The sequence below is a fragment of the Parendozoicomonas callyspongiae genome (genome assembly GCF_023502345.1).
GTDB classification, from domain to species: Bacteria; Pseudomonadota; Gammaproteobacteria; order Pseudomonadales; family Endozoicomonadaceae; genus Sansalvadorimonas; species Sansalvadorimonas callyspongiae.
Genome location: NZ_JAMFLX010000013.1, coordinates 1 through 115,343, shown reverse-complemented (window position 1 = coordinate 115,343; position 115,343 = coordinate 1). Strand labels below are relative to the sequence as shown.

The following is a 115,343-nucleotide window of genomic DNA, read 5'->3' as shown; positions in this document are numbered from 1 at the left end:
TGAACTGTTTTCAGTTCGATGAAGCGCGCACCGGTCCACCAGGAGGTGATGATGTTCTGGGCTAGCTGAGTATGAGGACCAGCAGCAGGACCAACGGGAGTAGTGCACTTCTCGTTGAAAACTTTGATCTGGCTATTGTTGCTCTTGCGGAAGAACTGACGAGCCGGAATGCCGAACAGAGTTTGAGTCTTGCGGTATTCCCCGGTAATGCGTTTCAGCATCTCACCAAAGGGAATGGGGCGCATTATATCAGCCATGACTTACGTCTCCTGTCATCAGGCAAGGCATGAATGTTGTTTCTGCTCTGGCCGGCTCACGGCGCCGATCCTGGTAGCTTTATGAAACCCTTCGTGCCCTGTGGTTTATCGGGCTACTGTTCAGTAGCAGCTGTTTTTTTGTCAACTGCTGCCTTGGTTTCCTTCCCGGCAACAGCTCAATTCAAGGCGTTTTCTGATAGTCGCTTATTTCATTACTGACAGTTCTGCACTGTCATTTCCCGCAACCTATAAGCCGCATCTATCGCACAACACTGCACAGGACGAGCCAACTTCTTTTATTTTGTGGGCAGCACCTGCACAAGCAATTAATCCTATGACTTAAAGCAAAAAAAACTGAGGTTTTTAATTTCCTTTCATACAGCTTTCATTTGCTTACTATTACTTTCACCCCAAATAATTGAGAATGGTTTCTATTAGCCAGACAGCCGTATCAATTTGATATACGCACGATAATCGCCGGTGTTTATTTTGATAATTGATAACGATTTCTCATCTGCTGCCAAGTAGTACAATCCTCCAGTTCATACTTTTTGATTTTGCGATACAGCGTTGCAATACCAATACCCAAGGCATGTGCAGCTCGCTGTTTACAATCGTGATAAGTTGAGAAGTTAGTTAACGCTTGTTGAATTAATTCTTTTTCCATCGACTCTATATTGAGACAACGGGTATTTTCAAAAGGAACGGGCTTATCAAGTATTGAGATGGATTTCGATTCAGTTTCTTTTTCTGTTTCTATCTCAAAACTGATTTCTTGTTTCGCAAGCCGCATTTTTTTCGGCAGAAGATTGGGAGAGACTGGCAGCGTTGGATCTGCAACATTGACCAGGTATTCAATCATATTGGCCAGCTCCCTGATATTACCGGGCCAGCGCCACCTTCGCAGACATTCCATGGTATCGGGCTGCAAAGCCGGTCGATGGCGGGCCAGAGCTTTCGAGTGTCTGGCCAGGAAATACTCGATCAGAAGATCGATATCCCCTTCACGTTTTCGTAGGGGAGGAAGCTCAAGAGGGATAACATTCAGACGGTAGAAAAGGTCTTCCCGGAACTCACCATCGCCAATCAGCTTATCGAAATCCCGGTGAGTCGCAGAAATAATCCGCACATCAACCGGGATAACGGCAGAAGAGCCAACCGGTGTTACTTCCCGACGGTCAAGCACCCGCAGCAGCTTGGCCTGCAGATGCAGAGTCATGTCACCAATTTCATCAAGGAACAGTGTGCCACCATCCGCCTGGCGAATCAGGCCTTCGCTGCCTTTACTATTTGCTCCGGTAAACGCACCTTTGACATAACCAAACAGTTCACTTTCCAGAAGCTGTTCAGGAATTGCTGCACAGTTGATCGCAATAAATAGTTTATCCGCCCGACGACTGGCGGCGTGTACTGCACGGGCAAAAACTTCTTTACCGGTACCAGATTCCCCCCGGATCATCACACTGGAAGGACTGTCTGCGACCCGACGCACCTGCTTTCTGAGCAGCTGAATTGGCGCAGAGTTACCAATGATTTCTGAAGATTCCGGCGCATCAATCGGCTTGCTCTGATACTCGCAGGCCATGTTCAGCATTAAGGCACGGTAATCGCCAACAACTGACTGCACAGCGGGCATAATCCGCTCACGGCCATCAATCGTCAGTACGTAATGGATTTCTTCCCTGCCGGTGCTATTGCTCAAACCAAAGGGACGAACGGTAATTCGAACGTTGTGCATTCGCTCATCAGCCAGCTCAAGCTGCCTGCAGGCCGCAGTATTGATGTAAGCGAGTTCACCTGCATCGCTGAACAGCAGAACACCCTGCTGCATATCATCAGCAAAGCGGGACAGAAAATCGGGAATGGAGCTTGGGGAAATAACCTGGGGCTTGCTGGTGCTGCCTTCTTCCAGGGTCCGGGTAATGTAAAGCTGGACAGTGTTCTCAGTGTAATCCTTAAATGACCGGTAGTTCTGCAGCAGGTGCTGACGCTGTTCTTCAGTAAAGCAGACCAGATTCACTACACCAACACACTCCCCCTTGACCATCAGCGGTAAAGCCAGCTGCGCTGTCTTATGGCAGGTGCTTCCTGCAGAGGGGCACTTTTGACAGGAAGGATCGAACCCGGCATTGCGGATCAGACTTGCCTGACGGGTCTTAAGTACCGAGCAGAAGACAGCTGTCTTGCGCTCGCTGATATTGGGAAGATGATTGCAGAGACCCGTTACAGCCACTCGGTTCATGGCAGCATCAATGATCTCGACATCCAGTTTCATGATCTTCGCGAGGACTTGTGCACAACGAATAACGGTCGACTGGACAGAAAGAAGAACAGAACTAGCAGACTTTTCAGACAATCAAAGGCTCCTGGACACAGCCTGCAATCCGAAACGATTTCTCCATAGAAAGGAGCTTCGAAGAGTGACTGTGGGGTACCCTTTTAATGTAAAATGTCGGTCATCAAGAGTTATGATCTATGACAACTAATTACCACTTTTAAATAATTTGAATTTACCAAGCCTGCAATTTTCATTACCAGATTGATATATATCAGCCATCACTTTCTTTGCGATTGACTAAACGCTACCTTTTCTACACCTTTCCAATTAGACACATTCATAAGCTGGAATTATTAACCATTAATCCTGTTTCGGCGTAATAAGTTTCTGGTGTATCTATATCACGAAGAATGTCACGACAGTTTATACATAAATCAAAACAATCGTTGCGCAGGAGTGATTTAATTGACTTGTCAGAGTTAAACTTTATTAATCTCTTGATAACTTTTTTAGAAACAAGAACAGGGTGTCCGTGCTGATTTTTGTAAACAGGGAAGACAGGTTTATCGCCACGTACTTTCCAGAGCTTTGCAAACAGTGAAGATGAGAGAAACGGCAGATCACCATGAGTTATGAAAGCATAGCCCGCACGTACACGTGCCAAACCGCACAAAAGGGAACTCTTCATGCCTTCTCTGAAGTCGGGATTATGCGCAACAAGAATGTTCGATCTTCCCTGGTATCTCTCCGCCAGTTCTTCCCCTCTGAACCCGGTCACAAGAATAACCCGCTCACAGGCCGACAAGGCGTTTGCGATGCTGTGATCGAGGATAGTTTGTGCCTCTTCAGGACCGTTTACCGGAGAAAGGGGCAGAGACATCTTCCATTCACCCATGCGCGACGAAAGGCCGGCCGCCAGAACAATACAGTCAGCAGGCAACGTTTTCTGATCAGTTAGCGGTGCTGTAGAGAGGTAGTCCAGTTGAACAGTCAAAGTAAGGCTCCGGAAAATATCTCAGACGCTCTGTCGCTTAATGCAGAGCAGGAACGCATTATCGCCATCACCGGTGCCGGTGGAAAGACCACCCTGATGTTTCGACTGGCCGATGAGCTGGCCAGCCAGAATCTCCGCGTACTGGTGACGACAACAACCAGGATTTACCGCCCTAAAGACCAGGCCATTATCAAACCCGGTGAGATGTTCAGTCTAGAGCCAGGTTGTATTGCAGTTGCGGGGGCTCCCTGTGAGTCAGACAAACGCAAGCTCACAGGAGTACTTCCAGAGCAGCCAGGCCTTTGGCTGGAACAGAATTTATGCGACATCGTTATTGTGGAAGCAGATGGCGCACGGGAAAAGCCGATGAAGGCACCAGCTATTGGTGAACCGGTTCTTCCCGACAGCTGCGATGTTGTTATCGCAGTTACCGGCTGGGATGGTATTCGTGCCCCCGCCGGACCTGAATCCATACACCGCTGGCCCCTGTTTCAGTCTTTGACTGGGCAGCGCGAGGGGCGCCCGGTCAGCGGCCAATCTCTTGTAGGGCTGCTCAAACCTGTTGTCGGTTTGTTCGGCTCCCCTCCTCTGAACAGTCGCCTCTGCTGGCTGATCAACAAGCTCGACAGCTTTGAACTACGAGACAAAGCCTGGCTGCTGGGTTGGGCCGTTCTCGGTCAAAGCACACATATCGAACGCGCACTGCTTGCTTCTCTTGCCAATAAAGATGAGCCGGTCGAGTGCTTAGGGGGTGCTCACAATTAAACATCGAACTCAGCGCTTCCGAGAGTTTCTATGACGAGGCGTAGTGCAGCAGGAATGCTGAGTGCCTTTCAAGGCACTACAACGAAGCTCATAGAAGCTCTCGGAAGCGCCCTACGGGTGGCTCTAAAAGCGGCCATCTGCTGCGTCGGGCTTGCTCAATGTAGATGACTACTATTTTCGCAACCCCTTCTAACAGCTGACCGCTTTTAGAGCCACTGAGTCGAGGTTTAATTGTGAGCAGCCCCTAATAACAGACAGGAATCTGCCTTACATGAATCTTTTTGCTGAAGCTGCAAGACTGACCGAGAGCAATACCCCTTTTGCTCTCGCGACTATTGTATCCACCAAAGGATCAGCCCCTCGTCATTCCTCACAAATGCTTGTTCGCCGTGACGGTACCGTTCTTGGTACCGTTGGCGGTGGCTTGATTGAAAATCATGTTATTGACCAGGCTATGGAAGCCATTGTTGCGCGCAAGCCTCGCACTATCCAGCGCTCACTGACCCGCAAAGGTAAAGATGCAATGGATATGGACTGCGCTGGCGCCATGACCATCCATATTGATGTTCATGGTCTTAAGCCCGAAATGGTTCTGGCGGGAGCCGGCCATGTTAACCGTGCTGTTGCCGCGCTTGCAGGACAGATGGGTTTTGAAATTACTGTTGTAGACAGCTACGAACCCAACCTTAATGCCCTGCACTTTCCAAATGGCACCCGCCTTGTCCATGGTGAAACCATGGCTGAAGGTCTGACTAAAGTCGAACTGAACGACAACTGTTATGTACTGGTTGCCACCAACCATGAAGACACCGATGGTCTGGCAGCCGTTATCGAGTCCTCCTCATCGTATATCGCCCTTCTTGGCAGCCGCACCAAAGTAAAGACCCTGAAGCAGCGTATGCTGGAACGTGGCGTCAGTCCTGAGGTTGTGGCCGGGATTCGGGCACCGGTTGGTCTGGATATCGGTGCAGAAACTCCCGTTGAGATTGCTGTCAGCATCATGGCTGAAATCCTGATGGAACGTAATGAGCGCAGCGGTCGCCCAATGAAAGACAGCATTCGTAACGGTGGCAGCAACCTGGTTGTTATTCGCGGAGCTGGCGATATGGCAACCGGAACGGCCATTCGCCTGAAACGCAGTGGTTTTCAGGTTGCCATGTTGGATGTAGCCGAACCCACCGTTATCCGCACCAGTGTCGCCTTTGCCCAGACCATGTTTGTTGATGGTTCTGTTGAAGTCGAAGGTATCAAGGCTCACAAGGCCTGCTCAGTTGCCGAAGCCTGGCGTTTACTGGATGCAGGTACTGTCCCGGTTCTAATAGATCCGAAAGGTGAAATTCTTCGCCAGTTCAAACCCGGAATTGTTATCGACTCTATTCTGGCCAAGAAAAACCTCGGCACCAGCAAGGAAATGGCTCCACTGACTATCGCACTTGGTCCGGGTTTTAACGCTGGTGAAGATGTGGATGTGGTTGTGGAAACCAACCGTGGGCACAATCTCGGCCGCGTTATTCTGGAAGGCCCTGCCGCTCAGAACACTGGCATTCCGGGCAACATCGCAGGCTATACCGAAGAAAGAATTATTCGCGCACCTTCTGCCGGAGAGATGCAGCCATTAGCCGCTGTTGGTGACCTTGTGGTAGAAGGCCAGATGATTGCCAAAGTTGGCAATGAGGCGGTAACCGCAAAAATTTCCGGCAAGATCCGCGGCATGCTGAACCCTGGAATCTCTGTCACAGAAGGCTTCAAAATCGGGGATATCGATCCTCGCGGAGAACAAGCTGATCACACGACAGTTTCTGACAAGGCCCGTGCAGTTGCCGGGGGAGTTCTGGAAGCTATCATGATGTTCAGGCACTAAGGGCCGGTTTTGCCTGATTATCTTTAGCCTGGCTATCATATATTGATCAGATGTAATTTTTTACTCACTGTAAACTTGAACAACCATTGGTTCTGCTTTTAAATTCAATTCAAAGACTACACCACGATTTTTTCCACCATTGAAATCACCACGATTTTTTCCACCATTGAAATCACATAGGCGGGTAGCATTTATACGCTGGATTTCCTCGCTCTTTGTTTTGGTCATTAAGAACATATTACCCAGATGGTTATTTTCTGAGTTATCTACACAATGCTGGAAACCGACATTGACAGCACGATTTGACTGTTTAGCACTGTTAATCAGAAAACATGTAGCTATAGATATAGGTCGACACTTCTTTTTTCTAGTTGGTATATCACCAAAATCAAATAGGCCAATATAGGGTGTGATTTCGATATCCACTTCGTTTGCATCGGTAAATGTATCTTTTTTAACTGTCAAAAAATAACCTATACCTTGAGTAGTGCCCTCTCCCTCAATATCGCTCTGGTATTTTATAAGTTTTTTATCATTCTCCAATAACAATCCAGAACCAGCCAGCATGGCCTTCCCTGCCAGCTTTTGTTCTTCAGAAACGGTAAATACCTTTATATTTTTTATTGTTTCTTCATACTCTTCAACTACTCCATCTTCCGTTTTTGTCAGCTTCACCTTTTTAGACACCAAGGTGGAAGAATCATGACTGGGAATTGAAATAGACATTTCAATACTTGTCCCAGCGGGATGAAGACTTAAAATTTGTTTTGCTGATATGACACTCACATCTTGTCCAAAGGCAACTCCTGGTGATGAAGCTCCAGACTGTTTATCTTGTTCTTCACCCTGTTTTGGAGTGGCAATAGCAATAGGTGCAGCTGAGGCAAGTGTAGTATGCGCTGATGATTCCATTCTCTATCTCCTTTTTATTAAACGCTTGCGATGCAGGTATGCATACGCTGCTGGATTAATAGAGTATTTTTCCCTCCTGAAGTTTCGAAGTTATTCCTTGTTTGGGCATGAATTTGTTTTTTTGTTTATTACCTCTAACCAGGCAGTCAAGTTATACTGACCAAATCACATTTCATGAAACATAATTTTTATAATGGCGTCACCACTCTGGGCCGTACGCAGTGCAGCGACAATTCTCAAGCCCCCTCTTTAGAAATGCCTGTAGCTGCCAGCACAAAAATTGGAAACATCTTGGCCGTCAATCAGAAATTGCTCACTTCGATCTGTCATAAAACCAAGATTTCTGGCAGTAACCGGAATATCTGAAGGGATCGCTTTTCCGGCAGGCCAGCAGAAACAGAGTTCATAATCATCTCCGCCACACAGCGCCTTATCCAGGGCCCACTCGCCACAGGTTTCCTTCAGTTCTGGCGATATTGGCACACGGGAACTGTTGAGTTCCGCACCACAGCCGGACGCTTTCAAAATATGCCCCAAATCTCCGGCAAGTCCATCAGAAATATCAATGGCTGCGGTGGCACCATGTTCAAGCAACCACTGCCCAAGTTTTATTCGGGGAGTGGGCTGCCAATAACGATCAACCAGCTTTTGTTCAGCTTTAGTGGTGACTGCACGCTGGTTAAGGATATAGGGAAGTGCGGCACAGGCTTCACCGGTATGCCCACTGACATAAATCAGATCACCAGGTTTGCCACCACTGCGCATCAATGCACGGCCTTTGGGGACAAAGCCCTGAACATGCACTGATATGGTTAGCGGCCCACAGGTTGTATCACCACCGGCAAGACTGATCCCTGCCTCTTTTGCCATTGCGGCCAGCCCGTTACTGAACTGTTCCAGCCACTTGGTATCAGCTTCAGGGAGGGTCAGGGCAAGAAAAAAACTATGGGGGGTAGCTCCCATTGCTGCCAGGTCGCTGACACTGACAGCAAGGGAACGATAGCCAATCAGAAAGGGATCTCCACCGGCAGGAAAATGCACATCAGCCACCAGAGTATCAATACTTTGCACAAGTTGATGTTCTGATGACAGAGGTACCAGGGCACAGTCATCACCTATGCCCATATCCAGTTGCCCGCCAGCTGTCGTCAGCTCCGGGCGCTGGAAAATTGTCCTGATCAGTGAAAATTCATCCATGGCCTTTATCTGGACTGACGACGGTTACGGTATTCCTTTACCTCAACAGCCCGCAGGTTCAGAGCCAGCTTGTCGAGAATACCGTTGATGTACTTGTGGGAATCCTGGGCACCAAACTTTTTAGCCAGCTCAATGCCTTCGTTAATGACCACACGGTAAGGCACATCAGTACGCACCTTCAACTCGTAGCAACCCAGGCGCAGGGCTGCCTTTTCAACCGGATCCAGTTTTTCCAGATCACGGTCAAGCACAGGAGACAGTGTCTCATCGAGTTCACTGGCCTGCTGGGCAACTCCCAGAAGAAGTTCCCGGAAAAAGCCACCATCAACCTTGGTCATATCGTTACGGGCCCGGAACTGGGCTTCGATATCGGTGATGGAGCTACCGGCCATGTGCCACTGGTACAGCGCCTGCAGAGCCAGTTCACGCGCCTTACGACGTGTCTGGGTGCGACCCCGGTTTTTCTGGCCGGCGTTATTACTTTCAGCGCTCAAATCAAGACTCCAGATTTTTGAGCAGGCTCACCATTTCAAACGCGGCCATAGCGGCCTCTTCGCCCTTGTTACCCATCTTGGTACCAGCCCGTTCGATGGCCTGCTCGATTGTATCAACTGTCAGTACACCAAAGGAGACAGGAACTTCGTGTTCCAGCATTGCTTGGGCAATACCCTTGGTGCACTCACCTGCAACAAAATCAAAGTGCGGTGTTCCACCGCGAATCACTGCGCCCAGCGCAATGACTGCATCGTAGCGACCCTGCTTGGCCACTTTCTTGACCACCAGAGGCAACTCAAAGGAGCCCGGGCAACGGACAATGGTAATCTGCTCTTCGCTGATGCCGTGACGCTTCAAAGTATCGATAGCGCCCTCAACCATGCTCTCAACAACGTAAGAGTTCCAGCGAGCGACTACGATTGCGAAACGTCCGTCGTTCGGAGTCAGGTTTCCTTCAATTGTTCTGATGCCAGTCATGGCTATTCCTCTTTGCTTTTTAAGCTGCCGTCGGTCAGTGCCTGGCACTAACCGGTATCTTTTGCAACGCAAAAATGCAGCCACAACAGAGATGAGGGCTGCATTTCACATTTGTAACTGTTCTCCTGATCGACCTTGCCGCTTAGGGCTGCTGGCACGGAATATTTTCCGTAACCTCCAGATCAAAACCAGAGATAGCACTGAACTTCAGGGGTGAACTCAGCAGGCGCATTTTGCCAACCCCCAGGTCCCGCAGAATCTGGGAACCCGTTCCAATTGTCATATATACACCGGCATGTGCCCCGGTCGTATGGTGCTGACGATCCTGTTCATGGAAACGCTTCATGCTGTCTCCAAGCGGCTCATATTCATCAGCATCCAGCAGTACCAGCACACCTTCACCTTCTTTGGCTATACGCGCCATGGCAGCGGGCAGTGGCCAACTGGTACTGTCCGTCTTGCAGGCTCCGAGAAGATCCCGGAACGTTTCTGCCTGATGGACCCGAACCAAAGTCGGTTTTTCTGGCTGAGGTTGGCCCATAACCAGTGCCAAGTGTGTCCGGCCGGTCATAACATCGCGATACTCGGTCATGCGGAAATTCCCGTAGACCGTCGGCAGCTCCCCGACATTTTCGCGTTCCACCGTTTTCTCATTCAGAATCCGGTAGTGAATCAGGTCTGCGATAGTACCAATCTTGATTCCGTGCGTTTCAGCGAAACGCTCAAGATCAGGCCGGCGAGCCATAGTACCGTCTTCGTTCATGATTTCAACAATTACGGCTGCCGGTTCACATCCAGCCAGCCTTGCGAGGTCAGTTCCGGCCTCTGTATGACCGGCTCTCTGGAGCACACCACCGGGCATGGCTCGCAGAGGGAAAATGTGTCCAGGCTGGACAATATCAACTTTTGTAGACCGTGGATCAGACGCGACCTGTACGGTGCGGGCACGGTCAGCAGCAGAAATACCGGTGGTCACACCTTCTGCGGCTTCAATGGAAACAGTGAAGGCTGTGCTTTGTGCTTCCTGGTTATTGGCGGTCATCTGGGGCAGCCCCAGCTGATCACAGCGTTCACCAGTCAGTGGCAGACAGATCAGGCCCCGTGCATGGGTGCACATGAAATTGATAATTTCTGGAGTGATCTTTTCAGCGGCAACAATCAGGTCACCTTCATTCTCACGATCTTCGTCATCCATCAGGATGATCATTCGACCCTGGCGAATATCCTCAACCAACTCTTCAGCGGTGTTCAGCTGCATGATTTGTCCTTTGGCTTAACGCCTTCTCATAAAGCCATTCTCGGCCAGGAAACTCTCTGTCATCTCTGCCGCTTTTGTATCAGCAACAGGTTCTGCAGATTCCACGTCCCCTCCGGACAGCAGTCGCTCCAGATAGCGGGCAATAATATCAACTTCCAGGTTCACCCGGGAACCAGTGCGATAGTTCGCGATAGTGGTTTCCTGGGCAGTATGGGGAACAATATTAAGACTGAAAATGGAGCCTTCAACGGCATTAATGGTCAAACTGACACCGTCAACAGTAATGGAGCCTTTCTCGGCAATATATCGAGCCAGCTCAGCTGGCGCTTCTACCCGGTAGATCACGGATCGACCGGACGGTTTAATTTCTATTATCTTGCCAACACCATCGACGTGTCCGCTAACGATATGACCGCCAAAACGGGATGTCGGCTGCATGGCTTTTTCAAGATTGACAGGACTTCCAGCTGACAACTGGGATAAGGCTGTGCGCCGAATACTTTCCTTGGAAACATCAGCAACATATCCATCACCGGGAAGTTCAACGGCAGTCAGGCAGACCCCGTTGGTGGCAATACTGTCACCCAGTTTGACATCACTCAGATCAAGCTTGCCCGAAGCAATATGTAACCGGATATCACCGCCCCGTTCTTCAAGGCGCCTTACCGTGCCAACAGCTTCAATGATTCCAGTAAACATATTTAACCTTGTTGCTTATAACCATGGAAATAACATTTCCCGCTCATGGCTGTTCCACGCGTTCTTTTAAGCTGGCACGAATACGGAGATCCTGGCCAAAGCTGCGCGTTTCCTGAATATCCAAATACAGTTTCTCTGCCATCTTCTCAAATGGCAGTTCAAATAGCGGCCGCGCCTGACTGCCCAGCAGAATAGGAGCCATGTAAATCAGCAGTTCATCGACACAACCCTGCCTGACGGCAGAGCCTGCCAGCCTGGCACCAGTTTCCAGGAGAACTTCTTTACACCCTCTGTCTGCCAGCACTTTCAACATCTGGGAAAGATCCACCCGCCCATCTGAGCCCGGCACAGTCAACACCTCAATGCCCCGGCTTTCAAGCTCTTTTTGCTTTTCCAGATCAGGATGAGCCGAAGCAATAATAGTGGTTCCGGGAAGATTCAGAATGCGGGCGTTATAGGGAATTCGAAGAGTGGAGTCCAGAACAACCCGAATCGGCTGCTTTTCTACAGCGGCTTCCGGATTTTCAATCCGAAGTTCACCAGAGCGAACCGTCAGTGATGAGTCATCATGGATAATGGAATCTACCCCGGTGATTATGGCACAGGAGCGGGCTCGCCACTGTTGCACATCAGCCCTGGCATCCGGGCCGGTTATCCACTGCGACTCTCCGGAGTCCATGGCCGTTCGGCCATCAACGCTCATGGCCATTTTGCAACGCACCAGGGGCAGCCCGGTTTCCATTAGTTTGAAAAATCCGGCATTCACTTCTCTGGCTTCAGCCTCCATCAGACCCGAAGCTGTCTGAATTCCTGCATTTTCCAGAATGTGGAAGCCTCCGCCATTCACACGAGGGTTGGGGTCTCGCATGGCGGCCACCACTCGCGTTACACCAGCCTCAACCAAAGCATTGGCACAAGGTGGAGTACGACCGTAATGAGCACAGGGTTCGAGGGAAACATAGGCAGTGGCACCTGAAGCATTTCCTGCAGCAGTCAGGGCATTGATTTCGGCATGGGGACCACCTGCAGGGCTGGTGAAGCCTTCCCCAATGATTTTTTCATCCCGAACCAGAACACAACCAACCGTGGGGTTGGGCATGGTTGTATAAAGCCCTTTTCGGGCCAGTCGTAACGCCCGGGCCATATATTCGTGGTCGTTACGGGAAAATTCGGACATCAGCGCAACTTCGTTTTCTGGAAAACAGCTCAAGTCTTGGAGTTTTTCCTGGTTAAGGAACCATGTGGTATTTTCTCCAGCCGGTCAATCTCTTCACGAAACTCATCGAGATCCTGGAACTGGCGGTAGACAGAAGCAAAGCGAATATAGGCGACTTCATCAAGATCTTTCAGTGCCCCCATAACCTCTTCACCAACGGTCATGGACTTGACTTCCCGCTCACCGAGACGCCGCAATCTCTGCTTGATCCGGTTAATGGCTTCTTCAATCTGTTCCGTGCTGACAGGTCGTTTCTCAAGAGCCCGCTGCAGCCCAGCCCGTAATTTCTGCTCATCGAATGGGGCACGGGAGCCATCACGCTTCACAATGCGGGGCATAACCAGTTCCGCACTCTCATAAGTAGTAAAACGCTCTATGCAGGAGGTGCATTCCCGACGACGGCGTACCTGGCTGCCATCAGCAACCAGCCGGGAATCAATCACCTTGGTATCTTCAGCGTTACAAAAAGGACAGTGCATATCTGCCTGAAAGCTGTATTGAGAAAAGGGGATAGTAACCCCTGCCGCCTGAAAAACAAAACTCTACTCCCTGGCAAGTATTTCTAACAATCCACGAACCCATTACATATGACTGACTCAAACGTTTAACAATGTTAACGGTTCACTTCTAGTGCAAAGGGATCTTCATATGAACAAAATCGATACAAGTACACATATAATAACAATTAAAGATAAAGAGTGGTCTGCACCCAGTCATGTGGATCAGTGCGGGATTTGCCTTAATGATGTCAAATCAGTCCAGATTTGTAGTAATGGACACCAAATATGTCATTCCTGTTTTAAAGATACCTTTCATATACTACAAAAGTGTCCAGATTGCAGGAGTGAATTATTGTCAAGGGATATAGCAGAAGTGACATACAATTGCTCTAAGCAAGCTTTAAATAAAACTCAGTTCGGTTGCACAAATACTCCCTGCAGCTGGAAAGGCGAGTATAAGGAACTTAATAGCCACATCTGTCAACTCGAACAACAAGATTGTCCTCATAATTGTGAAGATGTGGCGAAAAACAACGTTAAGCCCACAGAGAGCTCCGCCACATCAGCGCCAGCTTCTTTCAGAACAGAAGCACCTACACAACATCAACAAACGAGGGGTCGTAGCAGTTTCCCCCCCCCTCAAACAGTTCAATGTCTAAATCCTGAAGATATTCAGAAATATAGAAGTGCTGCTATAAAGGCGCTTAACAACTTTTCAGCAAAGGCATATCATCTTGATGAATCAGAGATCGAAAAATTCTCGAGGGCGATATTTTTAGAACAACTTATAGATATGGATGATGATGAATATCAGAGAGCAATATGCCAATCGCCAGATATGACAGTCACCACTTTTAAAAGAGGGCTTGTAAGGAAATTTAAAGACACAGCCACACCAGACGTATTGTGGAAAAGACTAATACAATCATTTGAAACCCAAAAACTTAGCACCTTTTCTATTAAAAAATACTATGAATCAGAACTAGATCCAAAGACAAGTTCCGGCCAACACCCAACATCTTCAAGCCGACCTCGACCATCATTAATGTTGACTCCTGTTTACCACACTGCATCAACCACTCCCGAAGCATCAGGCTCATCATCAGGACACTCTGCCACAGCTTCAACAACTAATAATGCATCTGTTCCTGTTCAAGCTCCAGTGGTACCAGTAGTACCTGTAGTACCTGTAGTACCAGTAACACCTTCCGTTTCCAGCAGTTGCGTTAATTCAGAAAGGTTTAAAACAATGGCTGGATTGGCATTTCAAAAAGTGTCCTCAGCGTTTGCCACTATGCTTTCACAAAATCTGACTAATCAATCATTCGTTGGACAGTTAGCATCCATTCTGGGCTTCCCCATCTCGCGTTTTCAAGACATAGCAAGCCCCCCAGGACTCACAAATTATAACAAAGCTGCGCAAATCACTAATATCATAGAAGGAATAATTAAATCATCTGTAACCAATAAAATGTGGCTGCAGCTATTATCAACACTAAATAACCCAAGTGTCATTGAAGGCAGTGCAGTATCAACACAATTACAGGCTGCATTAGAGAACCAAACAAGACAGCCTCACCTAATTGTTACTCCAGGCAGGGCATCTACAGGTGCTAGTGCTGCACCTGCCCTTTACAGACAGCCAGAATTCATCCCGAATGTCAAATCACAACAAACCGCACTTGAACGATTTAACAAAATTCGTGTTAAAATAGTACATTCAACATCATCTTCTATATGTTCATTTTCTAATGAATTGCACGCCTTCTCAGTAATCGATGAAAAAACAAATGAAATACCCCATATATTTGGGATAACCAACTTCGAAAAAGCATCAAGAATTATAAGTGCTGTAGGAGAAAAGCTTAAAAATCCTGAAACCTGGGAAGAGACATGGCGTGGGCTTATATTAGCATTAAGAGAAGGTGCGAGAAATGATAAAGAAATTGCGAATTATTTAGAGCAACGGGAGGGAACATCAGCAAAATAATCGATCATTAACGGGTCGTTCAACAGCAGTCAGCACATATCCACCTGAAAGCTATTTTGTGGGTTTGTTTTTTTTGGGGTTTTGGGAAAGGGGATAGCTCCTGCCGCCTGAAAAACAAAACTCTACTCCCTGGCAAGTATTTCTAACAACCCATGAACCCATTACATATGACTGACTCAAACGTTTAACAATGTTAACGGTTCACTTCTGGTGCAAAGGGATCTTCATATGAACAAAATCGATGCAAGTACACATATAATAACAATTAAAGATAAAGAGTGGTCTGCACCCAGTCATGTGGACCAGTGCGGGATTTGCTTAAATGATGTCAAATCAGTCCAGATTTGTAAGAATGGACACCAGATATGTCATTCCTGTTTTGAAGAGAGTACTTTTCGTAAACTAAGAGGTAAGTGTCCAGATTGCGAGAATAAATTATTGTTAAGGCATGTAGCAGAAGTGACACATAGTTGCTCTGAGCGAGCTTTAAATCAAACTCAGTTCGGTTGCACAAATACTCCCTGCGGCTGGAAAGCCGGGTATAACGAACTTGATAGCCACATCTGTCAGTTCAAACAACAAGATTGTGCTTATAATTGTGGAGATAACCATCTAACCTGCTCAGCTACTTCTCATCATGAAAGCTGTAGAAAACGCCCCATACGAGACGGAATTTTGCTGGGAAGCAGTGAAGATATGGAGGAAATCAAACGGTTGAGAACACAATGTTCCGACGCAGAGAGCTCCGACATATCAGCGTCAGCAAACCCCACATCAGATAAGAAGCTATTGCAAGGGCTGAAACACTTTTTTCCGAAAGTCCTGGACGCAGCTTTGAATGCCAAGCCCCCTTTCAAGCGTTCACTCTCCGAAGAATCCAACTCATACTGCAAATACTTCTGCCCTTTTGAGGGTACACCACAGGAACTTGCACAGCATTATCCTTCTTGCCCTGAGAGGCCTGTTCTCTGTTATCATTGCTCTTCCTACTTCAGGCAAAAGGATGTTATGCAGCATGACTACCACTGCCCTGAGAAGATTCACTCTTGCCCCAAGTGTGGAGAAACTGTCAAAGGTCCAATAGGCAAACACCTCAATCTTAGTTGCAAGCAGTGGAACTGGGGTGGGAGGGAGAGGGTTCGAAATAAACGTCAATAAAATTCTTGGGAGCTGTGCTGCATCCAAGCAATAAGAGCCCAGAGCCGTTGTTAAAGACTTGAACTGCCTGATTAACATTACAGAGGCTGTGTTTTCAAAGATAAACAGTCACAAACGCGAAATGCCTGCCTCAAAATAGAAGATGCGGCAGGCATTTCCCTATTAAACAGTGGGTTGAAACCCCTTTGTTCAAGCCCTGATCTGAAAAATCAGTTTTTGTAAACAGGCTTGCTGTTACAGATTTCCAGAACTCTGACCTTCACCTGACTAACAACTTTTTCGTGGTTGTCCTTGCCGATGCTTTCCAGTACATCAACCATCCAGCTGGCCAGATGACGGCAGTCTTCTTCGTTGAAACCACGGCGGGTTATCGCAGGAGAACCAATACGCAGACCACTGGTCACAAATGGAGAGCGTGGATCGTTAGGAACAGAGTTCTTGTTCACCGTTATGTTGGCGCTGCCCAGCGCGGCTTCAGCGTCCTTACCGGAGTATTCCTTGCCAATCAGGTCAACCAGGAACAGGTGATCGTCAGTACCGCCGGAAACGATGTTGATACCACGCTCCTGCAGAGTAGTCGCCATAGCGTCAGCGTTCTTAACAACCTGCTGCTGGTAAGCCTTGTAGTCAGGGCTCAGAGCTTCCTTGAAGCACACAGCCTTGGCCGCGATGATGTGGCACAGAGGGCCACCCTGGCTTTCAGGGAATACTGCGAAGTTGAACTTCTTGTACAGCTCTTCGTCATCGTGCGCGGAAACGATGATACCACCACGGGGGCCACCGAGGGTCTTGTGAGTGGTGCTGGTACATACGTGAGCGTGAGGTACTGGAGAAGGATAAACGCCTGCAGCAACCAGACCGGCAATGTGGGCCATGTCGACGAACAGGTACGCGCCTACCTTGTCAGCAATGGCACGGAAACGTGCCCAGTCAGCAATACGGGAGTAAGCAGAAAAGCCAGCAACGATCATCTTTGGCTTGTGCTCTTCAGCCAGACGCTCAACTTCTTCATAGTTGATTTCGCCGGTTTCGGGGTGCAGACCATACTGAACCGCATTGTAAATACGGCCAGAGAAGCTTACGTGAGCACCGTGAGTCAGGTGACCACCGTGAGCCAGGCTCATGCCCAGAATAGTGTCGCCTGGCTTGCACAGGGCCATATATACAGCGGCGTTAGCCTGAGAACCGGAGTGAGGCTGAACGTTGGCGTACTTAGCGTCGAACAGTTCACAGGCACGATCAATAGCGAGCTGCTCAACAACGTCAACATGCTCACAGCCACCGTAATAACGCTTACCGGGGTAACCTTCAGCATATTTGTTGGTCAGCACACTGCCCTGAGCTTCCATGACACGCGGGCTGGTGTAGTTCTCAGAAGCAATCAGCTCAATATGCTCTTCCTGACGGCGGTATTCCGCGTCCATCGCAGCTTTCAGCTCGGGGTCAAAGTCTGCAATGTTCATCTTTGCGTCAAACATAACTCTCCCAATGATCAGTGTTGATTGAATTTTGGGGTGATTCCTATAACAGCGCATCCAGTACTGCAGGAAAAATAATCACTCAGGTTGTTTTTTTCCCTTACATTGCGCCAGTTTTCACCGGATAGTATCTTGAATCCAGAGCATTCTGCAGCAAAAACCCTGAGGAAGAAAAGGTCATAGTTATGAGATCACTGATCTTAATAGAACTTGATCGCCAAAGCTTAACAAAATTCACCCATTGCCAACTATTGTTTACCTGAAAATGTAACAATATTTCAACAATAAACACACACTCAACTCTTTTAGCATGTTTGACAACCACTTGAGCCATTTTATCGCATGCAAAAATACTCATCGTGACTATATCTATGCATTCTTAATCCGCAGTGGTTTCCAATGCCTGATATCAAACCCCCTTATTCAGCACTCACTCTCTGTCTCTGTACGCTGATTTTCTTTAGCCTTCAAGCAAACAGCTGGGCGGGAACATTCGGGATAAACCGTAAGCCTTTTAGAGTTCAACCGCGACCACCATTAAAAACATTTGAGGGCTATAATAGACCCCATAACACCTTTCGGTATAAAGCCCGAGCCCCCCTGAGAACCAACACCGCATTCGTAACATCTCACTCACCAAGACTGCTGAGCCTTGATACCCAAGAACTAACAAGAAAGAGGCTCAGCCAACACGCCCTGGCCATTCCTCACAGTGAAAGGCCCTCAGCCGTACCCATAGAAGCTTTTCCAATACCTCAGGTATTAAGTCATGCAATATTTAGAAATACCATAACCCCAAGGGAATGGGTTCATGATCCTGATTCTCCACGTGCGGTGATACTTACTTATGACCAGCTCCCGGAATATCAGACCTATGTCCTTAGCTCTCCGACAGATCAGCTATACCCCGATTTTCTTATGTCAGTCTTGGATAAATTTGAAATTAAGACCTATGTACAAAGCGTAGGAGGGGATAGCTCTTTATTTTACATTCAACACTCAGCCAGCAGGCAGTCAAAGAACTCTGTCGTTTACTTATACGGTGTCAGCAGTGGCGGCCCTCGTTTGCTATCAACTATCAAGGACTTTCCCACCGTCGGTACAATCCAACCATTTAGTAAAAATCGTGTTCTTTTCATGATTCCAAATGACTACGAAGGGACAACAACAATTAAAATAATTTGTGCTTCATCTGGAACAGAACTCCTGACAGCTACCATACATCAACCTGAAAATAGTTTTCACGTTGGAGCACACATTTCCCCCGATAAAAAGAGCATAATGCTCGTTGAAGAGTGCGTATCAGAATCTATAGAAAGCCGGAAGATCATTCCTACAGTAATAAAGACCAGAGGGGGCAAGAAGAAAAACGGCAAGTTCAGAAATAAAGTCAGGAGGCGTAAAACCATTATTCCTCCTAACGTTGACGACGATGGCGACCCTGTGCCAGAGATCCGTGATGTTAAAACCTTGCGGTATACCTACAAGCTATCAAACCTTCAACTCAGCATCGATGGAATTAACCCGATTTCATTTGATCAGGCCATGGATTTAGCGCACAAACCATTGCCAGCAATACCATTTGAAATCAGAGAAACAGGCATTTTAACACGGCCACTACTTCACAGAATGACACCAACATTAAGCAACAATTCAAAAGAGCAGGCTCTCGTCACTCTTGAGAAATATCATGAAGACACCAGAACATCCAGCCTGATCACATACCTGACTAATGGCTATAGTCTTGAGTGCATATCTGCAGACATTAACGACCTTTCTCCTTTACAAACCTCAACTGAATCTGGTTCTTATGGGAGCCACCTTGACCATACTGCCAGCTTACCGGCTACTGAAGGTGTTTTAAGAAAACCAAGACCCAACAAAAAAGTAGCCAGCGATTACCCATATGGGCAACATCTTAGAAGGGCTATGAATCTATCTCCACACCTGCACGCTAGCTCTCCCGATTCTTATATATTCAGTCCGCAAAAGATGAAAATAAAACCAGAAGAAAAATTCCCAACATCCGAACAAAGAGGTGAAACAAATGATGAGCAGAAAAACCTGAGTGAGATTGATGATCTAGTCAAGAGTTTTTGGCGTAAAGAACAGGGAAAACTGGATAAAGATTATGAAACAATGACTATGTCGAACTCTTTTATCACTCTGCTCAAACCGGGATCTGATTCAGTAAAAAGTATTGTTGTTTTTGACAGACGCATCCAAAAAATATACAGCACAACCACCAATCGCCCCAACAGGCAAATTAATGCAGCACCACTAAATGATGGGAACTGGGTTATAGGGCTTGTATCCGATAGAATAAACGCTATACCAATAGCCCGATTTAAGATGCATACAGAGTACAATGCAGATATTAAACGTCAGGCAACACCAAGTATGCGTTGCTTCCTTCTGGATGACGACAGCCTTGTTTGTGTGCCTTTACTTGGGAACCCATACCTGTTTATTCTTCCTGAAAAGTTCCCTGTATTAAAAGCTATTGAGAACTAGATTATACAGCATCACATGGCTCTGATCTGATACACACCGGTATAAACGGCAACAACAATTCCAGAGCTATCTTTGAGTTCCCCTTCAAGGACGAAGTCGGACTTTCCCTTCTCCTTCGCCTCTTCTATAACTCTTAGCACCTCCTGCTCGCCCAGAGAAACCCCATAAGTAATGTCACCTTTTGCAGGCTTGAGAAACTTGATAGTCGAGCTTTTCAAAAGAGGCACATATTTGCCAACTCCGAAGCTGGCAAAAGCAATAACCCCTCCGGGAATTTCAGCAAGTGTGTACAGGGCACCGGCATACATAGTCCCCATATGGTTTTCATTACCAGTCATCGGCATCAGGCACTTTACATATCCCGAGCGTGCTTCCAATAGTTTAAGCCCGCTTCGTTTTACAAAAGCAATTTTTTCTTCTGCCATCGTGCGGAGCACATCTTCGGAAATATTCATTCTTTCCCTCCAGTTTTAAACAGGTTACAGGAGGTTGAGAGTTCCGACAGTTGCCATAACGCTCAGCGCTACTGGTCAGCTCGGCCACCGGAGGTAGGAGGCATCTATAATCAAAGGTGTTTTAGTAGTAACAAGGAAGTTCTATGAAAACCGTCAAATTTCTGGCCGCATTAGGTCCAATCTTGGCTCTATCAATTCTGCCGACACAATTATCCGCCAAACCCTTCCATGATAAACCGGGTAATCATGCTCCCCAAAAAGGTGGATGCTGCGACATTCCTGACAGTGTGTATCGGCTTACAAACCCTGTCACAGAAGATGATCGCTTTGAGGTCGTGCTGGATATTGATATACCGAAAATTCAGGTCATGGTGCACGATAAAACCCTGGACAGGTACTACATACTCGATCACAGACCTCCTCACCATAGAGGGCCTCACAGACGTCACCTCAGTCAGGATGACGACAATGGTTCAGGTGAAGACCAGATCAAAGATGATGGGTTTGAGATCGCGGAAAGGCGCAGAGGGGGCAAGCACAGGCATGGGGGATGTCAAAAAAGGCCCGGTCACAGGCCACCCCACCCACCTTTTCACGGACCAGGTCAGCCTCCAGAGCATCCTTCCTTCGAAGGCAAGAGGAAACCTCCCTGCAGAGGTACAGACTTACACCTGAACCTGCATGAAAAGGATGGTACTCCTTGGGAGATTTCAGTCTCTATGGACCTGAAACACAATAATGGTCAGTTGACAGGTAACATGTCCATAGAAATCAATGATGAGCCTCACATCAAAAATGCTTCAGTAACCTTCATAAACCAAGCCAAATGACCTTTATAAAGGTGCCAGTTTATCTGGCACTTTTTCACTACCTTCCCTCATGAAATCAAGGCATCAATCACTAAAACATGATATCTAATCCTTACACTCCCTTCTGATATTTTTAGGATGAAGTATGTCCATTACTCGTATGGAAACGCGTCAGCGCATGAGCCGTATTGTTAAGCATAACGGTACTATTTATCTGTGTGGTCAGGTTGCAGAAGATGCAAGTGCTGGCATCCAGGAACAGACCCGCACCATGCTGGCTAAAGTTGATGCCTTGCTGGAACAAGCTGGCAGTGACCGCGAGCATATTCTGTCTGCCACTGTTTACATTCGTGACATGAAAGATTTTACCGCTATGAATGAAGTATGGGATGCCTGGGTACCGGAAGGTCATGCACCTGCCCGGGCCTGTGTTGAAGCGCGCATGGCTCGTCCGGAACTGCTTGTAGAAGTGTCAGTTGTTGCTGCGGAAAAGTAATAAACGACTTTGCAATTGCATAAAGAAAGGGTGATAGCCTGAGGCTATCACCCTTTCTTTTATTGCTGTGTTTGCGATTAAGCAGTCACAGTGCGAACGGAAACTGCAGCAGGCTTAGGTTCACCGATAGGCAGAACAGTGCGGCCCAGCTTTTCGTTCAATACCAGAGCGAATGCTTCGTACAGAGCACTACCGCCACAGAAGATACCAACGTAACCGGCAAAGATGCCAACAGCGTGGTTGCCAGTGAAGTCTTTGTAAGCCAGCAGGAAGAACAGGGTGGTCAGAGAGCCGAATACGATCTGCCCGATCTTGGGTCCATTCAAGGTGCCAATGAAGAAGAACATGGTGAAGATGCCCCACAGCAGCAGGTACCAGCCTACAAATTCAGCTGGAGCAGGTGCCGCCAGACCCAAGGCATAAATTCCATATAATTCAGATACTAATAGCATCCAAACTAGTAGTTAATGTAATTCTTTTATAAACAGACACCGTTCCGGCAAAACCGGTAAGAACCTTCCCTGATTCATACCGGAAACCTCGCTGCAAACAGCTATTAACCCTCAAACATGCAATATTTTGCAGTCGCGGTTCCGCTATGCACTTTTCCGGAGGATGATTATAATACGCAGATTTTTCACACAGGTTTCCAGGATCTCAGCAAAATATTCTGAGGGCACCTGCAGCTATCCTGTGTACCCCGAGACAAGGTGACAGCAACAGCCAATGGCTACAAAGAAGCTTTTTATCAAGACCCACGGTTGCCAAATGAACGAGTATGATTCTGCCCGTATGGCGGATCTGCTTGGTGAAACCCATGAACTGGAACTGACTGACAACCCTGAAGAAGCCGATGTACTGCTGGTCAACACCTGCTCTGTACGGGAAAAGGCTCAGGAGAAACTGTTCCACCAGCTGGGTCGCTGGAAGAAATTGAAAGAGACCAATCCCAATCTGGTTATCGGTGTTGGCGGTTGTGTGGCCAGCCAGGAAGGTGAAGCCATACGCAAGCGTGCCGGTTACGTTGACGTGGTTTTCGGTCCACAGACACTCCATCGTGTTCCTGAGATGATCGACACGACGCAATCCCAGGGAATCCCAGTTGTTGATGTAACCTTCCCCGAGATTGAGAAGTTTGACCGTCTGCCAGAACCCAGCGTTGATGGCCCGACGGCATTCGTTTCTATCATGGAAGGCTGCAGCAAATACTGCACTTACTGCATTGTTCCTTACACGCGAGGCCCTGAAGTAAGCCGTCCCTTCGATGATGTTATTGAAGAATGTGTGAACCTGGCTGAACAGGGTGTACGTGAAATCAACCTGCTCGGTCAAAACGTAAATGCTTACCGTGGCGAACGCCATGACGGTGAAATTGCTGATCTGGCAGAGTTGATTACCGTCGTTGCTGCGATTGATAGCATCGACCGCATTCGCTTTACCACATCGCACCCACTGGAGTTCTCTGACAACCTGATCGATGTGTATGCTGATGTACCAGAGCTGGTCAGTCACCTCCACCTGCCGGTTCAAAGCGGTTCAAACCGAATTCTGGCTGCCATGAAGCGCGACCATACAACAGATATCTATCTGGACAAGGTTCGCCGCCTGAAGGCTATCCGTCCACATCTGAGCATGTCCTCTGACTTTATTGTTGGTTTCCCCGGTGAAACCGATGAAGATTTCACCGACACCATGAATCTGATTGCCGAAGTTAACTTCGACCAGTCCTTCAGCTTCATCTACAGCAAGCGCCCTGGTACCCCTGCTGTTGACTACCAGGACGATGTTACTGATGAGACCAAGAAGGAGCGTCTCAAGATTCTTCAGAACCGCCTTGATCAGCAGGTCATGCATATCAGCCGTCGTCTGGTTGGTTCAACCCAGCGCATCCTGGTTACTGGCTTCTCAAAGAAAGACCCAGGCCAACTGCAAGGGCGTACGGAGTGTAACCGTGTCGTGAACTTCCGCTGTGATGAGCCTCGAATGATCGGCCATTTTGCTGACATCACTATTCACGAAGCACTTCCACACAGCCTGCGCGGTGATCTGGTTGTATCCGAGCTGGATGAAAACTGGAATCTGCTGCCCGAAACAGCCTGCTCATAATTTCAGGCTGAGGTGCAAAGAAAAAGGCGCTTTCACTGGAAGCGCCTTTTTTAGATTGTATAAATCAGAACAGAAAATCAGCTTTCGGGACTCTCTTCCCTGGTTGCTTCAGCAGATTCCTCAGGAGAGTTGTCTTCTTTACTCTTGTTTTTCTCAGTTTTAGTCACTTCCGGTGCATGCATTAATCTTTCGTGTGGCTGCATCAAATCAAGATCTTCAATCTTCTTCTCACCGGTAACAAGTTTCATAGCCTCCCAGCCAGTGACCGGTTTACTGAACAGATAACCCTGACCAAGACTACAATCCAGCTCCTGCAGTTTGCTGAGCTGTTCAATATTGTCGATACCTTCAGCAACAGCTTCCAAACCCAGAGTTTCTGCCATACCGACTATCAACTTGACCAGACGAACATCTGTCTCGTTCTGGTGAGAGTTCACAATAAACTGTCGATCGATCTTGATCTGGTCGAACGGGAATTCCTGCAGATAAGAGATCGAAGAGTAGCCGGTACCAAAGTCATCCAAGGCAATCTGAATCCCCAGAGCCTTGATCGAGTTCAGGACCTCCAAGGTTTTGGCAGTTTTGGACATCACAACATTTTCAGTGATTTCCAGCAACAGATTCCCAGGATTTGTATTGTACCGATCCATAATCGAAGTAAGTTTTTCGATCAGATCCTCATCCTCCAGCTGCCGTGGAGACATATTTATGGACATGGCCAGTGAGGATTTGGTGTGCTGTTGCATCTGCTCAAGCTGCGCACAGGCACGCTCAAAAACCACATATCCAATCTCAACGATCATGTGGGTCTTTTCTGCCAGATCGATAAATTCGACAGGAGGCAGGAGCCCTCTCGTTGGATGCTTCCAGCGAACCAGGGCTTCAAAGCCGATCAGTTCCATTTTCGCCAGATCATACTGGGGCTGGAAATAGGGCTCGAGCTCATCACATTGAATCGCACGACGCAGGTCACGCTCCATATTCAGGCTGTTAAGAACTTCAGCCTGCAGAACCTTGGTATAAAAGTTGTACCTGTTACCGCCACCGGCCTTAGCCTGATACATTGCAAGGTCAGCATACTGAAGCAGTTCAGAGGGATCTGTCTCATCCTGGGGAGCAACAGATATACCGATACTGCAGGTCATTACCTGATCGTTGGTCGGTGAATCAAGAGGAGTTTTGAACGTATCCAGAATATTCTGGGCAACCTTACTGCTATCCGCGTAGTCAGCAATATGGTTCAGGATAATGGCGAATTCATCCGCACCCAGGCGGGCAATATAGTCTGTCTGACGAATCTGGTTTTTAAAGCGTTCTGCCACTTCTTTCAGAAGCGTGTCACCGGCATTTCGGCCCAGTGAATCGTTAATAACCTTAAAGCGGTCAACATCCACAAGCAGAACAGCTGTTTTCCCCTTTTCTCGACGTGCTCGTGCAATGCTGTCCTGCAGAGCCTCAGTGAACCCCCTGCGATTGAGCAAGCCGGTCAGCATATCGTGAACGGCAATTTCCTCAACATCTTCAAGAGTCTTTTGCAGTTTGGCATTGGTCTCGTTGAGTTCATCCTGGCCCTTGGCCAGATCTACCCAGCGCTTGACTCCGTAAAGCAGGAGAACCCAGAGAACAATAAACAGAAACGTCAGGAGCTTATCCAGGGATAGTTCTTTATGACTGGACGCGAATAAATAGAACTGCTCAAAGGCATTGAACTCGACAGAAAGCAGGTAGCCGATAGTCACTACCATCATGAGAACCAGGCCATCTCCATTCAGGAGCTTTCGAAACCAGTCCATCTATCCCCCATACTACAAAACAACTGTGAGACCCCTGAAAGCCTGTGCTATAGGGGAGCCTATCTTGCGGGAGACGCCGAGCCAATGCACTGATCAGACTCAAAAAAATGTAGTGCAAATATCTATTTGTTTAACGAATCAACAACCAGCTCTCTCCTACAGCCTGCTTTGTTGAGCAGAAAACAGACTTCATACCTACGAATCGACCACAAAATTAATTCTTAAATCTTGTCACAAATGATTACAAAACACTGAATAGTGCCCCCAAGTCCGACAATCCGTATCTGGCTCCTCACCCATGCCGGGTCACTGGTACACGACGCGTGAACAATAGATAAAGAACTGGCACTACAAATAGCGTGAGCAGTGTAGAGACTAATAATCCACCAATTATGCTCCACCCCATTGGAGCCCACATCGACGATCCACCAAGAGTCAGGGGCAGTAAGCCACCGACGGTGGTCAGAGTTGTCAAGATAATCGGCAGCAATCGCGTTTTGGCAGATTCCGTGATGGATGATGTCAAATCATGTCCCGCATGACGCAGCTGATTGGCATAATCCACCAGAATGATCGAATTATTCACCACTATACCCACCAGAGAGGTCAAACCAACAAGAGCAGTAAAGGAGAAAGTATGACCTGTCAGCAGGAGAGCCAGAATTGAACCCGTCATAGCAAAAGGAATGGCTGCAAAAATAATTGCAGGTTGACTGAACGATTTAAACTGCAGCACCAGAACAGCAAAGATCCCCATCAGGGCAACCAGCACTACCTGCCCCATCCCACCGAAAGACTCTTTGCGCTTCTCCTGCTCACCACCAATCTGGTAACTGACATCTTCCGGCCAGCCCTGCTGATCCAGAACTTCGATAAGCTCATTGGTAACGGCTTCAGCCTGAAAACCCGGTGCTACATCAGCAGTAACGCGAGACATCCGGTCTGTTCTGTGATGTTGAATCCTGGCAAGAGCATCTTCCATTTCAATGGAAGTCAGGTGTGGCAGTGCCACTAAGGCACCCGATGAAGACTTGACCATCATTTTCTGGAAATCATCCACCTGGGGATTTTTCTGCCCCAGAGCCTTCACCAGAATAGGATAATCATCACCATCCTCACCACGGAACTGCCCTGCTTCGATGCCGACCAGACTGGCGCGAATCGCCTGATCAATGGCATTGATTGGCACCCCCAGCATGGCAGCCTTTTCACGATGGATGTTTACCTTCAGGTCTATTTTCTTGCGTGCCAGAGGGTTATCGATGCTGACCAGTCCATCAATATTTGTCATTTGCTGAGCGACAGTCGCCGCCCATACTTTCAGTTTGTCCAAATCATCACTCAGGACACGAATAACAACCGGGGCTTCATAAGGCGGCCCCTGGAGGAGTTCTTTAACTGTGACAATCGCACCGGGGAAATAGTCAAATTTCTCCCGCAAACTGGTCACCAGTTCAGTTCGATCCTGCTCAATATCGGAGTTCAGCTGTACAACCAGTTGTGCGTAAGACGGCACCTGACGCTTTGGAATCTCGTTATAGAAAATTCGGGGATTCCCTTTACCAATATTGGCAGTCACCGATGAGACAACCGGATACTTTTTAACAATCTCCTCAACTTGCAGGGTTAACTGGCTGGTTCGCTCAAAGCTGGAACTCTCTGGAGCATCAATATTGATCAGTACCAGGGGTTTTTCCGCTTTTGGGAACATGCTGACCCCAACCATCGGTAAAAGAGAAAGGCTGCTGATAAATAATCCGATAGAAACCAGCAACACCAAAATCGGCCGATTCAGCGCCACTTTCAAAGCCTTTGTATATGGCCCATCTGACAGACGATCTATAAATGAAAGGGCTCGTGGCTGAACGGGATTATGTGAAAAAATCCGGCTGGCCATTAAAGGGCTAAGGCTCAGTGCAATAATCAGGGATGCAAGGAGAGTTAAAACAACGGTGACCGGCATGGAGCGGATAAAAGTTCCGGCACCAGTTTGCAGCAATAACATTGGCAGAAAGGCCAGCATGGTCGTCAAGGTTCCGCTGACCACCGCCCATCCAACCTGACTGGCTCCCTTAATCGCTGCGACACGCCGATCATGTCCTTCCCGCAGAAAACGCCCGACATTTTCGGTAACGACAATGGCGTTATCCACCAGCAGGCCAAGCGCAATAACAAGCCCGACAATCGACATCTGCTGCAGGCCGAACCCAGCCACATCAACCCACCCCAGAGCAATCACAACTGACATGGGAATCACGATAACAATCACTGCCGCCGCTCTGAAACCCAGAGTAAGCAATGTTATTGCAGCAACCACCAGCAACCCCATCAGCAGGCTGTTCATAAAGTTATTCAGTCGCTTGGCGACACTGATTCCCTGATCATGGACATAGTCCACACTCATGCCTGCGGGGAGACTCTCCTTAAACTTTTCAATAGCAGCATCCAGTTGATCCAGCACAGCCAGAATATTGCTGCCCTTTCGCTGCACAACGGAGATAAACACACTTCGCTTGCCATTGTGCCGCGCCTGATAGGAAGGAAGAGCGTCACCTTGTGAGACCGTGGCAATATCCTCAACATAAATTACCTGGCCATTCCGCGAAGTCACTGCTGTGCGACGAATCTGATTAAGATCCCGATAATCACCACTGGTTCGAACAGTAAAACGCCGTTCACCTGCGAGGGTATGTCCGCCCGGAAGGTTTACACTGGATGCCTTGATTGCATTTAAGAGATCTTCCAGACCTATCTGGATAGCCTGCATTTTCAGAAGGTCCGCACGAATATGAATCTGCTGTTGTGGGTAAGCTTCAACATCAGCGCGTTTTACCCCGACAACTCGCTCAAGCTTCTTCTCCAGTGATTCCGCTCGCTCCTTCAGCTCCTGGTAGGAAGCCGTTTCAGACATCAGCGCAACCTGAAGAATATTGACGTCAGCCGGAGACATTTTCTGAACAGATAAGACCTGTATCCCTGCAGGTAACTGTTCACGAATCCGGGTGACTTCTGAAACAACATCGTCGTATTTTTCATCCGGGTCAGAGCCAAACAGAAATTCAACCCGGACAACCGCCATGCCGTCCTCAACTTCCCCCTTCAGCTCCTTGATATCATCAAGCTCGTTAATAGCTTCTTCCAGGGGATCAAGAACCAGCTTCTCCATATCAAGAGGATTCGTACCGGGATAGACAACCCGAACCATGGCTGCGGGAAAGTCAAACTGGGGATCTTCTGAACGGGGCATAGTCATGATGGATACCACACCCAGTGAGATAAGCAGCAGAATAACAACCAGAGTGAACTGAAAATTATTAATTGCCAGACGGGGTAATTTCATGACCTTTACTCCCCGTCACTGCCAGACAGCGATGTCTCGGTTACCCCAAGTACCCGAACCTTATCTCCATTGTTAAGAAACTCGGCTCCGGTAGTGATTATTTTTTCGTTTTCTTCTATCTCTCCCGAGACAGCCACTTCGCTGCCTTCAAGATAATGCACCTGAACCCTTCGGAGACTTACACTCCTATCAGGGTTCATGACATAAATAACACCCGCTGAGCTATTGGCTGATACCAGGGAAAGCGCAGGCAGAAGAATCACTTTATGAGTTTTACCTGGTTCGATATGAATACGACCGATATAACCATCACGTAATCGTTTATCCGTTGGCTCAAGAGCGATCTCCACCTCGAATAAACCAGAGCGCTCTTCTGCGGCTTCTGAAATTGAACTGATTGCCCCCTGGAAAACCTGGAGTGGCCATGGATCAAACCGGACAGAAACAGGATCGCCCTTCTGAACCCGGACAACTTTTCTGTCAGAAAGACCAGTTCGCATAATCCAGCCACGGGATTCATCGGAAAGTATCAGAGCCGTTTGATTCGGAGACACAAACTCATTGATCTCAATTGATTTTCTTATTATTCGTCCGTTTCCCGGAGCCTTGATTTCTGAATAGCGCAGATTAAATCTGGCAACGCTGAGCTGGGAGGAAATCACATCCAGTTCGGTTTCTGCATCCTGCAACTGGTCAAGTGAAACAACTTTCTTCTTGTAGAGTTTTTTCATCCGCTCAACAGTACGTAGAGCATTATCATAACGGGCTTCCGCTTCACCAACCTGTGCTGCCACTTCTTCCACATCAAGCCGTGCTAGCACCTGCCCTTTGATAACCGCATCGCCTTCATCAACCAGAATTTCACTGACAAGGCCACCAACTTTGAAGGAGAGTTTCTGTGTGGACTTATAAGCCAGCAGCGCACTGATATTTATAGGACGGGATGCTTCAATATATCTCGCTCGAACAGCCTCGACAGAACGAACAGGGTTAGCACTAGCCATCACCCCAACCGAAGTAAATAACAAACACGCAAAAACAAGAGAACATTGGATACGCATAAGATTGTTGTTTTTTTTTTGTGATCCCAAGCGACTCTATGTACTCCTGTTTTCGCTGTCAACAGAACACGATGCAAGAAACCTGACTGAGCACTACAACCTCAACCCGGCGGATACTCACCAGACGCCGCTTTGAATTTGGCGGAAAGGCTACCAGTAAATCCCCCGCATCAGAGCAGCAAATGCTACCTGTTCGGAAGAAATCTGAGGTTTCTTGTCACTCTTGGCGGCAGCTGAATCCGGGAACATCTTGTAACCGGTATTCATCACAATTTCTCCCAGTTTGGGAGCAATCGCGTGCATTACCTGGGCAAAGATACCAAGACGGGTGGCAATCCGCTTGGGCTTGCGAATAATGGCATCGCAGACCATGTCTGCCGCTTCTTCAGGTGTCAGGGTTGGCACAGAGTCATAGATCTTGGTCGGTCCGATCATCGGTGTTTTCACCAGCGGCATATTAATGGTGGTGAAATTCACATTTTTATCGGAGAACTCTGCCGCTGCGCAGCGGGAGAAAGAGTCCAGCGCAGACTTAGAAGCCACATAGGCAGAGAAACGTGGCGACTTGGTCAGCACACCTATCGAGGAAATATTAATAATATGTCCCGAGCGGCGCTCCAGCATCATTGGTGCAAAACCCATAATCATCTTCAGCGCGCCAAAGTAATTCAGCTGCATGGTGCGCTCAAAGTCATGGAAGCGGTCAAAGGAGAGAACCAGGGAGCGACGAATCGAGCGACCGGCGTTGTTTACCAGAATATCGACATTACCATGATCTTCCAACACCTTCTGCACCAGGCGATCACAGTCTTCCATATTGGAAATATCGCACTGGTAGACAAAACCCTTTCCACCTTTTGCTTCAATTTCCTGACAGGTTTCTTCCAGCTTTTCTGGCGTACGGGCAACCAGAATAATCTTGGCATCAGTTTCGGCCAGCTTCAGTGCCGTTGCTTTGCCGATACCCGATGTTGCACCGGTCACAAACACCGTTTTCCCTGCTACGGCACCTTTCAGGGTCTTCTCAACAAACAGCTCAGGATCGAGGTTCCGCTCCCAGTAATCCCAAAGTTTTGTCGAATAGCTGGGAAGAGATGGGCAGGTAATGCCCGAATCTCTCAAGGCACGCTCTGCATCGCGGTTATCAAATTTGGTGGGATAGTTAATAAAGTCCAGAACTTCCTCAGGAATCCCAAGGTCATGAAGGACCGCATTGCGAATCCGGCGAATAGGCGGCAGCCGTTTCAGGCCATCACGAATCATCTTCGGAATAAAGCCAAACATACGGGAATCTATCCGCATCGCCATCTTCGGCGCATGACCCGCTTCAGCAAAGATATTCATCACCTCACCCACTTTGTAGGGGTCAGGGTCGGTCAGGTGGAAGCACTGGGTATCCAGATCTGTTTTGTGGGCTATATGATCCATGGCATCGACCACATAATCCACTGGCACAATATTAATCCGGCCACCTTCTATACCGATGGTTGGCATCCAGGGAGGCAGAGCCTGACGAACTTTTTGAAGCAGCTTGAAGAAATAATAAGGGCCATCAATCTTGTCGATCTCACCGGTTTCCGAGTGCCCTACGACCATGCCAGGGCGGTAAACCCGCCAGGACATATCGCCACATTCATCCCGAACCACTTTCTCGGACAGATGCTTGGTTCTCAGGTAAGGCGAAGGGAAATGTTCAGCTTCTTCAAACATATCTTCACGGAACACACCTTTATAGAGACCGGCTGCAGCAATAGAGCTGACATGATGGAACATGCCCGCCTTTAAAGCCTGTGCACACTGAACTGCGGCACGGGTTCCCTCAATATTGGCAACATCCTGTGATGCGGCATCAGCCTTCAGGTCATAAATTGCGGCAAGATGGAAGAAATGGTCGACCTGTCCGGTCAGCTCCCCCTTGACCTGGTCACTCAGACCCAGAGCCTCCTGAGACAGATCGCCCAAAACAGGAATCAGCCTGTCACCCCCCTCTCCAACCCTCTCTTTGAGGGCATCGAGCTTGGCCAGTGAGCTTTCCCGCACCAATACGTAAACGGTTCCGCCTCGTTTGAGCAGTTTCTGCACTAAGAAGCGGCCAATAAACCCGGTACCACCTGTTACGAAATACTTCATCAGAACTCCCAACGGGCTTTATAATTATTCAACTCAGCTAAGCGTTGCATGCTGAAACTCCCGAGAGTTTGCCGCAGCCGATATGTACTGACAAGCAACAGCTATAGCGGTTTACATAAACTACAGCCAGAGGTTACAACTTCTATTCCTGAGCAGGGTGTTTTGATTCTGTTAACAGAACCTAGTCAAAGTATTCAGATTTTTCCTTGGGAAAAGCTGGCAGCGTGCCACTTCCTTATTTTCTGCAGTCATGTAGCATTCTCAAATCGGGTCTTGTTTTCCTGAATGCCAACCCCGATATATGCTTTAAATAGATTCGCCACAAAGGCTGACCATTACATTTTGAACGCATTAAACGTACAACCAGAAACCCTTCAGTTTGACCTCGAACCTGTCGATGCCCGCCGCTTTGCAGAGCTATGCGGCCAGTTCAATGAACATCTAAAGCAGATTGAAAAGCGCCTGGGAATCCGCATCAGTAACCGCAGCCAGCACTTTGAACTGTCTGGTGAGCTGGAGACCATCAAGGCCGCTGAAAATGTTATCCAGCGGCTCTACGGCGAGACAACCGCCAATAACAGCGTCACCCCGGAAATGGTGCACCTGTACCTGCAGGAAACAGGGATGGACCAGACCGAGGCTCAACAAAGTCAGGACGATGTGGTTATCAAGACCCGTAAAGGGTTGATCCGCCCACGAGGCAAAAACCAGCAGCACTACGTTCGCACGATTCTGGAGAACGATATCAACTTTGGGGTTGGCCCGGCCGGTACCGGTAAAACCTATCTGGCGGTTGCCTGTGCGGTTCAGGCTCTGGAACAGGAAGAGGTTCGCCGTATTCTTCTGGTGCGTCCTGCTGTTGAAGCCGGTGAAAAGCTGGGTTTTCTGCCCGGAGATCTGGCTCAGAAGATCGACCCTTACCTGCGCCCTCTTTACGATGCACTGTACGAAATGCTGGGTTTTGACAGGGTGACCCGCCTGATCGAGAAAAATGTGATCGAGGTTGCTCCCCTGGCTTATATGCGTGGCCGCACCCTGAATAATGCGTTCATTATTCTGGATGAATCCCAGAACACCACCACAGAACAGATGAAAATGTTCCTGACCCGTATCGGCTTCGGCTCAACGGCTGTTATTACCGGCGATATCACCCAGATCGACCTGCCTCGCAATACCAAATCCGGCCTGCGCCACGCTCTGGAAGTGCTGGAAGGTGTGAATGGTATTGGCAGCGTTCGCTTCAACTCCAAGGATGTCGTTCGCCACCCACTGGTACAGCGGATTGTTGAAGCCTATGATCGCTACGAGAATCACATGGAGCAGGGTCAGCAGAAGTAATGACCGTTCATATTGATCTGCAGGTTGCCAGCGAAAGCAGCGGCCTGCCTTCCGAAGAGCAGCTTGCACAATGGGCCAAAGCTGCCATCCGTGATCTGCGAGATGAGTCTGAAATCAGCATTCGTATTGTTGATGCTGAAGAGGGGCAGTCACTGAACAACCAATGGCGCGGTAAGGATTACGCCACTAACGTGCTTTCTTTCCCCTCTGACCTTCCCCCTGAATTGAACATTCCACTGCTGGGTGATCTCGTCATTTGTGCCCCGGTAGTAGAACGTGAAGCAAAGGAACAGCACAAAACTTCCTCCTCCCACTGGGCGCATATGGTTATCCATGGCACACTGCACTTGCTTGGCTATGACCATATTGAGGATGCAGAAGCTCAGGAAATGGAAGGGCTGGAAACAGATATTATGCAGTCTCTTGGTTATAACGATCCTTATTCACAAGACTATCTCACCGAGGACAAGATAGAAGACAATGGCTGATGATCACCCGGGCAACGGTCAAAGCAATCGAAACTGGCTGGAGAAGCTGAAACAGGTTTTCTCCGGCGACCCCCAAACCCGCGACGAGCTGCTTGACCAGCTTCGCGATACGGAGCAGCACAGCAACCTGATTGATGGCGAAGCCCTTCGCATTATGGAAGGTGCACTCCAGGTATCAGATATGCAGGTGCGGGAAATCATGATTCCCCGTTCCCAGATGATCTGCGTGGAAGCAGACCAGAGACCAGAAGAGTTTCTGCCCCAGGTTATCGAAGCCGCCCACTCCCGTTTCCCGGTGATTGGTGACAGCAAGGATGAAGTTCTCGGCATCCTGCTGGCCAAAGATCTTCTGCCATTGATTCTTGAAGACAACCGCAAGCGATTCAGCATCAAGGATCACCTGCGTCAGGCAACAGTTGTTCCGGAAAGCAAACGCCTGAATGTTCTTCTCAATGATTTCCGCAGCAACCGTAATCATATGGCCATTGTTATCGATGAATACGGTGGTGTTGCGGGTCTTGTCACCATTGAAGATGTTCTTGAACAGATCGTCGGTGATATTGAAGATGAATACGATGTCGAGGAAGACAGCTATATCAAGCAACTCGGCAAAGATGAGTTTGTAGTAAAAGCACTGACACCGATTGAAGATTTTAACGAGCACTTCAAAGTTGAGTTCAGTGACGAAGAGTTCGATACCATTGGTGGCATCGTCATGCAGCAGTTTGGGCACCTGCCCAAGCGCAACGAATCTGTCACCATTGATAAATACAACTTCCAGATATTGAATGCTGACAACCGTCGTATCCGCCTGCTGCGGGTGACGAATGCTGCCGGATTTAAGCAATAAATATATTTGGACAATCATGCCGCACCAGATTTTATTGCGGCATTTTTATTAAGACTGTTTATGACACCTGATCAAAAAGATTGGCTGGGATATCTTTTCGCTGCTCTGGCTGGTGCACTGGTTCCACTTGCATTCAGCCCGTTTTATATCTGGCCTGCGATGGTCCTCAGCACAGGAACTCTCTTTTTCCTGCTTGATAAAGCCGGCTCAAAAAAGATCGCTGCTCTTCGGGGTCTTTGCTTCGGCATCGGCATGTTTGGAACCGGAGTTTCCTGGGTTTACGTCAGCATTAATCAGTTTGGTGATGCTCCGGCACCACTGGCAGCGCTGTTAACCGGATTATTTGTTATCGCTTTGGCTGCTGCTTTCGTTATGCCACTGGCATGGTTGTTCGGATATTTAAAAGCTGACCGTCAAACCTGGCAGAAAGTTCTGCTATTTACTGGCCTATGGATATTGTTTGAATGGTCCCGAAGCTGGTTCCTGACCGGTTTCCCATGGTTGTTGGCTGGTTACACGCTTCTGGATACGCCGTTCTCCGGAATAGCGCCAGTTACTGGTGTCTACGGCTTGAGCCTTCTTATAGTTAGCGCAGCAGCTGTGCTGATCGCAATTATTCGGGAACCAAAAAGCAAAGCTAATTATGCTGTTGCTGCTGTCGTATGTATTTTGGGAGTAACCAGTACTTTTCTTAAGGACTCTGACTGGACAACCCCGGCTGATATCAGACCAATCAGTTTCAGTGCTATCCAGGGAAATATTTCTCAGGATTTGAAGTGGAAACCCAGCCATCTCGAAAACACTATACGCACGCTAACAAACCTTTCTGCTGACCAATGGAGTAAGGATCTTATTCTCTGGCCAGAAAACTCTATACCGGCCTTTCCCCAGAGGCTTCCTGAACTTATCAAGGCTCTTGAAGAACAGGCAGAATCAACTGATACAGCCCTGATAATCGGCGCTCCCTGGTATGACAACGGCCCTTACTACAACAGCCTGTTCGGGTTGGGAAAAGCAAAGGGAGAGTACTTCAAGCAGAAGCTGGTTCCATTTGGCGAGTTTGTACCACTGGAGTCTGCACTGCGGGGGATTATTGCTTTCTTTGATCTGCCTATGTCTTCATTCAGCCGTGGTTCAGCAGAACAGACCGGGCTAACCGCCAAGGAACAACTACTTGCTGCTTATATCTGCTATGAGATTGTTTATCCGGATTTCGCAGCAGAACAAGCCAGAGAGAAAGACTTTCTGCTGACTGTTTCCAATGACACCTGGTTCGGTTCCTCCATTGGCCCGGAACAGCATTTCCAAATGGTTCGAATGCGCTCTCTGGAAACCGGCCGCTACCAGTTAAGAGCCACAAATGATGGCATTACTGCATTGATCGGTCCAAAAGGCGAAGTAATCCGCACATTACCGCGCTACCAGCAGGGAGTACTTGAGGGCGAACTGCCAGCAATGACAGGCATAACACCATTTATGCAATTTGGCTCCTGGCCCATTCTTATTCTGGCATTATTGCTGATATTTCCATCTCTGGTGCGTGAAAGGCTATAACGTTTCAAAAGCTTGTCGAGTTTTGGTCGGACACGAATTTTTGCCGAACATAAGTTTTTGCCGAACATAGTTGTCCGGCTTTTCATAACCCGAATGTTAGTAAAATTGACATCCTTCTGAACTAAAGCAGTCACCTCACTCTCATAAATGTTACTTGATGGCAGCTTTAGATGATGAGGGTAAAACAATGGGTACAGATATAGCAGCTTTGGTGTGGCCACGAACAAATCCAGATAATGGCTATGACCCACACATCTGCGGACGGTGTGGTGGCAACAACATTGCACAGTGTGAATGGGAAGGACATCTGATCAGGCAACCTACCGATGAGCTCCCCCACTTCACCAATTTCTCAGCTCCGCAGAATATTCAGGATTTATTTAAGCAGCTTCCAGAATATTTATTGCAGGATCATTACAAACTGCTTAAGAGTCTCACCTCAATGCGCAAAGGAGACCTGGCTTATCAACAGCTTTGTCTGAAAACACACGTTCAAGATACAGTGCGGTGCCTCCAACAGGAAAAACCAGTCAACCGCATACACCATTTATGCTCACTTATGGATCTTGTAGAGCAGGAATACATGTCCATGGGGAACTTGAATGAAAATGCCTTTTCAGGTGTTCTAACCCAATACCACAAGATGCTTGAACATGAGCTTAACAATCAGGTTACGGCTCTCAGCAATTCACAGGGTAAATATTACGGCTGGTGCCCATCATTTAACAGAGTGTGCACTGTTGCCTCTAATGTAGTTTCGCATTTGCGCGACTGGTATAAAACTCTTACAACACCGACAACTCCACCTAAAACTCACACGGCACCTGAGAATATTCAGTACGACCCTTATTACGATTATCTCGATAACATTCTCATCTATGAGTACGGTCTGTCTGAGCAAGAAATTGATGCATTTTTTGGCCAGATCAAATTGTATGATGAAGATGAAAGGACTGTCCGGGCAATTGTAAAAGCCTGGGTGGGCTTTAAAAGCCAGCGCCCCTCCAGCCCCCGGAATCTGACAAACTTTATGCGGCTTTATGAGTGGGGCTTTTTGACAGTTGATCAGCTGAGAACCTTGTCGGAAGCTCAAAACCAATATGATGCTATCAGTGCGTCTTATCATCTGCTTATAGCAGCGGGAATATGCAATAGTGAGGGCCGTCAAATAATAAGGTAACTAACAAGACTGTTACTCTCCCGGTAATTTTTCTGACTTCTGACAGTCCAAAGCTCGTAGTATTCGAAATACGAGCCACTGGTGATTTGTTAAACAGGGAGGGCAGAAAAAATGGACGGAATACCTCAAGCTTCTAGCTCTAATCCTGGTTCAGCACGCAGGAAGCGTGCCCCTTCTTTTAGACCAGACCCTAAAACAGGCGGGACATTAACCAAAATAGCCAAATTTGGCCATTACGATGCACAACTCTGCGATGCTGTTCGCGATCATTCTTTTGATCAAATTCTGCAAGAAACTGACCCAGTGATCATGCATAAAATCTTTAGTTGTTTGGATATTCTTCAAATGACAGCTGAAGCGAAAAGGGTTGAAGCAAGAGACTTAAGAGTAGAAAACGATTTAGTAAAAAAAATCTATAAGCAGCAATCAAAGGCAAATCAGGAGACAACCACTGAGCTTGTTGAGAAAGCAACTGCCCCAAGGGAGCAGATCATGGAGGATCAACGGCAAAGCATTAGAGCGCTGGAAGAAGAAAACAATAAAATTAAGGCCGAGGCCAGAAAGCAAAAAACAACATTCCAGAAGAGATGTGCTCAACAAGCCAACCAACTTAAAGAGCTGGAGGCTCAACTCAAACAAAAAGAGCTGGAGTTCAAAAGAGTTCAGGAACATGCCGACTATGTGGAGGCAACACTGGAACACTCTGTAGCAACGGCGGCCCAACCACTGATTGCAATGAGTATGATGAATACCCTTACGCTGCTTCTTCCTCAGTGTGATATTTGTCAGGAAACTATCGACTCCGTAAACCCTTTAAGACATCAAAGGATAAAATCAAAAGACAAAGTATGTATTGCATACTTTCACCCTAAATGCATTCAAGACAGGCTAAAGCCTAACGCAGAAGCCCCACTTAACTGTCCAAAATGTGGCGATATTTTTTATATTGAAGAAGTTCCAGGCAGATTATGGTCAACTCCCGCCAGAGCCGTTGTGACTTATGAAGATATCAGCAACGCAGCCGTTATTACCAAACTGAACGTGCTTCGCCAACATCTGCCTGAAGAGTCAGCCTTAAGAAAAGGAGTTTTTGAGCGTAATAATCCTAATGTTAAGATGCTGGTAGAAATAACAGAAGAATTATCAAAAAAGCCGAAAAGACAGTAATAATCAACTTGCCTCACATGCAGCCTGCCTTTAGTCTGTGGCAGCTTTTCTGGGGCTTATCCTGATCATCAGCGTCTATTCTTTAACCTTGGTTCTGTCAACAGAACTTAATATTTCACAGAGACCAAACGTGTCTAAAAAACCCCATATCGTCATTATTGGAACTGGCGGAACCATCGCCGGAGCAGCAGCATCTGAGACTGGTGGTGCCTATACATCTGCCAAAATGGGTGTGGATGAACTGCTTTCCGTGATTCCGGAAATTCGTGATCTGGCAGATATTACCGGAGACCAGATAGCCAGTATTGGCTCTCAGGACATGGACGAAGCGGTATGGCTACCGCTCGCCCGCCGCTGTAATGAACTGCTGGCACATGACGATGTGGATGGTGTCGTGATCACTCACGGTACAGACACTATGGAAGAAACCGCTTTCTTCCTTCATCTGACCGTTCACTCCCCCAAACCTGTTGTATTAACAGGTGCCATGCGCCCGGCCAATGCTCACAGTGCCGATGGCCCTATGAACCTGTTTGAAGCTGTTGCCACAGCCGTATGCCCTGAAACAATCGGGCGAGGGGTAACTGTTGTCACCAATGATACGGTCTGGGGTGCTAGGGATGTCACGAAATCCTGCACCACCGCCATTCACACATTTCAGGCTCCTAACTTTGGCCCGCTTGGCCATATTCATGCACAGAGTGTGGAATTTCAGCGCATGCCCCAGCGCAAACATACGGTTGATTCTGAATTTCACGTTGGTCAGCTGGAGAAGCTACCCCGTATTGGCATTGTTTACGCCCACGCCGGTGGTGACAGTGCTTTGGCCGTAAGAGCCTTTATCGAAGCCGGTTATGATGGTCTGATTCATGCTGGCTTTGGTAACGGCAACTTCCATAAGGACGTAGGCGTTGCCATGGAAGAAGCGGTTGCGAAAGGAATGATTGTTGTCCGTTCCTCCAGGGCACTGAGCGGTGCCACAACAGAAGCAGGCGAGGTTGATGACAGCAAATATGGATTCATTGCATCAGGGCTGCTGAACCCTCATAAAGCCCGGATTCTTCTGCAGCTGGCACTAACCACCACCAGAAACCGGGAAGATATTCGACAGATATTCAAGGCGTATTAACTTCCGGGATTCTCTGCGTCTTCTATACAAGTTCCGTACAAGGCATGGAAGACGCAGAGTATTCAGCTTTTTTAACTAACTAGAAATAAACCCGGGCCCCAAAAGCGTACTTGCTGGCTTTTGAACTTTTGGCCACCAGCTCTATACCATCAGAATTACGATACTTGTATTTATCTTTAAAGTCGGTGTCTACCTGGGCAAATTCGACAAATGTGACCACCTGTTTATGTGGGCTGTAGTCCAGGCCAAGGGTAAAGGTTTTGGTTTCCGCCTCTCCCTTTACCAGATTGTCACTGGCGTTTTTAACATTGGGATACTTGCTTTTAATTTCTATCGAATCGTAAACAGTGTATAAGTTAAGTTTGTCATCAAGCTTATATTTTGCGCTTAAACCAAAGGAGTTGTGGTCAACATCCAGATCCTGCTTTCTGTCCGCCTGATAGTTAAACCTGAAGAAAGCTGCCGCCAGGCTTACGTCACCAAAGCTATACCCAGCCTGCACACCGGTAGAAACTGCCTTTACATCTTTTGAGTCTGCAAATTTCTCCCACACCCACTTGCCACTTTTCCACTCTTTCTTTTCCAGCTTGTTCAGCGTGGCTGTGGTGTAGGCAGCCTTCAGGCTTAAGCCGAAATCTGAATCCCATACCCCTCCAAACGCCATTGTTTTGTCAAGGTTACCCTTATATCTCTGATCATTGTTGGTCGCCTCTCCATGCTTGGTTTCGGTTTGCAGGCTGTAAGTATCTTCCTCGTCTGTTGAATGCTGAGCCATAAATGTGAAGCCATTGTTGCTCCACTTATAAACAAGCCCGCTCTCTATGGAACCGGTACCAAAAATATTTTCGCCATTTTTTGCATCCCCGCCAAAAGCCCAGCTCTGGTCATAATCAAAAATGTCACCGTGTACTGAACCATGACGCCCGAGAGTCAGGGAACCGGTTTCGTCACTCCCCGCTTCGATAAACCCTTTACTGAGTTCAACATTGCCAGACTCATTAAGGTCAAATGAAAAACGAAGATACCCTTTAACATAGAACCCATTATCCAGATCATACTTGGCGTAAGCTCCAAGTTTTGAGCCACTCATGCTGAATTTGGTGCCCTTGTCATCTTTTTCTGTATTGCTGTATGTGGATTTCACCTCACCAAAAATGTTTAACGTTGCACCATCCTGGTTATACACATCAACAGCGAGTGCATTTCCTGCAACAGCTGCAACAGCAGCGGCCAAAACCGACTTCTTCATTACGAATACTCCAGTGGTTTTTCTTGGTGTTGGGATAACAGAACCCCAAATCAGACCACTCTCAAATATAGACGCACTGGAGCAGGCGAAAAGAAAGATTAACCAACAACTGTCACTTAATGTGGTTTGGGCGGGAAAGGCACTGAAAACCACAGTACCAAACCGGACACCAGCAGGAGGAACCAGCACAGCTTCAAAAAGGTTTAAATCACCATATCAAAGTGACACAACATGGGCTGGCCTTCTTCAGCCGGTTCAACACGAGCAGTCAGAAGATCACGCTCCTGTTGTTCCTTGCCGTACATCACCAAGTCAAACTTGTTGATGTCGTTATAGAGATCAAAAAGAATCTGGGAGGTAAATGTTCTTTGTCCGGGAACAGATACGGTGAAATGGATATGGGGAGCCCTGAAGGCAACAAGGCCACGCTCTTTATCAGCTTTTCCGGGCACAGGGTATGAACCAGGTAAAACCGTGTGAAACAGGTATCGTCCTTCTGAATCCGTGATGGTTCGTCCTTCATAACAGAAGTTCGGATCACGCCATTCGGCCCGGTCTTCGTTCGGATGGTCATACATGCCAGTTGCACAGGCCTGCCAGAGAATAATTTCTGCATAGGCAAGGGGGACACAGTTCTGGTCTGTCACACGCCCCATCAATGTAATTTTATGCCCTACAGCTTCAGGGCCATCAGGATGCCTGCGGGTTAAGTCATTGGTTAAAGGCGGGTTAGCCAAAGGCTTCATGGGCCCGGCACCGGATGCAGGAATTTTTTTACACTCTCGGGCACAGACATGGGCAACACCCACCGCAACACCTGCCGCCAGCATATTTCCAAGAAAACGCCGCCTTTTCACAGAATTACCCCCGCTGCTAACCACATAAGATCAATAAAAATAGACCCGAAAAACTGCCTGCTGGTCCATAAAGTCCGCATTTTCGTTATCTGGTGTTACAGTAATGTCACCAAAAACAAAAATAATGAAGAAGGTGGAGTTAATGAACAGCAAAACTATCGATCAATGGTTTGAAGAGTATGGTGAAAGCCATCAGAACCGAACCAATAAGCTGATCCACTGGATCTGCGTTCCCCTGATCTTTCTGGACATCCTGGCTCTGCTCTGGTCTTTGCCGGCTCCAGCAGCATTCAGCGCCATTCACCCCTTGCTGAACTGGGCTACCCTCTCGCTGCTTTTTGTTCTTGGTTTTTATATTCGCCTGTCTCTGACAATCACTCTTGGAATGTTCGTTCTATCTCTTGTCAGCTACACCCTGATCGCCTGGTTTGAAGCAGCTCAAATTGCATCACTCTCCATAACAGCTATCTCTGCATTTGTTGTTCTATGGATTTTTCAGTTTGTTGGCCACCATATTGAAGGGAAAAAACCATCATTCTTTAAGGATCTCCAATACCTGATGATTGGCCCGGCCTGGTGCCTGGGGTTTCTTTATCGAAAAATCGGCTTATCTTATTAAGCCGGTTTTCGTTATCTTCTGGATTTACGTTTAAAGTAACACTCCAGATTTTCAGCAGCGGCATGTTGATTACAGGAATGAACCAGCTTAATCAGGAGCTCTGGTGTGGGCAGACCAGCCTCAAGTGAACGGCCTCTTCCCTCCAGCCAGTGCTCCAGCACCTCTCTCATACAAGCTATGACATTCCTGTTATTGTTTTTTTGTATAGCCAAGAGTTCCGCAATATCCAGGCGCATGAGAATTCCCAAACAAAACCATTCTATCGTTCCAAAACGACAGCTCTTCAATAGCTGAAATAGCTCAGCCTGGTGCTCAGAACAGAAAGGTGTATTCAGGCGCAGCTGCTCAAATGGTAGTGTATCCAGGCGCAGCTGCTCAAATGGTAGTGTGTGGTCAGCCCCCCTGGTTAGAACAGGCTTTACGGCATTTTGAGCTCTTCTTCCGAAATGCGCTTTCAGATTCTCTGCACTTGCAGCTCCGTCAATGGTTTTCAGAGCGGCTATCAGGTGTTGTTGTGTTGGAGGGCTGGAGCCCGGACGGGAAGCCCAGTTGTTAACCCAGCGCCAGATAACCAGAACGAATTTAGACCCACAGTCCACCCCTTCCTTTTCGATGCCATTCAGAAGGCTGCCGTCCAGTCCCAGCTCCTGCCCCATCCTATGCCATTTAGAATGAGATATATGAGTGGTGGGTTCTATTATATAAACAAACAGATCTGTCAACACGTTTTCAGGCAGGTCTCCAGATGCCCCATCCTTTAGCGGCAATGATTTCGTCGATTCTTTTCCCGCAATTTGTTTGAAAAAACCACCTCCTTCAACAATAGCCTTGAATCGTCGTCCTTTTTCGGGTGAGGTGCAGGAAATAGCATCACTTAATTTTTTAACATTTGCTTCATCAGCCTTTTTGTCTATCCATTTTTCCAGTAGTTTTAAGATCAGTTCGCCACCAGAAGATTTAACATCATCTTCAACAACCCTTATTTCATGTATAGACAACCCCAATCTAAGAAAGAAACGACTATTACCCTTAATATTTAAGTAGCCCAGTAATTCCACAATAAAAGGTATATGCCCTTCATTAATAACATCGTCCTCGGTTCTCCAGGGGCTTGGTTGCCGATGTATTTCCACATCAGGGTTTGTGTAGCTTTCATTAACCTGGTTTTGTGAAAACTTCTGCTGTATTTTCTGGGCAACGTCATTTAATTCCATTTCTTTTAATACGTGGCATAACCTTTCCAACGTTGCAGGGCCTCTCCAGCAGGTATAGTCATCACCGTCAATCCATGCCGTTAAAACCTGCCAGAAACATTGCTCACAGTCACCACGATTATCTAAACCAATATCATCCAAAGTCATGTAATTCAACCCTAAAGCCAGGCCGAGGGTAAACCATTGAGTCGGTGAAAAGCCAAGTGTCCTCAGTTGTTCCTCTAACGCCTGTAAATGCGTTATAGAAAGAGGCCTGTCGAGTGGCATATTATTAAATGGTACAAAAACACCATGAACAGTACCGCTGGCAGGCTCGCAGGGTATAAGCCATTTGCGCTCAACAGCACAGGCATAATTTTCATCAATGCTTTTCAGAGCTTCAAGTAAATGGCCGGGAATGGTTGTTGATGAATTTCTCCTCCATTTATAAATGACTGCTAAAAAGCGTCGCTCGTATGGTTCATCCTCAATGCTTGACAGGTCATGTTTTGACATCCCCAGTTTTTTTCCCAGCTCCTCCCATTTATCAACAGGAAAACGATTAGCTATCATAGTTTCAAACAAAAATGACAAATCCGGTGATGACAGTTTGGCACCTCTGGCAGGGCGTTCGCCTTTTGAGGTGACAGGATCAGGGCACGCAAGCTGCGGTTCAACTTCCATCGACTCGATACTGCCCCAACTTCTCAGTCCTGGGATGACTGCGGTTGATGAAGCATCCACTGCCCTCCTGCCAGAGCTACCGTCCGGGTAAGGTCTGACTCTATATTTGACAGACGATGATGACGTGGGGGGAGACTTGAATGTTGGGGGATTGACTTCCCTTCCCGGCAAGTTGCTTTTTCCCCGTTTAATATTTCCACACATATTCTGCCTCCTGAAGAAATTTTTACTTCTTCTTTGGACAGCTGGTGATTCTTATTACTCCAATTCTTTCATGACCACTTTGTACAGTAGGACTGACAATTCAATCAGGAACTGTGGTTCGTTATTTTTCCGAGCATGATTTAAAGTAAGCTTCCATCCTGTCAGCTGCAGCCGGATCGCCTGTTAAACGCATAAACTTAACCAAAAGAGCCGGTGTGGGTGGCCCGGCATGAATCAATGAGCTGCCAGCCCAATTCAACCACTCCACAAGCACCCCTTGAAAGCACTTTGCAACATTCCCTGAATTGTCCTTCTCAATTATCCTGAGGTTATCAATGCGGAGGCGCATTAGAATTCCCAGCGGGAACCACTCAGCCTTTCCATAGCTACATTGATCTAACAGTTTCAGTAAACTGGACAGGTGGGCTGGCTGCAAGGGGGAGTTTAGGGTCAGTTGATCAAATGTTGCCATTTGGACTATTTGCTCTGAACCTCCAGGCTGGCTCGCAACAGAATGCCATGATGTTTGTAAATGCTGTTCCAGTTTTTCTGCTGCCACCGTTTCGCCAATTTTTTTTAGAGCGAAGATGAGTTCATTTTGCACAGGAGGGCGGGAACCAGGAAGGGCAGCGAAATTGTTTACCCAGCCCCAGATGACCAGAAACGCTTGAGAATAGCGGGGGCCAGCCGCAATGTCATTCAACATCTCGTCACTCAACCCCAGTGTCTGCCCCAGTTTCCGCCATTTAGCGGTAGGAAAATGGGAACTTTTTTTATCCTGAATATAAACGAACATATCAGCCAGTCGATTATCTGTCAGCTCTCCTGGTGACCCATCTTTTACCCCGACTGAAGCGTTTGTTAGCTCCTTCTTTGATTCCTGTCCGGCAAATTCTTTATGGTAACCACCAGCATTTAATAGAGCTCTACATTTTTTTCCTTTTTCAGGTGAGATCTTTTTAACCGCATTAACCAATGCTTCAGCTGTTGCCATATCAGCCTTTTCTTTCAGCCACTTATCAAGCAGCAAGACAACACACAGTTGAACAGAATTATTGTTTTCTGTTATGCCTGTTACAATATACAAAGGTAAACCCAGGTAAATAAATAAATCAAAACAATCATATTCACTTTCAGCGATGCTCAGATGTTCCAGCATTCCCAGAATGAACGGCAGGTCACTTTCCTTAATAACATCCGTTTCGTTCGCCCATGGTTTCTCTTGCCAGATGCGCCTCACATCAGTGCTGGTATAATCTGGAGTAATTTCATTACCTGAAAATGTCTGCTCAAGTGTTTCAGCACAAGCAGACTCTCCAATCGTATGCAGTACATGACAAAGCCTCTTCATCGTCGCGGGCCCTCGCCATTCGGTATAGTCATTCCCTTCAATCCATGTCATTAAAACCTGTCGAGCACATTGCTCAACATTACCGTTTCCAGCTAATTGAATGTCGTCCAAAGAGTAAAACGTCAATCCCAAAGCCAGGCCCAGTGTCATCCAGCTTGCTTTATGAAAATTAACCTGGCTGAGATGCTCTATTAATTGAGGTAAATGTGATTTTGAAAGAGGCCATTCGAGTGGCAATTGCTCAAAAGGCACATAGGGCTTATTCACATGATTGTCAGAGGCACTGGCAGACTGGGGCTCTATGCACCATGCACTTTCAATGGCTTTGCCTGTTGTCTCATCAATACCTTTCAAAATTCGAAGTAAATTGCCTGGAGTGATTTTGTGCAGGTGGCTGTTTTGCCGGAACCATATGTTAATGACCTCGCAATGACGCAGTCTCACAGGCGTGTTGCCGATCTCCATATTTGATAGCGTGTTCGGCGAAACATCCAGCGCTTTTCCCAATTCCTTCCATTTACCTGCAGGAAAACGACACTTGATGATGGCTTCAAACAGGTACGATAAAGCCGGTTTCGAAATTCGCATATCCATCGCAGCTTGTTTGTCAGCTGAGGCTACAGACTGTGGATTCACTGATGTTGCATGAACCACTTCCATAGGTTCTGTCTTCCGATCATCTAAAACTTTGTCTGTGGTTCCAACTGAAGAATCAACCAGCATCTTCTGTGGAAAAGATTCTCGAGGATTTTCAGGGCTTAGCGTATCCCTTTCCTGGCTCGAATCCTTCGTCTTCTGTTTTTTGGGGTGATAATTTACATCACCGGCTGAACTGTCTGAATGGGTTCTCATTCTTTTTCCCCCTGGTCCAAACATATTTTTGCTCCCTCAAGGCGCACAGGAATCATTCCACTGCCTTAAAGAAGCATTGCACAAGGTATGCAAAAACGTAAACGCTTCGATAAAACAGTACCCGTTTTTATTATTTTTCAGGTCGTTGTTTAAAGTGTGCCTTCAACCTCTCTGCAGCGGCACCATTGCGATGTGACTGCAGTATATCCACGAGGAGAGCCGGTGTGGGAAGTCCAGCCTTCAATGAGTCATCCATCCCTTGAAGCCAATACTCCAACACTTGTCCAAAGTATTTTTGAGGGTTTCTGTAATAGCTTGTACCTATAGTCCGAAGCGTTTCAACTTTGAGGCGCATAAGAATGCCCAGGGAGAACCATTGAGACTCTCCTAGCATGCAGTCCTTCTTCAGAAGTGCTAACAACTTACCCAGATGCTCCCTGCGTAAAGGGGAGTTCAAGGTCAGTTGATCAAATGACAACTCAGGTTCAGTATCTGCCGCTAAAGAGGGTGGCTTATCAACACGCTGTAATATGCTTTGGAAGTGGTCTTCCAATCGCTTCCCGTAAATCGGTCCCCAGGATTCTTCCACGGCATTGACCAGATTTTTCTGGGTAGGAGTGCACGAACCTGGCCGTGAAGCGAAAGTTCTTACCCACCACCAGATGACCAGAAAAATTCTTGAGTCCTCGGGGTTATCTTCCCCAATCTCACTCAGTTGAATATCGCTCAGCCCCAGCTTCTGACCCAGTTGCCGCCATTTGTAAACGCTGGGAAGAGTTTGATCCTGCTGAATAGAAATAAACAGCTCAGTCAGTACCTTATCCTGTAATTCTCCAGATGCCCCACCCACCATCGGCTCTAGCTCTTTCGTCGATTCCTGACCGGCTATCTGTTTGTGAAAACCACCAGCTTCTATAGCTGCTCTATATTTTTTTCCTTTTTGAGCGGATAGAGCATTAACTGCACGATAAATCTTCCCAGCTGTTGCCCCATCTGCCTTTTGTTTTATCCACTTTTCAAGCAGCTTAGTTACACACAATCGGCCAGTATGCTGATCGGTTACGGGTTTGATGTCAGGATAAAACAATTCCAGATTAAGAAATAAACTAAAAATGCTATCATTGTCCATCTCCAAATATTCCAGCATGTCCAAAATGAAGGGGATGTGATTTTCTTCGATAACATCTCTGGTTTTTTTCCATGGCACCCGTTGCCATACCCGTTTGATATCAGGATTGGAATAGCTTTCATCTATTGTGTTCTGCGCAAACTTCTGCTCTAGATTTTCAGCACAGGCAGCGTCTCCAATTACCTTCAACGCCTGACACAACCGTTGAATCGTCGCAGCTCCTCGCATGTGGGTATAATCTTCACCGTCAATCCATTTTTTCAAAACTTCCCGGACGCATTTCTCACCGTCAACAGTTGACGAAAAAATGGATTCCAGGGCACTGACGTTCAGCCCCAGAGCCACACCGAGAATAAACCATTTTGTAACAAAAAAATTATTCTTACGCAGCTGTTCCTCCAGCTGCGCCAGGTGCGATTGGGTCAGTGGTCTATCCAGTGGCATTTTGTTCAGTGACACATACATATCATTTGCGACACTGGAGGGGGTGGAGTCAGAGTCATGGGGATCTAAACACCATTCACGCCTGATAGTCACTGCGCATTGGGGATCAACAGTTTCCAGGGCTTTTAAAAATTCATCAGGTGATGTGGGTCCACACTTAACAGTGCCTCCCTTCGTATACCATTCGGCAATCACGGGAATATAGCGATAATCCAGCGGATAGCGACACTTAAAGTTTGGTAATATGTGCGATTCCAGGCCAAGAGCCTTTCCCAGTTGCTCCCATTGGGTTACTGGGAATCGATTTTTTATCATTATTTCAAACAAGTACGAGAGCGCCGGATATGAGATTTCCCTCTGCATGGCCGCCTCTCTGCTTTTTTCTTCAGGCGATGTGGTCGCAGAAGTTGAGCTAACCCTTCTTGTTGCTATGGGTAAAGGCGTTGGTTCAGTTGCTATTGGTTCATCAAAAGTTCCTTCTGGCAGAGTTTCGGGCTTGTTGGCCGGTTCCCTCTCTACCTTTACGGTTTCCTCGCCTCTTTCAGCAGGCCACCTACTATGACTTGGCGGAGAATTTGTTGCGCCTATTCCTTTATACATGTTTTCTATCTCCTTACGAAACCTCACCAAATGGCAGCCGGTTAATTATGGTGTTTGAACAACCCGCATTCTCACTTTGGACAATGAATTGGATTTACTGATTCACAAACCTCTATAACCAGCTTGTTATTGATGCTGAAAGATTGGCAGGGATAAAAGTAAGGCTGGATTCAAGCAGTATCCGGGTATACGTAATCGTATATTTCTGACTCAATCTCCAGGTTGTCCAGAAATATACGCTTACACATGACCGGCTAATTAAGTTTGGTCAACTGTGAAGTGTCAAACCCATTGAAGTCAGGAGTTCCAGCGGTCTGAACTAATATGATCGACGACCGTGGCTATGGCTCCATCACCAACGACATTACAGGCTGTGCCGAAGCTGTCCTGGGCAAGATAAAGTGCAATCATCAGAGCAATGGCTGAGTCATTGAATCCCAACATGGATGTCATCAGTCCTACTGACGCCATGACCGCACCACCAGGAATACCAGGAGCAGCAACCAAAGCAACACCCAGAGCCATAAGAAAGGGAATATACATCGCCATACTGGGCAATCCCCCCAATGACATCAGCATAATCGCCATAGTACAAATGGTTATTGTGATCACACTTCCGGAAAGATGAATAGTCGCACAGAGTGGAATGGCAAAATCAACCACATGATTGTTGATCTTCAGTTTTCGGGCACAGTCAACAGTCACAGGAATAGCTGCAGCACTTGATAACGTTCCTACAGCCGTAATATAGGCAGGCAACATGGTTCGCAGCATGATCAAAGGGTTTTTGCCTGTGCCCAGACCTGCTCCCGTATACAAAACAAACAACCAGACCCAGTGCAGAAAAAGAGCCAGCGCCAGAACCCAGATAAAGGTCGAGATGGTATTGAACACTGTACCTGCAGCAGCCATCTCGGCAAAAACACCGCAAATGTAGATGGGCAGGCCTGGAATAATAGCTTTTAGAAGAAGCAGCTCAACAACACCACGCCCATGATCGGTAATCTTCAGCAGCTCTTTGCTACGAGTAACAGAAATCCCCACACCAAAAACAAAGGCGGTTACCAGGGCGCTGGACACTGCCAGCAAAGGCGGCAAACCAATAGTGAAATATGGTTGAATGTGTTGTCCGGCGTCAATATCTGAAGAGTTAACCACGACCACTTCCGGCAGAATGTAAGAAGCCGCAAAAAAGGCCAATAAACCAGCAGTAATAGTGGAAAGGTAAGAAAGCCCGATAGTCACGCCCAGAACCCTTCCAGAACCTTTCTGCAGACTGCCGATACCCGACATCACATAAAACAGAATCATCAGGGGCACTGCAAAGTTAAGAAGCTCGCCAAAGAGTCCCTTAAATGTCACCAATAGCTGGGTAAGAAACAAGGGAGCAAACAGCCCCATCAGAATACCGGCAATAATCCCTAATAAAAGTCGACCTATCAGTTTCACTCAGGCATGCCTCCCATGGCGAGTCATTCTGTTGAGCCTGATTACATTTTGTTATCAAACTCCTGTATATTAGAAGAAGGATAGACATTCCCGTACAAACTCACCTTCCAGGTTCTGTTGACGCAAGACGAAAGCTGTTGATCAGGATAAGATATCGTTTTCCTTTAACTGATTTCAGAACAACACCGGATGGCAAAATCCAAATCCCGCAAAGCTTTTGTCTGCTCAGAATGTGGCAGCGAGTCCAGCAAATGGCAGGGCCAGTGCCCGGACTGCAAGGCCTGGAATACCTTTAAAGAGATCAATCTGGGATCTTCACGCCCTCATGCAACCCCTGCGGGTAATCTCTCTGGTTTCGCCGGTTCTCTGGCTGCAGTTCAGGCTCTATCGGAAGTCAGTGCAGAAGAAGCTCCCCGCTTTTCAAGTGGATACTCTGAACTCGATCGCGTACTGGGAGGGGGCTTTGTACCGGGCAGTGCTGTTCTGATTGGCGGCCATCCGGGAGCAGGCAAGAGTACCATTCTGCTGCAAACGCTCTGCCATGTAGCCAGCAACATGAACGCGCTGTATGTCTCTGGTGAGGAATCCCTGCAGCAGATTGCAGCACGGGCCCGCCGTCTTGGCCTGCCAACTGATCGACTAAAAATGCTGGCTGAAACATCCGCTGAACGTATTATTCAGGTCGCAGAACAGGAAAAGCCCGGTATTATCGTGATCGACTCCATCCAGGTGATGTATATGGAAGGTGTTGATTCAGCTCCAGGTGGCGTTGCCCAGGTACGTGAATCGGCAGCATTTCTGACCCGTTTTGCCAAACAGACCGGAACCGTGCTTCTGATTGTGGGTCACGTCACCAAAGATAACTCTCTGGCTGGTCCCATGACCCTCAGCCATATCATTGATACTCAGTTAATGCTGGGCAATACCGATGATTCCCGCTTCCGGATTATGCGCGCAACCAAAAACCGCTTCGGGCAAGTAAATGAGCTGGGCATCTTTGCCATGACGGAACGCGGCCTGAAAGAAGTCAAAAACCCTTCAGCGATCTTCCTGTCGCGCGGTGAGGAGACAACCTCAGGCAGCATCATTAATGTTCTTTGGGAAGGGACACGCCCACTACTGGTAGAAATTCAGGCCCTGGTTGTTGAGTCTCAATTAGGTAACCCTCGCCGGGTGACTGTGGGCATGGATCAGAACCGCCTGGCCATGCTACTGGCCGTTCTTACCCGCCACGGTGGTATCTTCACCAGTGATCAGGATGTCTTTCTGAATGTTGTTGGCGGAGTGCGCATTACTGAAACCAGTGCCGACCTTGCCGGTCTGCTGGCGATTGTTTCCAGTCTGCGGGACAACCCTCTCCCCCAAGATATGATTGCCTTTGGTGAAGTTGGCCTGGCAGGTGAAATCCGACCTGTTGCCAATGGCCAGGAGCGTCTTATTGAAGCAGCCAAGCATGGCTTCAAGAAAGCAATAGTGCCCGTCGCCAATAAACCCAGAAAGGATATTCCAGGTATTCAGGTGATTGGTGTCACCAAACTCTCTGATGCGCTGGATGCTATCTAGTAGTACTTCGTTTCGCTCACTTTGCCTGCCAAAGTTTCCCACCGCGCAGGGCTGTCCTGCCCAGCGCGGTTCTCAGGCCATCTATGGCCTTTGAATCCAGCAACTATGACACGGCATCCTCACTGAAATGATGTACTGGATATCTAGCCAATACCCTCTCACAGTCAGGCACTTTTCCAAACCAAAGACTTCGCTCTGGGCATGAATGGACTCATCCCATTCCAGTTCATTCAACAAATATTCTGCAGTAGTCTTCTGAACTAGGGTGTCTTCGATTAAGAAAACCCCTTCAGACCGACTACTCGGGGGCAAGCCCTCGAGATTTCTTCCTTTAAAAGCCTTCCAAATCCTGTTGAGATGATGCTGTTTTATTCTTCCACCTGTAACGAACTGGGCGGCTTTGCCTTTCAATTTTTCCATCATTTATGGCGCGAAGTAACCACTCTTTAACCTGACTTTTGTGAAGTTCAAGATCTTTTGAAATATCATCTGCAGTTGTTGGCGCTTTACAAAGGGTGGCCAAATGCAGAAGAAAGTAATCATATAGAGAGCCTGGATTAGAGCTGTCTTGCTCTTCCGGTTGAAGAGCTCTTTCTACATCCTCTTGGACAAGCTCGGACGTCTGTTCCTTTTCTTCCTTGTCAGGGTGAAGGTTCTCTTCTTCCTGAGTTTCGCTCACATGGTCAGCGGGAGTTGTTGTTTCTGCAATGTCGTCAGGTATCGTCTCTGCAAACATTTCCTTCTCTAGATGCAGCTCTGTCCTTTCACTTTCAACCTGCTCAAAAGAAAGGCCAAGAGACGTACTACTCCTTGAGGAATCTATGCTTTTCTGTGAAGTAAGCAACGCACCAATAGATATGTTTTCTAAGATGCTTTCACACCACTGAGCACCTTGGGCAACAATCTCTTGGTTACCAGCACTCTGGTCTTCCGTAGGTTTTACCCATAACGGCACCCATCCTTTTTTCAGGTTTTCCAGAGCACCGTTCCATGTTCCACCTTTGGTGCCTGAATGAATAACCAGTGCAGAGTCCGCCATGCAGTAAACATATTTATTGCGGGCCATAGCATTACCGGCATTAAAACCGGCTTCAGGGTTAAATGGTGATATTAAGGCCAGACTTTTATTTGAAAGGTGGCTGCGCCATTTCCGTGCCATAGCTGCCTTAAGCAGACTATCGGCCATCACGCCGACAGATGTACCTTGGGCGTTTAGTGCACCCAGCATAGCTGTTTCATCAACACCTCTGGCACCTCCAGAAACAATACTAAACCCTTCCGATGCACTTTTTTCACCAATAGCAGTGGTAAAATCCAGATCCGCCTGAGTAGCATTTCTGGAACCAATAACCGCCAGCCCCCCATGGTTTAACAAGTCTTTATTGCCAACACCAAAAAACACTGGTGGCGCCAAAGTACCAAGCCTGGCCTTCAACCTTTTTGGGTAACACTCATCAGAGCGAGTGATCACCCAAAGACCTGCTCTGTGCCATTTCTCCAGAGCAAGAGCCAGGGCATTGCCGCGCCCAAGAAGTGACTGAATGCGATCCTGTGTGATTTTTTTATCCTGCCACCCTTCCAAAAGCTCACCAGGCTTTTCATGGAGCAGTTGGTCTGGAGAAAGCTGCTTGTCCTTCAGCCATAATGCAAACCGAGCCCACTCCGTGGGAGTCAGGGGTCTGGCAGCCCCCTTCTCGGACTTGGAGAAATATGCATTCAGCAACAAAATCGCCTGTGTGTTTTCTGAAATGCTCATCAATCACCTGTTGAGGTGGAAGCCAGCGCGACCGGATATACATTTCCACTGCCAGCCTGTCTTAGCAACGCTGCAGTAACTGTAAAAGTCCAACCAGAGTCCACAATATCATCAACCAGCAAAACAGGGCCGCTGCAACATTCTGTTACCGCAAAAGCATTGTCGAGATTTCGACATCTTCGATACCTGTTTTGTTGGAGTTTCTGCAGTTCATTGTCTCTGGTTTTTGCGATGGCGTCGACAAAAGGCAAACCAAGAGCTAACGCCAGCCGTTGAGCAAAGTTCGGTACAAGCTCTGGGTGGTTTCGTGAAGGAACGCAGCAAACCCACATAGGAAACTCTGCTGGATTCCAGCGCTCACGTATCATCTCAGCGGTTGCAGCAACAAGCTCATCACGGAAATGCCCCGTGTGTTTATCATCAGCCACCATATTCCCCCAGCCAGCATCCCCCCATCGGGAAAGTACACGCCCTTCCTCAGCTTGCAGATGTGCAGGAAGATTCGTCGGGAAACCATAATGAACAAAGGAGTTCCTGGCCGTTTGTTTTTTGGGTTTTATGATGGTCTCTGCCTGCTTCATAAATGCAGCGGCCTGGTGAGCCATATTGCGATCTACAGCTGTATCCACCACTGACCGGCCCAGGCAGTTAACACAACGTCCGCAAGGTTGCTGACTGTCATCATCCAAAGAGTTTCTGAGGAATGTCATCAGGCAGGCATCAGTCGCCATATAATTCTGCACCTCCTGCCACTCAGTCTCTCTTTGCTGTGTCAGGTGAGCAATTCGATCATGATCCATAGTGAAAGGGTTGGCAGTGCGGTACCAGGAAGAACCATCCTTAAAAATTGGAGCTGGGTTTTCGATACTCAGCATCTTCAGCACTTTTTCAATTTGCCTCATACTGACATTTGAGTGCTCTTCAAGTTGCCGAACAGTCAAACCATCAGCATTATCCAGGGCTTCCAGAATCTGGTTGACCTCATCTTCCGAGGGGAACGCAGAACCCCGAAAATATTCATGTATATCGCGATCTTCCCGACCACTGAGAAGAACACCGACCGAGGAATCAATACCACGACCTGCCCGGCCAACCTGCTGGTAATAGGCAACAATGGAACCAGGTGCCTGAAAGTGAATAACAAAGGCCAGGTCAGGCTTGTCGTATCCCATGCCTAAAGCAGTGGTGGCAACAAGTACATCAATTTCATTGTTCAGCAGAGCATCTTCAAGGTGCTGACGATACTGGTCACTATTTTCAAAAGCAGGGTCGACCACATCGCTGTAATAGGGTTTGGCATTGATATCATTCTCAACCAGCCAGCTGGCTACCTGGTCGGCATCCCGTTTGGTGAGCACATAGACAATTCCCGTGCCATCAAGTTGCGGGATTGTTTGGGCAAGCCAGGCCAGCCGGGAAGCTTGGTCGGGCAGCTCCAGTGTTTGAAGGCTGAGGCCATCCCGGATCAGGGGACCTCTGTGTAAAACAATATCCCCAAGCTGGGACTGAATATCCTCTACAACCCGGTTGTTCGCTGTTGCGGTTGTGCCCAGTACGGGAGTGTTGGCAGGGAGACGTTGTAGAATATTGATAATACGACGATAGTCAGGCCGGAAGTCATGCCCCCAGTCGGAGATGCAGTGAGCCTCATCCACCACCATCAAGCCGATGTTGCTGGCAACTGGCATAAGAACATCGTTGATAAAGTCATCATTTGCCAGCCGTTCCGGGGAGATTAGAAGGCAGTCAATATCGTCATTCAGTATCTGATGCTTTATTGTGTCCCACTCTTCCCTGTTGGTGGAGTTCAGGGTCACAGCTGCAACACCCAGCCTTGCAGCTGCATCAATCTGGTTGCGCATCAGGGCTAGAAGGGGGGAAATAATAATGGTGACGCCACGCCCGCGATCACGAAAAATTTTGGTACTGATAAAGTAAACCGAACTCTTGCCCCAGCCCGTTCGCTGAACCACAAGCAGCTTCTGGTTGTGATTCACCAAAGCGTCAATGGCTTCCCACTGCCCATCTCTGAAATCAGCTTCTGGTTTGTCCAGAGCTATTCTGAGCAGCTCCTGTGCCTGAACACGATCCATGGGCCTCCTGCCGGGAAAATAGTTTGTGATGCTCACATATCCTCCCATTATGCACCCGTTGTCGTTGATTCGGGAACTGCCCAAGTGTTTTTCTTAAACGGTAACTTCTCCATTCATGAGACGGGAGAGGAGCAGGTCTCCAGGAGACTCACCATTTGCTTATTCTGTTTATGTAAACTGGTACTTCATTTCACTGACTTTTCTGCCTGCCAAATCATAGTTGCTGAAATGATGTACTGGATGGCCCTGAAAGCTGTAAGAATGGATGTTGAAGTAACTCTTCATAGGAAGAGTTACTCAGCCAGTCATCACCAGTTGCCCTCATAAAATTATTCACAGCAGAAGATTGGACATCACCTCTTTCAGGCTCAGGAAGCCGATCCAAAAGATATCGGGTCAGACTACCCAGTGACCAGATATCGGATTTCCAGCTCGCAGGCTTACCAACTTCCAACTCTGGAGCGATATAACCATTTGTCCCTCCGGAAAATATCGCCTCTCCAGCCTGGCTCAAATCACCTGCCACACCATAATCACCAATTCGCACCTGCCTTTTTTCATTAATCATGATGTTGCTCGGGGTGATATCAAAATGGACATAGCCTTGCTGATGGGAAAAACTCAAACCCTGTACAACAGAGCGCACAATATTTTTTACCTGCTCCATCGAAGTAATTGCCACCTTATCAAGTGATAAACCGGCATCTTCCTGCAGCATCACTATCCGAGCCTCTGGACTCCCGGCATCCTCTATCCAGCTATCCTGAATGGTTACAATATTGGGATGGTTTAAATGTGAGACAGTGTGAGCCTCCCGTGCAAGAATTGGATAAGCATCATGCCATTTTCCTTTTTCACCCTGGTCATACCAGCTGGCTGATTTTTTGATCCAGCTTTTCCCGTTCTGATCTTGAACTCTTTCAACCCGGGACCATCGCCTTACATACCGTGCCTGGTTATTGTCATCGCGCTCAGGAATCCAGCCATCAGCCCTGATGACTTCTGTTGGTGAGTAGGTATCTACTTGGTGCCACCAGCGAGACATAGACTCCAGGGCATCATCAACTGGTTTCTCCAGCAAATAGACCGCCAGCTGATAAAGCAGGGTTTCCATAATCCTTGAAATCCACAGAGGAACCCTGAACTGACCGGAATACTGCTGAGATGTTGCGTAAGCTAAGGCTCCCGGAAGCCCTGGTGACCAGCTTTGATTATTTTCCAGACAGAGAAGCGAGGTGCTCGTGGGATCAAGAGTAAAACAGTTCTCTTTATTAGGTTTTAATTGAGCTTTTATCCCTGAAGGAGACTGACAAATAACTTCCTGATTAAGCAACTTCTCACTCAGGCAATGAAGAACACCAGCCTCCAGCACACTGGACAAATCTGATTCTGAAGCAGTCTGCCTGTAGGAGTCAGTTAGATACTCCATCAGCAATTGATGTTCTGCTTCAAACAGCTTTGCTGAGTTCCATTCACCATCCCGCAAGTGCCACAAGAATAGGACTCCATTATCCGATTCCTGTTTAAGCTTGATTTGGTCAACATCCAGCTCAACAGCACGATTAACCAGCTGTGCTATTGCCAGCTGCCATGGGTCAGTCAACTTGGCAGTATCAACCCTGTCCAATGGAACAACAGTTATAAAATTCCCACTCTTTAGAAGGTGGAAATCAATAAAGACAGATTGATCAAGGGCCTCCCCAGGATAAAGTGGCATCACACCATAGCGCTTTGTTCCCGCCATATTTTGTGAACGAATCAATAGTTCGGAATACAAAGCACTGGAGATTTTTAAACCTCTCCAACCCAACAACAACCAGTGCCATCCCTGCATGGCTGATGTTAATGAACCATTCTCATATTGTTGTAACAGCCATTGCTGCCACCCATACCCCATGGCTTGACCGGAATAAGCCATGGCATAAGTCATCAGTGTTTGAATAATCCGTCTGGAGGCTATTGAAGTTCCAGCCTGAATCAAAGTGTTCACAATCACTGCAGGCAGTTGAATATCCTGAAGCTGAAATATCCCCGAACGGGTGTGAATATACGTACCAGCCGGAGTCACCGTTACCAGACGATTACTGGTATCCTCATTCCCCACAGCGAAGGTGGAGAAAAGCACCAATCCGGCGAAAATCATGGCCGGTAGCTTGTTCTTTCCTGAATTATGGTTTTCTAGGCCCAATTATTATTTCTATTACGACTTATCCGCAGACAGGACGGACAGAATAGCAAAGCATTCAGCCCATACCGCAGGTTCAAAACAGCCTTGAGCGTGTCATGGACAAAGCTAATAGGCTGAAAATACGCCTCAAGACATGGAAAACCATGAACTCCACCGTTAAAGTACCCCACACCCAATCGCACTGGACGAATATCTGTTGATGTCTGATTCTCCCAAACACGCTCTTCAAGGCCTTTATGGCATCACCGACAGCAAGCTTATGCCTGACGATGAAACTATGGCTGTGCGGGTCAAAGCGGCCATTGCCGGTGGTATGAGCATTCTTCAGTATCGCGATAAAAGCACCGATCAGGACAAACGCCTGAGACAGGCTCGCCTGCTGATGGATATCTGTGACAGTGCCGGTGTTCTGTTTCTGATCAACGATGATGTTGATCTGGCTCTAGCCTGCAATGCCCACGGAGTTCACCTTGGGCAGAGTGATGAACAGCTGGCTTCTGCCCGTGAGAAACTGGGTAGTAAAGCCATTATCGGTATCTCCTGTGAAAATTCGCTGGAACTGGCCCGAAAGGCATCCGGGCAAGGGGCTGATTACATCGCCTTTGGTCGTTTCTTCACTTCCAAGACCAAGCCAGATGCTCCGGAAACACCAGTTTCCATTCTTCAGGATGCCAAAGAGCAGTTTGCTCTTCCGGTTGTTGCGATCGGGGGAATTACTGTGGAAAACGCTGGTCTGCTTATAGAAGCAGGCGCAGATTCTCTGGCCGTGATCAATGATCTGTTTGCCAGAGACGAGCCCGAGGCCATCACAAGCCGGGCCCAGGACTTTGTAAATTTATATAACTAACTTGCTTACGTAATTCAGGACAAATTTCAGGATTAGTGTGATGAGCCGTTCCAAGACCCTGTTTGAAAAAGCCCAGAAACATATTCCCGGTGGAGTTAACTCTCCGGTTCGAGCCTTCCGTGGTGTAGGAGGAACGCCGATCTTCTTCAAGAAGGCCAGCGGTTCCAAGGTTTATGATGAGGATGACCGTTCCTATATCGACTATGTCGGTTCCTGGGGACCAATGATCCTTGGTCACAACCACCCATCCATTATCGAAGCGGTACATCAGCAGGTTGATCTGGGCCTGAGCTTTGGTGCACCAACCGCCATTGAAATCTCCATGGCAGATGCAGTCTGTGAACTGATCCCTTCCATGGATCTGGTTCGTATGGTGAACTCCGGTACTGAAGCCACCATGTCTGCCATTCGTCTGGCCCGTGGTTACACCGGCCGTGACAAGATTCTGAAGTTTGAAGGCTGTTACCATGGCCACTCTGACTCCCTGCTGGTAAAAGCCGGTTCCGGTGCCCTGACTCTGGGTGTTCCCAACTCTCCAGGCGTTCCTGCTGACTTTGCCAAACACACTCTGACCGTGACTTTTAACGATCTGGAAAGTGTGAGAGCGGCTTTTGAAGAGTCCGGTTCAGAGATCGCCTGTATTATTGTTGAGCCGGTTGCCGGCAATATGAACTGTGTTCCACCCAAGCCCGGTTTCCTGGAAGGTCTGCGTGAAATCTGCGATCAGTATGGCGCTGTACTGATTTTTGATGAGGTAATGACCGGTTTCCGTGTTGCCCTTGGCGGTGCTCAGGAGTTCTACAACATCAAGCCTGACCTGACCACTCTGGGTAAGGTTATTGGCGGTGGCATGCCTGTTGGCGCCTTCGGCGGCAAGCGCGAGATTATGGAGCAGATCGCACCTCTTGGCCCTGTTTACCAGGCTGGCACGCTCTCCGGTAACCCTGTTGCCATGACTGCTGGTCTGGCTGCAATGAAAGAAATTGCCAAGCCAGATTTCCATAAGAACCTGACAGTGAAACTGACTCGCCTGCTGGAAGGCTTGAAGGAACGAGCTGCTGCTGCAGGTATTCCTCTGGTCACCAACCAGGCCGGTGCCGCCATGTTTGGCATGTACTTCACCGATCAGGAGCAAGTCACCAGCTTCGCTGAAGTGATGGCCTGCGATAATGACCGCTTCAACAAGTTCTTCCATGCCATGCTGGAAGAAGGCGTTTACCTGGCACCGTCCTCGTTTGAAGCCGGCTTTATTTCCAGTGCTCATACCGATGAGGACATCGACTTCACCCTGCAGGCAGCTGAAAAGGCCTTTGCCCGGATTGCCTGATGTCGAGTCCCTGGTTATCACTTGCAATATCTGACGCCATACTGGCTTTCTCAAGCCTGTTTGGCGTTTTCCTGATGGTTCAGTGCCGCAGGATGGTTGGGGATCATATGCCGATCCTCGCCTCCACGCTGGCTTACCTGCTTGTCGGTTCCGCTGCTGCTCTGGGCACCCTGCGCTACGGGTTTTCTCAGAGCTGGGCTCCGGCTCACGATATGCTTACGGCGGCAGCCCTGACCCTGGGTCCCAACCTGCTGGCAACCGCCCTTGGGGCTTTATGCCTGGGATGGAAACTTTCAAGGCCCACATGGTGGCGAATCATGCTGGGGCTGATGCTGGGCTACGAGATTTCACGCCTGGCAGGCTATGTCACCGCTTATCACATGACTATTAATACGCTGGCTTTGATTGTGATGGCCAAAGTCGCTATGGACATGTACAAAAAGCAGCGGTTGTTTTCCGGTTTTACATTTATCGCTGTTGGTGCTTATGCCCTGGCAGCACTTGTTGTCGGAACAGAAGGGCAGCTGGCCGGTTACCTGCGACTTGACCTTTACCACTATTTACTGGCACTTGGACATTTGTTCTCTGCCAGCGCAATTTTCAATCTGTTAAAGATCGATTCCCGCTCATAGCCACCACATAAGCACTCAGTCATATGATTTCATATGACTGAGTGCGGATCAGTTTGCTACAAAAGAGGCGGTGTAATGTGTGCCATCATGCAACCGGAAGGTCAGGGTTGTACTCCCTCGCTGTATGACACTGGCAACATTAAAGTTATGAGCCTTTACACTGCATTTATCACCAGCGTAACAGCCTTCGAGTTTGAGGCTCATAATCCGGGAATGACTTAACTCAGGGCTGAGGATAACAGCATACTCAACACCAGCCTTGACATGATTTTTCTGTCCAGGATGATTCACCACAATCTTATGACTGAAAGGAAGTGATCTTGTTCGAAAGCTCCATTCTTTCTTATGTGATATTCCATTCACCTTGTACACTAGCTGCGCGTTATATAAAGAATCCCACAATAGAGGCCTTTCAGGGAACCAGGCGAAATCAAAATCAGTGAATATGCCATTCAGGGAATCTGAAACTTTGTCTTTTTGAGGTAAAAGAGCAACCGTATTATTGTTCTGATCCCAGAGTTCAAAGCTTTCTACAACTATCTTTTTGTTTCTGTAAAGATGGGGGTTAAAGTGGACCGAGACCGGCTGCCCGGTTATCTCTATTCCGGGAACGGGATCAGGATGCTCATTATTTTCAAAAGCCGGAGGGACATCTCTTTGATTATCCCAGGGATAGATCACCATTCCCGCACTTTTTCTAAATAATTCATTTTCAGCCTTTTCGTATTCGTATTGATTAACAACCAGTTCCCTGTCACGACACATACCGTAAAAACCTGCACTTACGGATTTCTGGCTGCATGCAGCCCTTAAAAAAGAGTTACCCATAACATAGGCATAATAAGCAGGATGTTCCGAGGTTTTGGCTTTGAAAGCCGATTTATCAGCCGCCATGCCAATTTCATCAAAATCAAAACACAGGAAACCCATGCGATGATAAATCGCACTGAAAAGATTCTCTACAGAATCACGCCAAAGGGCTTGTCCATAAGAGATGTTTTCTGAACATTTTCCAGATGCATAGCCAGCTGCCATAACCCGCTCACTGCAACCGGCCCCTGTGAAACCACCTTTTCCCAACTCTTCTTCATGCCCTGAAATCTGGTTAATCGCCATGTAATGAGCATGGCTCTGTGCCGCTTTTTGCAACTGGCTTTGGAGCTTCAAAGGAACCAGCCCATTACTAATTCTTGCCTGATTGATCTGGTCAAGAACGTCGTTCGCCTGTACTCCAGCAGAGAGGATGAGAGTAGTTGGTATCACGCAGCCATAAGCAATAACCCCCTTTCTCAATCTCAAAAGGTTATGAAAAAGATAATTCCATGAAAAAAGACAATTCCATCGCGAAGCCCATCGTAAAAACTGTTGAATCCAGCTGACTACAGCTGCCATATACGCCGCCATATCTCCCGCCTGCACTTGCCTTAAAACTGCGAACGACAGAATAGACAATCTATCCGCACTATTGTTCCTGAGGGCTGTTCTTGATGGCTATTGGAACTGTCGACTCCCGGCCCGGCACCACAACAAAACCTCTAACAAGGCCGTTATTCAATATAACAATCCAGAATTTATTCCTGACTCAGGCGGTCTAACAGGAAAGTTTTCTTAATTAACGATGCAGGTAACTGAAAAAGGAGAAGCACTATGGCAGCCCCACTTTCTGGAAATAGATTCTATTCGCCAAGCCCCACCACCGGACCATCAGATAATTCCCAAAAATACGGAAAAATGGCTGATTATCTGGTTGAAAAACTTGATCTTCATGATGAAGGTACCTTTAGGCAAATTGCCCGACAATGTAAGTCTTCCGGTTATGATATGCAGAAAGGAAAGCCGAATGCCGAGAGGATCATAACAATTCTCAGTCAGTTAGAACCTGCCTTACACAAAGAAGGTAAGCAACTGAGTGTAGAGCTTCGTTTAGCTCTTACCAGACTGCGCGCTTTTCAGGGTACCCAGAAGCAAGAATTTACAGAAATGTTTGTAAATGCGGACCAGGGAACACCTCCGAAAGCAAATAATCAACCTGCAGCTGAAAGCCAGGTTCTCTCTGAAAGCGCGATGACAACAGACCGATATTCAGTGCCTTATTATCCATGTAATGATTATGATGGACCTCTCTTTAACGACGCTGGAAGGGTAATACTGAATATTAGAAGGGATAGTGGTGACACAACGACTCATAGTGGTACAACCACCATATTGAATATGGATAGCGCTGGAAAGGTGCTCTTACCTGATACCATGACAAGAGATAACAGAATTATAAGAACAAATAAAATACTTGAAAATGATACATATAAACCAGACGGAACCTATACAGAGCAGCAGGTTATCAAATTTATCAATAATTTCTGGCAGGATGTATTTTCTGAGGTGGATACAGCTCTGCCTTCGCGAGAAACCTGTGATGCAGACTTCATGCTTGTTATTGATGGCAAAGTTACAGCCCGGCAGGCTCGACAGCATGGCAGAATGCTAACCGATCAGCTTTCAGCCAATTTAATGCAGGATCTCCCCAGGGTTATTGTTGCTACAACAAAAGAAGCCGGATTTCAGTTCACCAGCGATGCAGCTAAAGTACAGGTTGACTTGGTGGAAATGCTCAAGAAGAAACACATTACAATTTATAATGCCAATGAAGCGCTGGTAAGAAAACTGGGCCATGCTGCTCTTCGTGTGATGTTTGGAGACAGACACCAGACAATTGGTCAGCCCCTCAGCACAGCTCCTACCTCGGAAAATAGCCGTTCAGCAGTGTTGAGCCCGGAAGAGGTAATATCTATAGCTGACACGCTATCGCAAACTCAGAGTCTTCTGCGTCACCAACCGCGTATCTAGGAGCCTGTCGGATTTAACGCGCACCTACTGTCCCGGCTAAACACAAGCCGGGACAGTCAATACTTTACGGCGTACCTTGAGGACCTGGCGCAATAGGAAATGGCGTCACCTTCTCACCATTGGCAGAAGAGATTTTCCCCTGGCCTTCCCGCTCAACTTCATCAATCCGGACAATAGCCTGCATCGGGATAAAGCTGCGCTTGACGCCTTCAAAGGTTGTTTTCAGTTTTTCTTCTGAAGGATCAACAACCACACTGCTGCGTTCTCCAAAGAGATATCCTTCCACCTCAATGAAACCATACATATCACTCTGGTAAACATTGCGAACAAAAATCTCGTAAATTTCCCCCTGGTTGTGGAAAATTACACGATAGGTTTTCTTGACGGCCATACAGACAGTTAATCCAGCAAATCAAAAACGTCGGTATCATAACACTGCAATACAGAAGATGAAGGTTTGCACGGACAAACTTACCTACTCCGGGTAACCGGTTATTTCCCTGATCCGTCCATAAAGCGGCCGCAGACGTTTATACATATCCAGATAGACCTCTGTATAAAGCGCATTATAGAGTTTTGTATTAACCGGATCAGGCTTAAATACACGCTCAGGCCGGGTCATTTCAGTTATGGCCGTTTTGTAATCAGGGTAATACCCAAGACCAACAGCAGCATTAATTGCAGCACCCAAGCCAGATGTTTCGCTGGTATGAGGCCGGGTCACCGGCAGGTTAAAAATATCAGCAGTTAACTGCAATGCACCATCACTTTGTGAACCACCACCGGAAACCATTAACCTTGAGAGTTGAATTCGCCCTTTCTTCTCCAGTTTTTCTTTGCCTTCACGGAGGGCATAGGCCAACCCTTCCACAATAGCGCGATAAACATGGGCACGATTATGAACATCTCCAAAGCCTATGATGGCTCCCTTGGCATCAAAGTCTTTTATTCCGGGTGACCAATAGGGCTGGAGCATAAGTCCCATGGAGCCGGGAGGGGCCTGATTGATCAGATCTTCAAACAGCTCTTCCGGAACAACCCCTGCTTTCTCAGCCTCTGTGCATTCATGGTGGCCAAACTGCTGTTTAAACCAGCTGACCATCCAATAGCCGCGGTACACCATAAACTCACTGTTCCAGGTATCCGGTATGGCTGCCGGCCAGGGTGGTACCAGAAACTGCGGTTCACGAAACTTGTCATGCACAACATTGATGGTGGCCGTTGTGCCATAGCTCAGGCAGCCGGTTTTATCGTCATAACAGCCAGACCCAATCACCTCACAGGCTTTATCTGCGCCTGCTGCAATCAGTGGCAGCCCCTCTGGTATGCCTGTAGCGTCAGCTGCAGAAGCGGTGATATGGCCGAGGATTTCTCCTGGCTTTATCAGCTCAGCAAGCTGATTTTTTCTCAGACAGGTTCCCCGCCAGCTCCAGTCCCAGCGTGGTGCCCACTTCAACAGGCGGTAATTAAACGGCAGATAACCAACAGTTCCACCAACCGAATCTTTGAACTCTCCGGTCAACTTGAACGTATGCCAGCCAGACAACAGAAGAAACTTATGGGTGTTGCCCCAGGTTTCTAGCTCGTTCTGGGCTATCCAGCGTGAACTTGATTTGCTTCGGAAGTAATCAATCAGCTTTTTCAAGCCAGTGATTTTTGCGGCAGGCCCCCATAACCCGCCAATAGGATCATGAGTTTCAGCACGGCGCTGATCAAGCCAGATAATGGCTGGCCGCAAAGCCTGCCCATTTTTATCTACGCAGATATTTGTGCCGCGCTGGGTAGTCAGCGTCACACCCTTGATACGGGCGCGGTCAACTCCACTTTTCTCCCATAATGACTGGCAGGCTGCACAGAGTGACGACCAATAGTATTCCGGTTCCTGCTCTGCCCAGCCCGGTTCACGGGAAAAGTAAGGATCAAGCTCAACCTTGCTCTTGCAAACAACTGTTCCTTTCAGATCAAAAAGAAGCGCTCTGACACTCTGGGTTCCATTATCTATGGCAAGAATTAAATCTGTGTCGTCACACCTGTCATCCGAGCCGTTCATGCCGGATTCTCCAGGCTATAAGCTCTCTTCCATAGAGCACCGTAACGATCCAGCTCTTCTTCCCATTTGGAACCTGTCCAGCCACCATCTTCGGTCATAATCTGGCCGATACGCTGCATATGCTCAGTTGCACCATTCTTAATCAAATTACCAACGCGGGTACGACGCAGCAGAAGGTCATCCAGGTGTTCAACCTGCTCTGTCCGCGCTGCCCAGCGCAGTTCCAGCCACAGAAAATCTGTACTGCCAACCCGCAGGAAATCACTGTCTTCTGCCTGCTGTAAAACTTCTTGAAGGCGAATACCAAGACGCCCCTGCAAACGCTTCTGCTGCTGTTTTCCTAATGCCGCAAAGCGTTTGTCTTCTACCGGTTCACACTCTGTGTGAAAGATTGTGGCATCTTCTTTATCTGCCGGAACAGTCACGTCTGGCAGATAGTGATTGGCCTTTCTTAAAACATCCCGTGCAATCAGACGAAATGTTGTGAGTTTGCCTCCACAGACAGAAACCAGCCCGTTTTTGTCCCAGACGGCATGGTCGCGGGTTTCTTTTGAAGGATCAATATTTTTACCACTGCTGATAACAGGGCGAACACCGGTCCAGGTTGAAATAACATCTTCACGGGTAATGTCAGCACTGTCGAACTCGCCGTTCACCGCTTTCAACAGATACTCAATCTCTTGATTGGTGATGACTGGTTCATCCTCAAGATCGCCAACATTGTCGAGATCCGTTGTGCCAACAACAGTGCTTCCTTCCCAGGGGAAAACAAACACGGGACGCTTATCATCCGGATGCATAAAACAACAGGCATGGGCCACAGGCAGGCGCCATGATGGAATAACCAGATGGCTGCCCCGCAGAGGACGAATAACCGGCTTTTCACCAACTTTTGCCCTCAACGGGTCACTCCACACACCGGCAGCACTGACAACAACCCTGGCTTTAAACTCAACCGTTTCCCCTGTAATGCCATCTTCAGCACAGACACCGCAAACCTGCTCACCATCTTTCAACAGATCAACAACCTTGCTGTAGTTCATGGCTGTGCCGCCATCGGCAATAGCTTCATCCAGAACCCGCATAACCAGACGGGCATCATCGACAAAAGCATCCCGAAACATGGTTGCACCAACCAAGTTCTTATGTTTCAAGCCTGGAATCAGCTTTTGCACGACGGAAGTCTTATTACTGAAATAGTGCGCCCAGAGTCTGGCGTAAAAGTCATACATGGCCAGCAGAGCATTAAACGAGAAGGGACCGGGAAACTTCCACTTGTAATGGGGCATGGTGAAGCTTCCCAAGTCGACCAGACCGGGAGCTTCTTTCATAAGACGCTCGCGTTCAATAACGGATTCATGGGTCAGCTTCAGCTGGCCTTGAGGGATATACCGCAAACCACCATGAACCATTTTTGAAGAGCGGCTGGATGTTCCCCAGGCATAATCCTTCTGTTCCAGCAGAAGAACTTTCAGTCCACAGCGTGAAGCTTCACGCAGGATACCGGCTCCAGTTATACCACCACCGACAACAATCAAATCCCACTCTTCATCCAGGTGCTGCAGGCGCTTGTGTGCTTGATCGCTCATGCTTTCTTTACGGCTCATGGCTCTCTGTTCGCTCATGGCTTTCTTTTCGCTCATGGCTGCTTCTCCAACAGGACTCCGGGAACCAAACGCTGGTCTGGATCAAAGTGATCACTTAATGTTTGCAGTGCTTTAATGCCGAGTTCACCCTTTTCAAAAGGAAGGTAAGGAGCGTGGTCCTTGCCAACACCATGCTGGTGACTGATGGTTCCACCACACTCAACAACAGCCATGGATGCCGCTTTCTTAATTTTGTGCCACCAGGCCAGAGTCTGTTGCCAGTTTTCTCCCAGCCGGAACAGGTAGGTGGTATAGATGCTGGAACCCTGTGTATAGACATGGGACAGATGGGAAAATGCATGAACATGCTCACCCTCATCTTTGAGGGCATTGGCGACGGCTTTCTCAATCTTCTCCATGCTTGGCCTGGTATCACTCCAGTTCACACTGGTTTCCAGTGTGTCTACAGCGTATCCGGCTTTCCAAAGATCATTGCGCAGATAAGGGTATTTGAAACGTCCTTTTTCCCAGATTTTTCCAACCTGTTTTCCGAGTCCGTAAAGACCAACACCTCTGTACTTCCAGATCAGTTTACTGACCTGCCAGTAGGTTGATCTCACCTGACCAGGCAACCCGGTGATCCCAAAGATCACCATGCATTTGCCTTCATCAGCACCACGCAGTCTGATATAGGTTTCCATCAGGTTGATCAGCTTTTCGCTGCCGGCCAGTTTCATCTGGGCATGTGTTTCTATGCCATTGGAAGCACGTAACATGGAAAGCTGCAGTTTTCTCTGGGTCGCCTCACGGGCAAAGGCATAGGCATAATCCCAGTTTTTGAAGAATACCGCGATAAATGTTTCTTTCCTGGGAAGTCGCTGAACCCGGACTTTGACCTCGGAAATAATGCCAAATCGTCCTTCAGATCCGAGCACCATTTCCCTCAGGTCAGGGCCTGCTGCTGATGCAGGAATAGCTGGAATATCCAGAGTGCCATCAAATGTCTCAAGACGACCTCCGGCAAATAACTGTTCAATCCGCCCATAACGAAGTGACTGCTGGCCACTGGAACGGCTCGCAACCCAGCCACCTACTGTAGAAAGCTCAAAGGACTGGGGATAATGCCCAAGCGTATAACCTCTGGCTGACAATTGCGCTTCTACCATTGGCCCCGGAGTACCCGGACCAAAGGTGGCAACCTGGCTCTCTTCATCAAGATCAAGCAGCCGGGTCATCCGCTCCATACTGATTGTCAGAACCGGGCGCCCTTCATTAACTGGATTGATATGCCCAACGACACTGGTACCACCCCCATAGGGAATCACATCCAGATCTTCAGCACGGGCAAAATCCATCAACTCCCGTATCTGTTCAGGCGTTTCCGGCAGGGCAACAGCATCGGGAAAACTGCCAAAGACACCGCTTTTCATAGCTACCCAGTCAGGGAATGACTGCCCCCGGGCATGACGAACCCGCACTTCAGCATCTTTTGAAACCAAAGGATGATCAGCGACTATCCGGGAGGGAGAAACCTGACTGCAGACATCTTCCAGAGATGCTTCAGGATGAATACGTCCCTCACCAACAGTTTCTTTGAGAAAGGCTTTTGCTGTTTTAGTGAAATGTGGCTTCTCGGAACCATCCTGGCCCCAGCTATTCCAATAACGCATACTGCTTCGCCTACTTTAGAGTCAGTACCATTGCAGCACTGAAATTGTTGTTTATTGCTTTTCAGGGGAAGTAACCGGTTTGTCATTTTTTCGATAAAAATGCTTTCGCATTTTTAAACTTTTGCTTATTCGGTGGTTTTACTTCCGGTTCATAGCTATTTGCTTTTACAAAAGAAATTCTAACTGACGATTGTGTACTGTCACTGACAGTCATCACCGGCAGTCATGTCATTTCAGGACAGAAAAGGGTCTTTCTGTGAAAGACATCATGACCGGTGAGCCGACAATGAGTTAAGAGGTTCTTTCCCAAATCTGAAAGTGATCATAACCATCAGAACAGTCAGCCCGGCAAGAACCGGCAGGGATGCGCTGCCATACAAATTCCCGGCAAGTCCCATTAACCCCATAGCCACAACCGGCACCAGACCGCCAACAATTGCAAACGCGAGGTTATAACTGAGGGCAACACCTGAATAACGTACTGAAACAGGAAACAGCCTGGTGAGCTGCACGGGACCAAACCCGGCTGTCATTCCCAGCAGCACACCAAAGAGAATGGTTCCGATAACATACAGATAACCTCCGGCAAATGTCAGGCTCATAAGAGGAAAGCCACAGATCAGCAGGCTCAACCCAAGAAACCAGCCAGTTGTTCTATTTGAGTGACCATCGGTAAAACTTCCCCAATAGATTGAGCAGAGAGCTGCCAGTGCCAGTCCGCCCAAGTTCGACCAGCGCACCAGATCAGGATCAAAGTCCATAACCTTCACCAGCCAGGATGGAAAAAACAGGAAGACAAGAGGCATAACCACAGCCGCCGGTAGTATGAACACAACGCCCTGAAACACTTCCAGAGGGTACTTCTTGATCAAGGTTTTTGCTGGAACATCTTCCTGCTGTTTATTATTAAGCAGGTCTTTAAAAGCTTTGGATTCATGAAAGTTACGCCTGACATGATAACCCAAAACACCTACAAGCCCACCAAACAGAAATGCCAGCCTCCAGCCCCAGTCCTTCAGGGACTGTTCACTGAAAACAACTCCCAGAAACACATGAACAAGAGAACCAAAAACCGCTCCGGCAATCAGTGCCATAAAGACAACGCCAATCACAAGCCCCTGTCTTTCGGGAACTGATTCGCTGATATATGTCACTGCCCCCGGAATTTCCCCTCCAAGAGCCAGCCCCTGAAACAGTCGCAGGATAACCAGCAGAACAGGAGCCAGAACGCCTATTGAATCGTGTCCCGGGAGAATACCAATCAAACCCGTTGCTATGGCCATAACCAGGATTGTCGAACTGAATGTTTTCTTGCGGCCTGTTTTATCGCCGAAATGACCATACAGCACACCACCAATCGGACGAGCCAGGTAACCTGATGCAAATGTGGAGAAGGTTGCAAGAAGAGCCGTCTGGGCGTGAGTTTCAGGAAAGAAATGTTCCGCCAGGTATCCAGCCATCAGGGCATAAATGATGAAGTCATAAAATTCCAGAAACCCACCAACGGCTGTCATGGTCAGCAGGCGACTTTGCTGACGGCTAAGAACTTTTCTCACTTCTCTCGCCCCTGCGAAATAGTGCAGGAAGCATAGGCGAATTATTTGCAGGCATTAAAAAGCCCGGCCGGTTACCCGACCGGGCTTCCACACACATCTGGCGTTGCCAGACTCATATCACAGAACCGCCCCCAGTCCTGATCAATGATAGGTTGCATTGCTCGCGGATTCTCCCAGAGCAACTGCATAGCAAAGCGCTTCAACTGCTTCGATTTTGCTGATCTCGCCCCTGCGCAATTTCTCGGCCAGATACTTGTTTAACTGCTGTCCCGACGCCAGGCTGTCTGCAATAATACTTTCCAAACGCATAACTGATGTCGTGATATCTGTGCTTTCCTTGGCAGGCTGGAACGGAACTTCCGGATGCGGATTTATATACGGTTTATTCATTTACCCTTCCCCTCCAGAACTCAACATACGTCTTTTCGTACGTACTTTCACTTACATGCTGTAATGGCGAGGAAGTACTGTCAAGCTTTTACAACCCAACCAGAAAAAAATAGGTTGTTGTATGCTATGTAAAGAATTTTTCAACAAAGATATAGCAAAAAACCCCGCATGAGCGGGGTTTTTTGACGTCGAATAGCACTGTCGTTTACTTTTTCAAGGTCATTTTTTACGACAGTTTATGGCTTTATCAGCTGGCCAGAACAGTTTGCAGCCATGGCCATGCCTGCTTCTTGCGGCTCATGGTATCTTCCATAACCAGCACACCCGCAGCCTGAGCATGTTCTGCCAGACGTTCGGACCATTCACCCTGGTACAGCAGCCGAGTGGTGGAAGTGCTGATGTTGGTCACCATCAGTGCGGCCAGTTTCAGACCATCTTCAGCACAGCGTTTGGTCAGTTCAGCCTGCAGTTCGTCGATCTTGTCTTCAACCTGCTCGAAGCTGGCAATTTCAATTTGACCAACAACCAGTGATTCTTCCTCGAAGGGGTATTTCTTCAGGTCACGGTCAACCAGAGACGTGACGGAAAGACCATCCAGATTTGTCTTCACACGTAGCAGCTGGTCAGCAAACTCACACAGATCCAGACCAGCAATCTCAGCAAGAGCTTTTGCTGCTGTACGATCTTTATCAGTGCAGGTAGGAGAACGGAAAGCAACAGTATCGCTGACAATCGCGCCCAGCATCAGAACAGCCTGTGGACGGGTAATCTCAATGTTTTCCATACGGAACAGGTTGAACAGGATGGTGCAGGAGCAGCCAACCGGCCAGATCCATGCTTCCAGAGGGTTCACTGTGGTGATGTCGCCCAGACGGTGATGATCAACAATACCCACGATTTCTGCTTCGCTCAGACCTTCAGGGGCCTGGGACAGATCGGTGAAATCAACCAGCCAGACTTTTTCACCGGCAACATTGCCGACAATGGCAGGTGCTTCCACACCGGCCTCCTTCAGGATAAATGCCGTTTCGCTGGTAACTTCACCCTGAGCCATAGCAACGGCTTCCATATCACGGGCGGCTTTCAGCCATTCTGCTGCAACCAGTGCAGAGCAGATGCTGTCAGTATCGGGGTTTGTGTGACCGACTACCTTGATCATCGTGTTTTGTGCCTTATCAACGATCAGAAAAACTGCCAGACTACCGCATCAGCAGCTTTGAACGAATCCGCAATAATCACGTAACTCATCTACATTGGTGAAATTCAGAATCAGGGAATTACAAACAGCCATAAGCGGGAAATTCTTTTTTCTTCCTTGATGATGAAAAAGAAATTTCCATGGTAAAAGAATGGTACTGACCAATGAATCAACTAAATCGTGATACAGTAGCTTCAGCAGACATCGGTACATCAATCCATAAAGAGCAAACAATTACACCGGGCATTGTTCATCTTGGGCTGGGGGCATTTCATCGAGCCCATCAGGCTTTGACTACAGATGAATGTATGACCAGGTCAGGGCAAAGAGAGTGGGGAATAGTTGCTGCCAACCTCCGTAGCGGCAAACAACTTGTTCAGAATTTACAGAGCCAGAACAACCTGTTCACAGTTATGGAAATGAACCCTGATGGCAGCCACAGGTGTCGACTGGTCAGCGCCATTACAGACACAATTTTCGCTGCTGAAGATCGTCAGCCTCTCATTAAGATAATGGCGTCAGAACAGATCAGAATTGTTTCCCTGACCGTAACTGAAAAAGGGTACTTTCTTAACCCTGCCACAGGTAACCTGTTACTGGATGATCCACTGGTTCAGCATGATCTTGAACACCCGGATAATCCTCGAACTCCCATTGGCATCATTGCTGCTGCACTTGTTGAGAGAAGAAAAAAAGGGCTTGCTCCATTTACCGTTCTTAGCTGTGACAATATCCCTGAAAATGGGCAGCTGGTTCGCAATGCTGTTTTGCAGATTGCTGCCAGACTGAATCCCCAACTGGCAGACTGGATTTCAGTCAATGGTGCTTTCCCCTGCACCATGGTGGACCGCATAGTTCCTGCTGTTACTGAGGAAAGTCTAAAAACTGTATCAGACCACCTTGGATTGAAAGACAAATGTGCTGTCACCTGCGAGCAATTCATGCAATGGGTGATTGAAGATAAGTTTGTCGGCAATCAGCGCCCACAATGGGATTGCATTCCCGGAATCAACTTTGTTGAAGATGTTCGTCCCTATGAAGAGATGAAACTTCGCATGCTTAATGGAGCGCACTCTTTTCTTGCTTATACCGGCTACCTTGGTGGTTGCTCAACAATCTATGAAACCATGCAGACTCCCGGTTATGCAGATGCGGCATACAGCCTGATGACTGACCTGGCTGCACCGACCCTGTCTATGCCGAAAAAATACGACCTTACCGGCTATGCAACCTCTCTAATTGAACGCTTTGGTAATCCTGAACTTGCCCACAAGACATCCCAGATAGCCATAGATGGCTCCCAAAAGATTCCACAGCGCTGGCTGAATACAATTCGCTGGCATATACAAAAAGATCGTGACTACGACCTTCTCGCTCTGGGAATCGCAGCATGGATTCAGTATGTCAGTGGCAGAGATGAACAGGGCAACTCTATTGAAGTTAAAGACCCTTTAGAAAGATTGTTGAAAGAAACCGCAAAGAACCACAACAATATCAAAGACAAAATCTGTGAATTCCTGAAGATCAAAGACATTTTTGGGGAAGATCTCAGTATCAACAAGAAATTTCGGAATGCTGTGCAGATGGCCGCACGTGACATAGAAACACTGGGAATACGTCAGACCATTATCAATGCTGGAAAAACTAAAGTTACAACCTAAGCTCAAGTCCCACCAATAACAAAGCATATGGGAACGACCAATGCAGCCAGACGTGCTGGGAATGCTGAGACATATTGCTTTGCAGATAACTACAGCAATGCTTTGTCTGCTGATGGCAGGAGTCGCTAATTCCGAGCTATCGAGTCAACCTAAGCCTAAGGTATTGAAACTTGCTCATAACCTTCCCCTGACCCATTCTGTGCATCTGGCATTTGTCTATCTGGCTGATCAATTACAGGACGTATCAAACGGGCAGTTAATACTGCGGCTCTATCCCTCCAGTCAGATGGGCGACGCAATTGATACCTTACAGATGCTGCAGATCGGAGCCCTTGATCTGTCAAAGGGAACAAGCAGCGATCTGGAACCTTTTGAAAGTGCCTATTCCCTGTTCAATCTTCCTTTTCTGTTTCAGGATGAAGTACATTTTGATGCCGTTTTAAAGGGGGTGGTTGGTCAAAGGATCATGAATAAAACCCGTGACCGAGGCTTCTTCTGTATCGCATCCTATGTTGCAGGCTACCGCAGCTTTTACGCCAGAAAGCCTGTGAAAACTCCGGATGATTTAAAGGGTATGAAAATCCGGGTACAGGTCAGCCCCATCAGTTTAAAAATGATCAGACTGATGGGCGGCGCACCCACCCCTATGCCTTTTGGTGAGGTTTATACGGCACTGCAACAGGGAGTTGTTGATGCTGCAGAAAATAACGAAGCTTCCTGGGTGAATACCCGTCATTTTGAAGTCACCCGTTTCTTTTCAGAGACACGCCATCTGTCCCAGCCTGATTTTCTGGTGATATCAACCCGGGTCTGGGATCAGCTTAATGAACAGCAAAGGCAGTGGCTGCAGGAGGCAGTTGCCCGTTCAGAGTCGTTTCAGAGAAAACAGTGGCAAGAGTTGACCAGCACCTCCCGAAACATAGCAACCCAGTCAGGTGCCGAGATTATTCCTGTTGACCGAAGAGCATTTCGTGACGCAGTAACTCCCCTGTATGAACAGTTTCAGGAAAACAAAGAACACAAGGAACTTCTCGAACTTATTCTGGCTGCCAAAGGAAACAGTTGATGACAACAGCAATACGACAATTACTTGATAAGTCGCTTTCCCTGATGATTATTGCCTGTATGGCCTCACTGGTTCTTATTGTTTTATGGCAGGTTTTCAGCCGCTTTATATTGAGTAACCCAAGTACAGCTACCGATGAAATAGCCTGCTTTCTTATGGTGTGCATTGCCCTTCTTGGAGGGGCATATACGGCGGGACAACACCGGCATCTTGTTATAGATATTCTGATCGAAAAGCTTCCCAGGAGCTTCCGCCTGGCTGTTGATATCTTTTGTCAGTTGATGATTGCAGCCTTTGCCCTGACTGTAATGATTGCTGGGGGCGGATGGTTCGCAGCCAGTGCATTGAATATGGGGCAGATATCACCTGCAACCGGGGTCTATGTTGGCTGCCTGTACTGCGTTATCCCCCTGTCTGGGTTGTTTCTTCTTCTGTACAGCCTGTTGACCTGCTGTGATTTAATATTTTCTCAGACAGGAGAGAAGAACTGATGGCAGCTTCCACATTATTGGTTCTGTTTATTTGTTTCTTTATCCTGCTGTTTCTCGGTGTTCCCATATCTTTTGCTATAGGCATTTCATCACTCAGCAGCCTTCTTCTTGCTTTGCCATTTGATACATCGGTCATGGTTATCGCCCAGAAACTGCAAAGTGGATTAAGTAGCTTCGCCCTTCTGGCCATTCCTTTCTTTATCCTTGCCGGGGTTTTAATGAACCGGGGGGGAATCGCCCTGCGCTTAATCAACCTGTCCCAGGTTCTTGCCGGACGTCTTCCAGGTTCACTTGCACATGTGAATGTGATTGCCAATATGATGTTTGGCTCAATCTCCGGTTCAGCCGTTGCATCTGCAGCTGCTGTCGGCAGTGCCATGACTCCTGAACAGCGAAAAGCGGGGTATGACCCAAATTTTTCTGCCGCTATCAATGCCGCCTCCTGCCCTACCGGGCTGCTGATTCCACCCAGTAATGTCATGATTATTTATGCTTTGAGCAGTGGCGGTGTATCTGTGGCAGCCCTGTTTCTGGCGGGATACCTGCCCGGCCTGTTAATGGGCCTGTCAGTTATGTTGATTGCTGCCTTGATAGCAGTACGAAAACAGTATCCAAAAGCGCAAAGACCCACTCTGATGATGGCAGCAAAGGCATTGATTGATGCACTTCCCAGCCTGTTTCTGATTGTGATTGTTATGGGTGGAATTATCGGAGGAATATTTACTGCAACAGAAGCTTCAGCTATCGCAGTGGCGTATGCTTTTACCTTATCCGTTTTGATTTATCGAGATATCAAGTTCAGAGAACTGCCTCAGGTTTTCCTGGAAGCTGCTGTTACCTCATCAATTGTTCTTCTGCTGATTGCTGTCTCTGCCGGTATGTCCTGGGTGATGATCAATGCCGATCTGATCTATCTGGTCAATGAAGGCCTGCTTTCTCTATCAAGCAATCCTGTTGTTGTTATGTTGATTATTAACCTGGTATTGCTGGTTGTTGGCGTATTTATGGATATGACACCGGCCGTTCTGATCTTTACTCCTGTTTTTTTACCGGTTGTCACCGAGCTTGGCATCAGCCCTTTGCACTTTGGCATTGTGATGATTTTTAACCTGTGTATTGGACTGATCACCCCGCCAGTAGGTAGTGCTCTGTTTGTGGGCTGCTCTGTCGCCGATATTAAGATTCAGGATATTCTGCGCCCAATGCTGCCCATTTATGCTCTGCTTTTTATAACCCTTCTGTTGGTGACGTATATTCCGGCCATATCTCTGTTTCTTCCAAGGCTTTTTGGGCTGGCCTGATATGGGCATAGTAATTCACCAAAGCCAGGCACCTGCCGAGAGGATTACTTCCATAAACAGAAACCCTGTTTGAAAAACTATCAGCATTGGCCCTCTTTTCTGTCAGGCTGGCAAGACACTCTGCAAGAACAGCTTCTATTTGATCAGCAAATCCATAAAGAGATGCCCCACTAAGACTGCACCTGAAAGCCAAAAGCTGTTGCTCAAGAGTCACCGGTATATGGAGCTGAGGAATACCCGCTGTAGCGGTTTGCAGCATCATTTGATGACCTCCATGGCTGATCACCAAATCAGCATCCATCAGAACACTATGAACGTTCACCGGCTGGTCTGAAAATCGCAGGTGCTCATAATACTGATAGGCGCACTGCAGGCTGGGGGGGAGACCCTCAATATAAACAAGGGCTTCAATGCTGGATCTAGCCAATAAATCGAGAACCAGACCAAGTTCATCAAACTGTTGCAAATAGACAAATACTCTTGGCCTCCCATACGCGACAGGCCAGATTGGCATACACCCTTTTTTCTCGGCAGGGAGGCCACCGCAATAGTGAACCTGGTAACGTTTTCCCAAGTGATCAAGCTCGGGGACTGTTAACAAAAATGTCTCATCAACCTGGTAAAGTTCTCCCAAAAACGACAGGGGTGATAGCCCCTCCTGATAAAGGGCACGATTGCAGTACTGCAACACCAGCTCTTCATCAACACCCACTTGTTCACGGTCGGCTGTTTGTGACAGAAATGGCAGAGGTTTTGAGGGCGGTGGGCAGGTAAAACCATCACCGAAATTAATTCTTGGAATATTGAAATCCCTGGCAACCAGCAATGCGGTGGGAGCATGATCTGCAATCAAAATATCAGGATGAATATCGTTGAAAAGCTGTTTCCATCCCGAGATCAGGAACTGAAGAGTACCCGAATCCCCATAGCCTGCATTATAAAGAATATGAACATAAGCAGGTGTTTGAGCCAGATGAGGAAAGGAAATATTACAAAGGGGAGACTGAATACAATGAACAGGAAGACTGGAAAAATAATTCTGTGTGCGAATTAAATCGCAGGTAGCAACTGTTACCTGGTATCCATCGTTAAGCAAACAGGCAGCCAGGGTTTTCATACGGTCAAGGTGACCAAATCCACCGCCCAGCTCCCATGCCAGTAAAATATGCTTCATAAACACATGGTGGCCATTATTCTTCTTGCCAACATTCTATAACTGATTTGAATTTATAACCTAATCCGAATTTCTCAAATCAACAGGTTCCACTTTATTACCAAACCGCTCAAGGCTAGGCCAGTATCCGGAAAAACAAAAAAAGATTTCTCCCGAAAATCAAGGTGATAATCGGGAGAATATGCAGGGGCGAGATTACGCAGCATCTGCTTGATAGGTGGCTTCAACCTGATGCATATGCACATCCTGTTGAGGATAAGGAATGCTGATTCCTTCTTTATCAAAGGTCTGTTTAATCTGCTCAGTCAGGCTCCAGCGAACGTCCCAGTAATCTGCAGTTTTTACCCATGGACGAACAACAAAGTTCACACTTGAATCAGCCAGTTCAGATACGGCAATAACAGCCTCAGGATCTTTAAGAATACGGGAATCGGCATCAACAAGACGCTGCAAAACATCCCGTGCTTTCTTCAGATCATCGCCATAACCAATACCGATGACCAAGTCTATGCGGCGTGTTGGTTTGGCTGAATAGTTCACGATGGTATCGCTGTAGATATTGGCATTTGGCACATTAATTTCACAGTTATCCGGTGTACGCATCTGGGTTGTAAACATGCCGATTTTCTCAACAATACCAGTACTGCCACCAGCTTCTACAAAATCTCCTGCCCGGAATGGCTTGAACAGGAGAAGCATGACACCAGCGGCAAAGTTCGATAGAGAATCTTTCAGAGCCAAACCCACTGCCAGACCAGCTGCACCAAGAAGGGCCAGCAGAGATGTTGTATCAACACCCAGTCGCTCAAGAGCAATCAGTAAAACAACAAATGTCAGCAATACTCCCAGAACATTTTTAACAAACTGGCGAAGAACCTCGTCCATATTACGACGGGCCATAACCTTGTCTATTCCGGCGACAACTTTTGATGCCAGCCATCTACCGACTACAAAAATAATAATGGCTGTTACTAGATTAATGGTAAAACCGGCTGCACTATCCAGCCAGCGACCATTACTGAAATAGGAATTAATGAGATCCTGCATAACTTCCCCCATTTATACTTCTTGTTATTGGCGGAGATATAGTAATTGATACAGTTTTGAAGATTAAGCACAAAAAACACAATGTGAAACCACTGCATTTTTTTAGAAACGTTTTTTGTAGTCTTTGTTTATTCCTTATCTATGAAGGATTAATAGAAACAGAGTGCCCAGTCTTCACACTGAAATAGATGGCTTCAACAATTTCAACCGCCTTTCGTCCTTCTTTGGCATCAATTGCAAGATCATCTTCCCCATTAAGGTGATCAATAAAGTTCTGAAATTGTGCAGTGTGAAGTTGATTATCAATTGCTGCCGGATCAGAAACTCCACCCCCGCTTTCACCCAGCTCCTGAAACTCCTCCCTGATAATGTCATCATCGATAGTTTCTTCCTTGAAAGCCCAGTTCACCAGGCTTTCCTCTTCCAGAGTGGCTGCACCTCTGGTTCCGGAAATTTCCAGCGTCTTGAAGAATCCTGGGTAAACACTGGTGGAAGCTTCGATTGTTCCCATCGCTCCATTTGCAAAACGCAGAACAGCGACAGATGTGTCTTCCACCTTGAGGTTATCGTGGCCAAGGGTATCGGCATAGGCAAAAACAGACTGCACCGGCCCCATAAACCACTGCAGCATATCAACAGCATGAATAGCCTGGTTCATAAGTGCACCACCACCATCCAGAGCAAGGGTGCCGCTTGCCTGACGGTCGGCATAATAGTCCTTACTGCGAAACCACTTCACGTAGGCATCACCGAAAACCAGCCGCCCAAACCGCTCCTGATCCAGGGCATCTTTTATGAGTTGGGCTCCACGTATAAACCGGTTTTGAAAAATACTGGCTACAACAACATTATACTTTTTAGCCGCAGCAATGATTCTGTCACATCCGGCAACTGTAACTTCCATGGGTTTTTCGATCAGAACATGCTTGCCAGCCTCAATGGCCCGTATAGCATGCTCTCCGTGAAGAGCTGATGGGGTGCAGATAGTGATAACGTGCACTGCCGGATTTGCCAGCATCTCAGCATAAGATGAGTAAGCTTTTCCATGGTGCCTTTTTGAAAACTCTTCTGTCTTTTCAGGTGTTCGACTGTAGACCCCGATAAAATTCCCACCGGAAAGAGTTTCGATGGCACGGGCATGAAAGGATGCAACAGTCCCAGTACCCAGGATGCCAAAACCATAGTTCATAACGCCTCCCCTGAGTGAGCAGAAAAACTTAATTTAGGCTAATACGAGCTATAAAGTGACACAACTTTATAAAATTGATTCAATCCAACAGGCTTTCCAGGTCGTCCGATCAGGCCAAAGCAGATCCGCTGTCAATCTGCATGAGAGGTGGTAATGGGCATTCAATCCGCTGACTGTTGGTAAAATTGATCGTATTACAGTAATGAACAGCCTAAGAAGTCATATTTCGAGTTCTCATATACTTGGCATAGGCTACTGTAAACCCTACTGGCCCCCAGATCGGTAATGTAATGAAATCCAGTGCATTAAGGCTTATCCTCCCATGATTTAAGTAATAAATTAATTTGCTCGGAAGTCCGTGAAACAGGATATCTGCAGCCAGAAATGTACAAACCGTGGCAATAGGCCGACCAACTCTTAAAGAAAGTGCTTTATACAATGGACGAATACAATACTTGTAATGCGGCAGGCTTTTAAGCTGACGTGCACCTGCTTCATTATATTCCCCAATAGCCTTCAGCCGCCTATCGACAAATCTACAGACAAATTTAGCATTCGATTTGATAGTTCGACAAATTCTTTCGCTAATATTTTTAACAATGCAACATTTTTCACAAAAATAACCAGACCTGATCCTACTTAAACAGGAGCGATTATCTTCTAAACAATGCTCACCAAAACTTATTGCAGTTGAAGTATTGATTTTATTTCCATCATTAAATCTAACATACATACATTTACCTTTAACTCATAAGACTATCCTTCATACACTCACCAAAAAATCGTTTTCTATTTTTCAGAAAGCCCAGCACCCATATAAACCCACAGAAAGAAATGTCCTGTTGAGATTTTATTATTACGCCAAGACATTAATAAGCTTTTAACTTCTCACGAGTCCCTATTAAATAGATTCCATAATGACTCATCCAGATGATAAATAAATGGCAATTCAGAAATGACTAACGAATAAGGAAGAGCGCATAACAAATCCTAATTTCTTTGTTGATGCTCGCAGCAACAAAATTTTTTTGCAGGGTGCAGTTCTCCGCTAAGGTAACTACCCCGGCGGGTTAACTCTATCTTTCGATGACTGCTCGAATTAAGAAGGTATTGCAATGAACGGACAATATTTTTCCGATAATCAAATCAGTGATCACCGACTGCATCCTGATCGTCTTTTTTCTGCTGATCCAAGCATCAGAGCAGTAGCACGGGATATCTATACCTGCATCAAAGATCTGCCAATTATCAGTCCCCATGGTCATACAGACCCGCGCTGGTATGCAGATAACAAACGCTTTGATAACCCGGCTGATTTTCTGATCAAGCCTGATCATTATGTTTTCCGGATGCTCTACAGCCAGGGCGTTCCTATGGAAGCAGTAGGGGTTCCGGCAAAAGAAGGTATTGAGGTCGAACAGAACCCACGCAAGATCTGGAAGCTGTTTGCCAAAAACTTTCACCTATATCGCGGCACCCCCTCCAAAATCTGGATGGCTCACGCGTTAACTGAAGTTCTGGGTGTGGATGAACCTTTAAATGAAAACACTGCTGACCGGATCTATGACTATATAGATGCCAAGCTTGGTACCGAAGAGTTTCTGCCAAGAAGCCTTTTCAAGTCATTCAATATCGAAGCTCTGGCTACAACAGAGTTTGCTGTTGAAACTCTTGAGTCTCATAAGAAGATCAATACTTCCGGTTGGGATGGCCGGGTGCTGACCACTTTCCGCCCCGACGATATTACAAATCCTGAGCATCCTTGTTTCCAGAAGCATATGGGCATTCTTGCTGAGCAGACTGGAGAAGATGTTTCCAGCTGGGACAGCTATCTGGAAGCTATTCGCAAACGCCGGGCTTTCTTCAAGGAGACCGGCGCAACTGCGACTGACCATGGTTTCCCAACAGCATTCACAACCATTCTCTCAAAAGAGAAGTGTCAGGAGCTTCTGACCAAAGCAATTGCCGGAGCATGCTCGCCCGAAGAAGCGGAACTGTTTCGTGGACATATGCTGATCGAGAATGCTCGCATGAGTTGTGACGACGGTCTTGTTATGCAAATACACGTCGGCTGCCTAAGGAATCACAACACCGAAGTGTATAACAAGTTCGGTTCAGACAAGGGCTGCGACATCCCAACGCAAGTCAATTTCGTCAATGGCTTCCGACCACTGCTCTGCGAAGTGGGTAACAACCCCAACCTGACCATTATCGCATTCAATATGGATGAAACCACTTACAGCCGGGAAATTGCACCATTAGCCGGGCATTATCCGGCGCTGAAAATCGGCCCCGCATGGTGGTTCCACGACTCTCCCGAGGGAATGATGCGGTATCGCCGTCAGGTTACCGAAGCCGCCGGTTTCTATAACACCGTCGGTTTTAACGACGATACAAGAGCTTTTTTATCTATTCCTGCTCGCCATGATGTAGCGCGGCGTGTCGACTCAAACTTTTTGGCACACTACGTCTGCGAACATCTGCTCTCCATGACTGAAGCCCTGGAGATAGCAAAAGATCTGACCTACAGCCTGCCGAAACAGGCGTACCGGCTTTGAGCTTCACCGGCGAGCATCCATAAAGCTCGCCTCTATCAGGGACGGTACTTAATGGATTGAGATTGTCATGCTAAATACAAAAACAGCCCATTTCGTGAATGTCAGCCACCGGCTGAAAAAAAGAGACCAGATTACTCCAGGCATTGTCCATCTGGGGCTGGGTGCTTTTCATCGTGCTCATCAGGCAGTCTTAACTGATGAATTTATGGCTATCTCCGGCCAGCGCAACTGGGGAATCATATCTGCCAATATCGTTGGTGGACAAAAGCTGGTCGAAAGCCTGAAAGCTCAGGACAACCTGTTCACAATCACAGAAACCGATTGCAAAGGTAAGCGTAACCACAAGCTTATCAGCTCAATTATTGATTCTATGTATGCTGCCGAAGATCGTCGCCCTCTGATTGATCTGATGAGCCAGGAATCAACCCGGATCGTTTCTCTGACTGTGACCGAGAAGGGTTATTGCACCAACCTTGCCAACGGTAAGCTACTGCTAGATAACCCTCTGATTGAGCACGACCTTCAAAACCCTGAACATCCTAAATCAGCCATTGGCATTATTGTGGCTGCCCTGGCTAAACGTCGAGCGGCGGGTATTTGTCCGTTTACAGTTCTTAGCTGTGACAATATGCCTGACAACGGTAAACGCACCCGTAATGCTGTGCTCCAGTTTGCCTCTCTTATTGATCAGGATCTAGCCCGCTGGATTGGCGACCAGTGCACATTCCCATGCACCATGGTTGACCGGATTGTTCCTGCAGCAACGCCAGAAAGTCTGGCAGCTGTCGCTGAAGAAATTGGTGAGGGAGATAACGGTGCCATCGTCTGTGAAGCGTTCCGCCAGTGGGTTATTGAAGATAACTTCGTGATGGGCCGCCCGGACTGGGATGATGTACCCGGTGTGATTTTTGTGGCAGATGTTCGCCCTTATGAAGAGATGAAGCTGCGCATGCTGAATGGCAGTCACTCTTTCCTGGCCTATCTTGGCTATCTGGGTGGTTACCCGACAATCAGCGAAGCAATGTCAGACAGCTACTACTATGCTGCAGTGCGGAAGTTGATGCTTGAGGTTGTCATACCGACTCTGAGTATGCAGGAAGGAACTGACCTGCAGGGCTATGCACAACAGTTGATTGACCGTTTCTGCAATCCCGGACTGGCTCACAGAACCTGGCAGATTGCGATGGATGGTTCTCAGAAAATCCCCCAGCGCTGGCTTAACACTATTCGTTGGCATTTGGAGAATGGCGGCTGCTTCACACCGCTTGCTTTAGCAGTGGCAGGCTGGATGAAATATGTCAGTGCTGTTGATGAACACGGCAACCCGATCGATATCCGTGATCCCATGGCCGCAGAGCTGAAACTGGTTGCAGATATCCATAAGGACAGTCTGGAATTGCGTGTAAAAACATTCCTTTCTGTGAACTCCATCTTTGGAGAAGACCTGCCCCAGAACGAACATTTTGTGAAAAGCGTTCTGGATGCAAGCCAGCTGCTGGCAGAGAAGGGAGCGCAAGGTGCAGTTGCAAGTCTGACTGAATAGTCCGACAACAGGCCAGCTCTCTTAATTTGAGCTGGCCATAACAATAACAGATCAGATTTTATGAGTGAGTGTGAACGCTATGGAACAAACCTGGCGCTGGTATGGACCCAATGACCCCGTCACTCTGCAGGACATACTGCAAACCGGAGCAACCGGCATTGTTAATGCCCTGCACCATATTCCAAATGGTGAAGTCTGGCCTGTTGAAGATATTCAGAAACGAAAGCAGATGATCGAATGGGATTCTGTTCGCAACCGTCGCAGCGGCCTGACCTGGTCTGTTGTGGAAAGCGTCCCGGTCACAGAAGATATTAAAAAACGCTGCGGTGATTTTGAGCGCCATATCGCCAACTATCAGCAAACCATCCGTAACCTTGCTTCCTGCGGTATAGACACCGTCTGCTACAACTTTATGCCGGTACTGGACTGGACCAGAACTGATCTGGCATGGGAGTTTCATGATGGCTCCCGAGCCCTGCGTTATGACCATACAGCCTTTGCGACCTTTGATATTCACCTGCTGCAACGCCCTGGAGCAGAGGCCGAGTATGACTTACCAACTCAGGAAAAAGCCCGCCATTACTTTGAGGTGATGAGCCACGAAAATAAAACAACTCTTATTAAAAATATTATTGCCGGCCTGCCCGGCGCAGAAGAGGGTTATACCCTGCAACAGCTTCAGGAAGCTCTCGACAGCTATTCAGATATTGACGCTGAAACTCTGCATTCAAACCTGATTCAATTCCTTGGGGCTGTGGTACCGGTTGCAGAAGAATTCGGTGTAAAGATGGCAATCCATCCGGATGACCCGCCCCGACCGATTCTCGGGCTGCCCCGTATAGCCAGCACTGAGAGCGACTACCGCCGTATAACCGAAGAGGTTAACAGCCCATCCAATGGCATCACGTTCTGTACCGGTTCTTTAGGTGCACAGCAGGATATTGATCTGCCCGGAATGGTGAAGCGCCTGGGTTCCCGTATTCATTTTGTGCACCTACGCAGTACCAAGTTTGAATCCGATGGCTGGAGTTTTCACGAAGCCGATCACCTTGATGGTGATGTGGATATGTACAACGTTATCCGCGCCCTGCTGGAAGAACAGCGAACTCGCATCCATGAAGGGCGCAATGACCTGCGTATGCCGGTTCGCCCTGATCATGGTCACCAGATGCTGGATGATTTGAATAAAAAGACCAATCCTGGCTATTCCTGCATTGGTCGGATGCGCGGCCTTGCAGAGCTGCGCGGCATGATGACTGCCATCAATGCCCAACTCGATCTTGCTGAAAAGGAACAGCAGGCATGAACCGAGCCACTCGAATTGCCGTTATTGGTGAATGCATGGTTGAACTTTCTGATATCGGGCATAGCACCTATCAGAAATCTTTCGCCGGCGACACACTGAATACGGCGGTTTATCTGGCAAGAGGTTTAAAAGGAACCCGGTGCAGAGTCAGTTTCATTACCGCCCTGGGAGAAGACCCTCTCAGTGAACAGATGATGTTCAGCTGGAGTAAAGAAGGTATTGAGTGTGACCATATCGCTCATATCAAAGACAAGCTCCCCGGCCTTTATTCGATTCAACTTGATAAAAGCGGTGAACGTAGTTTTTTCTATTGGCGCAATGATTCTGCCGCCCGTAAATTGTTTGGGGATAATGTCAGTAATGGAGATCATAGAAATCATGAAGGTCTGAGTGATCTGCAGCTGAAAAGCCTGACTCATGATTTCTCCCATATTTACCTTTCCGGTATATCGCTGGCGATTCTTGATCCACAAAGCAGAATCAGACTGATAGCGTTGCTGCAAAAAGCGCAGGAAAATGGCACCTCCATTATCTTCGATAATAACTACCGCCCCAGGCTGTGGAACAGTACCAGCGAAGCCCTGGAAACAGTCAATCAGGTTCTTGATTTAACCAGCCTCGCCCTGGTGACATTTGATGATGAGCAGGCACTTTTTGGTGACAGAACTCCGGAAGAAACTTTGCAACGTCTTCAAGGCATTCCAGAAGTTGTGGTTAAGAGTGGAGCTGAAGGGTGTATTGTCGAATTTCGGGATGAGCGAAAGCTGATTCCAGCCAAAAAAGTAAAAACTGTTCTTGATACGACTGCTGCCGGAGATTCCTTCAACGGAGGTTACCTGGCAGCCAGAGTAAGAAACTACCCCCCTATTGAAGCTGCCCGCTTTGGCCATGCCATGGCAGCAGAGGTTATTCAGCACAAAGGGGCTATCGTGCCTCAGGAAGCAATAAAAAATGTGATCCAGGATCTCCAACAATAATGAAAAACAAACTCAAATTAATAATTAAACAAGCGCAACCTGTTATTCCTGTCATGGTTATTGATCACCTTGATCAGGCCGTACCCATGGGGCATGCCCTGAAAAAAGGTGGTATTACTGTTTTTGAAATCACCCTTCGCAGCAAGTGTGCGCTTGATGCGATTCGATTACTGAAGAAAGAACTTCCTGATTGTATTGTCGGGGCAGGAACAGTTATTAACCGCGAGCAATTTCTTCAGGTTATTGATGCAGGTGGTGATTATATTGTTACACCTGGAATTACCGATGAACTTTTTGAAGTTGCCAAAGAAACAGGCCTGCCTTTTATCCCGGGAGTGGCAACGGCCAGCGAAGTGATGCAGGCAGTGTCTTACGGGTTTGAAACGTTAAAGTTTTTCCCTGCCGAACAGTCCGGTGGCGTAGCTATGTTAAAATCACTGGCAGGCCCGTTTGGACATATCAAGTTCTGTCCGACAGGTGGAATCAATGAGGATAATGTCAGAAGTTACCTGAGTCTGCCAAATGTTGCCTGTGTTGGTGGTTCCTGGATTCTCCCTAAAGATGCAGTCGCCACCGGTGACTGGGAAACAGTCACCAAACTGACTAAAGCTGCATCATCCCTGTAGCCAAGTATTTATCCAGATACATTAAGCGGGTTTTAGTTGGCAGCTGATACCCGCTTATTATTTTTCGGGAAGCCATTTCAGGAAAAAGTCCCGCACATTCTCTCCCATAACTTTCCTGATTTCCGGTTCTTTGAAACCGGCAAACATCAGCGCCTGGGTTAAAGCCGGTAGCTCGGATGTATCAAATCCTGTCGTCACAGCACCATCAAAATCAGATCCCAGCGCAACATGATCAACACCCACAACATCAACCGCATACCGAATCATTTTTGCAATACCTTCAGGTGAGGTGTCACAGCTGGCATCAGCCCAGTAGCCAATTCCAATCAACCCACCCTTGTTGGCAATCAACCGCATCAAGCTATCAGATATATTCCGAGGGGTATCACAGAGGCCGCGCATACCAGTATGGGAAACAATCACGGGGCGCTCTGTTATTGCCAAAGTATCTTTCACCACCTGTGGAGAGGAATGGGCAACATCAATAATCATATTCATATCGTCCATCAAAACCACGGCAGCGCGACCAAAAGCAGTTAACCCTTCACCGGACGTTCCATGAAGTGATCCACCCAACTCATTATCAAAGAAGTGCTGCAAACCAGCCATTCTATATCCAACGTTATACAGGTTTTGAATATTGGTCAGCTTGCCCTCAAAGGGATGCGCTCCTTCCATGGCAAGAAGGGCTGCAACTTTCTGACTACCCCTGTTAGCCCGCTCTGCCAGCACCATTTTCAAATCACTGCGGGTTCTGATAATTTTCAGTGATTCCGGTTCATTCTCTTCCAGATAAGCCAGCTTTTCAGCCTGGTAATAAGCCCGCTCAAGAATGCTATCCCAGGTTTTTGGTGGCCATAGCTGTGCCATGGCCAGCAGTTTTATATTGTCGGGGGCATCGGCTTCATTACTCTCGTAATTCATTCCGCGTGGAGATTTGGTAACAGCCGGAAAGACCTGGATAGCAACATTCCCTTCCCGGAGCCTGGGAAGGTCAACATGGCCATAGGTGGATTTTTTACGAAGATCCCGACTCCACAATAGACTGTCTGCATGCAGATCAGCTACCAGCAGAGTTTTATGCAGGGCCACAGTCTGATCAGACAGAGCAAATGGACCATGATCTTCAACCTGATTCTTTGATCTTTCTACGAAGGGCGGCACCAGCCACAACAGCAGAAGAACCAGGATACAAATCAGCAAGACGCCAGGACCGAAGACCTTTTTCATAGGATTTATTCTTATTTTTTCTTGAAGCCTCCATTCTAAAACAGATTTTTAGAACAGTGCAGCCTGTGTTTTGTTGGCGTAACAGCCATGTGAGCAATGCTGGCAAGCAATCAACTTTTCAGGCCGAAAATGGTCTAACTGGTTATTCACTATATATGGAGTGGACCATGTTTTTATCACCGGTTAGAAATCATCGCTATCAGGCGTTTTCCCAAGAGAATATTCATGCTGCCTGGGATGCATGGGTCAATCATGTAGAGCAATACCGGGATAAAACCACAGTTCCCCGCTATCCTGGTAGCCGCTGGCTGCAAAGGGGAGTATCACACACTTCAGCAGCAGCGCCATTCCTCACAAACCTGCCAGCGGCAAAACGAGAAATTGCCAATCTCTGGCAGAATGCTGCTGCGGGAAATAAACTGGAAACCTTTGAAGCACTGCAGCGGCTTTCAAAAGCAGGCAGCAGCAGTATCAAGACCAGCCAGACTATTGGAGATGCTTTACGGGAACTCTTTATGGCCCATGATCGCTATCATCAGGCCCGTATTGAAGCAGCTTACAAGGAAGCCGAGGCGGCCAGAGAACAGAGCAAATTTAACTGGCACAATACCATTGATGATCTGCTGCGGGATCAGGAGCATGACAACCTGATGCTTCAGTGCATTTCAAATATGATTGCCCGATACAACGAAACCTGCAGCAGAGTAATTGCTAACTTTTAGTCATCAAGGCAGAACTTTCTTGAAAGGTTTTACCGTTGCCCTGGCAATCACGCCAGCTGCAACGTAAGGATCAGTGTCGGCCCAGGCCTGTGCTTCTTCCAGACTTTCAAATTCAGCGACAATCAAACTTCCGGTGAAGCCTGCTTCACCCGGATCATTGCTGTCAATTGCAGGGAAAGGCCCTGCCATAATCAAGCGGCCCTGCGCTTTAAGATCCTGCAACCGTGCCAGATGGCCTTCTCGGGCAGTTTTTCGCAGCGGCAGAGAGTTCTCTACATCTTGAGTCATTACAGCGTAAAGCACGGGCATTCCTCTTACACGTTGGTTTGATGTGCCCGATTATCGGTCAGACACAGCAGGACTGGCAACGCATCCCGAAGATCAGTTTTTCTGCCTCACACCACTCCAGTGAATGAATCGAAGCAAACATGACCTATGTTTTTAGTGTTTTGTAGGCGCTGAAATTTGACCGCTTACTGTACCGCGAGGGTTTTTTGAAGATTTTTGTGATGTGAAATCACGGATTCAGGGTTTGTTATGCATTCCTACATTGTTGTTATTCACTGGGTTCTGATATTTGATATAAAGTTTTTGAACAGTTAATTGATTGAGGGATTAAATATGAATCTTGATTATACAGCGGGTGCTCCCCATGTAAGACAGAGTGGTGAACTAGACGTTAAAGCAACAGAGATAGAAATTTTTTCAGTAGAACCAGATGAAATTATAGCTGGCACACCTGAAGGTTATTCTTGTACACCACAAAAAAACAGTCTAGAAGAAAGATCTTGCACTTATCATCAGCCTACTGTACATGCAGATATATCAAAATCTATTAATGAAAAGATGAGACAATTTATATCTAGTCTTGATCACAATACGATCCTTGAAGGACTAACTTGTTTAGAACTCCCCATAACTGATCAGAATGGCAGGATTTTTCATACTATCAGTACATTTCGCTGTACCCAAGAGTCTAATATTGAGCGTACTCTTAACGATTTAGATAAAGATAAGTTAGGATTTTTTATATTAAACAAGACGTTGCCAGGCAATAAATTTAAATTAAAACTAGTATTATACAGTAACGAATCCCCAGATTTAAATAAGAGAAAGTCTCTTGATGGTGAAGGTTTAGGAGCGGAATGTTGTGAGTTCTTTAGCTTGTCTTTCGTTATACATTTTAATAAAGAAAGTGATCATGCAAAAGTCATAAAGTCTGCAGCAAATGTCAAACCTTTTTTCAGGGAGAAGGGTGTATACACAACTACGTGCTTGAACACTTTGAAAATTATTCAATTTTTTTTAGGAAATAAAACAACATTATTTGATACCGGTATAGCTACTCATATAGGAGAAGTAAGATTTGGTTTTCCATTGGATGATTATGCTTTAATAGATGGCCGTCCTTTGAGGGATGTCGATCCAGCAACACTCAGTAAAGACGATATATCAGGTATCTATCGCAAAGATGAAAAATCAAGTGACTTTAAGGGAGTATCACTAGACTCTACAGAAGCATTTGCACCTAAATCTGAGGTGCTTCTTGGCAATCTTATATCTCAGCACCGTCTAAGATATAGATTAAGTCAAGGTAGTTTCGGCAGCAAATCCAGAGGATATAATAATCTCCACCCATACTACGGCTATGCAGCGAGTTTCACTGAAATTCTTCCGTAAACTTTTTCGTCTATTTATTTTAGAGGTGCCGTTACTAATTGATGCAAAGAGATGATGAAGCGTCAATCGTCCAGAAATCATGGTGGGTAAGTGTGTTCCAATCCCACCCTTTATCGTGATGAAAGTCAATGTGGTAATCACCCAAGAAGTCGGTTTTCGGCTGTTCGTACTCGTGTTCCATGCTCACTTTCTCTGGTAGGTAATAACCCCGGACAGAGCCATACCGATTGCACATCGAGCAGTTCAGCGGGTCAGAGTCTCAGGCTTAGCCTCAACAGCAAGCCTGATATTTCCGCAATGACACTTGAGGCTTACAACTTACCCCTCTTTAGCCAGCCCATAAACCGCATGATTGACAATCTTGCCATGCAGGTTTTCTGCATTGGTAATCACTCCCTCAAGAGTCATCCCCAAACGCAGGCAGACATTTCTGCTGGCAGCATTACCGGTAGCGGCTGAGATCTGGATTTTCTCCATCCCCAAGTTGGTAAAGGCATGTTTAATCATCTGCCGGCAGGCACGGGTCACAATGCCATGCCCCTGGTAACTGGAGCTGATCCAGAAACCAATTTCAACCTTTTTCAGGTGCTTATGAATCTTGTTGAAGCTGATCACACCAACAATGCGATGCTGATACTCAATAGCGCAAACCATGGATTTGCCCTCAGCAAAATCCTTGATTGATTTATTGATAAACGCACGGGTGTCTTCAGCTGTTTTAATCAGGGGAGACCAGGGCATCCACTTATTCAGGTATTCCCTGTCGTGTGCAACCAGCTCATAGAGATCATCTGTCAGGGATTCCTGGAGGAATACCAGATTAATATCAGAATCGACTTCTTTTCGAAACATTCCTGTTCCTCCTTATTATTTTTTTATTCCGCGATCTCATCATATCGCTAGTTTCCGGGGAAGAATATAAAGATTATGTAAACCCCCAGGCAAAAAAGGCGATTTTCTAGGGCTTTTTGGCCAATACCTGAACAATAGCTGCATGCCCGGTGTGATATGTTCCCTCAACAACCTCACGTTCTGTTTCCTGCAGGTGCAGGAACTGCAAACCTGTCAAATCCTGGTCAAGAGCATCCGCTGTCATCAGCAGATCTTCTGTCGGTGGACCACCGGTTCCAAACTCCAGCTGTGCTGGCGTATAAGCCTCAAGGAGAAATATTCCGTTGCTCTTCAGCCCTTGAACAACCTTTGAATGAGCATCCTTTCTGAGAGGTTTGGGCAAATGGCAGAAAATGGAAACAATGCCATCCCACTGATTCGAACCAATATCATATTCCGCTAGATCAGCATGAATGAAATCTATTGAAACGCCCTTTTCAGCAGCAAACTCCTTGGCTTTTTTTAGACCAACAGAGGAGTTATCAACCGCCGTTACTGTATATCCCTGAGAGGCAAGGAACACAGCATTACGGCCTTCCCCCTCTGCCAGGCAAAGCACCTTTCCTTTGGGAATGACCTGATAATGCTGACGCAGAAAATCATTTGGCTCTTTGCCATAGATATACTCTTCGGCTTTGTATCTCTCATCCCACTTAGTCATAGCTGTATATCCGGTTTTCAAATCAATGTCACGATAGCATTGATCAGGCTCGAAAAGCACAAGTGTTCATTAGGTCATGATGTTGTTCACGAAAGGGCCATTTGCAATAAATAGCATCATGATTCTAAAGCTAAAGATTCCATACTTTTTTTCAATTGCTCTTCAACCATACTTTTTTTATGGTGTTTTCCGGTATAAGAAACCTTTGACCTTAGTGGGAATAAGGTGCGAAGGTTTATCTTACCTATCCTTTCAATAACCTGAAATACTTCAGGCCGGGATTGAGCCAGAGTTTCCGCAACACAGTGAAGAGTTGTTGTATCTGAACCTTCCAGTCTAAAGCGTTCAAATCCAACGACCAAACGACTGATTGTGTCATAAAAGCAGCTTACGCTGCTCTCACCCTCTTGGTGTAACGCATTAAGCCAATCTACAAAAATTTCAGCATGAAACAAATTAAAACTAATCATCTGTATCAACTGATAGTAACACTCTTCATAATATTGAGAGTTACTATTTTCAAAGGCATCAATTGCTTTAGAAAACCAGTAAAAAACCCGCATATCGTCGGAAAGCCGTTCCACATCTATCTCAACTTCACATATATCATTCAAGACCGTATCAGGTGTTTTTTTGTTTACTAAGAGAATAGTTTTTCCAAACATGAACTGGTCATCTCGTGACCACCCATTTTTCCTGAGGCTAGCCATAGCTGGCAACCTAAGAATAGTGGGTGAAAAACTGTAGTCTTCAATACTTATTGGAGCCACTCCAGTTTTCGTTATTCCCTTTCTCTTTCGTTTGCTATCACTCTTAGCCCGACTTGTCTTCAAATAATCAGAGGCAAGCCGTGGAAGTGGAGAACGCATCACATCTGGAACATCCTCCTGGCTTCCTCCTGATGCAACTTTTAGTCTACGCTTATCCCGGCCTTTGGTGCCTGCCGTGAACAAAAAGGTTCCCACAGCAAGATAGCTCTGTAAGGGGTGTACGACTTGCCTGTCGTTCTTAAATGTTTCTCTCATGCGGCCTTTTTTTTGGGCTTGAAAGTGATGATGAATTTTCCTCCTGATTTGTTTTTTCTTCTCCGTCGGTGTTAGAAGCTCTTGCTCAAGTTTTGATTGTGAGAGCCCTTTTGATAATTTTATACCCGAGCCATCGGTCCGGGGCAACATTCCTCGGTACGGCCCTCCTTTTGCTCCAAAAACTTGAGGGGGGGGGGTACTGGCAGCAGTTTTTTTGCCTGATCCAAAGGCACTACCTGACAACATGACTGCCAATGAAACACTCAGCAAAGAAGCCGTAAAAATACAAAAATGCAAGTGGCTCATTTCTAAATACTCCCGATAAACGTAGTCCTCGGAGTATAGATAGGTGTAAAAATTTTGCGGTTGCTGCCACAGGATAGGTTCTGACTGAATAGTTAGTGACCCTCAGTTTCAAAAATTTTAAATTGCCCGCAGCCCATGGCTGAAAGGGAGGAAAATACAATGCAAAGCACCGTTAATAGAGAAGTACCACAGCATGAAAGTCTGCAGCTTCAGCAAAGCAAGTCAAATGAAAAGTTAGTATCAAATCAGACCACAGAGAGCTATCTCAAATCCGCTCTACATATACAGGAAGATCGTTACAGTAATTACCAGAAAGATTTAACTCAGACGTTGAAAGATCTTGCCAATCGTCAGATTGCCTCTATTTCAGATATTCAAAAAATGCCGGATGGAAGATCACTGTGGATAGCAACAAAGGATGGCTGCTCATCAAAAATTTACTTTTATGGTTCAATTCATTTAACAGACATTGACCAATTTCCAGTTCCCAAACAAGTGAAAGCGCTTGTGCAGGCTTCAGATTTTCTGGCTCTGGAAGATGATATCCCGCCTCAGCAAAAAGAGGCATTTAAACAAACACTGAGAGAGCTGCGTTATAAAATTCCAGACTATCTAACCCTTGAAAACAAACAGCTCTATCTGTCATTTTGTGAAGCATTGGGAATGACTGACCAATCTCAATGGTGGGCAGCAGGCCATTTGTACTTCAGACGGCACCTTTCCCGGCAGTGGCTGACAAAGCTTGGCTGGAAAGTAACATCAATGGAAGATCACTTTATTGAGCTGAAGGGGGCTTCAACCAAAGTGATTGGTCTGGAACCACCCGATGAACACCTGAAGGAAATACAGGAGGCCAATCAGCGAGTAGAAGGAAAAACATTCGAAGACATTCAGTTGTTCTGGAACCGTAAGGCACCCTGTCTGGTCAAATGGCTGGAGAACTATACAAAAATAGCCCAGGATCATAAGAGAGACCATTACGATAAATGGTATCACCCTGAGCTTACCGCAAGAAATTGTGTCATGTGTGACAGCCTGGAGAAAGCTGTTGCAGATAACCATGGTTGCAAAATATTTACCCTGGTAGGGGCTGCTCATCTGGTTGATGATGGTGGCATGCAAACTCTTATGAAATATCGGGGATGGAAAATCACAAAACTTTCCCCTGGAATCGAACCTTCACCCGCAAGTGTCAAGACTGATTAACACCTCTCAGTTCCTAATTCCATTTATAGCTAATCTCCAGATAATTCACTTATTTGCGAAGTCTATTTACCTCCGTCAAATAAGACCGATGTCGTTGAATGATTGGAGATTGTACAATCATTGTTCAGCGAAGACCCAGACGTTCAGTTCTGGAGCTGACCAGCACAAAACAACTGGCTACCAGATGTTTTGGTAATAACAATAATAACCAAGTGGTATTCATTATCATGAGAATAATTTCAGCTACGCGATTATGGCAGTACTTTGCTTTATGTCTCATTCCCCTACTGAGTTCTTTCTCCTTTGCCAGTGATATTGACAATTATCATATTGGTGTCGGCAAGTGGGATATCTCCGGCACTGCAGCAGAAATCGGCATGATGGGTTATGCCGATATTAAACAGAAAAGTAGCGGTATTCATACACGACAGTATGCCCGGGCGTTTATAGTTGCCGAGCCTTATGGCAAGCGGGTTGTCTTTGTTAACGTTGATGCCGGAATGGTTTTCCAGTCAGTCAAGCAGGCTGTCACTGCAAAGCTTGAACAGCTTTATCCAGGGCTTTATAGCGACGATAACGTTGTTCTTTCTGCAACCCATACCCACTCATCTATCGGTGGTCAGTCGCACTATACGCTCTATAACTTCACCATCGGCGGCCATATTGAGCAGAACTTTGATGTCATGGTCGAAGGCATTATTGCAGCTATTGGGCAGGCTCATAACTCACTTGCTCCAGGGCGCATTTACATCAGCAAGGGGGAGCTGCATAACGCCAGTATTAATCGCAGTATAAAAGCCTATGAAAACAATCCTGCTGAAGAAAGAAGCAGGTATGGCAGCAGCATAGATCCTGATATGTACACATTGAGGTTCATGCAGGCAGATAAACCGATAGGTGCAATCAACTGGTTTTCTGTACACCCTACCTCTATGAGTATCAGCAATACTCTGCTTTCATCCGACCATAAAGGCTATGCCCAGTACCTGTTCGAGAATAAGATGGCGGAGCTAGGACACGATGATTTTGTTGCCGCTTTTGCCCAGGGTAACAATGGTGATGTGACATCCAACCTTTGGCTGAATGGCAGTGGCCCTACCGCCAATGAGTTTGAAAATACCCGCATAATTGGTGAACGACAGTTCAACAGTGCCTGGAATCTTTATTCCACCGGCGATATCCAGCTTGAAGGGCCAATCGATTTCCGATTCACCTACCGTGATTACAGCAAGCAGGTTGTTGATGGCAGCTATTTTGCTGATGGGCAACCAAGACAAACCTGTACAGCAGCTCTCGGTTATTCATTTGCAGCAGGCAGCACAGAAGATGCATCTCCTGTTGATGTCCCCTGGTATGAAGGCCAGATTGAACCCAACCTCTTATCAAAAATTCTTTCTACACTGATTTTCTTCCCGACTCAGGAAGATCGTGAGTGCCAGCTGCCAAAACCAGTTCTTCTGGCAACAGGCCGCGGTATTCCTTACCCATGGACACCTGAAGTTCTGCCAGCCTCGATTCTGCGCATAGGACAGTTTGCAGTTCTGGCTGTGCCTGGTGAGTTTACTGTTATGTCTGGACGCCGTATCCGCAATGCCGCACTCAATGAGTTAACTGGTAAGGTTGAGTACGCTGCTATTGCCGGGCTGTCCAACGCCTATGCCGGGTATGTCACAACTCCGGAAGAGTATGCCCTTCAGCATTATGAAGGCGGCTCAACACATTTTGGCCCATGGACCCTGCCAGCCTATCAGCAGACATTTGCAACCATGGCCTCTGCAATGAGAGAAGGGGAAGCGATTACAGATGAAACCCAACCAAGAGATCTGAGTGGTTTCCAGCTCAACTTTACTACTGGCGTCGTTTATGACCAGACACCGATCGGCAAGAGATTTGGTCAGGTTGTTGAGAAGGATGAAGTGAAGAGTGTTTATTCTCCAGGCCAGCAGGTGCAGGTTCGCTTCTGGACAGGACATCCCCGCAATGATCTGAAAACCAACGATACATACCTGGAAGTTCAACGCTGGAGTGGTTCAGAATGGAGAACCGTGGCTGTGGATAATGACTGGGAAACCAAATACAACTGGAAGCGGATTGATGGCTTCTGGGGAACCAGCCAGGCAATTATTCAATGGCAGATTCCTGAGGGAACACCTTCCGGGAAATACCGGATAGTTCACAAAGGGAATAAAGAAACCATTTTTACTGGCAAGATCAAGGCATTCACAGGAACCAGCCCCGAGTTTATGGTCCAGTAACAACAGAAAATTTTTTGAAATAAAACAACGCCGACAGATGTCGGCGTTGTGGATTCGTAAAGCTTTAAACTTTGCAATTAATTAGCAACGATATTCACCAGCTTACCAGGCACAACAATCACCTTACGGATTGTCTTACCATCAGTGAACTTCTGCACATTGGCATCAGCCTTGGCCAGTTCTTCCATCTGATCCTTGGTGGCATCAGCAGGAACTTCCAGCTTGGCGCGAACCTTGCCGTTTACCTGAACAATCAGGGTAATGGCGGATTTCACCAGCGCAGTCTCATCCAGCTTTGGCCAGCCTGCATCAACCACAGCTTCTTTGTGACCCAGCTCATGCCAGATAACGTGAGCAGTGTGAGGAACAATTGGAGCCAGTAACAGAGTGGCAGCTTCCAAGGCTTCACGGGCAACAGCCTTGCCCTGATCAGAGGAATCCTTGAACTTACCAATCGCGTTGGTCAGTTCCATGATTGCAGCAATCGCGGTGTTGAAGGTCAGACGCTTATCACAGTCGTCAGATACCTTGGCGATGGTCTCATGAGTCTTGCGACGCAGATCCTTCTGGGCATCGTTCAGAGCGTTGGCATCCAGAGCAGTAACACCTTCAGATGTTTCCGCTACATGGCTGGCAATCATCTTCCAGAAACGACGCAGGAAGCGGTTGGCACCTTCCACACCGGACTCGGACCATTCAAGAGTCTGGGTAGGAGGAGAAGCAAACATGGTGTACAGACGGACAGTATCCGCACCGTATTCGTTAATCAGCTCCTGCGGATCGATACCATTGTTCTTGGACTTGGACATTTTGCCCATACCCTGATGAACAACAGGCGTATCGGTACCAGTTAAGAACCACTGCTCTTGACCAGAAGAGTCTCCGCGCTTCTCAACATCACCAGGCGCGACGTAATGCTTTACGCCCTTTTCATCGAGGGTGTAGTTGATATCTGCCAGCACCATGCCCTGGCACAGCAGCTTCTTGAATGGCTCATCGCTGTCCACCAGCCCGGCATCACGCAGCAGCTTGTGGAAGAAACGGGAGTAGAGCAGGTGCATTACTGCATGCTCGATACCACCGATGTACTGATCAACCGGCAGCCAGTAGTTGGCGGCTTTCGGATCCAGCATCTGGTCGGCCTGCGGGGAGCAGTAGCGGGCGTAGTACCAGCTGGACTCCATAAAGGTATCGAAGGTGTCGGTTTCCTGGGTGGCAGGCTGACCGTTATGGGTCACCTTGCACCACTCTTTGTCGGCCTTGATGGGAGACTGAACACCGTCCATTTCCACATCTTCCGGCAGACGAACCGGCAGATCTTCCAGAGATACGGTTACCTCGGTGCCATCTTCCAGGTAGCGCATGGGGATTGGTGCACCCCAGTAACGCTGGCGGGAAACACCCCAGTCACGCAGACGATAGTTAACCTGCTTCTCGCCCTTGCCTTCGCTGATCAGCTTGCTGGCAATAGCTTCGAAAGCGTCTTTGAAGTTCAGGCCATCAAACTCGCCGGAGTTCAGCAGAATACCTTTCTCGGTGAAGGCTTCCTTGTTCAGGTCACACTCTTCATCACTGGCTGGTTTAACAACCTGCTTGATCGGCAGACCGTAAACCTTGGCAAACTCGTAATCACGCTGATCGTGGCCAGGAACGGACATAACCGCGCCGGTACCAAAGTCCATCAGTACGAAGTTGGCAGCCCAGACAGAAACCTCTTCACCGGTAATTGGGTGAATCGCCTTAATGCCGGTATCAACACCTTTCTTCTCCATGGTCGCCATATCGGCTTCGGAGGTGGTGTTGCTCTTGCACTCTTCGATAAATGCAGCCAGGGCCGGATTGTTCTTGGCAGCAGCCTTGCACAGAGGATGCTCAGCAGCCAGAGCGACATAGGTCACTCCCATCAGAGTATCAGGACGGGTGGTGTAAATCCGGATCTCTTCTTCAGAACCAGCAACACCAAAGGCCATTTCTACACCTTCGGAACGGCCAATCCAGTTACGCTGCATGGCCTTAACCTGCTCAGGCCACTCTTCCAGCTTGTCCAGGTCTGCCAGCAGTTCGTCCGCATAAGCAGTGATCTTGATAAACCACTGGGCCAGCTGTTTGCGTTCTACGATAGTGTCACAACGCCAGCACTTGCCGTCTTCCACCTGTTCGTTGGCCAGTACGGTCTGGTCATTCGGGCACCAGTTCACGGCGCTCATCTTCTTGTAGACCAGGCCTTTTTCGTACAACTTGGTGAAGAACCACTGTTCCCACTTGTAGTATTCAGGGGTGCAGGTGGCCAGCTCACGGTTCCAGTCGTAGCCGAAGCCCAGCTTCTTCAGCTGGCCTTTCATGTAATCGATGTTCTGGTAAGTCCAGGGTGCCGGAGCGGTCTTGTTCTTGATCGCGGCATTTTCAGCAGGCAGGCCGAACGCATCCCAGCCCATGGGCTGCATAACATTCTTGCCCTGCATGCGCTGGTAACGGGACACCACGTCGCCGATGGTGTAGTTACGCACATGGCCCATATGCAGCTTGCCGCTGGGGTATGGGAACATGGATAGGCAGTAGTATTTCTCTTTGCCTTCCTGTTCGGTGACAGCGAAGCTGTCATTCTCTGCCCAGTACTTCTGGGCCTCTTCCTCAATTTTATGAGGATGATAATGCTCTTCCATCATCGCGCGTGATGCCTGTAGCCCATGATAGACCGGGCCTGATATGAATTGACGTTAAACCTGATAGGATACAACAGCAAAGCCGTGGCGAGTAGTTGAACTCGCCACTATTGGAGCTTATTTCACTGTAGAACGGCTTTCATCTCTGGAGAAGACAAAAAAGCCTGTTGGTTAGGCACTTCTCCTGCTGACAGCACCATCTCCCAATGATTCTCAGTCAAGGGATAATCAAACTTCTCAGACATCAGTTCAATCATATCTGCGGCTTCACCAAAATCTTTGCTGGCAACCAAAGGTAATAACACAGCGTAGTAGCTGTATTCATTCTCAGGTTGTTCTCTCAGAAGGCGGATGGCTAGATCTAATGCCTCGTAGTACCTTCCACTTTCATAGTAAAGATTCACCTTCTGAAACCTGCTATAAAAGCTTACGCCAATTTTCTGATCTAAATCATCCAAGGCTTTTTCAGACTTACCAAACTCTTTTTGTGTCAAATAATAATAAGTACGAAGAGACATATTTGTCTGAGGGTCGCCCTCTGAAATAAATAATGGTGCTACTTCCCTGAGAGCTTTTGTATCTCCATTAATGAGAGCTGCATCAAGGAAGAGCATTTTAAAAAACTTATTCTCTTTCACAGTTTCTGGCAAATCATGAAAATCTTCAATTACAGCCTTCTCTTCTCCTGAATAAAGTTTACTTTCTGAGCGCCTAAGAAATGATAATCCATCACGCCCTTCAGATCCTGGAAGCTCGCCAAGTAACTCTGACATTTCAACGATCCAAAGAAACCTCTCGTAAGTAGATATTCCATTGATATATGTCACCAGGTCATCAATCACATAATCTTTATGTTCATGTTTCTGATCAAAGCTAACCCTTAGCTCCAATGGTCCCATATCCCAATTATTGCTAAAGATATAGCAGCTAGAGCTTAAATCATTATCAAACGATTTTTGGCAACCATGTAGATACCAATTATCAAGCTCTTCGTTATTCGCATAAGACACGAGTAATTTATAAATCAGCTGGCGGGCTTCTAGTTTTCGCGAAACTTCTGGAGAAACTGTTTTCAAGAACGGGTTAGAGATAGAACCTCCAATATAGCCTTCTCGAATATGCCACTTGAGCCCTAAAGCATTAATCTCACCTTTCTCATTAAGGTAGTTAACGACCGACTGCGCTAACTTATCAGGACTAGTGTCATCAATCTCAAGAATCTTGCCCGTCCACTCTTGTTCATCATTACGTGGGTTAGAACTACATCCTGAAAGTACTAATGGAACTAAAGCGGTTACAACCAGTAGCCACTTGCCCCCAAAAAATCGGGATAACATTTAATTTACTCCTCTCCTAATGCTTCAGAGACTTTTCGTTCCAGCCTGCTGAGAAGGCTTTCTCTGGTTCTTTGTTCGGGAGCTGGGTCTTCAAAGGTCAGGTTGAAGTCCAGCAAATCAATCACTTTTCCCATATTTTTGACATACCGGGGAATATCTTTGGCAGGTACAGACTTCCCTTCCAGAGACATAAAGGAGTCAACTGTTAGTGTTTTTCCTTTGTAAGTGGCACCGGTCTGATACATGAAATATTCATTTCTTATCAGCTGATTCCATCCATCAAGGTCGAGCTCCACAGGTTCAGGAAAAGACAGCTGCGTTTTATGGGTCAGACTTACCTTGCTTCCAGGCCAATAGGGCCCATTACGTTTAAGGCGCTTTGGTTTGACGGCATCTGAATAAAAGTTTGTGGTATAGAAAGGAGCAATACGATCATTATTCTTCACCTCCCAGTATTCCGGAATGCGATAGTACTCTGTCAGAGTCACTCGGTTTGCTTTCTTATCATCCTGAACTTTGATGGCACCAGCAGACTCTATATAGGGATAGCGTCGAGCCATGTAATCGAGGTAATCCCGCTCAATCTGTTCCAGATCCTCATTATCCAGTTTACTGCGCTGCCACTCGGCAGCCTGCCCCTGATAGATTGATGTAACAGTCATTTCAACGGGACTGTCATAGCTTTCTGCAACCAGTGTTTCTGTTAAATCGAGATCGTTTCTATGGCGTGTAATTACCTTACTTAAACGGTATTCTCCTTCCCGAAGCACAAGAGCTTTGCCGAAATTCGTAATGGCTACTGTGTCAATATCCGTTCCCTGGTAATTCCTTGTAGCATCTACCCAGTATTGCACTCCATCCAGATCAATCAGTGTAATGACATGATTAAATGCTCCCGGGCTGGGCAGCATGTTGGCAATGCCTCCCCTTTCATCTGAGGAAACCAACGCAGGCCATGCCTTGATTCCTTTCGCTCTCATCAGTGCCGTTAGAAGAACGGACTTATCCTTGCAGTCCCCATAGCGATTCTGAAGAACTTCATCCGGAGTGCTGGGCCTGTGGGAGTTTTCACCAAACTCCAATCCCAGATAACGGATTTCTTCCTGAACATAATTCAGGGCTAATGATGCATATTTTTTCTGATCACCTGCGCTTTGCTGGTCGAGCTTTTCTACCAGCTTCTGAAAGGCTTTTCCGCCCTGATACTTGTCCTGGTAAAGTGCCATAGCCCATTCAACAACCTCTGCCCAGCTTTTGTATTCACTGACTTCCAGCCATGGGAATGGTGAATCACCAGGAGGATACTGCCTGTCATCATTGAGAGCAGATGTATTCTCCAACACCCATAGATATTGATCATCTCCTGACGCAAGTTTGGTAATAGAAGGCCGGTGATCAAAATTATGGGCCCTGTAAGCGATAGTACGATCTTCAGGAACGACATAACGAACAGCCCGCTTATCAATCCCCACAGTCCACCCCATTCCTTTATACGAGAAATATTTATCCCCAAGAACTGGATTGGTGCCTGTCAGTGAGTAGCTGATATCAATGATGTCATTTCTGCGAATATCACTGAGTATAAGAACAGCCGTTGAGAACCCGTCATAGATATTTTGATCAGCATCTTCTTCCTGCTGCAGGATTTGAATTTGCGTATCATTCAGCCGATTCTGAGTCTCGCCGTTTCTGGTTACCATCAGTTTATGTATAACCAGAGTCTGATAAACAGGATTGAAACTGACTTCAAACTTGGAGAGAGTTTCAACACCATCTACAGTCAGTGGCCGTTCGACAAACCGGTAGTAAAACACTGGCTCCGTATCATTGACCCGGTTTTGACTATCCAACAGTAAATACTGGATCTTCTGTCTGCGTTTTAGAGGCTTATCTGTCCAGCTATTTTGGATAACCCATTCAGGCTCTTCGACCCCCTTACGAATATCTGTAACCTGATTGTTATCAATTGCACGAGACCAGGCGGGCAACGAGAGGACAGTAATAAGAAATAAAAAAGAAGCTTTGTGAAAAAAGCGCAAACTGCCTTTAGACAATAACGTTCGGTACAGCATTCGTTTGGAATTATCTTTTGTGGAATATCTGGCTGTGCATTCTATGGTTTTTACCAAAGTCAGACATTTAGATTTACACGTATATGACAGAGAGCATGACTGAGTGCGATCAAACCATGCTCATCTGTACGCTTTCAGAGCCTCTTCTTTATAGAGACACTACCTTTACTGCACCCGCAGGAAACGATGGTTTAAAGGTGGGGAAATCTTTGCTCTTGCTATCTTTAGAGCATGCAGTTCCAAGCAGCGGCTTTGGACGTGCCAAAGTAACTGCTTTCTGCTTGGGCAGAAGTGGTTCGATTTTTCCGACTGCTCCTTCGATCACACTATCACGAGAACTGGTAATATTTATGACTTCATAGCCAGCGGATCTCATTAACACCTTCTTCATCCATGTCTTTCCATCTTGCCGCGAGTACATACCATAGCGTGGAGGTATAGAGCCCCTGAGTGGAAGGAAGTCCATATGGTGATATTGCTTACCATCCACCTCGATAACCACATTTGGTTCACAGAACAAGTCTACAAATATTTCTGTGTTACCAAGTCTTTTTTCACGAATGAATCTGGTTTCTGGAAGATGAGCTTTCAGCTTTCTTTGCACCTCTTTATGAAGTGAGCTGCTGTCAGGCGATGGTGGAACACCATCAAAGTCAGTCGAAAGGTGTTTCATACCAAGCACATGATTCCCATAGAGCCTGATCCAGTGCAACATACTGCCATTTATCGTGTCCAGGGCAGGTTTCTGCTCCTGAATATATGTTTCAATAATTGCTATCAACTGCTTTAATTCAATTTCGATACGATACGCATGCTTGCCAAACGCTACCATGTGCGCATGTAACATCATCACGCTTCTAATATTCTTCAGTACACCTGTTAAGTTTTTTGGTGTAACCCTGAATCCAGATTTTAAATAGCAGGAAATAATATCAGGCATACATTCAACATATGTTGAGCTCTGGGCAATACATTCCAAAATACGCATTAAATAGAGGGTATCAATTTTTCTTTCTGACTTAGTATCAAGAATTGATCTTATTGCCTTGCCTATATGGATACTCAAATCGTCATTATAAAATCTGGAACGCTTCATTGGCTGGATGATTTGATAAAGCCACCTCTCATTAACATCGCTCTTTTTCTTTAAAACATCTTCAACAACAACTCGACAAAAAGCCTGTATTTTCTCAGCAGAAACATCATCCTTCCTATCGTCAGGGAAGCACTCGCCCAGTAAGCCTAGCTGTTTGACATTAAACCCTTTAATTGTGCTTAAAAAATCTTCATCACTAAGACCCCATAGCCGAGAATAGTTTTGGGAAAGGCTTTTTGTTCCTGCAACTGTTGGTGTTTTTTTCTTTCGATCACACCGCTTTCCATGAACGAAGGTGGAGGAAGGAACTGAGTATGATGATTTAGAAAAATCTGTTTCTACATCTGATGATGGTGCAGAACTGAACCCAGAGTCTGTTTCTGACTCGCTTTCAGAACTGGAGGGTGGTGTGAAATCTTTTACCTTGTCTTTTGCTACTGATACAGATTCATCGCTGCCTGCTGAAAACGTTTTTTTATGACACTCTCGAAGTATGATGGCTTCGCCTAACAGCTCACGCGTATGACTTTCTTCTCGCTGTATAGCTTCTGATACTGGAGTCTTTCTTTCTGTAGCCCCCCTTCCATGATGTGGTGATGAGAAACTGTGGCGTACAGATTTTCTTTCGGGCAGGCTTCTGTGCACTGAATGCTGAGTACCATCTTTTGAGTACTCTGAACCAACCTGTCTATCAGAGGCTCTCTTTGCTGTAATTGATGAGTACTGACCCCGCTGATATCTTCTACGGGCTCTGTTCTTTCTGCCTGGCGTGGAACTGTTACCCATTCCAGAAAAACTACTCGATCCATTGGTGTGACGGGCTAAACCTATCCTTGGCTCCATAATAATCTCTCCCAAATATCTTTTTTTATTCTTCGGCATTATGCAGATATTGGGAGCCTTGATGAATTATACCTATGTCTTGCCACTGCTTTAGTTCAACGATCCTGTGGTAGCTTTCTCATTGGTAGTTTTTCCCATGACATTTCCAAATACTGCTTTTGCGTCTGTCCTGCTTGCTGCTCTTATATCCGCTCCTATTGTCGCCAGGGCAGATATTCCTGCCTGCCCCAGCAATGTGCCTGAAGCGACTGATTTTCTTGCTGATCTGACAGATACAGAACCAAGTGGCTGGACTAATACTTCTGGAGGGGGTGTTTACAGCCTTACACCTTTGTCTGGTGTTTATGTCGGCCAGTGCGACCTTGAAGGCAGTTATGCCTATCAATGCGTAACGAAAGAGGGAACCAAAGCCTTCACTTTGAACTGTAACAGTGTGGAGGGTGCTCCGCAGAACTACAGCTGTATTTCCCAAAAACAGTAATCTGCGAAGCTGGAAACGATTAATCTTATATTTTGAAAAAGGCTTTAGCTGTGTGAGTTGTCTCCTGGGCAACCTGCTCGACAGTTTTTCCTGTCTGCTCAGCAATCATCGAGACAACCTCTCCCAGAAATGCTGGTTCGTTGCGTCTGCTTTTTGGCTTAGGCTTCAGAGTTCGTGGCAACAGATAAGGGCAATCTGTTTCAATCATCAGGCGATTGGCTGGAATATCTCTTAGAAGGGGATGGAGATGAAAGCCACGGCGTTCATCGCAAACCCAGCCGGTAATACCAATATGTAGATCAAGATCCAAATACCGGTACAAACTTTTTTTATCTGCAGTAAAACAGTGAACAACCAGATCAATCAGGTCATCTCGATAAGATTTCACAATATCGGCAAAACGTTCAGAGGCATCCCGTTCATGGCAGAACAGGGGCTTACCTGTCTCTATTGCCAGTTCAACCTGACGTTCAAAGACTTTTTCCTGGATGGGCCGGGGTGAGAAATCACGGTTGAAGTCCAAACCGGTTTCACCTGCTGCCACGACTTTGGGTTGGGCCAGCAAATCTTTCAGCTCATCGAAGTGCTGATCTGTTGCATCCTTGGCATAGTGAGGATGTATGCCCGCAGTTGAATAACAACACTCACTGTACTTGTCTGCCAGCTTGCAGGTATCCACCGACTCCTCAAGGGTTGTTCCTGTCAGAATCATGGTTTTCACACCGGCTTCCAGTGCCCGTTCTACGACATCATCCCGGTCTTTATCAAAAGCCTTATCGCCCAGATTGACGCCAATATCCACCAGCTCAAGCTGCATATACTGTTGCTCTATTTGAAATTCAGGAAATGGAAGGGAGTTTAAGGCTTTGGTAGAAAAGAGTCATGAATGAGAAATAGATTTTGGAAGTCAGTCTGTCCGGATGTACGCCCCTACATACCGGACCAACAGACACACCTGATGTCTGTTGAGGGTTCACTATGCGGCTCAATGCAAAAGTGCAACCTCAACAGAACTTAACTCTACTTATCTTTTTTAAACAGGCTCAAGAATTCTCCATACCCCTCCTCTTCCAGTTTATCCACAGGAATAAAACGCATAGCCGCAGAGTTCATGCAGTAACGCAGACCGGTAGGCTGCGGCCCATCATTGAAGACATGTCCCAGGTGAGAGTCTGCACCAGCTGATCGAATTTCAACCCGCTTCATAAAGAAGCTGTTATCTTCCTTCTCAACGATATTGGCTGCCACCAAAGGCCTGCTAAAACTGGGCCAGCCGGTACCTGACTTGTATTTATCCACAGAGCTGAACAAAGGTTCACCGGAAACGATATCCACATAAATACCGGGCTTTTTGTTATCCCAGTACTCATTTTGAAATGGACGTTCAGTGCCATCTTCCTGAGTCACTTTGTACTGAAGTGGTGTGAGAATTTTTCTCAGATCCGACTTATCCACAGAGTCTTTTTTTGCTGGTGACGCCAGAACCAGGCCAGAAATAAGAGCTACACACAGCACAGAAAGTATATTTGTGCGCTTAAACAGCCTTGAACGGAAAAATGGTATTCGCATTGTGACCTCCTAAGCTCCAGTATTTTCTCTTTTGTTATTGAGCTATACGACTGAATCATTGGTCTGGATTCACAACGAATTGATGATATAAATCTATTGACTAAAGTTCGCTAGCGAACCAACATTCGACCATGGAAAATGAACTCTACTTTCTGATTGGCCAGACCCATCAGAAACTCTACCGCCTTATTGACCAGGAAGCACTTGAACGCTTTGGAGTCACATCAGCTCAGATATCAGCACTTCTTCACCTGCAAAAGCGCAATGGCTGCCTTCAGGCAGAGCTGGGTGAGGCTTTGTGTCTGGGTAAAGCAGCAACCAGTGGAATGGTTTCAAGACTGGAGAAACATGGATATATCAAGCGAGCACCATCACCGGTCGATGGCCGTGGGCAACGGGTATTGATCACTGCCGAGGGGCTTCAAGTCACGATGAAAGCCAAACCTCTATTTAAGGAGGTCAGGCAACTTCTTGAGCAGGGGTTTAATAAGCAAGAACTCAATGTTGTCCGCCGCTATTTGAAAACAATCAAAGGATTTCTGTAATTCTGGTAAGGAAGCCTGGCCAGCAAACATAGATCAGCCTCAGCCCTTTTCAGGGGAAAGTAACAATTTGAAGCACTTTCATCATGCCGTTTTGTATAATCCCTTCTTTTGTCCTGCTCCAGCGAGATTCCGATGATCGAGATTAGTCTTTCGATTCTTAACCAGTGCTACACCCGCCGAATGGGATGGTATCCCAACGTAAATAAGCCGGAGCAGCTCCCTCAGCGCATTGCTGGAATTGCAGATATTCTGGATCAGTTCGATCTGATTATGCTGGATTCCTATGGGGTGCTTTGCCGGGGGCCAGTGGCCATTGATGGGGCGATTGAAGCTATCGCCATGATGCGCTCCCAAAACAAAGCTTTCTGTGTTGTTTCCAATGACACCATGACCAACCAGTCTGTTGCTGCAGAAAAATATGGTAAGCGGGGCTTCGATTTCACCAATGAAGAAGTAGTGACCAGTCTGGATATGACCGAAGAATGGTTAAAGACAGTCAAGAATTCAGAGAGCTGGGCCGTTATCGCTCCCCTGCCACACCCATCAGATAAACTGTTGGAGGGAATGACCCGCCTGAATGATACCAATGGTGTAATTCCTGAACATGTTGAAAACATCCTGTTTATGGTTGGCACAGGCTGGACAGCTGAGATGCAGGACAACCTTGTGAGTTCCGGACAGGGCCGTCAGTTCAACATGGTTGTTGGTAACCCGGATATGGGCGCTCCCTATATGATTGATGGGAAGATTCATATTGGCGCAACACCAGGCTTCTTTATTGATGGCTTTGTCGAAAGAACCGGCCAAACCGGAACACCAACCCTGTATGGCAAGCCCGGCAGCACAATCTTCCAGACCGTTGCCAATCGCTATGGTATTACTGATACATCCAGAGTTCTGATGGTTGGCGATACTCTCTACACTGACATTCTTGGCGGTAATGCCATGGGCTTTAAAACCCTGCTGCTGGAATGCGGTATTTATCAGGGGCGGGATGTGATGGAGGAAATTGCCAAGGCCGGTATTTCACCAGATTTTATAGCGCCTCATCTTTAACTCTTCTCTTCCGCCTACAGAGATTTCATTCCACATTCTTCAGGAATGTGTATAGATTGAGTACTTACGTCAACAGAACCTATTACCCGATTTATGCCACGGGAAGTCATAATGAAAACTCTGTTTTTCAGTTATCAGGATTATGAGCGCCCGGTGTTTGCCGAGGCGCTCAGCCAGATCGACTCACAGTCTTCACAACAGTTTTCCTGGCAGGAAGCTCATCTCACACCAGCAACAGCTGCACTGGCCGATGGCTACGATGCGGTTTGTGCTTTTGTGAATGATGACCTTAGCAAGGAAGTTTTGGAAATTCTGGCTGAGAAGGGTGTAAAACTGGTCGCATTGCGCTGTGCCGGTTTTAATAATGTTGATATTCCTGCCGCGGAAAAGCTGGGTATTACCGTTGTTCGTGTTCCGGCCTATTCCCCGGAAGCTGTTGCAGAACATGCCATCACCATGATTATGGCTTTGAATCGCAAGATTCATAAGTCATGGAGTCGGGTCAGGGAGGGCAACTTCCATCTGCACGGACTTCTCGGGTTTAACCTTTATGGTCGTGTAGCTGGCCTTATCGGCCTGGGGCGAATCGGTCTTGCTCTGGCACGGATTCTTCAGGGTTTTGGTGTCACAGTTGTCGGTTACGATCCTGGTATGAGTGATAATCAGATTCAGCCATTTAATATCACCCCGGTCTCTCTGAAAGAGATTTACAAAACCTCCGATATCATCAGTCTGCACTGTCCACTGACCATGCACACCTACCATATGATTAACGACTGCAGCATATCGATGATGCAGCCTGGTGTTATGCTGATAAATACCAGCCGCGGTGCTTTAATTGATACACCAGCTGTAATTAAAGGATTGAAGTCAGGTCAGGTCGGTTATCTTGGAATTGATGTCTATGAGCAGGAAGGCGATCTGTTCTTTCAGGACCTTTCAGAAGAAGTTATCCAGGATGATGTGTTTCAACGGTTACTGACCTTTCCAAATGTTCTGGTCACCGGGCATCAGGGGTTCTTCACCAGAGAAGCACTGCAGGCTATAGCTGGTATTACAATAAACAATATTATTGAATTCGAACAAACAGATCAGTGCAAAAATAGTGTTGATAGCAGCTGCCTGAGATGAGCTGAAAGCACTGGAATAAAAAAACGTATGCCGATAGGGAAACATATCAGAATGATTAAACATCTCTTTCAGCCACCTGGCATCCAGTTAGTTATGCTGCTGATTGCCGTTCTGATCTGGTTTCGCTATCGCCATCTCTCTTTTGTGCTCGTACTGGCAGCCATGGTTTCTCTTTGGCTGCTCTCTACGGGTCCTGTTTCACACTGGCTGATGAAAAACCTTGAGCAGCAGGCAGCATATCTTCCGGACAGAATTCCTCCAGATGCAAGAGCCATTGTGATTCTCGGCACAGGCGTTCTTGGCAATACCCCCGAGTACGATATGGAACCCCAACCGGGAGCGCTGCTGACCCAGCGCTTACGTTATGGAGTCAAGCTGGCGAGAGAGACAGGCCTTCCTGTGCTGGTATCCGGGGGAACCTTTCACGGCATAAATGAAGCCGAGGTTATGGCCGATTTTATGGAGGAACATGGTGTTCCGGTTAAGTGGCAAGAAGATATCAGCAAAACAACCAGGGAAAATGCCCTTGGCAGTGCGCAACTGTTAAACAAGGAAGGTATCCATAAGGTTCTTCTGGTTACACACGCCTGGCATATGCCTCGTTCATTAATGGCATTCAAACAGGTTGCCCTTGATGTTATTCCTGCACCAACAGCACATGCATCACGTAGAGTTATGCCATCAGGATGGCAAACCTGGCTCCCAAATATTTTTAACCTGAGAAAAAGCCAGCTGGCAATACACGAATATGCCGGTCTGCTTTGGTATCGGTTATTCTAGTAAGTGGAACTTATCAAAAAACAATAAAAATTCAGGGATGAAAACATGATCAAGCGAGTGTTTTGCTGTGGGATATTTTTATTATCACTTTATTCAACCTCAGCCATTTCCAAAAACACATCCTCAACAGATCCGCTACTGGAACAGGTCTATAGCCTGACCGGACTGGAGCAGCAGTTTTACTACCTCAGTAAAACATTTACCGATTCCGGGATTGAGATGGGACGCTCCAACCTGCCTCCGGAACAACTGACCCAAAGGAAGGTCAATCAAATCATGAGTGGCCTGAATCACCAGTATGCAGTTGATAGCCTGAAAACAAAAGCCATGACCATTCTTAAACAGGAGCTTGGCCAGAAGTTACTGGAGAATGTGCTTCCACTGATGCAGGCCCCCGCCTGGAGAAATGCTATCAAGCTTGAAAACAAAGCTTATGATCTGGCCCGCATTAATGAACTGGAAGACTATATTGGAGGGAAGCTTCAGGAAAATCCTCCCCGCACAATGCGGGTTGATCTCGCTTACGAGCTGGCAGAAAAAACCGGTGCCGTAGATCTGACCATAAACCTGATCACCTCTGCAGCCCTGAATAATGCCCGACTGCTTGTTGGTGATGAAAATCATGAACTGCCAGCCAATATTGAGGCCAATATACGTGCCACCATGGCGGATATGCGGCAGGAATACGAAAGCCTGGTGATTCGCCAGTACCTTTACACATATCGGTACCTGTCAGACAGACAGCTGGAAGAATACGTCAGCTGCTACGACAATCCATCCATCCAAGCCCTGAACAGCGCCATGACCATAGCGCTGATGGAAGCCTTCAAATAGATATATTGCCAGAGGTTACAGTTACATTTTTCTGGACTCAGCCATATTTCCATAAGCTTTGTTGGCTCAGAGCATGACAGGACGTTATTATTCGCGATTATTGCTGCTTTGCCCTTGCTCTGTTACACCGGTAGTTTCCCCGGATAGTTGTGCTGGAAAAGTCAGCAGAGAACAGGGAGAGAAAGGCTGACTCTGGTAGGGAGAGAGCTCGAAAGAGGGTTGTGATATTTGTTGAGACTGTTTTTTTATTGCCCAGTAAGGACCCTGGTCGACACTTTCATCACTACGGATGGGTTCATCAACTTTGAAAAAATCAATCATTAAAAGAATATCTATCATTATTAAGTTAACGTTTTTGTTTTCCTGGAAAAAAGCCGGATAATGACTTTCAATGTAGGAACAGATCTGTGGCTGTGTAGCCTGTTCATTTTCACTGCTTTCGATGGCTTCTCTAATATATTGCATGTAATTTTGATAAAAGGGAGTTTCTTGTTCTTGTTCCTCCATTGAAGGTGCACACGCTTTTGCAAAAGTTTCTTGAGACATGTTTCTTTGAGATGACACACTTCCTTGAATTATTGCAGGAGAATGATAAGGAACATCAGGAGATTGCAATAAACCAATTTGGTCAGCAGGTGACATTGAGAAGGGCGCATTTCCAAACTCTAAATGATACAATCCTGAATCTGCTGCATGTATTATTTGATATTTTTGTGAAACACTTGGCTCGTTGCTTCTGCCAATGTCAGGTCTATGCGCTGAAACATCTTGTAAGGGCTTTTTAACAATTTGTTCTGACGTATTAGCACCTTTCTTTTGTCCACTAGAAGAAGCATCTTTCGAATGTTGTGCTTCGGTTTTTCTCAATACCCAATAGTTACCACGACCATCATCACCGCCCGGTCCTGATTCTTCTGTTTTTTCATACTTGCCTTTTTTTGATGAAAGTACTTCTGAAATTCTAATACGCAGCAATCTTTCATCTGGTATCCTGCAGATACTCTTGATGTATTTGAAGATTCCTCGGCATGTTGCCTTCTTCCCAGAAGAGTTTTCGATCGCTTGAGTGACTAATGGAACAAGATTTTTATTGTCCAGAAATCCTCTTGCTTCTTTAGAACTATTATCTCTTACAAAATGCGTAGCAGCCTGTTTCTGAGAAGGTGGATGTAGAGATGGCTGATGTTTAGCCGCATCAAGACCAGGAAGAGGCAGTGGCACGAATGGTTGTTGTTCAGCGCCAACGTAACAATCCCCCCATAAGACATTCGGTGTTGCGGCAGGTACAACGCCACCAGAGGGTATAGTTGATTGTGGAGATTGTTTGTTTATTGCCCTGTAAGGGCCTCGGCCAACGGTTTCATTACCAGGTACGGGTTCATCTGCAAACTCAGAACAATGTAATTCTGAATCTGTAGTATTTATTATTTGATATTTTTGTGAAACGTCTAGCTTTTTACTACTGCCAATGACATTTATACGCTTCATCATTGACAGGTTAGTTCTAAGGCTCTGTAAAAAAGGTATCTCTGGAATTTTGGCACAATGTCGACATTGACCTCTAATATCGATGCTTATTTGCTGTAATGTTACTCCTCCGTGGGGATACTGTGCAATTACCGCCTTTAAAAGCTTATAATGATCAACCATATCATATTTAGACACTGAAAGCGCTACAGCACCTGGCTCAGCCAATATCCAGTAAGGCCCCTGACCATCAGAAAACTTTCCTTCCCCCCATTCTTCTAGCTTGATGAATTTATTGGATTCATTTAGCAGGATTTTAACATGAGTATTCAATTCCTCTTGATCAAGATCCTGATATTTCATCAGGATGTATGCAACGATTTGTTTTATATTCGCCATTTTATCAGGACGCCCCCTAATCGCAGCACTTACTAATGAAATAAGATTCATGCTCCGCCGAACTCCAGTTTTTTGTATACCCGCTAAAACACCTTGTAAAGGCTGTTTAACAATTGGTTTTGACGTATTAGCCCCTTTCCTCTTTTCATCAGTATTTGTTAATTTCCAGTAGTGTCTTCGACAACCAATACTGTTTGGATCATGCAAATCTAATTTGGTATAGCATCTTTCTGATGAAAGTCTCTGACCAATGTGATAACTCATAGCTCCTTCATCTACTGTTGGTAATTTATTCTTGATATAACTTTTAATTTGTTGGTGTGTCGCCTTCCCATCAGAAGAATTCCTGATCGCTTCAGTGATTAATAAATTAATACTTCTTCGCTGAAAAACTGCAGCAACTGATCTATCACCATGAAGAGGCTCAGCTTCCAAAGTGGCAGCTTTTTTATGCTGCGCCTCGGTTGTTTTCAATATCCAGTAGTTACCTGAACCATCATCATCACCGCCCTGCCCTAATTCTTCTGTTTTTTCAAAATTAGTTTCACGAGAAAGAAAGTATAAAATTCTACTACGCAGCAATATTTCTTCTGGTGTCCTGTAGTTACTCTTGATGTATTTGAGAATTCCCTGGCATGTTGCTTTCTTCCCGGCAGAGTTCTCGATCGCTTGAGTGATTAATGGAACAAGATGTTTTTTATTCAGAAAATCTATTACTTCTTCAGAATCACTACCTTTTTTTAAATACGTAATATTACTCGGCAATACCTGTTGCTGAGAAGGTGGATATAGAGCGGGCAGATATTCAGCCACATCCAGGCTGGGAAGAGGCAGTGGCTCGAATGGCGGTTGTGCAGTGCCAACGCGACGACGCCCCCATAAGACATCAGGACTCACTGTTGCTGTTGCAGCAGGTATCACTCCACCAGCGGCTATGGCTGATGATACTGGCGGAAACATTCCTGGTGTAATTTCGTCTGTTTTGTGTTCACGCACTCTTTCAATCTCAAATGAAAATCCATATTAGCAATGACTTTACCAAGCTATAATCCTCTCATATTTTGTCTGCTTTATTGTCAGAGTTGTTTGTTATTATGACAATAAACCGGTTAATTCAGAAGAATGGAGACACAATGCGCTTATCGAAAATGGTGGTCCGCTCAGTGATTCTATCAAGAAAAATTTTTTGATAGTCACACTGTTTTTATATAATGATTTTAAACACTATTCACTTTTACTACTGTCAGATTTCAATGGCAACCAAGGTGTTACAATTGCTGACTGATGCAAAAACCAATTAAAAATATAAAACACTGACAAATAAACGTTACCTGTAAAATGATTTGATTAATCAAACACCTGTATAACACTCACTGTTCTTATTCTTGCTTTTAAAAAAGAATTTTCTACAGGACCAGAAATGCGCTCTATCGGCATCCAGATCACAGCTTTAAATGGATCATTATTTAAATGGAAGATAGAATACCCACTAGAGTTGTAATATTGTTGACGGTCCCACAAGCGAAAAGCCATAAAGCTAGTAATCTTACCATCATCATCAATATTTAATTTAAGTTTTAATCTTTTTATTAATAAAGGATCAATTGAATCAGAGCAATCAAACCCAAAGCCAAAAAACACTTTTGTCTCATTGGAAAATTCACCAAACCTTGTATCGCAGCCGAGATAAACATTAAGCTTTTTAATAGAATATGGCCAAGGTTCATCTTCTTTTGTGTTATCAACCAATACTTGCACAGGTGCCCAACCCATAACAAAAGTTCGTTCACATGGAACATAGCCATCATAAACCGAGAATTCAGATATCATTATTTCCCTTACGCCTTCCTGAATACTTCCATCTTCGTTTAGATATTTT

Annotated in this window: 91 protein-coding genes (1 of these 91 running past the window's edge); 39 read left to right on the top strand and 52 right to left on the bottom strand. The window is 46.9% G+C overall.

The window, feature by feature from the left end; all coding sequences use genetic code 11:
- From ygfK to M3P05_RS11165, 3 genes are all read right to left on the bottom strand, one after another.
- Positions 1–257: the 5' portion of a putative selenate reductase subunit YgfK gene (gene ygfK, locus M3P05_RS11175; RefSeq protein ID WP_249699707.1), read on the bottom strand. Its footprint begins 2,893 nt before the window's first position; only the first 257 of its 3,150 coding nucleotides appear in the window; the start codon lies at positions 255–257; its stop codon lies beyond the left edge, outside the window.
- A gap of 484 nt (positions 258–741) precedes the next feature.
- Positions 742–2,613 carry a sigma-54 interaction domain-containing protein gene (locus M3P05_RS11170; RefSeq protein WP_249699706.1) on the bottom strand — a complete coding sequence of 624 codons (1,872 nt, stop codon included), beginning with the start codon at positions 2,611–2,613 and terminating at the stop codon, positions 742–744.
- A 259-nt stretch (positions 2,614–2,872) separates the two neighbouring features.
- On the bottom strand, positions 2,873–3,529 hold the full coding sequence (locus tag M3P05_RS11165) for an NTP transferase domain-containing protein (protein WP_249699704.1): 657 nt from the start codon (positions 3,527–3,529) through the stop codon (positions 2,873–2,875).
- Between M3P05_RS11165 and yqeC the strand changes: the two genes are divergently transcribed.
- Together yqeC and yqeB are read left to right on the top strand one after the other, a co-directional pair.
- Positions 3,518–4,294, top strand: a complete 777-nt coding sequence (gene yqeC, locus M3P05_RS11160; protein ID WP_249699703.1) for a selenium cofactor biosynthesis protein YqeC — start codon at positions 3,518–3,520, stop codon at positions 4,292–4,294. The two genes, M3P05_RS11165 and yqeC, sit on opposite strands and share 12 nt — an antisense overlap.
- A gap of 271 nt (positions 4,295–4,565) precedes the next feature.
- A complete protein-coding gene (yqeB, locus tag M3P05_RS11155; protein ID WP_249699702.1) occupies positions 4,566–6,155 on the top strand; it encodes a selenium-dependent molybdenum cofactor biosynthesis protein YqeB in 1,590 nt (529 codons plus the stop codon).
- Positions 6,156–6,215: 60 nt separating this feature from the next.
- Here yqeB and M3P05_RS11150 read toward each other — a convergent pair whose 3' ends face one another.
- From M3P05_RS11150 to nrdR, 8 genes are all read right to left on the bottom strand, one after another.
- On the bottom strand, positions 6,216–7,067 hold the full coding sequence (locus M3P05_RS11150) for a hypothetical protein (protein ID WP_249699701.1): 852 nt from the start codon (positions 7,065–7,067) through the stop codon (positions 6,216–6,218).
- Positions 7,068–7,316: 249 nt separating this feature from the next.
- A complete protein-coding gene (gene thiL, locus M3P05_RS11145; protein ID WP_249699700.1) occupies positions 7,317–8,264 on the bottom strand; it encodes a thiamine-phosphate kinase in 948 nt (315 codons plus the stop codon).
- Between the two features lie 5 nt (positions 8,265–8,269).
- The gene (gene nusB / locus M3P05_RS11140; protein WP_249699699.1) at positions 8,270–8,758 is read right to left on the bottom strand and encodes a transcription antitermination factor NusB; all 489 of its coding nucleotides are present in this window, start codon (positions 8,756–8,758) and stop codon (positions 8,270–8,272) included.
- A 1-nt stretch (position 8,759) separates the two neighbouring features.
- Positions 8,760–9,236, bottom strand: coding sequence for a 6,7-dimethyl-8-ribityllumazine synthase (gene ribH, locus M3P05_RS11135; RefSeq protein ID WP_249699698.1), 477 nt, complete (start codon positions 9,234–9,236; stop codon positions 8,760–8,762).
- 142 nt (positions 9,237–9,378) lie between these two features.
- Positions 9,379–10,494, bottom strand: a complete 1,116-nt coding sequence (gene ribBA, locus M3P05_RS11130) for a bifunctional 3,4-dihydroxy-2-butanone-4-phosphate synthase/GTP cyclohydrolase II (RefSeq protein WP_249699697.1) — start codon at positions 10,492–10,494, stop codon at positions 9,379–9,381.
- Between the two features lie 15 nt (positions 10,495–10,509).
- Positions 10,510–11,193 carry a riboflavin synthase gene (locus M3P05_RS11125; RefSeq protein ID WP_249699696.1) on the bottom strand — a complete coding sequence of 228 codons (684 nt, stop codon included), beginning with the start codon at positions 11,191–11,193 and terminating at the stop codon, positions 10,510–10,512.
- A 43-nt stretch (positions 11,194–11,236) separates the two neighbouring features.
- Entirely contained in the window at positions 11,237–12,370 is a 1,134-nt protein-coding gene (gene ribD, locus M3P05_RS11120; RefSeq protein ID WP_249699695.1) for a bifunctional diaminohydroxyphosphoribosylaminopyrimidine deaminase/5-amino-6-(5-phosphoribosylamino)uracil reductase RibD, read from the bottom strand.
- Between the two features lie 29 nt (positions 12,371–12,399).
- The gene (gene nrdR, locus M3P05_RS11115) at positions 12,400–12,888 is read right to left on the bottom strand and encodes a transcriptional regulator NrdR (RefSeq protein ID WP_249699694.1); all 489 of its coding nucleotides are present in this window, start codon (positions 12,886–12,888) and stop codon (positions 12,400–12,402) included.
- A 373-nt stretch (positions 12,889–13,261) separates the two neighbouring features.
- Between nrdR and M3P05_RS11110 the strand changes: the two genes are divergently transcribed.
- Entirely contained in the window at positions 13,262–14,899 is a 1,638-nt protein-coding gene (locus tag M3P05_RS11110; protein WP_249699692.1) for a hypothetical protein, read from the top strand.
- Positions 14,900–16,266: 1,367 nt separating this feature from the next.
- Here M3P05_RS11110 and glyA read toward each other — a convergent pair.
- Complete coding sequence (gene glyA / locus M3P05_RS11105) at positions 16,267–17,535, bottom strand: serine hydroxymethyltransferase (protein WP_249699691.1); 1,269 nt, start codon at positions 17,533–17,535, stop codon at positions 16,267–16,269.
- A gap of 399 nt (positions 17,536–17,934) precedes the next feature.
- On the opposite strand from glyA, the gene M3P05_RS11100 reads away from it, so the two are divergent.
- Positions 17,935–20,049: a hypothetical protein gene (locus M3P05_RS11100; RefSeq protein ID WP_249699690.1), complete on the top strand. Its 2,115-nt coding sequence runs from the start codon at positions 17,935–17,937 to the stop codon at positions 20,047–20,049.
- Positions 20,050–20,060: 11 nt separating this feature from the next.
- On the opposite strand, the gene M3P05_RS11095 is transcribed toward M3P05_RS11100, so the two are convergent.
- A complete protein-coding gene (locus M3P05_RS11095; RefSeq protein WP_249699689.1) occupies positions 20,061–20,504 on the bottom strand; it encodes a PaaI family thioesterase in 444 nt (147 codons plus the stop codon).
- 143 nt (positions 20,505–20,647) lie between these two features.
- Here M3P05_RS11095 and M3P05_RS11090 point away from each other — a divergent pair, with 143 nt between their 5' ends.
- Positions 20,648–21,334: a hypothetical protein gene (locus M3P05_RS11090; protein ID WP_249699688.1), complete on the top strand. Its 687-nt coding sequence runs from the start codon at positions 20,648–20,650 to the stop codon at positions 21,332–21,334.
- Between the two features lie 124 nt (positions 21,335–21,458).
- Entirely contained in the window at positions 21,459–21,809 is a 351-nt protein-coding gene (locus M3P05_RS11085; protein WP_249699687.1) for a RidA family protein, read from the top strand.
- A 77-nt stretch (positions 21,810–21,886) separates the two neighbouring features.
- Here M3P05_RS11085 and M3P05_RS11080 read toward each other — a convergent pair whose 3' ends face one another.
- The gene (locus M3P05_RS11080) at positions 21,887–22,261 is read right to left on the bottom strand and encodes an acetate uptake transporter (protein ID WP_283777765.1); all 375 of its coding nucleotides are present in this window, start codon (positions 22,259–22,261) and stop codon (positions 21,887–21,889) included.
- A 274-nt stretch (positions 22,262–22,535) separates the two neighbouring features.
- Here M3P05_RS11080 and miaB point away from each other — a divergent pair, with 274 nt between their 5' ends.
- Complete coding sequence (miaB, locus tag M3P05_RS11075) at positions 22,536–23,915, top strand: tRNA (N6-isopentenyl adenosine(37)-C2)-methylthiotransferase MiaB (protein WP_249699684.1); 1,380 nt, start codon at positions 22,536–22,538, stop codon at positions 23,913–23,915.
- Positions 23,916–23,992: 77 nt separating this feature from the next.
- Here the strand turns inward: miaB and M3P05_RS11070 are convergent, their stop codons facing one another.
- From M3P05_RS11070 to M3P05_RS11055, 4 genes are all read right to left on the bottom strand, one after another.
- Positions 23,993–25,708, bottom strand: coding sequence for a putative bifunctional diguanylate cyclase/phosphodiesterase (locus tag M3P05_RS11070; protein WP_249699682.1), 1,716 nt, complete (start codon positions 25,706–25,708; stop codon positions 23,993–23,995).
- A gap of 292 nt (positions 25,709–26,000) precedes the next feature.
- Positions 26,001–29,048 (bottom strand): efflux RND transporter permease subunit, encoded by a 3,048-nt coding sequence (locus M3P05_RS11065; RefSeq protein WP_249699680.1) that lies wholly within the window; start codon positions 29,046–29,048, stop codon positions 26,001–26,003.
- Between the two features lie 5 nt (positions 29,049–29,053).
- Positions 29,054–30,052: an efflux RND transporter periplasmic adaptor subunit gene (locus tag M3P05_RS11060; protein WP_249699679.1), complete on the bottom strand. Its 999-nt coding sequence runs from the start codon at positions 30,050–30,052 to the stop codon at positions 29,054–29,056.
- A 207-nt stretch (positions 30,053–30,259) separates the two neighbouring features.
- Complete coding sequence (locus tag M3P05_RS11055; RefSeq protein ID WP_249699678.1) at positions 30,260–32,239, bottom strand: SDR family oxidoreductase; 1,980 nt, start codon at positions 32,237–32,239, stop codon at positions 30,260–30,262.
- Between the two features lie 342 nt (positions 32,240–32,581).
- Here M3P05_RS11055 and M3P05_RS11050 point away from each other — a divergent pair, with 342 nt between their 5' ends.
- The 7 genes from M3P05_RS11050 to M3P05_RS11020 all read left to right on the top strand — a co-directional run bounded on the left by M3P05_RS11050 (position 32,582) and on the right by M3P05_RS11020 (position 39,945).
- Positions 32,582–33,577 (top strand): PhoH family protein, encoded by a 996-nt coding sequence (locus M3P05_RS11050; RefSeq protein WP_249699677.1) that lies wholly within the window; start codon positions 32,582–32,584, stop codon positions 33,575–33,577.
- Entirely contained in the window at positions 33,577–34,065 is a 489-nt protein-coding gene (ybeY, locus tag M3P05_RS11045; RefSeq protein ID WP_249699676.1) for an rRNA maturation RNase YbeY, read from the top strand. The genes M3P05_RS11050 and ybeY overlap by 1 nt, the downstream gene beginning before the upstream one ends.
- Positions 34,058–34,915: an HlyC/CorC family transporter gene (locus M3P05_RS11040; protein ID WP_249699675.1), complete on the top strand. Its 858-nt coding sequence runs from the start codon at positions 34,058–34,060 to the stop codon at positions 34,913–34,915. The genes ybeY and M3P05_RS11040 overlap by 8 nt, the downstream gene beginning before the upstream one ends.
- Positions 34,916–34,975: 60 nt before the next feature.
- The gene (gene lnt / locus M3P05_RS11035) at positions 34,976–36,469 is read left to right on the top strand and encodes an apolipoprotein N-acyltransferase (protein WP_249699674.1); all 1,494 of its coding nucleotides are present in this window, start codon (positions 34,976–34,978) and stop codon (positions 36,467–36,469) included.
- Between the two features lie 187 nt (positions 36,470–36,656).
- On the top strand, positions 36,657–37,649 hold the full coding sequence (locus tag M3P05_RS11030) for a hypothetical protein (protein WP_249699673.1): 993 nt from the start codon (positions 36,657–36,659) through the stop codon (positions 37,647–37,649).
- 111 nt (positions 37,650–37,760) lie between these two features.
- Complete coding sequence (locus tag M3P05_RS11025; RefSeq protein ID WP_249699671.1) at positions 37,761–38,816, top strand: RING finger protein; 1,056 nt, start codon at positions 37,761–37,763, stop codon at positions 38,814–38,816.
- Positions 38,817–38,946: 130 nt separating this feature from the next.
- The gene (locus M3P05_RS11020) at positions 38,947–39,945 is read left to right on the top strand and encodes a type II asparaginase (RefSeq protein ID WP_249699670.1); all 999 of its coding nucleotides are present in this window, start codon (positions 38,947–38,949) and stop codon (positions 39,943–39,945) included.
- Between the two features lie 79 nt (positions 39,946–40,024).
- On the opposite strand, the gene M3P05_RS11015 is transcribed toward M3P05_RS11020, so the two are convergent.
- Together M3P05_RS11015 and M3P05_RS11010 are read right to left on the bottom strand one after the other, a co-directional pair.
- Positions 40,025–41,194 carry a porin gene (locus tag M3P05_RS11015; RefSeq protein WP_249699669.1) on the bottom strand — a complete coding sequence of 390 codons (1,170 nt, stop codon included), beginning with the start codon at positions 41,192–41,194 and terminating at the stop codon, positions 40,025–40,027.
- A gap of 203 nt (positions 41,195–41,397) precedes the next feature.
- Positions 41,398–42,051, bottom strand: coding sequence for a dioxygenase family protein (locus M3P05_RS11010; protein ID WP_249699668.1), 654 nt, complete (start codon positions 42,049–42,051; stop codon positions 41,398–41,400).
- 142 nt (positions 42,052–42,193) lie between these two features.
- On the opposite strand from M3P05_RS11010, the gene M3P05_RS11005 reads away from it, so the two are divergent.
- A complete protein-coding gene (locus M3P05_RS11005) occupies positions 42,194–42,670 on the top strand; it encodes an Mpo1 family 2-hydroxy fatty acid dioxygenase (RefSeq protein ID WP_249699667.1) in 477 nt (158 codons plus the stop codon).
- Between the two features lie 11 nt (positions 42,671–42,681).
- On the opposite strand, the gene M3P05_RS11000 is transcribed toward M3P05_RS11005, so the two are convergent.
- The 4 genes from M3P05_RS11000 to M3P05_RS10985 form a co-directional block, all read right to left on the bottom strand.
- A complete protein-coding gene (locus M3P05_RS11000) occupies positions 42,682–44,547 on the bottom strand; it encodes a hypothetical protein (protein ID WP_249699666.1) in 1,866 nt (621 codons plus the stop codon).
- Positions 44,548–44,872: 325 nt separating this feature from the next.
- Positions 44,873–46,978: a hypothetical protein gene (locus tag M3P05_RS10995; protein ID WP_249699665.1), complete on the bottom strand. Its 2,106-nt coding sequence runs from the start codon at positions 46,976–46,978 to the stop codon at positions 44,873–44,875.
- Between the two features lie 106 nt (positions 46,979–47,084).
- Positions 47,085–49,127 carry a death domain-containing protein gene (locus tag M3P05_RS10990; protein ID WP_249699664.1) on the bottom strand — a complete coding sequence of 681 codons (2,043 nt, stop codon included), beginning with the start codon at positions 49,125–49,127 and terminating at the stop codon, positions 47,085–47,087.
- 297 nt (positions 49,128–49,424) lie between these two features.
- The gene (locus tag M3P05_RS10985; protein WP_249699663.1) at positions 49,425–50,576 is read right to left on the bottom strand and encodes a dicarboxylate/amino acid:cation symporter; all 1,152 of its coding nucleotides are present in this window, start codon (positions 50,574–50,576) and stop codon (positions 49,425–49,427) included.
- Between the two features lie 189 nt (positions 50,577–50,765).
- On the opposite strand from M3P05_RS10985, the gene radA reads away from it, so the two are divergent.
- Complete coding sequence (gene radA / locus M3P05_RS10980; protein ID WP_249699661.1) at positions 50,766–52,139, top strand: DNA repair protein RadA; 1,374 nt, start codon at positions 50,766–50,768, stop codon at positions 52,137–52,139.
- A 331-nt stretch (positions 52,140–52,470) separates the two neighbouring features.
- Here the strand turns inward: radA and M3P05_RS10975 are convergent, their stop codons facing one another.
- The 3 genes from M3P05_RS10975 to M3P05_RS10965 all read right to left on the bottom strand — a co-directional run bounded on the left by M3P05_RS10975 (position 52,471) and on the right by M3P05_RS10965 (position 58,176).
- Positions 52,471–53,895 carry a DNA-processing protein DprA gene (locus M3P05_RS10975; RefSeq protein WP_249699660.1) on the bottom strand — a complete coding sequence of 475 codons (1,425 nt, stop codon included), beginning with the start codon at positions 53,893–53,895 and terminating at the stop codon, positions 52,471–52,473.
- Positions 53,895–55,988 carry a RecQ family ATP-dependent DNA helicase gene (locus M3P05_RS10970; protein WP_249699659.1) on the bottom strand — a complete coding sequence of 698 codons (2,094 nt, stop codon included), beginning with the start codon at positions 55,986–55,988 and terminating at the stop codon, positions 53,895–53,897. The genes M3P05_RS10975 and M3P05_RS10970 overlap by 1 nt, the downstream gene beginning before the upstream one ends.
- A gap of 214 nt (positions 55,989–56,202) precedes the next feature.
- Positions 56,203–58,176 (bottom strand): protein kinase domain-containing protein, encoded by a 1,974-nt coding sequence (locus M3P05_RS10965; protein WP_249699658.1) that lies wholly within the window; start codon positions 58,174–58,176, stop codon positions 56,203–56,205.
- A 199-nt stretch (positions 58,177–58,375) separates the two neighbouring features.
- On the opposite strand from M3P05_RS10965, the gene thiE reads away from it, so the two are divergent.
- Genes thiE through M3P05_RS10950 form a run of 3 tightly spaced genes read left to right on the top strand, consistent with a single transcriptional unit; the run spans position 58,376 to position 60,982 of the window.
- Positions 58,376–59,023 (top strand): thiamine phosphate synthase, encoded by a 648-nt coding sequence (gene thiE / locus M3P05_RS10960; protein ID WP_249699657.1) that lies wholly within the window; start codon positions 58,376–58,378, stop codon positions 59,021–59,023.
- A 40-nt stretch (positions 59,024–59,063) separates the two neighbouring features.
- A complete protein-coding gene (hemL, locus tag M3P05_RS10955; protein WP_249699656.1) occupies positions 59,064–60,350 on the top strand; it encodes a glutamate-1-semialdehyde 2,1-aminomutase in 1,287 nt (428 codons plus the stop codon).
- A complete protein-coding gene (locus tag M3P05_RS10950; RefSeq protein WP_249699655.1) occupies positions 60,350–60,982 on the top strand; it encodes a hypothetical protein in 633 nt (210 codons plus the stop codon). Before hemL ends, M3P05_RS10950 begins: the two co-directional genes overlap by 1 nt.
- Positions 60,983–61,030: 48 nt before the next feature.
- On the opposite strand, the gene M3P05_RS10945 is transcribed toward M3P05_RS10950, so the two are convergent.
- On the bottom strand, positions 61,031–62,281 hold the full coding sequence (locus M3P05_RS10945; RefSeq protein WP_249699654.1) for a CAP domain-containing protein: 1,251 nt from the start codon (positions 62,279–62,281) through the stop codon (positions 61,031–61,033).
- Between the two features lie 348 nt (positions 62,282–62,629).
- Between M3P05_RS10945 and M3P05_RS10940 the strand changes: the two genes are divergently transcribed.
- Complete coding sequence (locus M3P05_RS10940) at positions 62,630–63,826, top strand: hypothetical protein (protein ID WP_249699652.1); 1,197 nt, start codon at positions 62,630–62,632, stop codon at positions 63,824–63,826.
- Between the two features lie 64 nt (positions 63,827–63,890).
- On the opposite strand, the gene M3P05_RS10935 is transcribed toward M3P05_RS10940, so the two are convergent.
- The 7 genes from M3P05_RS10935 to M3P05_RS10905 form a co-directional block, all read right to left on the bottom strand.
- Positions 63,891–64,217, bottom strand: coding sequence for a DUF1820 family protein (locus M3P05_RS10935; RefSeq protein ID WP_249699650.1), 327 nt, complete (start codon positions 64,215–64,217; stop codon positions 63,891–63,893).
- 84 nt (positions 64,218–64,301) lie between these two features.
- Complete coding sequence (locus M3P05_RS10930) at positions 64,302–65,876, bottom strand: FGGY-family carbohydrate kinase (protein WP_249699649.1); 1,575 nt, start codon at positions 65,874–65,876, stop codon at positions 64,302–64,304.
- The gene (locus tag M3P05_RS10925; protein ID WP_249699648.1) at positions 65,873–67,519 is read right to left on the bottom strand and encodes a glycerol-3-phosphate dehydrogenase/oxidase; all 1,647 of its coding nucleotides are present in this window, start codon (positions 67,517–67,519) and stop codon (positions 65,873–65,875) included. Before M3P05_RS10925 ends, M3P05_RS10930 begins: the two co-directional genes overlap by 4 nt.
- Positions 67,516–69,132: an FAD-binding oxidoreductase gene (locus M3P05_RS10920; RefSeq protein WP_249699647.1), complete on the bottom strand. Its 1,617-nt coding sequence runs from the start codon at positions 69,130–69,132 to the stop codon at positions 67,516–67,518. The genes M3P05_RS10925 and M3P05_RS10920 overlap by 4 nt, the downstream gene beginning before the upstream one ends.
- A 266-nt stretch (positions 69,133–69,398) precedes the next feature.
- Complete coding sequence (locus M3P05_RS10915; RefSeq protein ID WP_249699646.1) at positions 69,399–70,688, bottom strand: MFS transporter; 1,290 nt, start codon at positions 70,686–70,688, stop codon at positions 69,399–69,401.
- 141 nt (positions 70,689–70,829) lie between these two features.
- Positions 70,830–71,078: a hypothetical protein gene (locus M3P05_RS10910; RefSeq protein ID WP_249699645.1), complete on the bottom strand. Its 249-nt coding sequence runs from the start codon at positions 71,076–71,078 to the stop codon at positions 70,830–70,832.
- A 247-nt stretch (positions 71,079–71,325) separates the two neighbouring features.
- Positions 71,326–72,237: a manganese-dependent inorganic pyrophosphatase gene (locus M3P05_RS10905; protein ID WP_249699644.1), complete on the bottom strand. Its 912-nt coding sequence runs from the start codon at positions 72,235–72,237 to the stop codon at positions 71,326–71,328.
- 203 nt (positions 72,238–72,440) lie between these two features.
- Between M3P05_RS10905 and M3P05_RS10900 the strand changes: the two genes are divergently transcribed.
- The 4 genes from M3P05_RS10900 to M3P05_RS10885 are packed head-to-tail and all read left to right on the top strand — an operon-like array spanning position 72,441 to position 76,795.
- Positions 72,441–73,937, top strand: a complete 1,497-nt coding sequence (locus tag M3P05_RS10900; RefSeq protein ID WP_249699643.1) for a mannitol dehydrogenase family protein — start codon at positions 72,441–72,443, stop codon at positions 73,935–73,937.
- 40 nt (positions 73,938–73,977) lie between these two features.
- Positions 73,978–75,003, top strand: coding sequence for a TRAP transporter substrate-binding protein (locus tag M3P05_RS10895; RefSeq protein WP_249699642.1), 1,026 nt, complete (start codon positions 73,978–73,980; stop codon positions 75,001–75,003).
- Positions 75,003–75,494 carry a TRAP transporter small permease gene (locus tag M3P05_RS10890; RefSeq protein ID WP_249699640.1) on the top strand — a complete coding sequence of 164 codons (492 nt, stop codon included), beginning with the start codon at positions 75,003–75,005 and terminating at the stop codon, positions 75,492–75,494. The genes M3P05_RS10895 and M3P05_RS10890 overlap by 1 nt, the downstream gene beginning before the upstream one ends.
- Positions 75,494–76,795, top strand: coding sequence for a TRAP transporter large permease (locus M3P05_RS10885; protein ID WP_249699638.1), 1,302 nt, complete (start codon positions 75,494–75,496; stop codon positions 76,793–76,795). Before M3P05_RS10890 ends, M3P05_RS10885 begins: the two co-directional genes overlap by 1 nt.
- Here M3P05_RS10885 and M3P05_RS10880 read toward each other — a convergent pair.
- From M3P05_RS10880 to M3P05_RS10865, 4 genes are all read right to left on the bottom strand, one after another.
- Positions 76,722–77,969, bottom strand: a complete 1,248-nt coding sequence (locus M3P05_RS10880; RefSeq protein ID WP_249699637.1) for a glycosyltransferase — start codon at positions 77,967–77,969, stop codon at positions 76,722–76,724. The two genes, M3P05_RS10885 and M3P05_RS10880, sit on opposite strands and share 74 nt — an antisense overlap.
- Before the next feature lie 195 nt (positions 77,970–78,164).
- Positions 78,165–79,028: a mechanosensitive ion channel family protein gene (locus tag M3P05_RS10875; protein ID WP_332842010.1), complete on the bottom strand. Its 864-nt coding sequence runs from the start codon at positions 79,026–79,028 to the stop codon at positions 78,165–78,167.
- Positions 79,029–79,155: 127 nt separating this feature from the next.
- Entirely contained in the window at positions 79,156–80,205 is a 1,050-nt protein-coding gene (locus tag M3P05_RS10870; RefSeq protein WP_249699635.1) for a Gfo/Idh/MocA family protein, read from the bottom strand.
- A gap of 211 nt (positions 80,206–80,416) precedes the next feature.
- Entirely contained in the window at positions 80,417–80,938 is a 522-nt protein-coding gene (locus M3P05_RS10865) for a hypothetical protein (RefSeq protein ID WP_249699633.1), read from the bottom strand.
- Between the two features lie 382 nt (positions 80,939–81,320).
- On the opposite strand from M3P05_RS10865, the gene uxaC reads away from it, so the two are divergent.
- The 5 genes from uxaC to M3P05_RS10840 all read left to right on the top strand — a co-directional run bounded on the left by uxaC (position 81,321) and on the right by M3P05_RS10840 (position 87,215).
- The gene (gene uxaC, locus M3P05_RS10860; RefSeq protein ID WP_249699631.1) at positions 81,321–82,763 is read left to right on the top strand and encodes a glucuronate isomerase; all 1,443 of its coding nucleotides are present in this window, start codon (positions 81,321–81,323) and stop codon (positions 82,761–82,763) included.
- Positions 82,764–82,830: 67 nt separating this feature from the next.
- Positions 82,831–84,306 carry a mannitol dehydrogenase family protein gene (locus tag M3P05_RS10855; RefSeq protein WP_249699630.1) on the top strand — a complete coding sequence of 492 codons (1,476 nt, stop codon included), beginning with the start codon at positions 82,831–82,833 and terminating at the stop codon, positions 84,304–84,306.
- A gap of 79 nt (positions 84,307–84,385) precedes the next feature.
- Positions 84,386–85,612: a mannonate dehydratase gene (uxuA, locus tag M3P05_RS10850; protein WP_249699717.1), complete on the top strand. Its 1,227-nt coding sequence runs from the start codon at positions 84,386–84,388 to the stop codon at positions 85,610–85,612.
- Positions 85,609–86,589, top strand: a complete 981-nt coding sequence (locus M3P05_RS10845; RefSeq protein WP_249699628.1) for a sugar kinase — start codon at positions 85,609–85,611, stop codon at positions 86,587–86,589. Before uxuA ends, M3P05_RS10845 begins: the two co-directional genes overlap by 4 nt.
- Positions 86,589–87,215: a bifunctional 4-hydroxy-2-oxoglutarate aldolase/2-dehydro-3-deoxy-phosphogluconate aldolase gene (locus tag M3P05_RS10840; protein WP_249699626.1), complete on the top strand. Its 627-nt coding sequence runs from the start codon at positions 86,589–86,591 to the stop codon at positions 87,213–87,215. Before M3P05_RS10845 ends, M3P05_RS10840 begins: the two co-directional genes overlap by 1 nt.
- A 57-nt stretch (positions 87,216–87,272) precedes the next feature.
- Here M3P05_RS10840 and M3P05_RS10835 read toward each other — a convergent pair whose 3' ends face one another.
- Positions 87,273–88,445 carry a dipeptidase gene (locus M3P05_RS10835; protein WP_249699625.1) on the bottom strand — a complete coding sequence of 391 codons (1,173 nt, stop codon included), beginning with the start codon at positions 88,443–88,445 and terminating at the stop codon, positions 87,273–87,275.
- 167 nt (positions 88,446–88,612) lie between these two features.
- Between M3P05_RS10835 and M3P05_RS10830 the strand changes: the two genes are divergently transcribed.
- On the top strand, positions 88,613–89,167 hold the full coding sequence (locus tag M3P05_RS10830; protein WP_249699624.1) for a hypothetical protein: 555 nt from the start codon (positions 88,613–88,615) through the stop codon (positions 89,165–89,167).
- A 3-nt stretch (positions 89,168–89,170) separates the two neighbouring features.
- On the opposite strand, the gene M3P05_RS10825 is transcribed toward M3P05_RS10830, so the two are convergent.
- Positions 89,171–89,470: a YciI family protein gene (locus tag M3P05_RS10825; RefSeq protein ID WP_249699623.1), complete on the bottom strand. Its 300-nt coding sequence runs from the start codon at positions 89,468–89,470 to the stop codon at positions 89,171–89,173.
- Between the two features lie 318 nt (positions 89,471–89,788).
- Here M3P05_RS10825 and M3P05_RS10820 point away from each other — a divergent pair, with 318 nt between their 5' ends.
- Positions 89,789–90,847: a hypothetical protein gene (locus M3P05_RS10820; protein ID WP_249699622.1), complete on the top strand. Its 1,059-nt coding sequence runs from the start codon at positions 89,789–89,791 to the stop codon at positions 90,845–90,847.
- 318 nt (positions 90,848–91,165) lie between these two features.
- On the opposite strand, the gene M3P05_RS10815 is transcribed toward M3P05_RS10820, so the two are convergent.
- From M3P05_RS10815 to M3P05_RS10805, 3 genes are all read right to left on the bottom strand, one after another.
- Positions 91,166–91,699, bottom strand: coding sequence for a GNAT family N-acetyltransferase (locus M3P05_RS10815; protein WP_249699621.1), 534 nt, complete (start codon positions 91,697–91,699; stop codon positions 91,166–91,168).
- Positions 91,700–91,805: 106 nt separating this feature from the next.
- Complete coding sequence (locus tag M3P05_RS10810) at positions 91,806–92,399, bottom strand: class I SAM-dependent methyltransferase (RefSeq protein ID WP_249699620.1); 594 nt, start codon at positions 92,397–92,399, stop codon at positions 91,806–91,808.
- Positions 92,400–92,515: 116 nt separating this feature from the next.
- A complete protein-coding gene (locus M3P05_RS10805) occupies positions 92,516–93,730 on the bottom strand; it encodes a hypothetical protein (protein ID WP_249699619.1) in 1,215 nt (404 codons plus the stop codon).
- A 159-nt stretch (positions 93,731–93,889) separates the two neighbouring features.
- Here M3P05_RS10805 and M3P05_RS10800 point away from each other — a divergent pair, with 159 nt between their 5' ends.
- Both M3P05_RS10800 and M3P05_RS10795 read left to right on the top strand, forming a co-directional pair.
- Positions 93,890–94,936 carry a TraB/GumN family protein gene (locus tag M3P05_RS10800; protein ID WP_249699618.1) on the top strand — a complete coding sequence of 349 codons (1,047 nt, stop codon included), beginning with the start codon at positions 93,890–93,892 and terminating at the stop codon, positions 94,934–94,936.
- A gap of 227 nt (positions 94,937–95,163) precedes the next feature.
- Positions 95,164–97,191, top strand: a complete 2,028-nt coding sequence (locus tag M3P05_RS10795) for a neutral/alkaline ceramidase (RefSeq protein WP_249699617.1) — start codon at positions 95,164–95,166, stop codon at positions 97,189–97,191.
- 77 nt (positions 97,192–97,268) lie between these two features.
- On the opposite strand, the gene leuS is transcribed toward M3P05_RS10795, so the two are convergent.
- The 4 genes from leuS to M3P05_RS10775 form a co-directional block, all read right to left on the bottom strand.
- Positions 97,269–99,854 (bottom strand): leucine--tRNA ligase, encoded by a 2,586-nt coding sequence (gene leuS / locus M3P05_RS10790; protein ID WP_249699716.1) that lies wholly within the window; start codon positions 99,852–99,854, stop codon positions 97,269–97,271.
- A gap of 122 nt (positions 99,855–99,976) precedes the next feature.
- Positions 99,977–101,191, bottom strand: a complete 1,215-nt coding sequence (locus tag M3P05_RS10785) for a tetratricopeptide repeat protein (RefSeq protein ID WP_249699615.1) — start codon at positions 101,189–101,191, stop codon at positions 99,977–99,979.
- 5 nt (positions 101,192–101,196) lie between these two features.
- Positions 101,197–103,179: a DUF3857 domain-containing transglutaminase family protein gene (locus M3P05_RS10780; RefSeq protein ID WP_249699614.1), complete on the bottom strand. Its 1,983-nt coding sequence runs from the start codon at positions 103,177–103,179 to the stop codon at positions 101,197–101,199.
- Positions 103,180–103,411: 232 nt separating this feature from the next.
- On the bottom strand, positions 103,412–105,202 hold the full coding sequence (locus M3P05_RS10775) for an endonuclease domain-containing protein (protein WP_249699613.1): 1,791 nt from the start codon (positions 105,200–105,202) through the stop codon (positions 103,412–103,414).
- A 136-nt stretch (positions 105,203–105,338) separates the two neighbouring features.
- On the opposite strand from M3P05_RS10775, the gene M3P05_RS10770 reads away from it, so the two are divergent.
- Positions 105,339–105,683 (top strand): hypothetical protein, encoded by a 345-nt coding sequence (locus tag M3P05_RS10770; RefSeq protein WP_249699611.1) that lies wholly within the window; start codon positions 105,339–105,341, stop codon positions 105,681–105,683.
- 25 nt (positions 105,684–105,708) lie between these two features.
- Here M3P05_RS10770 and M3P05_RS10765 read toward each other — a convergent pair whose 3' ends face one another.
- Both M3P05_RS10765 and msrB read right to left on the bottom strand, forming a co-directional pair.
- On the bottom strand, positions 105,709–106,500 hold the full coding sequence (locus tag M3P05_RS10765; protein WP_249699610.1) for a TatD family hydrolase: 792 nt from the start codon (positions 106,498–106,500) through the stop codon (positions 105,709–105,711).
- Between the two features lie 203 nt (positions 106,501–106,703).
- Positions 106,704–107,252: a peptide-methionine (R)-S-oxide reductase MsrB gene (gene msrB / locus M3P05_RS10760; RefSeq protein ID WP_249699609.1), complete on the bottom strand. Its 549-nt coding sequence runs from the start codon at positions 107,250–107,252 to the stop codon at positions 106,704–106,706.
- A gap of 131 nt (positions 107,253–107,383) precedes the next feature.
- Between msrB and M3P05_RS10755 the strand changes: the two genes are divergently transcribed.
- The 5 genes from M3P05_RS10755 (at position 107,384) to M3P05_RS10735 (ending at position 111,598) form a co-directional block, all read left to right on the top strand.
- On the top strand, positions 107,384–107,797 hold the full coding sequence (locus M3P05_RS10755) for a MarR family winged helix-turn-helix transcriptional regulator (RefSeq protein ID WP_249699608.1): 414 nt from the start codon (positions 107,384–107,386) through the stop codon (positions 107,795–107,797).
- Between the two features lie 132 nt (positions 107,798–107,929).
- Positions 107,930–108,853: an HAD-IIA family hydrolase gene (locus M3P05_RS10750; protein WP_249699607.1), complete on the top strand. Its 924-nt coding sequence runs from the start codon at positions 107,930–107,932 to the stop codon at positions 108,851–108,853.
- A 111-nt stretch (positions 108,854–108,964) separates the two neighbouring features.
- Positions 108,965–109,984 (top strand): 2-hydroxyacid dehydrogenase, encoded by a 1,020-nt coding sequence (locus tag M3P05_RS10745; RefSeq protein ID WP_249699606.1) that lies wholly within the window; start codon positions 108,965–108,967, stop codon positions 109,982–109,984.
- A 51-nt stretch (positions 109,985–110,035) separates the two neighbouring features.
- Positions 110,036–110,764: a YdcF family protein gene (locus tag M3P05_RS10740; protein WP_249699605.1), complete on the top strand. Its 729-nt coding sequence runs from the start codon at positions 110,036–110,038 to the stop codon at positions 110,762–110,764.
- A gap of 45 nt (positions 110,765–110,809) precedes the next feature.
- Positions 110,810–111,598, top strand: a complete 789-nt coding sequence (locus tag M3P05_RS10735; protein WP_249699604.1) for a hypothetical protein — start codon at positions 110,810–110,812, stop codon at positions 111,596–111,598.
- 87 nt (positions 111,599–111,685) lie between these two features.
- Here M3P05_RS10735 and M3P05_RS10730 read toward each other — a convergent pair whose 3' ends face one another.
- On the bottom strand, positions 111,686–114,460 hold the full coding sequence (locus M3P05_RS10730) for a forkhead box protein (protein ID WP_249699603.1): 2,775 nt from the start codon (positions 114,458–114,460) through the stop codon (positions 111,686–111,688).
- Positions 114,461–114,811: 351 nt separating this feature from the next.
- Positions 114,812–115,343 (bottom strand): hypothetical protein (locus tag M3P05_RS10725; RefSeq protein ID WP_249699602.1); only part of this gene is annotated, 532 nt, incomplete at its 5' end.

Coding starts and splice junctions, on each gene's coding strand:
- yqeB (WP_249699702.1), top strand. CDS start 4,566: ATGAATCTTTTTGCTGAAGCTGCAAGACTGACCGAGAGCAATACCCCT.
- M3P05_RS11150 (WP_249699701.1), bottom strand. CDS start 7,067: ATGGAATCATCAGCGCATACTACACTTGCCTCAGCTGCACCTATTGCT.
- thiL (WP_249699700.1), bottom strand. CDS start 8,264: ATGGATGAATTTTCACTGATCAGGACAATTTTCCAGCGCCCGGAGCTG.
- ribH (WP_249699698.1), bottom strand. CDS start 9,236: ATGACTGGCATCAGAACAATTGAAGGAAACCTGACTCCGAACGACGGA.
- ribBA (WP_249699697.1), bottom strand. CDS start 10,494: ATGCAGCTGAACACCGCTGAAGAGTTGGTTGAGGATATTCGCCAGGGT.
- M3P05_RS11125 (WP_249699696.1), bottom strand. CDS start 11,193: ATGTTTACTGGAATCATTGAAGCTGTTGGCACGGTAAGGCGCCTTGAA.
- ribD (WP_249699695.1), bottom strand. CDS start 12,370: ATGTCCGAATTTTCCCGTAACGACCACGAATATATGGCCCGGGCGTTA.
- nrdR (WP_249699694.1), bottom strand. CDS start 12,888: ATGCACTGTCCTTTTTGTAACGCTGAAGATACCAAGGTGATTGATTCC.
- glyA (WP_249699691.1), bottom strand. CDS start 17,535: ATGTTTGACGCAAAGATGAACATTGCAGACTTTGACCCCGAGCTGAAA.
- M3P05_RS11100 (WP_249699690.1), top strand. CDS start 17,935: ATGCCTGATATCAAACCCCCTTATTCAGCACTCACTCTCTGTCTCTGT.
- M3P05_RS11095 (WP_249699689.1), bottom strand. CDS start 20,504: ATGAATATTTCCGAAGATGTGCTCCGCACGATGGCAGAAGAAAAAATT.
- M3P05_RS11090 (WP_249699688.1), top strand. CDS start 20,648: ATGAAAACCGTCAAATTTCTGGCCGCATTAGGTCCAATCTTGGCTCTA.
- M3P05_RS11085 (WP_249699687.1), top strand. CDS start 21,459: ATGTCCATTACTCGTATGGAAACGCGTCAGCGCATGAGCCGTATTGTT.
- M3P05_RS11080 (WP_283777765.1), bottom strand. CDS start 22,261: ATGCTATTAGTATCTGAATTATATGGAATTTATGCCTTGGGTCTGGCG.
- miaB (WP_249699684.1), top strand. CDS start 22,536: ATGGCTACAAAGAAGCTTTTTATCAAGACCCACGGTTGCCAAATGAAC.
- M3P05_RS11070 (WP_249699682.1), bottom strand. CDS start 25,708: ATGGACTGGTTTCGAAAGCTCCTGAATGGAGATGGCCTGGTTCTCATG.
- M3P05_RS11065 (WP_249699680.1), bottom strand. CDS start 29,048: ATGAAATTACCCCGTCTGGCAATTAATAATTTTCAGTTCACTCTGGTT.
- M3P05_RS11060 (WP_249699679.1), bottom strand. CDS start 30,052: ATGGCTAGTGCTAACCCTGTTCGTTCTGTCGAGGCTGTTCGAGCGAGA.
- M3P05_RS11055 (WP_249699678.1), bottom strand. CDS start 32,239: ATGAAGTATTTCGTAACAGGTGGTACCGGGTTTATTGGCCGCTTCTTA.
- ybeY (WP_249699676.1), top strand. CDS start 33,577: ATGACCGTTCATATTGATCTGCAGGTTGCCAGCGAAAGCAGCGGCCTG.
- M3P05_RS11040 (WP_249699675.1), top strand. CDS start 34,058: ATGGCTGATGATCACCCGGGCAACGGTCAAAGCAATCGAAACTGGCTG.
- lnt (WP_249699674.1), top strand. CDS start 34,976: ATGACACCTGATCAAAAAGATTGGCTGGGATATCTTTTCGCTGCTCTG.
- M3P05_RS11030 (WP_249699673.1), top strand. CDS start 36,657: ATGGGTACAGATATAGCAGCTTTGGTGTGGCCACGAACAAATCCAGAT.
- M3P05_RS11025 (WP_249699671.1), top strand. CDS start 37,761: ATGGACGGAATACCTCAAGCTTCTAGCTCTAATCCTGGTTCAGCACGC.
- M3P05_RS11015 (WP_249699669.1), bottom strand. CDS start 41,194: ATGAAGAAGTCGGTTTTGGCCGCTGCTGTTGCAGCTGTTGCAGGAAAT.
- M3P05_RS11005 (WP_249699667.1), top strand. CDS start 42,194: ATGAACAGCAAAACTATCGATCAATGGTTTGAAGAGTATGGTGAAAGC.
- M3P05_RS11000 (WP_249699666.1), bottom strand. CDS start 44,547: ATGGAAGTTGAACCGCAGCTTGCGTGCCCTGATCCTGTCACCTCAAAA.
- M3P05_RS10995 (WP_249699665.1), bottom strand. CDS start 46,978: ATGTTTGGACCAGGGGGAAAAAGAATGAGAACCCATTCAGACAGTTCA.
- M3P05_RS10990 (WP_249699664.1), bottom strand. CDS start 49,127: ATGTATAAAGGAATAGGCGCAACAAATTCTCCGCCAAGTCATAGTAGG.
- radA (WP_249699661.1), top strand. CDS start 50,766: ATGGCAAAATCCAAATCCCGCAAAGCTTTTGTCTGCTCAGAATGTGGC.
- M3P05_RS10975 (WP_249699660.1), bottom strand. CDS start 53,895: ATGAGCATTTCAGAAAACACACAGGCGATTTTGTTGCTGAATGCATAT.
- M3P05_RS10970 (WP_249699659.1), bottom strand. CDS start 55,988: ATGGATCGTGTTCAGGCACAGGAGCTGCTCAGAATAGCTCTGGACAAA.
- thiE (WP_249699657.1), top strand. CDS start 58,376: ATGTCTGATTCTCCCAAACACGCTCTTCAAGGCCTTTATGGCATCACC.
- hemL (WP_249699656.1), top strand. CDS start 59,064: ATGAGCCGTTCCAAGACCCTGTTTGAAAAAGCCCAGAAACATATTCCC.
- M3P05_RS10950 (WP_249699655.1), top strand. CDS start 60,350: ATGTCGAGTCCCTGGTTATCACTTGCAATATCTGACGCCATACTGGCT.
- M3P05_RS10940 (WP_249699652.1), top strand. CDS start 62,630: ATGGCAGCCCCACTTTCTGGAAATAGATTCTATTCGCCAAGCCCCACC.
- M3P05_RS10935 (WP_249699650.1), bottom strand. CDS start 64,217: ATGGCCGTCAAGAAAACCTATCGTGTAATTTTCCACAACCAGGGGGAA.
- M3P05_RS10930 (WP_249699649.1), bottom strand. CDS start 65,876: ATGAACGGCTCGGATGACAGGTGTGACGACACAGATTTAATTCTTGCC.
- M3P05_RS10925 (WP_249699648.1), bottom strand. CDS start 67,519: ATGAGCGAAAAGAAAGCCATGAGCGAACAGAGAGCCATGAGCCGTAAA.
- M3P05_RS10920 (WP_249699647.1), bottom strand. CDS start 69,132: ATGCGTTATTGGAATAGCTGGGGCCAGGATGGTTCCGAGAAGCCACAT.
- M3P05_RS10910 (WP_249699645.1), bottom strand. CDS start 71,078: ATGAATAAACCGTATATAAATCCGCATCCGGAAGTTCCGTTCCAGCCT.
- M3P05_RS10905 (WP_249699644.1), bottom strand. CDS start 72,237: ATGATCAAGGTAGTCGGTCACACAAACCCCGATACTGACAGCATCTGC.
- M3P05_RS10900 (WP_249699643.1), top strand. CDS start 72,441: ATGAATCAACTAAATCGTGATACAGTAGCTTCAGCAGACATCGGTACA.
- M3P05_RS10895 (WP_249699642.1), top strand. CDS start 73,978: ATGCAGCCAGACGTGCTGGGAATGCTGAGACATATTGCTTTGCAGATA.
- M3P05_RS10890 (WP_249699640.1), top strand. CDS start 75,003: ATGACAACAGCAATACGACAATTACTTGATAAGTCGCTTTCCCTGATG.
- M3P05_RS10885 (WP_249699638.1), top strand. CDS start 75,494: ATGGCAGCTTCCACATTATTGGTTCTGTTTATTTGTTTCTTTATCCTG.
- M3P05_RS10880 (WP_249699637.1), bottom strand. CDS start 77,969: ATGAAGCATATTTTACTGGCATGGGAGCTGGGCGGTGGATTTGGTCAC.
- M3P05_RS10875 (WP_332842010.1), bottom strand. CDS start 79,028: ATGGGGGAAGTTATGCAGGATCTCATTAATTCCTATTTCAGTAATGGT.
- M3P05_RS10870 (WP_249699635.1), bottom strand. CDS start 80,205: ATGAACTATGGTTTTGGCATCCTGGGTACTGGGACTGTTGCATCCTTT.
- M3P05_RS10865 (WP_249699633.1), bottom strand. CDS start 80,938: ATGTATGTTAGATTTAATGATGGAAATAAAATCAATACTTCAACTGCA.
- uxaC (WP_249699631.1), top strand. CDS start 81,321: ATGAACGGACAATATTTTTCCGATAATCAAATCAGTGATCACCGACTG.
- M3P05_RS10855 (WP_249699630.1), top strand. CDS start 82,831: ATGCTAAATACAAAAACAGCCCATTTCGTGAATGTCAGCCACCGGCTG.
- uxuA (WP_249699717.1), top strand. CDS start 84,386: ATGGAACAAACCTGGCGCTGGTATGGACCCAATGACCCCGTCACTCTG.
- M3P05_RS10845 (WP_249699628.1), top strand. CDS start 85,609: ATGAACCGAGCCACTCGAATTGCCGTTATTGGTGAATGCATGGTTGAA.
- M3P05_RS10840 (WP_249699626.1), top strand. CDS start 86,589: ATGAAAAACAAACTCAAATTAATAATTAAACAAGCGCAACCTGTTATT.
- M3P05_RS10835 (WP_249699625.1), bottom strand. CDS start 88,445: ATGAAAAAGGTCTTCGGTCCTGGCGTCTTGCTGATTTGTATCCTGGTT.
- M3P05_RS10830 (WP_249699624.1), top strand. CDS start 88,613: ATGTTTTTATCACCGGTTAGAAATCATCGCTATCAGGCGTTTTCCCAA.
- M3P05_RS10820 (WP_249699622.1), top strand. CDS start 89,789: ATGAATCTTGATTATACAGCGGGTGCTCCCCATGTAAGACAGAGTGGT.
- M3P05_RS10815 (WP_249699621.1), bottom strand. CDS start 91,699: ATGTTTCGAAAAGAAGTCGATTCTGATATTAATCTGGTATTCCTCCAG.
- M3P05_RS10810 (WP_249699620.1), bottom strand. CDS start 92,399: ATGACTAAGTGGGATGAGAGATACAAAGCCGAAGAGTATATCTATGGC.
- M3P05_RS10805 (WP_249699619.1), bottom strand. CDS start 93,730: ATGAGCCACTTGCATTTTTGTATTTTTACGGCTTCTTTGCTGAGTGTT.
- M3P05_RS10800 (WP_249699618.1), top strand. CDS start 93,890: ATGCAAAGCACCGTTAATAGAGAAGTACCACAGCATGAAAGTCTGCAG.
- M3P05_RS10795 (WP_249699617.1), top strand. CDS start 95,164: ATGAGAATAATTTCAGCTACGCGATTATGGCAGTACTTTGCTTTATGT.
- leuS (WP_249699716.1), bottom strand. CDS start 99,854: ATGGAAGAGCATTATCATCCTCATAAAATTGAGGAAGAGGCCCAGAAG.
- M3P05_RS10785 (WP_249699615.1), bottom strand. CDS start 101,191: ATGTTATCCCGATTTTTTGGGGGCAAGTGGCTACTGGTTGTAACCGCT.
- M3P05_RS10775 (WP_249699613.1), bottom strand. CDS start 105,202: ATGGAGCCAAGGATAGGTTTAGCCCGTCACACCAATGGATCGAGTAGT.
- M3P05_RS10770 (WP_249699611.1), top strand. CDS start 105,339: ATGACATTTCCAAATACTGCTTTTGCGTCTGTCCTGCTTGCTGCTCTT.
- M3P05_RS10765 (WP_249699610.1), bottom strand. CDS start 106,500: ATGCAGCTTGAGCTGGTGGATATTGGCGTCAATCTGGGCGATAAGGCT.
- msrB (WP_249699609.1), bottom strand. CDS start 107,252: ATGCGAATACCATTTTTCCGTTCAAGGCTGTTTAAGCGCACAAATATA.
- M3P05_RS10755 (WP_249699608.1), top strand. CDS start 107,384: ATGGAAAATGAACTCTACTTTCTGATTGGCCAGACCCATCAGAAACTC.
- M3P05_RS10750 (WP_249699607.1), top strand. CDS start 107,930: ATGATCGAGATTAGTCTTTCGATTCTTAACCAGTGCTACACCCGCCGA.
- M3P05_RS10745 (WP_249699606.1), top strand. CDS start 108,965: ATGAAAACTCTGTTTTTCAGTTATCAGGATTATGAGCGCCCGGTGTTT.
- M3P05_RS10740 (WP_249699605.1), top strand. CDS start 110,036: ATGATTAAACATCTCTTTCAGCCACCTGGCATCCAGTTAGTTATGCTG.
- M3P05_RS10735 (WP_249699604.1), top strand. CDS start 110,810: ATGATCAAGCGAGTGTTTTGCTGTGGGATATTTTTATTATCACTTTAT.